The sequence below is a fragment of the Paenibacillus sp. NPDC058071 genome (genome assembly GCF_042885235.1).
In the GTDB taxonomy this organism is placed as follows: Bacteria; Bacillota; Bacilli; order Paenibacillales; family Paenibacillaceae; genus Pristimantibacillus.
The window spans coordinates 402,675-518,017 of record NZ_JBHVSK010000001.1 but is presented as its reverse complement, the minus strand read 5'-3'; the positions used below and the strand labels follow the sequence as shown (position 1 = coordinate 518,017).

The window sequence follows — 115,343 nt, the reverse complement described above, 5'->3', positions numbered from 1 at the left end:
GTCGCGAGGAAGCTGTACGGGAGTTTCAGATGAACGACTAATGCTTGTCATAATAAACACTCCTTTAAAATTGATTGGCGTCAAACGTAAATAAACCCCAAGCAAAGAGAGCCAAATAAAATAATCCTAATTGGGTGCAATAGGCATTTTATTAAGGCTCTCTTGTAGCCTGGGGCAATTACGGTTGCCTGGTCGAGACGCTCACTCCAATTAATGAGCTTATACAAGAGAAGTTTGTGTCATTTAACATGACATTAATTCGATTATAATTTTCATTTTAACGAGCGATCGTTTGTATGTCAATGCTAAATTGGAGAAAACAAGCAGGGGAGATCGCGGAATTGAGTATCGGACAATTAAATACGTTATAATACCTAACATAAAATCCGGCACGCAGGACGATTAGACGGCATTCATAATTTTTTACTACCACATATTGCATTCCTTTGATTAAAATACAAATAGAAGCCCGATTCAACAACATTCATCTTGTTCGGACAGGGAGTATTATGCTTGTTCAGAAGCCGGTATCCTTAAGGTAGCATTACAAAAAAAACAAGCTGGCGCCTTGCGGCTACCAGCAATTATAGTTTACCCGATGCGACTTTTATTATTCTTTCTGTTGTCATAAGACGCATTTTATACTCAGTAAAATATCAATTGAAGCAATATGCCGATCGGTATTGAACTAGTGCTCTGCTGCCATTGCATCGGCCTTGCTTCGATGAACGGTGCCGAACGGATGTTCAGGCGGGGCATAGATGCTGTATAACTTCAGCGGCTTCGAGCCGGTGTTCGTAACGTTATGCCAGGTGCCGGCAGGAACCATAATTGCATCAGTATCGCCAACCGCTTCCTGAAAATCGAGCCGCTCTTTGCTGCTGCCCATTTGTACCAGTCCTTCTCCTTCTTCAATACGTAAAAATTGATCGACAATAGGGTGGACTTCCAGACCAATATCGTCCCCAACCTCAATGCTCATGACCGTAACTTGCAGATGCTGTCCAGTCCAAATCGCAGTTCGGTACGTATTGTTGTTCTTAGCAGCTTCTTCGATATTTACAACGTAAGGAGTGCCGCCATGATCCTTAAGCACCGTTTCGCTCAATCGGGAAATGCTGGAGCTAATCTCATGCTGGGCGGAAGCTGCCTGCAAAAAAACGTTCCGAGCCGAAGGATGTTGGGATATGGAACCGCTTTGCCAATATCCTCTGCTTGCTGTCTCGCAAGCTTCACCGGCTATTTGGAGTCCTTCTCGGAACGTGCGAAAATCAATGCGGTGAATCTTATATTGCGGTTGCGAGCCGGTAAGCGTGGTATAAAGATGGCCAAATTGATGGAACTGCGTTCTTTTATTGTTCAAAGCGTGTTGGATGAGGTCGTTATAGTGTTGATCAGGGGCAATCTCGGCTAATCTGCTAAATAAATCAATTGTCGAAGCCTCTTGGTGCATGCCGACAAGAGCGGATTCTGCCGCTCGACTCATCTCCACATTGCCAGCTACTATGGCATACGCACCGTAATGCCGGTAATCAGGAGCATGGTATGGGAACTGGGAATAAGGGGAGTAAGCATAGAAATTGGGGACTGGGGCGCCATAAGCATCATTCATCAAAGGATTCCCTCCAGAAAAATATAGCACTATCGTATGCCCAGTTCATTCGGGATGTGCGCTAAGCCGATTTACATAACCTAACGCTGATGAAGAATAGTCTAGTTTAAGAAAGCCATCGCTGCGACGACAAGCAGCAGAACACCGCTGATCAGCGTTCCGAATTGCCCTAACGTGTATTTGCCAATTCGCACGTGCGCCAATCTGACGCCGAAAGCAACACCGCTCCATACCGTTATAAAGCTGCCTGCCGCCGCCAGCAGTGAAATAAGGAGAGGAGACAGTCCAAGCAGTCCTGCGCCAAGGCCGTTGGTAAGCGCATTAGCAGATAAGGCAATGCCGAGCATGACCGATTCGCCCCAGCCGATAGTTGTTGCGGAGGCCTCCCGTCCAGCGGCCGTTTCTTGTTCGCCGGCAGCCGCACCGCTAGTGTTTTTGCGCGGGGCAGCCAACAAGATAATGCGAATGCCGATAATGACGAGAACGAATGCCCCGAGGATAACGGGAAGAATGCCTGGCAGCAGCTTGGAGATCCACATTCCGAAATAGATGCCAAACACACTGAATAAAAAACAAATGACGGCAATCAACAAGTTCGAGAACACGCGGATACGGATGTTGCGAATGCCGTACGACAGCCCTACGCCTAGATTGTCAATGCTGGACGAGAAGGTCAAAGCCGCAACAATTAACCAAGATGCCATGTGGAAATAACGCCTCCTAATGTCAGCCGTCAAGAATAGCCGAGAACCGGCAAAGTTCGGGCCGCTTGGAGCTGATTTCTTGATGTTTGTTGTATTGTATGAGGCTTTGTTGCAATCGTGACAATAACTGTTGAGAAATTAGCAACAGCGGCTAATTTGGCGGACAGCTTTCGTGATTTTTTCGTCCAATATCGACTTGAATTATGGAAAATTTATGAGGGTGGAGGAATAAAATATAGCATAAGGAGGCTGAAGGGAGGATGAGGAATGAAGAAGGAAAAAAATGTTCACGCCGCCCCACAGCTTGGTTTTATGCTAAAAGCATTGATGCGGCAGCATGGCTTGTCCATGCGCAAGCTAAGTGAGTTGACGGGAATTCAGACGGCTACGATATCACGAATCGTCAACGGCAAGCAAACGGCCCAGATCAGACATCTTCAGCAGTTTTCGACGGTATTTCAAGTGCCGATGAAGGAGCTGCTGGAAGCAACCGGGCTGGAGATAGAGAGCGGCAGCATCCAAGAGGGAGAGCAGGACTCTTTAATAAATTTGATACAAGATACGCTCAAGCATGCAAGTCTGCTCGATTACGATCACATTGTGCCTTCCATTCAGCTCGAGCTTGATCGCTACGAACGCTACGCCTTGACGGAGGAAGGACACCAGCTTATTACAAACAAATTTACGAGCAAGGCGCAGCAGGTAGACGGAATGGGACCGTTCATCGACCAGCTTATGAGAATGCATAAGCAGTATGAAGATATTCATATTACTGAGGACGAGCGCGCCATACTGGGAAGCGTGCTGCTCTATTTCATTTTGTCCACGGATGTCATACCGGACTATATTTTTCCGATCGGTTATTTGGATGATGCCATTGCAATCAAGCTGGGACTTAATCGATTGGCAAAGGTCGGAGGGTAAGGGGGAAGGGGCTATTTATTTGAGCTGGGCACAGACGAGCTGCAAGTCATTGGCCCAGCAAAATAAACTTTAAAGCGCCAGTTTGTTCCGTATTTGCTCTAAATGATGAATATCATGCTCTGAAAATATACCGATGTAGCTCTCGATAGTAAACTTCCGTTTACCGGAACCAATTGTGAATCGAACATCGTTTTGGATGCGTTCAAGAGCCTCAAATAATTGATTGCGAGTGTGTGCAAACTGATCAATTAATTCAGCTACATTCTGGATGCTGCTGATATACTGAATTCCTTCATTGTTGTGGGAGTCATGATCAGGGAATTCAATTAGATTTGCTCCTTGCTCCATGAAAGGGATATGCTGCTCTAAAATAAATTTATCCCAATAGTATAGGTGTCCAATGATCTCCCTAATGGACCATTTTCCTTCTTTAATGGGATCAAGCATTTTATGCTCTTCAATATCTCTCAATGCGGCTATCTCATTCGTTGTCGTCTGATAACTAATAATGTTGGTTTTCAAACCTTGTGACTCTCCTCTCAACACATTGGATTCCAATGGGATGCAAACTTATGTTCCCGTTTATTGTATCAGAAAGGATTGCGATCAGCAATATTAAAGAAAAAGAGTATATATTTATGATAAAAGCATCCTTAGGGACGCTTTTTTTGTTATTTATCCTAGTTGATAACAGAAATCTAAATATTTTACATAACTATAACGGTTTTGCGAACGAATCGATTTTAATATTGTAATTTTCAGATTATTATAGTATGGTCTTTTTCACTATCTGTTGCTAGAGAAAAAGAGGGGGAGTTCGATGAAAGATAAGAGGTACAAATACAAAATTTTTCGTGCGTTTGAATTTTTGATCGTGGGGCTGCTCTTGCTGACGATTTTGGCGACAGCCAAAGAAATTGTAGTGATTATTTTCCAAGATCTGATACACGAGACATTGGTAGAAAATTATAAAATCATATTATCCGAAATTTTGCTGCTGGCCGTCGGGGTTGAGCTGGCGATTCTCATTATTAAGAAGGATATCTACTTTGTCATCGATATTTTAATCCTCGCTATCGCCCGAAAAATGATCACGTTCGAAAGCAGCATGGATATCTTTGTCAGCATCGGCTGTATCGTCATTTTACTGGCGGCTAGAATTCTGAAGGCGCGGTTTTTGCCTCCGACCCCAAAGGTGATTGAAAAACAGAAACGCATGGAGCAGGAGTCGGAGGCATAAAACATACGCGTCATATTCTAGTTTCTAGGCAGCAGTGCAAGAAATTGCTTTGACGCCGCCGAGAGGGGAACACCCTTCAACATGGCGATGCCGATCGATCGTTCGGGAAGCGGCGGAGTAAGCGGGATTTCAATCAGCCGGCCCGATTTCAATTCTTCCGTGACATAATTTCGAATGGCGAACGTAAGTCCAAAGCCGCTTTGTGCAAATTGAACGAGAAGGTCGATGCTCCCCAGCTCGAACTCCGGCTGAAGCGGAACGCCATAAGATTTTGCATATTCGTCCAAAAAGGTGCGTGTGCTCCCCCCGGGCTCTAAAAGCAGCAGAGGATAATGTTGAAGTTCCTCCAGGCGAAACGGTTTTTCCGCTAATGCGGCATATTGATTATTGCCAACCAGACAATCTTGTTGAATCGAACTGCGGATGAACTCGATTTTAGGGTCGTCAGTTGGAAGGTGGACAACGCCGAAGTCGATTTTTCCCTCTTTGAGGAGTAAAATCGTCTCCGGCGTTGTTCGATTGGTGACACGAACTTTGATATGCGGATATTGCTTATGATACTGCTCCAGATAGGGCAACAGATAATATTTGCACAAGGTATCGCTTGCGCCTATGCTGATCTCGCCATCGAGCAGATCGTTCATCTCAGCCATTTTTTTCTCGGCAATTTCAATGGAGTGTAGAGCCTGTTCAATGTAATTAAAGAGTACTTTTCCTTCGGCTGTTAAAGTCACTCCTTTCACGGTACGAAATAAAAGCTGTCCGCCAAGGCTTTGTTCCAATTGCTTGAGGGTGTGGCTGACGGCCGGCTGGGTGATGTTTAATTTCTCAGCGGCTTTCGTAAGTCCTCCAAGCTTGGCTGTCCAATAAAACACGCGGTACCACTCCATATTAATATTCAAAAGCATTACCTCTCTTTATGACTAATATTATTAATATCAATTTTACTAATATCTACCCTCAAATTATAATCACAATTGTAAACGAAATCAATTTGGGGGGCGGAAGCAATGACGGTAACCGCGATAGTCGGAGCAAACTGGGGAGATGAAGGAAAAGGGAAAATAACGGATGCTTTAGCTGCTGAATCTTCGTACGTTGTTCGATTTCAAGGAGGCAGCAATGCAGGGCACACGATTATTAACGATTACGGAAAGTTTGCTTTGCACATGCTGCCATCCGGTGTGTTTTATCCAGGCGTTACGAATGTGATCGGTCCGGGTGTCGCTCTCGATGTCGATTCCTTTATGGCTGAGCGGGACGGGCTGCTTGTAAAAGGTGTCCCGGCTCCGAGCCTGCGCGTCTCTGAGCGTGCGCAGATCGTGCTTCCTCTGCACCGGCTGTTGGATGAGCTTGAAGAAGAACGGCTGGGAAATCGGGGCTTCGGTTCAACCAAGCGCGGGATAGCGCCGTTTTATTCCGATAAATACGCCAAATTAGGCATTCAGGCAGGAGATCTCTACCATGATGCAAGACTGCGGGAAAAACTGAATCAATTGCTAGAATTGAAAAACGTCCTGCTAGTTCATTTGTATGGAAAAGAGTCCGTTGCGGTCGATTCGCTAATGTCCACACTGCTGAAGCAAGCGGAGAAGCTTCTGCCTTATGTCTGCGATACGACGAAAATGCTTGGCGAAGCCTGTGACAATGGCGACACGATTCTGCTTGAAGGACAGCTCGGTGCCTTGCGTGATCCCGATCACGGAATTTACCCTTTCTCCACATCCTCTTCAACACTTGCTGGATTTGCTCCTGTTGGAGCAGGAATTCCTCCCTATGCAATTACAAATGTAACGACGGTTGTTAAGGCATACTCAAGCTGTGTAGGCGCCGGACCGTTCGTGTCGGAATTGGCAGGATCAGAGGCTGAACAATTGCGAAAGCGGGGCGGAGATGCAGGAGAGTATGGCGCAACGACAGGACGCCCTCGTAGAGTCGGTTGGTTGGATGCTGTGGCCACCCGCTACGGCTGTAGAGTACAAGGGGCTACAGAAATAGCTTTAACGAATCTGGACGTACTAGGCTACTTGAATTCGATTCCGGTATGCGTGGGCTATCAGTTGTCCGACGGAACGACAACGAATTGTTTCCCGGTAACGGCGAAACTGGAGAATGCCAAACCGATTTATGAATATGTTGAAGGCTGGAAATGCGATATTTCCGGGGCTCGCGCTTTAAATGAATTGCCTGACGCTGCGCGGCACTATATCGCATTCATCGAGAATTTGATTGGCGTAAACATTAAATATATTTCAGTAGGGCCAAGACGGGAGCAATTAATGGTTAAGTAGATGTCGATTGCTTTATCCGGCTCAAAACCGAAATCATTGTTTGACTTGAAGTGAGGGGAGGCGCTGCGGGTCAGAGGGTTCTTCCGATCCATGCTTTAAAAGCGACCACTATCGTTTCTCCAGAATCCCTCTGCCCTTCGCTGCTCTCTACTTTTCAGTCAAGCACTGAATTAAAGTTTGAGCCCTTTATTCGACATTATTCCGAAAAAATCTACTAGAATGGGATTCAATGCAGAGATATCGGCTTTCTCAGGATATTTGACAACGGCTCGCGGAGAAGCGGCCGTTGTTTTTTTTGACCAATCAAGATATCATGAACTGCCTGAAGCCACGAACGCAATGCAGCTTTTTAACACGATAAATGGGACATAATAGAAATAAATGGCATATTGACAGGACACCAAACGGTGTCTTATAATCAAAACGTCACCAAATGGTGTCCTATTAGCAAGTCAACAAAACGTAGGAGAGGGTGTTGTGGGCGATAACAACCAGTTGCGGGACGTGTTTGACGCGATTGCAGATCCGACGAGACGCCAACTGATTCGCTTATTAGCGGAGGCAGAGGAGCTGCCTCTTCACGAGTTAACGGCACAGTTTGAAATGGGCCGCACAGCGGTATCCAAGCATTTAACGATTCTGAAAGAAGCCGGACTGGTACTTGACCGCAAAGTCGGCAGAGAAACGCGATTTCGGTTAAACGCCTCACCGCTTAGAGAGATCCAAGATTGGGTGGCTTTCTATAACAAGTTCTGGAGTGCAAATATGCTGCGCTTAAACCAATTATTAGAGGAGGAAGAAGAATGAGTTTATCTTTGACTTTGGATTTTCAGTATACGACATCGATTGAGAAGCTTTGGTCCGCTTTAACCGATTCAAACAAGCTTGCGAAGTGGGTGGTTAATATTCACAATAGCCAGCCGATGGAAAATAATTTTAAACCTGAAGTCGGCTATCGTTTTCAGTTCCGCACACAGCCGAGCGAATGGTGGGACGGCATTATTGAAGGCGAAGTGCTTATCGTAGACGAACCGAATCGTCTGTCTTATACATGGGCTAGCGGAGGAGAACAGCATACCATTGTTTGGACGCTGCAAGATCTGGGAGACGGTAAGGTTAACCTTCATTTGGAACAAACCGGATTCTCGAATCCGCAAGGACTCGAAGGCGCTAAGTATGGCTGGAGCAAATGGTGCGGCGAGCTTGAAAAGGTATTGGTTTAATACGTGAGCGAAACGAATCAGGAATATATCGTCATCTCTGCTGCGAGAGAGAACAATCTCAAGAACGTATCCCTGCGCATTCCGAAGCGAAAGATTACAATTTTCACCGGGGTATCCGGTTCCGGCAAGTCCTCCATTGTTTTTGATACCATTGCCGCAGAATCTACGCGTCTGCTGAACGAAAACTTCAGCATGTTCGTGCGCAATTTTCTGCCGCGCTATCCGCAGCCGGATGCCGATGCGATCGAAAACCTGAGCATGGCTGTTATTGTGGACCAGAAGCGACTGGGCGGCGGCTCCCATTCCACGATGGGGACGATAACCGATATTTCTCCCATCATGCGCCTTCTCTTTTCCCGAGTGGGTCAGCCGTATGTAGGGCATGTGAACATGTTCTCATTCAACGATCCGCAAGGCATGTGTCCCGAGTGCAACGGAATCGGCCGCAAGCTTGGCTTAGATATGAGCAAAGCGGTCGATATGTCAAAATCGTTGAATGAAGGAGCCATTATGCTGCCGGACTATACGGTTGGCAGCTGGGACTGGTCGATGGTTATGCAGTCGGGCTCTTATGATCCGGATAAGAAGCTGAGCGATTTTTCGGAAGAGGACCTGGAGCAGCTGTTGTACGGCAAGGCGAGAAAGGTGAAGGTCGATTTCGCCGGTAAGGCAACCAACATTACAGTAGAAGGCGTTATCGAGAAGTTCACCAACAAGTACATCAAGCAGGATTTGAAAACAAAGTCCGAGCGTACCCAAAAAGCGGTTGCGCCTTTTATCTCCGAAGGGCCTTGTACCAGCTGTAAAGGAGCGCGGTTGAATCAAGCGGCGCTTAACTGCAGGATCAATGGATTCAACATTGCGGACCTGTCATCGATGGAGGTTGGGCAGCTCATCCGGGTCATACGAGAAATTGACGATCCTGTCGCCGCGCCGATCGTCAAGTCGCTTGCGGAGCGATTGCAGCATTTGGCGGATATCGGACTTGAATACTTGACGCTGGATCGCGAGACGGACACCTTATCCGGCGGCGAATCGCAGCGCGTCAAGATGGTGAAGCATCTAAGCGGCAGTCTTGTAGATGTCACCTATATCTTCGACGAGCCGAGTGTTGGCCTGCATCCGCGCGACGTTCACCGGTTAAATGAATTGCTTCAAAAGCTGCGCGACAAAGGAAATACGGTAATTGTCGTGGAGCATGATCCTGATGTCATCAAGGTGGCAGATCATATTGTCGATGTCGGGCCTTACGCCGGCAGTCGCGGGGGAACTATTGTATATGAAGGAAGCTACCAAGGTTTGTTGGGATCCTGCACATTGACCGGCACTCATATGAAGCGCCCGCTCCAGTTGAAACGCGATTGCAGGAAGTCTGCCGGCAAGCTGACTATTCGGAATGCAAGTCTGCACAACCTGCAAAAGGTCAGTGTAGATCTGCCAACCGGCGTGCTTACCGTCGTTACCGGTGTCGCCGGTTCTGGCAAGAGTACGTTGATTAATGAAGTTTTCCTCAATGAGCAACCGGACGCGATCGTTATCGATCAATCGGCGATAGGCGTATCGACGCGCTCGAATCCTGCTACCTACACGGGAATAATGGATGATGTGCGCAAGGCGTTTGCATCCGCGAACAAGGTCAATCAAGGCTTATTCAGTTTCAACTCCAAAGGGGCTTGCGAGAACTGTCAAGGACTAGGCGTCGTGTATACGGACCTTGCTTTTCTTGAAAGCGTGAAGCTGCCATGTGAAGTATGCGGCGGCAAACGTTTCAAGGAAGAGGTGCTTGCGTACAAGCTGAACGGCAAGTCTATTGCAGATGTACTGGAAATGACGGTGGAGCAGGCACTGGAGTTTTTCCAACTGAAAGAGGTCGTCCGCAAGCTGCAGGCCATGAGCGATGTAGGGCTGAACTATATTACGCTTGGCCAACCGCTCAGCACGCTTTCCGGCGGGGAGTGCCAGCGTATTAAGCTGGCAAGCGAACTGCACAAGAAGGGCAGCATCTATGTCATGGATGAACCGACGACCGGCCTGCATATGTCGGATATCGGCCACCTCCTGGAGATCATGAACCGTCTAGTGGACGCCGGTAATACAGTGATCGTCATCGAACATAACCTCGATGTGATTAGCCAAGCGGACTGGATCATCGATATGGGACCAGACGGTGGCAGCAAGGGCGGACAAGTTGTGTTCGAAGGCACGCCTTCGCAAATTGCCGATGCAAAGCAGTCTATTACGGGACTCTACTTGAAGTAGTTGTTTGAGGAACATTTTCAAGTTGTCTAAACGATATGAAATGGAATAAAGCCGCTAACGGGTCTTCGCTAGCGGCTTTATTTGTCTTTTGTAAGCAATAAGGAGGACAGCATATCGTCAAGCTATTTTCAAAATAACAATCGAAGCATTAATAACCGGTGTATCGCCCACACTTGTGTTTAATTCCACGAAAGAAGCTGTGTCGTCGATACGATGTAACGTCAGTACGCCGCCCGCCGTCAGATTCACAAGCGTCTGTCCCGTATAAGGATTGGAATCAGTAGAGGTTCCGTAATTGCTTCCAGCAACTAAGACCGAATTGATAAACAACCCGAATACAGAATCCTCTTCAGAGATAGGGAACACTTCCCATTCGATGCTGTATAAGCCGGTTTCCAGTATGTTGATGGAAGAAGGCGCCGTGAAGGATAACGCTGTACCAGTCACGACAGCGGTATTATCGAATTGTACTACAGGACCTTGAGCGCCGGGTGAAGGGGCTGCTGCAAGCTCTTGTTCAATCGTACTTCTTACGAATAATGCTGACGTTATAAACGAAGTTCCAGCTGCTCCTGGAGGACCTGTTACCCCCGCGGGTCCTTGAAGTCCTGACGGTCCTCTTGCCCCCGTAGCGCCGGCTGGCCCAGTCGGCCCCGTTTCTCCGGTCGGACCTGCGGGTCCGGTTTCTCCCGTTTCACCAGTCAACCCAGTCGGACCTGTTGGACCGGTTTCGCCTGTCAGCCCTGAAGGCCCTTGTGGTCCCTGTGGTCCTATGGGCCCCTGAGGTCCTTGAAGTCCCTGAGCTCCTTGGGGTCCTTGAGCCCCTTGAGGCCCTTGTGGTCCTTGAGGTCCTTGAGGAGCATTCACAATGACCTCCGGTTTGACATCAACATTCGGCGGAGGGCAGTTAACTCGAACAATTTTTTTCTTGATGATTACTTTTCTGCGGCACTTTCTCTTTCTATGCAACGTTTTTTTACTGCCTCGCTTACGCCGTTTAACGGTACCACAACTCAACAAGAGCACCTCCATTTGTGATTGCTTTACCATATGAAGAAGTCGGAAAAGAATGTGGACTTGTACCCATCGGGTCTTCCATCTAATAAAAAATGGTTGTTTGTGCCTTGCAATCTAGTTTTCTAGTAAGAAGACTATTTCAAGCGATAATCTTTTTAGAAGAGAATAAGTGATGCTGCATCCGTTAATGATGTATTCATACTGCTGCAGCTGCCAGCTGCGGAAAGAATTAAGACTCCGTTAAGTGCATTCTAAAACGAACTTGTTATAATGAGGTGGACAGACAGAATAAGACACATGTGGAAGGAATAAAGATATGAAAAAATGGTTGAAAGTAATCGGTATCCTAATCGGCGTTATTGTCCTTTTTCTCGGGGTTGTGTATGTGGTAAATGTGATTAGCAACAAGGTGGAGAAAGGAAAAATACAGACTTACGGCCAGCTTGTCCCTATAGAAGGGGGGAACATCAATGTTCTCATGAAAGGAGCGGGTGAAGAAACGGTTGTGCTGCTTCCGGGTTATGGAACAGGAGCGCCGGCCCTTGATTTTAAACCGCTGATCGAGGAACTTTCTCCTAACTACAAGGTCGTTGTCGTTGAGCCATTTGGTTACGGATTAAGTGATGTAACGGACAAGCCACGCACCGTAGAAAATATCGTCAATGAAACACATGAAGTTTTGCAAAAACTGAATATTAACCGTTACATCCTGATGGGTCACTCCATTGCAGGCATTTACGGACTCGACTATGTGAATAAGTATGAGAATGAAGTGACTGCCTTTGTCGGAATCGACAGCAGTGTTTCAACACAAGGCGGCAACGATGAACCTTTTCCTACAGGATTCTATAAGCAGCTGAAACAATCCGGCTTTTTCCGCTTGCTCACGAAGCTTAGCCCGGATCAACTCATTGCTCCTAACGTTGATGACGCGACTAAAGAACAGATTAGAATCATATTCCTAAAAAATTCGTTTAATGCGAGCGTCCTCAGTGAAGGGGAACACTTTAAACAAAATTTTAAAGCCGTTGAAGGCTTGCGTTTTCCTAAAAAACTGCCGGTTATTTTCTTCTTGGTGAAAGATAATACCGATGTTGAAGACTGGATACCGATGCATGAAGAGCAAGTGGAACAGTTGGCGCATGGCAAAGTAATGACATTTGAGGGCAGCCACTATCTGCACCACACCCGTTCAAAAGAAATCGTGGAGAACTTTAGAAGCTTTATGAATGAGGTTGAAACCAATAATTGAGATGCGTTTAAGAAGAAGCAGCCGGTGTTAGCCGGCTGCTTCTTTGGCATTTCGCCGCCATACTAACCTTTATGTAAGTACCTGTAAAAAAAGTGCATACTTACTTGGTTGAGATTGGAGCATTATAATCGATCTAAGTTGAAACGCTGTTAATAACAGAAGCTTCAACCTCTATAGAAGAAACTTAAAGGAGGACGAGTCTTTGAAGACTTTGATCATTGTAGCGCATCCCAATATAGAGGATTCAACAATCAATAAGCGGTGGGTGGAGGAGCTAAAGAAATATCCCGAAAAGTACACGGTGCACGAGCTCTACAAGGTATATCCGGACGGGAATTTCGATGCGGAAAAAGAACAGAAGTTAATCGAGTCCCATGACCAGCTTGTTTTGCAGTTCCCGATTTTCTGGTTTAATTGCCCTCCACACTTGAAGAAATGGCTGGATGATGTGTTTACTTACGGTTGGGCGTACGGCTCAAAAGGGGATAAATTAAAAAATCGTAAAGCGGCTTTAGCTGTATCAGCCGGCATTCGAAAAGACGACTTCAGTAATGAAGGAAAATACCGCTATACGCTTGATCAATTGCTAACCCCGTTTGAAATTAGCTTCCTGTATTGCAACGCGGATTATCGCTCATTCTTCGCTTACTACGGCGCAGAAGAGGGCACGGACCCTAACGAGCTAGAGGAAAGCGCGCAGAACTATTTAACCTTTATTGATAAGCTGTGAAATGCAAAAAAGAAGTATTTCCCGTTCAGGGAGATACTTCTTTTTCAATAAAATCATTAGGCTTGCCGTTGAGCAGCCTCGGCTTCAGCCTCGGACGAGAGGGAGCCGTTTTTCATTCCCCAATCGCACATCATATCCAATAAAGGAATAAGCGAAATTCCTCGTTCAGAGAGGGAGTATTCGACTTTCGGAGGAACTTGCGGAAACTCCTTACGGATAATAAGGCCGTCCGCTTCCAGCTCCTTTAACATAACGCTTAACGTTTTGAACGATATACTGCCAATATTTCGTCTGAGCTCGTTGTGCCGCAATACTTTGTTCTCAGCCAGCCAATACAAAATAATCATTTTGTACTTTCCGTTTATTAAGGACAAGGTATAGCCAAAACCAGTATTTTTAAGTTCTACGCCAGTAGGAACACAGCTTTCTTCCATCGATCACCACTCCTTATGGTGGTTATAAATTCCAAGTTTTCATATTCTATTATACTGGATTTATTAGCCTTGGTAAAGAAAACGGTGATCGAGGGAGGCTGGCGTCTGTCTACTCAACGGATGGTCGGAATGCTTTATGCTTCAAGCTTTTGCTGATCTTGTACAGCTTTAGGCTTCAAAGTAGTAACAAGGATAACGATCATGCTAATTACGCCAATCCAAGTCAGCGAGGAGACCGCATGGTTCCAGCTAAATGCTTTGCCGAAGAAGAAGAGTTCTCGAAGGCCGTCCACCATGAAGCGCATTGGCAGCCAGGAGTACACCCAGTCCCGATAGAAAGCGGACAGCATTTCTGGGGGCAAAGCAAGCAGCGGTGCGCCGAAGAATAGGATTAAGGCAAAGAGAGCAATTCCTCTAATACCGACTACCGAAAGAACTGCAGAGATCATAAGGAAAAAGCTGAAGAACGTAATCGTCAAGAACAGCGCTGTATCCGCAAACTGCGGAATATGAAGGCCTACAACACTGTCCGCCACCCAAGTCAATCCAAATCCCACGATTATCGATGCAACTGCACCTATTGCAATTTGAACAAGCTTAGATGCGAGAAGCTCTTTCCTGGTTTTCGCGGCGATCTTGCTGATGGCGATAAACAGGATTGCCGCGCTTGCTAGACTGGCCATCCAAAGCGGTTGAAACAAGGAAATAGGGGCATTACCATTTGCGCTATTGGGGCCGGTTTCATTGACATTCGTTACCTTCTTGACGATAGGAGATGCCAGGCTGGAAGCTTGATCCGGGGTCAGCGTAGCTCCTTGCTTTTTGAATCCTTCAAGAATCTGCGTTCGAACATTCGTATTCATATTATCAACGACGCCGTTAAGGATCTGTCCTGCCATTGTGGAAGCAGTCATGTTCATCCCTTGGTTGATATAGATTTGAACTTCGGGCGAGACAGGCGCCGGAGTGGATAATGAGGCTTGCTTCTGGCTAAAATCGGCTGGGATGACAAGCGCTGCGTAGTAATTACGGTTGTTTAAGCCATCGTACACCTCGTCGATGCTTTTGGCTTCCACCCATTTTACAGCAGGTTCCTCGCCCGGTGCGGAAGAAGCATTTTTCTGCATCATATCGACGATCGTTTGGCCCATATTAAGCGTTGGCTGATTAGGGATGTCGATGCCCTGATCTTCGTTGAACACAGCAATGGGCAAGTTCTTAGGCTGAGCTTGAACGGATGGGAAAAGGGTAAGAGAGAAAATGAATACAACCAAAAACGCGATAAGCGGCGCAAGGATGAGAAGTCTATTTTTCAAATATTTCATTAGGGAAACACTCCTTTTAGTTATTGATGCTTATCGGTCGGAAGTTGATTGATAAAGGCCGTTCATAATAAAACGGATGGCATCTTCCACTTCCTCGTCGCTAATCGATTCCATATTCCACAATACAAATCGCGAGGCAAAGAAGCCTCCAAGGAAGGTGAACAGCATTTTCAGTATTCGATCAACGGGAAGATCAACCAGTTCTCCGCGCTCTTTAAAGGACTCCAAATACTTGGTCACGCGAGGCGCAACAATTTCAACAAAATAAGGGAAGAGTTCTTTTTTCAGTTCCTCTTTATAAATGATTTCCTTAATGAGGACCTGAAAAATTTCCCGGTTATCCGTAATGAATTGGACGCGGTTTCTAATGAGAAACCTTAAAAATCCCTCAAAGGTCGGATCTCCATTGTTAGTAGCCTGAAGGACCAAATCGTTGGCCATCAAAGGAAAAAAATCTTTAATGTACGGAATAATAAGGTTCAGCAACAAGTTGTCCTTCGTTCCATATTGCTTGAAGATGCTTGCCTCCGACACCTCAGCGGCTTTAGCGATCTCAGCGGTCGAAGTATTGGAATAGCCTTTCTCAGCAAATAACTGAACCGCTGTTTCGACAATCCGCTGTTGTTTAACCGTACGCTTTCCGGATTGAGACCGCAAAATGTCGTTAAACAAGTTGTTGGTCGGCATTTGTTCACCACATCCTTATATCGAGTTAAGGGATTTTCAAAAGTGAGTAATCACTTACTTTATTGTTATAACGCCGCCAGGGATCTTTGTCAATGGAAAAGTGAGTGCTTACTTACTTTGGCTATGCGATAGGGTATCAGTTTCATTTTTGGAGATGTTAGAAGGTGATATTGTGGGGGAGTACCGTGGGGAAAAATACAATGTCGTTTTCTATGTTTGGAGCGGCGACAAGCTTATCAGGAGACAACCCTCACCCGCGATCTGAGCGTTCGTTCGCCATAATTAACTGCCTTTTCGCAGTTATTTCCTCTGGAATCCGGTGGGGAGAGGTCAATAACTGCATTTTTGCAGTTATTTCCGCCCTCACCCGCGATCCGAGCTATCTCGGCCATAAATAACTGCCTTTTCGCAGTTATTCCTACCGGAATCGTGCGGGGCGGGCTCAATAACTGCGTTTTTGCAGTTATTTGGTTTTACTCTGTATCCCAGGCCTTACGCACACTGTCATCGGAATAGTATAAACCAATCACTGAAACGATGTGTCTGAACTAACTCATATCGCATTTTGAGCAGAAAGAGGCGGGCAGAGGAAATCGACAACCTTCCTGATCCACCTTAGAGTGAAATTTCGAGATTTCAAATAGCGAAAGAAACAGGCTGTAGTTCCTGCGACAATTTCAACCCACGCTCCTATGTAAGGAGCGACCTTTTTTAATTTGGTTCGCGGATTCGAGACGTGATTTCAATCCACACTCCTATGTAAGGAGCGACTTGAACAAATGGTAAGCGTGAAAGCGCCAGTTAGTGATTTCAATCCACGCTCCTATGTAAGGAGCGACGCCTTGGCGCATCCCGCTTTTTGGTGGTGGATCTGATTTCAATCCACGCTCCTATGTAAGGAGCGGCGTATACACAGGGTCATAGTCAAAGAGTTGGTGGTATTTCAATCCACGCTCCTATGTAAGGAGCGACCCAATACGGTCGTGCTGCGGAACACCTTTAACACATTTCAATCCACGCTCCTATGTAAGGAGCGACAGCGTGCAAAATATCCCCTTTCTAGGAGAGGGATTGCAAACACTTTAATGCGACTCTCTTTTGGTACCGTTTGTAAATGACACTGAAATCAACTAAATGATTCGAAACCCGCTCCAGGAGCGAGGTGCGGATCTCCTAGAGAATTTATGTGAGCTTCACATTCGCACCAAGCTAGTTTTGTGCCTTTGCATTTTTGTTAATATTTACAAAACGCAACTCTTTTATTATACACTTTCCATTAGTATGAAGATATGGAGACCTATGAATTGAACAAGAACCATAACGATATATAGTTGACTTTATCAACTATGTTGTTTAATCTTCTTATATAGTTGATAAAGTCAATTAAATATTTTTCTGGGGTGCTAAATATGACACAATTGAATGCCTCGAACGTATCGGAATTCAGAAAATTTAATCGCTTTTACACGAAAGTCATTGGCTTGCTCAATCAGCGGCTGTACGATAGTTCATTTTCATTAACCGAATCACGGATCTTATTTGAGATCAATCATATAGATAACTGCACGGCGAAAGTATTACAAGAACAGCTGGGGTTAGACCGGGGGTATGTGAGCCGAACAATCAAACGCTTTGAACAATTAAAGCTGATCTACAGAGAGAGATTGAGCCATGACGGTCGTGCCTATTTTATTCACTTGACGGAGAAGGGCAAAGACATTTATAGAGAGCTGGAAGGCAAGTCCAATCAGCAAGTTGAGTATCTCCTGCGGAATTTAGATGCTGCTAGTCAGCAAAAGCTCATAGAATCGATGCAAACCATCGAGCAGACACTGTCAGATAATCTTCGCCTAGAAGATGCTACAATATCTATAAGAGACGAATACACGGACGAAGATCAGGCGCTTATTATCGAAAAACAAAGGGCCTTTTATACGGATCTTCATGGTTACGATGAATCCTTTCTCGAATATCTGAACAAAACAATGGATTCAAAAATCGATAAAATCTGGATTGCAGAGGAGAACGGGAAATTTGCAGGATGCGTGGGATTAGTCAAAGAAACGGAAAACACAGCCCTCTTGAGATGGTTTATTGTCGAGTCGTCAATGCGCGGTAAAGGAACAGGTACGCGGCTAGTACAAGCTCTGCTTGACTACTGCAAAGCCCAACAATATGAACGGATATCCTTATGGACGGTAAGCGATTTGACTGCAGCTCGTAAATTATATAAAAAGCTTGGCTTTCATTTAGCTGTAGTAAAAGATGAACAATTATTGTGGGGGAAAAAGCTCGTAGAAGAGCGATGGGATCTCGAGCTGAACTAACCAAACAATAGAAGGGGGAATCCACAAATGGAGAATTATTTTTATGAAGCTTTTGAAGGTCTAACACGGCAAGGGCCGGGGAGCAAAGCATCAACCACAAAGGCGATTTCATTGCTGGACCTGGATCGAAATAAAGAGTTGAACATTTTAGATATAGGGTGCGGAACGGGTGCTCACACGGTGCTTTTGACAGAGGGATTCCCGCATGCGCATATCACGGCGATCGATACGAATGAATCGAGCTTGTCCTCGCTTAAGGAAATGCTGCAAGAGAAAGGGCTTGAAAACAGAGTAACCGTGCAGAATGCTTCTATGTTTGAGCTTGATTTTCCACCGGAAACGTTCGACCTGATCTGGTCGGAGGGCTCAATTTACATTATTGGATTTCAGCAAGGGTTAGAGCGGTGGAAGCCTTTCTTGAAGCAAGGCGGATATTTGGCGTGCAGTGAGATTTCATGGCTTCATGAAAATCCTTCTGAAGCAAGCAAGAGCTTTTGGGAAGAAGGGTATCCCGGCATGGATACGATCTCGAATAAAATCAATCAAATCACCGGCGTAGACTACAAATTGAATTATTCCTTTGTTCTGCCAAAGAGCGATTGGATCGAAGAATATTACAATCCGCTAGAGAGCTCTCTGCAAAAGCTGGAGGCAAAATACAAGGACAATTCTGAAGCTTTAAGTGTGGTAGAAATGATTAGGCAAGAAATAAGCCTGTATCATCATCATTTTAATGATTACAGCTATGTTTTTTATGGGATGCAAAAATAAGACTAAATGCAAAAGCAAACACCCTAAGCCACCGTGGCTTAGGGTGTTTGCTTTTGCTAAAAAGCCGCCGCGGTTGTATTAGTCAAAGCAAGGCTATGCCTTCTCCAAGACGATTGAGTGCCTCTCCATGCAATAATTGCATGAGTGAAGGACATCCTAATGAAAATCATGGACGTGTACCAGAACGCTTTTTTTTTCAGCATCACGGCTTCTTTGGCCTCTTAGAAAGGAGGAGGGCGGTACGATGGATGAAACGATCTTAGTCGTTGAGGATGAGCGGAAAATTGCCAGATTGCTGCAGATTGAGCTGGAAAGCGAAGGCTATCGCGTGCTCTTGGCGGGCAGCGGAACGGAAGGATGGTCACTGTATGGGAATGGCGGTGTCGATCTCATTTTATTGGACGTCATGCTGCCCGGCATAAGCGGCATTGAACTGCTTCGTCGCATTCGATCAACCGATCAACACACGCCCGTCCTCCTGTTGACGGCCAAAGGCTCCGTCGAAGACAAAGTTTCGGGACTCGATCTGGGTGCTAACGATTATGTGACCAAACCGTTCGAGATCGAAGAGCTGCTGGCGCGAATCCGCACTGCATTTCGATTGCTAGCGCGAGCAGACAAGGCGTCGAATGACGCTGATATCGGGGCAGAATGGCTAGAGGCTGCCGATCTGAGGCTTAATCCTCTAACACGGGAAGTAAGAAGGGGAAACCGAGTAATCGAGCTAACGCACCGGGAGTTCGATTTGCTTGCTTACTTGCTGCGCAATAAGCGGCTTGTGCTGAATCGCGATCAGATTTTGGCCGAAGTATGGGGCTATGATTACGCGGGTCAGACAAATGTTGTCGATGTCTATATACGGTATGTGCGCAAAAAGGTGGACGAAGGCTTCGATCGCGAGCTCATACATACGGTCAGAGGCATCGGGTATGTATTAAAGGATTTGCCATGAAGCTGAGAAGAAAAATTTATTTCTATTCCTCGGTCTTATTCGCTGGATTACTGATTGCCGCGAACGTTACTGTCTACTATATCTTTTCGGATATGACCATTAATAAAGAGCTGGGGCAATTAACGGCTGAGTCGCAGCAAGCGGCAGATGCCATTCGTAAATCGGATACTCGTTTGAAAACGGAAGAATTGCTTCGCGCTTATGTTCCTTTAGACGGGATGATTGCCATCGTCCCTGAGGAAGGGAGCGGCAAAGCCTTATTGGTGACCTCCCCATCGGAGACAGCTCTTAGTTCACGCGGTCAGATATTCGATGCAGATCGCCGGATGGAACGGGTGTCGTTTAACGGAAATAGCTACGGCTTCTTATCGCTTCCCATTATTCAAGCTGACGGCGGAGTGGCAAATGTACAGGTCCACCATAGCTTAGAAAAGCAAATGGCGCTGCTTCATCTGCTGCGTCTTGTGCTCATTGGAGTTTCAATCGTCATTACTATCATCGCCTTATTATCGAGCGCTTTGCTTGGACGTTTGATTATGAGACCGATTGCAGCAATGACCGGAACGATGAGAGAAATTATCCGCAGCGGCAAATTTGTCCGACTGGAACAAGAGGGTGACTCGAAAGACGAGCTGAAGCAGATGGGGGAAACGTTTAACGAGATGATCGATCTGCTTGAGAACAGTTTTGCCAAACAGGAACAGTTCGTCTCGAACGCCTCTCATGAGCTGAAAACGCCGCTGACGATAATCGAAAGCTATTCCAGTTTGCTGAAACGGAAAGGGATTGAACGACCGGAGCTTTTTCATGAATCGGTCGAAGCCATTCACTCTGAAGCGGTCAGAATGAAAGGAATGACGGAACAGCTATTGCTGCTTGCCGCACCACACCGGTATTGGAGCATTTCCATTGGACAAGTGGAGCTGCTGCCATTCACCGAACAAACGGTTTCAGGATTTAAGCGGGCTTATGGGCGGGGGATAGACATAGAGCATGAATCGGATACCGACATAATCGTATCTACAGACCCTGATAAGCTCAAGCAGCTGTTGTTTATTTTTCTCGATAATGCACGCAAATATAGCGAGAAGTCGATCACTGTGAAGCTGGGCACCGAAAGCTCCTGTACAAACTACCTTAGCGTGACCGATTACGGGATCGGAATTCCAGCAAATGAACTGCCTCGCGTCTTTGATCGGTTTTATCGAGTTGACGAGGCGCGAAGCAGAAACGATGAACAGGAGGGCGGTGCGGGACTGGGATTGGCAATGGCCAAAGAAATCGCACACGCGATTGGAGTTCGTCTAGCTTTGGACAGTGTGGAAGGAGAAGGAACGACTGCGACCATTTATTTTGACAGAAGGTCTTAATGCCGGGAAAGGAGGGAGGGCAAGTTGCGTGTGTCTAAAACGCGATGGAGCTGGGTGCTTCTCGCATTTTTGGCGTTGGCGATTGTAATAGCTGTCAGCTTCGCTGTTTATCGTAAGACAAGTGATACAGACGGCAGCACGGTTGAAGAAGCTCGGCAAACGATACTATCGCAATACCAAGGAGAACTGAGCGAGCTGCCGGCAACTGGCGCGGCGTATCGATTTCAATTAGAGAACGATCAGGGGCGTTACGAACTGGAAGTAGGCAGGAATAGCAACAACATTGTCTCTATCCGATTGCTCGAACGGTATCGCGCCCCCGTTCAAACGACCAAACCTCCCGTAAATAGCTCTGTCCCGAGTGAAGAAGCTACACCCCGGCCGTCGGTTTCTCCGGATGTAATCGAGTCGATCCGACTAACCGAAAGTGAAGCGGCAGCCGTCGCGCTTGCCAAAATAAAAGGAAATGTCAGCGACATCGACCTGGATAAAGAAAATGGAAAATGGTATTACTTTGTTGAGATTAAGACCGAGGACGGCCGGGAAGCGACGATTCAATTGCATGCCTCCTCCGGCAGAATTGAGTCTGTGACTTGGGATAATGATAAAGAGGATGAGTCGGACTAGCTATTTTATCATCAAATTCTAATGTGGCTGTAATGTTACTCTTAGAAACTTTATCTAAAGTAATGGAGACAGCAAACAACAAGAAGGAGAGATACGACATAATGAACAAAAAAATAATGATTGGGACGATAGCGGTTATTGCCGCGCTGGGAGGAACCGGGGCAGCCGTTGCAGCTGAATCGCACGCTTCTTATATTGGTAAAGAAAAAGCGAAGGCCGCTGCGCTTCAAGCCGTACCCAGCAAGGTGACGGAGATAGAGTTGGATAATGAACGCAATGTCGCTATTTATGAAATCGACGTGCAGAAAAACGACGCCAAGCGCACAGAGTTCGAAATTAAAATAAATGCAGCAACAGGATCGGTTCTGTCGGTTAAAGAAGATGACGATGACGACAGAAAGCCAGTAACTGCGAAGGGATCCACGACGACAGCTTCAAAATCTAGCGAGTCGAAAGAAGCCGTGAACGCTGGATTGACTGCCGAGCAAGCGAAAAAGCTTGCCTTGAAGCAAGTGCAGGGTGAAGCGGTAAAGACGGAAGTGGAGTGGGATGACGGAATAAAGGAGTATGAGGTTACTGTACGTACCGGTAAAGGTATGGTTGAAGTGACGATTGCTGCTGCTGACGGCCGGTTGATCTCTATCGATTACGACGAAGACGACGACGATGAAGATGAAGATGAAGATGACAACCGTGAAGACGACCGTGAGAATGAATAAATGGAATACTGCTTCAGAGTAGGATCTAAGCAGCCGGACTATGCCCGGCTGTTTTTCTTTTTCATTTATAGAACTTTCTACACCGCAGAACTTTCCCTTACTCACTTAAAGTTAAGGATAAGATATAATTTTTGACAATTATGTATGCGTCAAGTAGACTTGATGGCAAGCAAAATCAGCGCTCTGCTCATTATGATTTCATTTCCATGTTTTTATTTAATTAGGTTAATTAATACAGCGAGAAGAGGTTGGTAACATGTATGTACCGGAAGCCTATGAAATGAAGGACTGGGAAACCGTCCGTGAATTCATCGAGCAGAACAGTTTTGGCTTGCTCATTTCCAATCATAGCAAGTTAACAGGCACTCATCTTCCATTTTTATTAGTGAAAGAAGAGGAAGAGCTATATTTGTACAGTCATATGGCGAGAGCGAATCCGCAATGGGAACAAGCAAGCGGTGAGGTTCTTGTCGTCTTTTCCGGCGCGCAAAGCTATATAACGCCATCTTGGTACCCAGAGAATAAGGTTCCAACATGGAATTATCTCGCTGCTCATCTTTACGGAGATTTCGAACTTATAACGGGGGAACAGGAGACGCTGAACGTTCTTGCCACGACCGTTCAACGGTACGAGTCAGACTTTGCTGAACCATGGAGCTTGAATGAAGCCAGTGAAGAATATGTCAATCGTCTTGTGAAGCATGTTGTAGCATTCAAAATCCGTCTAACGAACTGGGAAGCGACGTGGAAACTTCATCAAGATTATGCTCCTGAAATACAGAGAGGGGTCATTAACGGCCTGCAAAGCCGTGGCGATGATAACGCCAAGAAGATTGCAGAGATTATGAAAAAGAATTTGTCGAGTGTTAAGGCGCCTAGTTAGGGAGAAGTGCATTTAAGCTTGAAAAGTCAGAAACGCCCTCACTGAGATTAGTGAGGGCGTTTCTTTTACAACTGCGTATCGATAAACGACCAAGTAACAAAAAAATAAATTGAACAGAAATATCCGCTATGATATAATCATTAGCGGTATTGCAATTCAAAATCAAGTCCGTACTATCTTATATCCCTAATATAATTGTACATCTTGAGCTTTGTTTTGTCAATACTCTCTTTGCCCCAAAAAAAGGAAAAGGAGTGTGTTTGAATATGGAAACAAAGGACTGGCAGCAGGAACAAGAGCGGCTGGAATCGGTCAGGAATAAACTGAAGGCCAGAATCGACGAACTGGAGCCGGAGGTTACCGGATTGTGGAATCAGGCTGTGGACATCCGTAGACGGTTTTGGGAAGAAGTAACGATTAACACAAGCACTTATGAAGATTTCGAAGAAACCTTTTATACAATTAACCAGCAGTCCGCGTTATTGGCCGAGCGGGAGCGGGGTCACAAACTGTTGACTCAGCAGTGGAAAAACATGAAGCGGCTGCTGCCGTCTCCGTATTTCGGTCGCCTCGATTTTCATGAGGATGGTCTGGACTTCAAAGAGCAGATCTATATCGGCGTATCATCCTTCCTCGATGAAGACGGAATGAGCTTTCTAATCTATGACTGGCGTACGCCAATCGCGAGCATGTATTATGACTGCTCGCCAGGCCCGGCGTCTTACATCACGCCTGCCGGGCAAATCGAAGGGACGATGGAGCTTAAGCGGCAGTATCAAATTCAAAACGGGCACATTCGTAATCTATTCGACGCGGACGAAACGATTGGTGACGAGATTTTGCAGCAGGCCCTCGGCAAAGGCGCCGACTCGCAAATGAAAAGTATTGTGGCAACGATACAGAAAGAACAAAACGCGATTATCCGCAATGAGAAAAGCCGGATGCTTATTGTGCAAGGCGCCGCCGGCAGCGGCAAAACTTCAGCGGCCTTGCAGCGGGTGGCGTATTTGCTTTACAAGCACCGCCAGACGATCAAAGCCGATCAGATTATTCTTTTCTCGCCCAATCCGATGTTTGCCAGCTACATTTCGACTGTCCTGCCGGAACTTGGCGAAGAGAACATGCAGCAGACGACCTTCCAGGAATATCTCGACTATTGGTTAGGAAGCACATTCCGGCTGGAGGATCCTTTTGATCAGATGGAATATGTGTTGACCGCTCAAGGAGCGCCGGAATATGAAGCTCGTCTTCAAGGGATGGCTTACAAAGCTTCCGAAGCTTACCTGAAAGCTCTGCAGCGTTACGGTGTTTGGCTGAGGCAGGACGGTATGCGATTCCACAGCATTCGGTTCCGGGATCGCGATTTGATTACGGGGGAACAAATAAGAGACCGTTTTTACGGCTATGATTGTTCTCTGCCGGTGTCCAATCGTATCGTTCTTTTGCAAGAATGGCTGCTGAAGGAACTGGCGTCGCTGGAACGTTTGGAAAGGGAAGCGCTTTGGGTGGAGGAAGAGTTGAACTATCTCGACGCCGAGCAGTACAGTGAGGTGTTCAGAATGCTTCATAAAGATAGAGAAGTGCTGGATATTGCGGAGCAATTCGCTATCGTTCAAGAGAAATTAAGCAAAAAAGTTCGGGAAGATGAGAGCGACTTTGATTTCAGTCAGAGGGAAGAGGAGCTGCTCCGCCGCAAAGTCGTGAAAGAAAGCTTTAAACCGTTAAGGAAAATGGTAAAGAAGCTCTCGTTTGTCGATTTCAAAGGCATATACGGCCAATTGTTTGACAACGAAGCCGCCTATCGGGAGAAAACGAATGAAGACGTTCTCCCGCCGCTGTGGCAGGAGGTATGCAGACAAACCAAGGAGGCGCTGTTCCGAAACGAGCTGCATTACGAGGACGCAACTCCTTATTTATTTGTAAAAGAATTGATTGAAGGCGTTCGGACGAACACGGATATCCGCTATGTTTTCGTCGACGAGGGTCAGGATTATTCGCCATTTCAATATGAATATATAAAAAAGCTGTTCCCTCGCGCCCGCATGACTGTGCTAGGCGATTTCGGGCAAGCAATTTTCATGCAGTCCACAAGTCTGGACTCATCCGATTCGCCGCTAGTCCGCCTATATGGCGAAGCTGAAACGAGTCTTATCCGTCTGGTGCGCAGTTATCGCTCGACCAAGGAAATTGTTGAATTCACGAAATCGATGCTTCCTGGCGGGGAAGAAATTATTCCTTTTAATAGAAGAGGCCCAAAACCGCTTCTTACGAAACTAGAGAGCAAGGAGATGCGTGATGCGCAAATTTTAGCAGACATTGCGACGCTCAAGGCCGAGGGCTTTGACTCCATCGCCGTCATTACGAAGACTGCTGCCGAAAGCCGAGAAGTCTATGAACCATTACGGATTCAAGGTGATGAAGATTTGCAGCTGATTACGAAGGAGACGTTGGGCTTTAAGAAGGGGGTCATGATCCTTCCCGTCTATCTGGCCAAAGGCGTCGAGTTCGATGCGGTCTTGGTCTACGACGCTTCGTCTCGCGTTTATGGTCGAGAGAGCGAGCGCAAGCTTCTTTATACGGCATGTACGCGTGCGATGCACCGGCTGCATCTTTATACGACGAGCAATTGGTCGCCGTTCGTGCAGGCATTGCCTGCCTCTTTGTACGAGAAAACGACTGACTGATGGTATGTGTGTGATGTTAAAAAGGAGTCGTCAAAATCACTTTTATAGTGGTTTGGACGACTCCTTTTACTTTTTTTACGGTCAAATCGCAACATTAAGAAGTTCTTCATAATTTCAATAAATGGATATTAAGATTTTTCATTTACGATTATGATTGTGGAAAGGAAAAGTATTGAAGAAAGTTGAGTGAGACATGGATAAATATAATGTGCTTGTTGTAGATGATGAAAAAGAAATTCGGGACGCCATCGAAATCTATTTGAAAAATGAAGGGATTACGGTTTTAAAAGCAAAGGACGGCATTGAGGCGTTGGAAATCATAACGGAGCATCAGATTCATCTCATTATTATGGATGTGATGATGCCCAAGCTCGACGGGATTGCTGCTACACACAAAATTCGCGAGAAGAACAACACGCCTATTTTGATCTTAAGCGCAAAAAGCGAGGACAGCGATAAAATACTAGGCCTCCATGTTGGTGCGGATGAGTATGTAACGAAACCGTTTAATCCAATGGAGCTTGTCGCCCGCGTGAAATCACAATTGCGAAGGTATATTGCTCTTGGTACATATGAAGGCATACATAAACTGATTAACCTAAGAGGACTTACAATAGACCAATCGGCTAAGGAAGTTAGAGCTCACGGCGAGCCGGTGAAGCTAACGCCTATTGAGTATAAAATTGTCGAGCTGTTAATGACCAACGCCGGACGAGTGTTCTCGATCAATGAAATCTATGAGCGGGTGTGGAAGGAGCCAGGCTATAACGCTGAAAATACAGTAGCCGTTCACATCCGGAAAATTCGCGAAAAAATCGAAATCGATCCAAAAAATCCGACTTTTTTAAAGGTGGTTTGGGGAATTGGTTATAAAATGGAAAAATAGATTGCAGTTCGGTATCTGGCTCATGATGGTTTCTTTTGGCTTAAGCGGGCTTTTTACTGGATTGTCTTTCGGCAACCAATACGTTCATCGCGATTATTATCACACGGCTGAATTTCGACGCGAGATCGGATTATTTGCTCACTATTTAAACATGTTCGAGCTAAATTATATTCCGTACGAGAAAGCTAAAGAAACGCTAACCGTTTCCGAACGTGAAGTCATCCAATATCGGAACGGGTTGGGAAATTTGACGATGCAAACGAACTCCATTAAAGATGATTATCAATTTAAAATTGACGAAGCATCGTTCACCGAGAACCAAGAGGCTGCGAAATTCTACATAGCGGAAAGAGACAATAAAATTGCCGATTATACGAAACTGTTCACGAGCGATGAGTACGTCCGAGCAAAGATTTTAAACGAGAAAGCAAAGGAACTGCAGCAATTTTATGTGGATCAGGAGCGATATCGCTCCGACTTTTTAAAATACAAAAATCAATTTCAATATTCCTTTACGAGCAGCATGTCGGATAAAGTGTATACAAATAGGAGTGATTCGGATAACGGTTCGGCTGCATATAAAATGGATGACGATCGGATGCTGTATAAAACCAGTTATTCTATACCTAGCGAAGAATCAGTGTATTGGTTGCCGATACCCTCTAAACTGGAAGGGGCTTTTCTTCCGTTCAGTGGCGAAATTGCCGTATCTAAAGATTTATCCGATTTGAGTTCCATTAAGAAAGCGGCCAACAAATACGAACGGTTACAAATGGCATTATGGATCTATACCTTTTCAGGCGTAGCTATTCTTATTATGAGTATTATTTTTGCAAAGAAAATGGTGGTACTGCCTTCAGTGGTTGAAAGGTGGTCTCCTTTTTACAATAAGCTGCCGGTTGATGTTCGAACTGTAAGTATAGTTTTATCAGGTGTTATCGCGTTAAGCTGGCTATTTAGTATAAGAGATCAATTTGTGCATATCATCGATCTTCCGTTTAATTTTGGCCAAAGCTTGATTATTGAGACCGTTCTTGCCTCGCTGTTTATAGCCGCTGTCATCATTCAAGGGAAAATGACGGCAGCCCAGTTTGAAAATTGGCAGCAGGTGAAGAAGGAATGCGGACAAGCGCTTACGATTAAAGCAGGATGGGGCGTCATGAGTTTATTGAGTAAAATAAAAAACAGTTTAGCAGACGCTTTTCTCAGCAAGAGCGCCGGGACTCAACTGTTTGCTCTCTTAGGTCTCCTACTAGGTTTGGGAGTAGCAGCTGGACTGATGATGGGCGTACATCTTGATTTTATACTCCTCTATTTCTTGCTGCTTGTCGTTCTAGTTCTTCCGATCATTATACTTTTCGTAAACAGAATTGGGCACTTTAACCGAATTGTGATGAAGATGGACCAGCTGGCTCAGGGGGATTTTGGCGATGAGTTGAAGGTATCCGGAAAATCAGTTTTGGCGGCACTCGCCGATAATATTAATGTTTTGCAGCAAGGCGCTAAGTCGCTGCAGAACGAGCAAGCAAAGAGCGAACGTCTCAAAACAGAACTCGTCACCAATGTCAGCCACGACCTTCGGACGCCGTTAACTTCCATCATTACGTATACCGAGTTGTTGAAAAAGGATGACGTTTCGAAGGAGGAAAGTCGAGCTTATCTCGAAATCATTGATCGAAAGTCACAACGGTTAAAGGTGTTAATCGACGATTTATTTGAAATTTCGAAGATGGCCAGCGGAGATGTTGAATTGGCACAGGACCGAGTAGATCTGGTTCAGCTCTTGCAGCAAGCATTGGCAGAGTACGATACGATGATAAATAATTCGAACCTGCAATTCCGTTTTACAAGTGCGCAAGATTCGGTGTATGCCATGGTTGACGGTAAAAAGCTATGGCGCGTATTTGACAATTTAATCGGGAATATTCTCAAATACTCTCTCGAGAATTCGCGCGTATATATTCAGGTGAAAACGTCGGGCAATCATGCCGTGATTACGTTCAAGAACGTATCCAAATTCGAAATTAACGGAAATACGGATGAGCTGTTTGAACGCTTTAAACGCGGAGATTCTTCACGGCAGACAGACGGCTCAGGCCTTGGATTGGCCATTGCAAAGTCCATCGTCGATCTGCTTGACGGCCGGCTTCACATCGAGATCGACGGCGACTTGTTTAAAGTGAGCATTGCACTTAAGTTGATGGAGTAGAATGATCGAATATTTGTTCTTAATGGAGGAGCCTAAACACAGTAGGCTCTTTTTTTCTTTTTTTGGCATGAAAATGCTTGCCCAAAGAGCGAAAAACAGTAAAAGAATACAGGGATTTGTATCTGTATAAAGAAAGGATTGTGACAAGATACAGGGAATATATGTTGAAAGATGTTTTGGATATTTGATATTACGATCTGCTCACGATAATTTCGAATAGAAAGGAAGATGTTGAAAAGATGGTTTTTTTGCAGATTACGAAAGAAAACATAGATAGAGAGCATATTTGTTGTGCATTGGGTGCCAAACAGTATGAAGAAGCGGTACGAGAGAAGAAGCGCTGGCTCGGGGAACGGATGGAGGAAGGGCTCAAATTTTACCGGCTCGATGAACGGGCCAAGGTGTTTATTGAATATCTGCCTGCCGAGAATGCCTGGGTCCCTATCGATGCCCCCAATTATATGTATATCGATTGCTTGTGGGTCTCGGGCCGGCATAAGGGGAGCGGCCACAGCAGGAACTTGCTGGAGCAATGTATCCGGGACGCGAAAGAGTCGGGCATGGACGGTATTGTACATTTATCCAGCAATAAGAAACTGCCTTATCTAAGTGACAAGCGTTATCTTGAGCACATGGGGTTTATAGTAGCGGATCAGGCCGCTCCCTACTTCGAGCTTCTGGTTTTGAAATGGAATGATGGAGCGGTCCAACCCGCTTTCAAAGATTCGGTTCTGGCCAAGCCTGGCTCGGACCAAGGCATTTATATTTACTATACGGCACAATGCCCATTTGCTGTTGGCGTACTGGATGATTTGCAGAAGGTTGCGGAAGAAAAGGGAGTTCCTTTCAAGGCCCATCGTATTAGCTCAAGAGAAGAAGCGCAGCAATCTCCGGCGATCTGGACGACGTTCAGTCTGTTCAGTAACGGCCAATTTATGACGCACGAGATTATGAGTCCCGCAAAATTCGAGAAATGGCTTGACGCGGTTACAAGAGAGAATTAGCTTGAAACTATGCTATACTGGCAATGTGAAGGAGGTGCTTACTGATGGAGAATTTGTTGAAATTGTCCGTGACTACTGCTACTCATGCAAAGCCAGTTATTAGGAAGCGTTACTTTGCATGGGGCCAAACGGTTTTTAACGCTAAATAAGCTGTTCTAATAGATGGCTTTGCACCTTATTGAATTAGGATAAGGGGTGGAGCATATTGAAATATACGAATGCTAAAAAAATATTGCCTGAAAAGCTAATCATTGAAATCCAACAGTATGTTCAAGGAGAGACAATATACATTCCTAAGCCGGAAAAGGAATACAACCGCTGGGGAAGCATCAGAAGCATCAGCGGCGGAAGAGAGTGGCTGGATCATCGGAATGCCGCGATTAGGCTGGCTTTTAAAAATAATAGCAGCATGGAGCAGCTTGCTGCGGAATATTTTCTCTCCATTGAAACCATAAAGAGAATTGTTTATTCGAATAGTGAAGACTAATTTGCTTTTTCAAATAAGCTGAAGAGAAAACCTAATTGATGAATTTATTCATCAGTTAGGTTTTCTCTATCTTTAAATCAGTACTTGATGAATAAGGTGAGAAAAGCGAGGGGGCAGAGGGGTTTCGGAGAAACGATGGACTCGGACGAAGACCTGTCTGAATATATGCTAAAAATCATACATAATTTTCTCTAAAGTAGAGATTTGGTTAAATATATGCTAAAAATCATACATATTTTTCTCAAAAGTGGAGATCTGGATAAATATATACGAAATTTCATCTATATTTAGCTCTCAGGTGGGATTTTAGGAAATTATGTATGATAAATCATACATACAGATAAAAACCTAGCTTAATGCATGTGAGAGATGAACTCTCCATACTTGTCAGCACCTGACGACTCGTTATGGCGTTTCGGTTTTTGAGCCGTTTTTTATGTCAAAAATGATTCTAAGTTATTGTTTTCATATAAATAGCGCATTGCGTTTTTTAGAATAGGGGTAGGCGGAAGAGGAATAAAAGGTGTAGGAACATCCATCATAATGAATAATCATAATAACAAGAAGTGAGGAACAACAGCCATGAGCGAACAAAACAGCAGAAGCAGACATCTGATTGATCCGGAGATCATCAGTGCCGTTGATTTAATACCGACAACGGATCTAACCCTATCTAAGCTAATGGAATCACGAGAAAATCAATCGAAAATGATAAAGCCAATTGATGTAACAGAGAAGTTCCCAGTCACATTCGAAGAAAAGACGGTGCCGAGTTATTTTGGCGGACCTGATATTCGCATAGAGATTATAAGGCCGAACCAGCCCAAATATGAAAAGTTGCCGTTATATTATTCGATTCACGGTGGCGGAATGGTGATGGGGAGTCCTATCGGTGATCGTGTCAGTAACGCGTCACTGGCAGCGCAGCATGGTTTCTGTTGTGTGGCCGTGTATTATCGCCTTGCTCCAGAACATGTTCAACCAAGTCAATTGCAGGATTGCTATTCAGGTCTAAAATGGTGTATTGAACATGCCGAGGAATTAGCGATAGATACAGAGAAAGTCGCTATTGCAGGCAGCAGTGCCGGCGGCGGTTTGACAGCGGGTCTCGCCTTATACATTCGTGATCAGAAAGAATTTGATATCCATCATCTGAGACTGCGCAGCCCAATGCTCGATGACCGTACAGGTATTACGCCAGAGCATCCGTATGCCGGTGAATTTGTTTGGACAAAACGGAGCAATTATTTCGGATGGGAATCTGTATTGGGCCATGAGCCAGGCAAGGAAGGGGTAAGCGAGTATTACGTTCCAGCACGCGCAGAATCACTGGCCGGATTACCGCCCACTTATATCAGTATTGGCAGCATTGATTTATTCATTGATGAAGCCTTACTGTTTGCCAAACAACTGGCCTTTGACGGCGTTTTAGTTGAACTGCATGTGTACCCTGGCTATCATCATTTGGCTCCCCTGTTCCCGAATGCACATTATTCCCAAGAAGGCGCCAAATCAAGTGAACATGCCTTGCTGAAAGCGCTAGAGCTGCTTTAATAGCAAGCTGGCCAGTGGTCTTTGAAATCAACCTATATAGCTTAAAAGCCGCACAGCTGCAGCTTTTTCTATTGACTTTCTGTCACTGTGATTAACAAGAATGATCTTATTCAAAATGAACCTTCTTGTGGGTGGTTTGGACTTGCTTATATATTCCTTGGCAAGAATATTCTCTGCTGTTTATATTTAAGTCGTGGGATGAAAAAGATCCTGATTTAAGGGTATGATTAAATAGGAGACCGCCAGTGGTGGGCGGTATGTCAAGTTGTTCTGACCCAAAAACGATACCAAATGAGGAGTGTTTTAAAAATGATTAATAAAATTGGACAAATTATGCTGTATGTGAATAACCAAGATGCATCCAAAGAGTTTTGGACAGAAAAGCTCGGATTTGAAGTCGTTGCAGAAGAATCCAATGGTCATATGAAATGGATTGAAGTTGCTCCAAAAGGTGCGGCTACCAGCATTGTTCTTCATAATAAGGAATTAGTTGCTAAAATGAACCCTGGTATGAATCTGGGAACACCGTCTTTGATGTATTTTACGGACAATTTCGATGCGCTTTACGGCGATCTGAAGAACAAAAGCATCAAGGTCGGAGACGTTGTAGAGCTTCCATCGGGCAGAGTATTTAACTTTGCGGACAACGAAGATAATTATTTTGCTGTAATGGAAAAGAAATAGAGACATAAAGTTAAAGCAGCAGTTGAGAAATACTCAGCTGCTGCTTTTTTGTTTGAGAAAAATTTGAATTTTTCGAAGCTCAATACCATAGTCAATTTCTACCCTATAAAATAAAAAAACGTTCGCGACCCGAGAGAAAGCCTGTTTGATAGCCCTGCCATACGGCATATATATTACCTTGATCTCAATTGGGCGTTAAATCTATGCTATAAATGCGCGTTCCCAGGGCTGAACTGAGCCCATGGGAAATAAAAGTTTCTTGCAGTTAATTGTCACAAAAGGATAGTTTCATGTGTTACAACATATACGAGGCCTCGAGAAGTAAAGATAGGAGGGCATATGGACAACAGTAAGCGCAGCAATGCCGCCGATATTGAACAATGGATACAACTGATCAAAGAAGGAAACAAGGATGCCTATCGGCATGTGATTGAAATCTATCAGCTGCCTTTGTTTCGTTATGTCTACAACTTGCTCCGAAATCGGGAGGAAGCGGAAGATGCCGTTCAAGATGTGTTTTTGCAAGTGTTCAAAAATATGGACAAATATGTGCGGCAAATCTCTTTTACCGCATGGCTATACAAGATTGCCTACCATCATTGCTTGAACTTAATCCGCAAGCGCAAAGGCTTGCTGTCCAGGCTGCATCTGTTCCAACGAGAGGCAGTAACAACAGATTATGATTCTTCTCTAAGAGTAGATGAACTGCTGCGAGGGTTGTCGCTGGAAGAAAGACAGATAATGCTGTTGCGAGTTGTAGAAGAGCTGCCTTTTGAAGAGATTGCTACGATCCTCGAATGCAAGGCAGCGACAGTGCGGAAGCGATTCGAGCGAACGAGAGATAAAGTGAAACGCAATTACACACATGAGGGGGAACAAAGCCATGGGCAAGACTCTTGGACTTCCATTGCACCGGAACGATAATTTTAGGGACGAGCTCGCGGAAGCTTATCGCGACATCCCGTCACCGGTGCGGTCAAGCAATGATGTGACAGCAGCAGTGGTAAGTCAATTGATAGGGGAGAAAGAAAGTTTTCACAGCAGCAGAAGAGAGTCCTCCAGCATATTAAGGAGAAACATGTTCACTCGCGTGGCAGTGATGCTCTGTGTATTCGCACTGGTTGGAGGAACCGCTTACGCGGCTTATTCTGAATATAGGCTTTCCTTGCATGACAAGTCGGGCGATAATGTGCTCCAAGTAGCTTCAACGGATATACCTGAGAGGCCAATTGAGGAGAGGCGGATACTCGAACGCGTGCGCGAGGGACTGAAGGATGGGGAGCAAGCGGTTGTGTATTTAGGACAAAGAGCGATGCGTGAACAGAACGGTGATGTGATGCCGCAGGCAGGCTCTTCTTATTCGATCGTCGTAAAACCTCGCGAGTTTAATTCTCCCGAGCACATGAACGATTATTTGTTGGCGCGTGGAATCGATGTCGGGCTGCCGTTGTCTAATTGGAAGGGGTGGAGCCTCAGTCTGTCTGAACTGCAAAATGATACCTCGAATGAGAGTTCGATTGAGCGTCAGTGGAACTTCGCCTCAGACGAACAATCTGGTCTGGAATATAAATACGCGATAGGGCCAAGCGGAACGGAGCCAAGTGACTTAAGATGGTTCTATAGCAAGCAGAATGAAGAGATGACGCTTGTTGTATCGTTAAATATTCCGGTTATGCCTATTTTCTATGACAGTCATCCTTCATCAGACTCCATTCTCTCGATTAAAGGAATCGATGCTTACTTTTATCGGGCCGCTGACGGAAGTGACAGATCGATCCAGTGGTCGGAGAAAGTAGCCGAAGGCAACTATCGGATGTACACGGTATTTACCCATACCGCAGATGACGATGAGCTGCGCAAATTCGCTGAGGCAGTCATCTCGAATAAGCAATGATAATGCTTGAATAAGTAACTGATGTATGCAGAGGAAGCACTGCTAGTGAGCAGTGCTTCCTCTATTTATTAATCAAGGTCGGTAATGGTAAAGAGCGTATCATTTTTTTTGAGATCCGCTATTCTTGCCGCATAATCTTGTTCGGCTTCAGTTTCCGTCAGTATTTGATTGGAGGCCAGCAAGTCATTGAAGGACTTCAGCATCTTTGCTGATATAAGGGAGAATTTCTTGAAAGTAATCATCATTCTTTGACCGTCAAGCAGGACAGAAGCTATGTATTCATGCTGAACGAGCTCAATTTGTACGCCGAACTTGTCGATTACAAAATACATTTCCTTCCCGTCTCTCAGCACGAGATGTTTTACTTCTGCCCCTTCTGCCAAACGGCTTTGGAGTTCTTTCATGGAATAGCCTGGGTTCGTATCATACTTTAAAAGCCAGTGGGCAAATTCTTTTGCGCTGACAACATCGGCATCGTGTTCACTCCAATTTTCACCACTATCCTTACTGATTTCGATAGAGTTCTCTTTCGTTACGCGCAGATACATCTCGTTGTCCATATAAACCGCCCGATACTTTGAAGCGTTAAGCCTTTCTATCAGCATCGGCACATCCGCGCGGGTGTAGGTTAAATCAATCGGCATTAAAGATGTTGTGGATTCGACTTTACCTAGGTATTGGTATTGGGATGGAACTGCCATACTTTCAGCCAGCGGGTTATCTGCACCAGAGGGGAACTCCGTCTTATCAGGAGCAGAGGTCGCAAAGACTATAACAGAACCGACCACAATCACAATAGCGAGCAGCATGGTCGTCATTGAAATTTTCTTCGTTTTCATAATTGCTATGATCCTTTCTTCAGTCGAGCTTTTGGAAAAATGACTGACCAAGGAAGAAAAGCCGCTTTTCTTTTCTTCCAAACAGACAAGTGCCATAGCATAAACAGGCTTCATGCTTTCACCACAAGTCCATATCACTTTTTCATCGCAGGAGAGTTCAATGTCACGGTTGGCAAGGATATACATGATCCAAACGAAAGGGTTAAACCAATGGACACACACGCTGGCGGCAAGAAGCCACTTTTTAAGTGTGTCAAATCGTTTAATGTGAATATATTCATGCGTAAGAATAAGGCCAAGCTGATCTTCATCGTTAAAATCTATATTTTTCGGCAAGAGCACCACTGGCATGAAAATACCATAGGTGAGCGGCGTCAAAATTTGATCGGATTGACGAATTTGCACCTTACGCCATATAGGATTGGACTGCTGCCAGTTTCTAATGAAGTTGCTTTCAATCGGCAATGACATTTTGTAGTGATTGCGACTTCTTAAGTGCGGGAGGAGGAAGAACAAAGCGAGAGCTATAAAACCAATAAACCAGACCAGCATAAATGGCGAAATCGTTGAAGCCGACTTTGATGGTACAGTTGGCATGGCCATGCTATCCGTCTTTGATGGCGTAATGATCGTACTATTATGAAGTATCGATGAACTGCCTTCCATTAAGGGTGCTGCTGTCTCTTGCACTGCAGTTATTTCCTCCAAATAGCTAACCGCGGTATAAATGCTAAGTGGTGAAGGAAGAGACATAGGAATAAATAGCCGGAGTAACACGAAGCCCCAAAGAACGATAAAGGTCATCTTGGGCACCTTATGCATGAGCAGAAAACGAAAGAGTATTACTGCAACAATGAAGATGGACGCCGATACACTCATTTCAAGAAAAGACATCGCCCACCTCACTTCAACCGTTCAATAAGTTGTTTTAAGCGGCTAATTTCCTCTGTCGTTAGCCGTTTCTGCCCTAACAGGGATGCAATCAGCCTATCAGGGGCGCCATCATACAACTTGTTGATCAGTTCGGTTGTTTCGTGCTCCTGTACCTGCTCTCGAGTAACAAGCGCACGGCAAACGAAATTAGGTTCTTGCCGTTCGATCGCCCCTTTAGCCAGACACTTCTTAATAACAGTATAGGTTGTCGTCTTGCTCCAACCGATTCTTTCCTTCGTAAGCTCAGCAATTTTCTTTGCGGTGGTATCACCGTCATTCCACAAAATTTCCATAATATGAAGTTCACTATCGAACAACTTCATCCCCATAAAAAGCACCTCATTTCACTCTTCATTCTATTGGAGTAGAATATCTTGTTTTTATTCTACTGTAGTAGAATCGTTTTGTCTAGAGGGCCATATATGCCGCCCGTCAAATTATAGTATGGCAATCTATCTAAGGTGAGAAATACAAAAATATGGTATATTAGAAAGGTAAAGGAGTGCTATGCGATGAAGAAAGATAAAACGAGAGTGAAGATTTTATGAATAAGAAGTTAATCATAGTCATTAGTATTGTGCTATTTGTTATAGCTGCAATTACATTCATTTATTCAGAAAGAATCAAAGATAATAGGAAGAAAGCAGAGCTAGATCACCAGAGCCAATTACTTTACACTGCAGTTTCTGAAGGTGACCTCGTCCGTGTAAAGCAAATAACGCAGGATGTTGGTATTATTAATGACGCAATTTTTGAGGCTATATTTAACGGGCATGTTGATATTGTAGAATACTTTCTAAATAACGGCGTCGATCCGAATAAAAAATATCAGCCCGATGATCAATTCGAAAGTTCATTATTATCACTGGCTGTAGGAGAATATAATATCGAAATTGCGAAGCTGTTGATTGCCGCAGGTGCAGATGTTAACTATAAAGACCGATTTAATAATTCGGTTTTTCTGTGGGCTGCTTACGAACAGTACAACTCCGTCGAAATGCTGAAATTATTAGTTGAACACGGTGCTGATTGGAAAATTAAAAATGTTTATAATGAGTCGGCATATGACATCTTGCTAAGGTTTAAAGATTCTAACCGTATCGATGATGAAGAGAAACTTATTTATATCGAAGAGTTGATGGGTGTAACCCCTTTGAAATAGAGATGTAAATAATTTTAGGGAGGGGCATACCATTGTTTTATGAAATTTATTGGCATGCTTTTATAAGGGCCAAAACAGCTGTAAAAGTACAAAAAGTACTGAAGAGGTTTGAAGAGGTTTGTCATACCAAGGTTACGATAAATAAATGCGAGCTTTATTGGAAGGACAATCACTTATTTGATGTCTCTTTCAAAACCCCTTTAAAGGTTATTCCTGTCTCTGAAGCAGTTTTTCAAGTTTTACAGACTGCCCATGGACTTGCGTATCAATGGGAGGTCTCTGGACCGTATTCCAACAGGAGAATGGCTGGGTGTTTAGTGGGATTTCTACGAAAACGAAAGTAGTAGGAATTGATTGGATTCAATTTATGATTACTGAGGAGTGAGAATGATGTGTTAGTTACCGTCGTTCCATGCACATACAACACAGTTACGATGTTAGATGATCTAGTACCGAGTCGGGCAGCTTGACTATAGTAATGACGTATAGTAGTATTTAGCTATTATTTACTAAGGAGAAATGTTGATGTCGGCGGTAGTTCTTAACTAATCAAATTCCATATTTGAAGGTTCCAACAGTCCAAGCAACCATTTGCTGAAATAGCATGGTTTGTTTTCTTATGGAAAGTTGAAGGCTTCGGAATTAGTTAAGAACAGCGGATATATTCAAGGCCTTAGTGTTGCCTTTTGTATGCACCCAAAATCCGTGCTGAGTTCAGCTCGGATTTTTTTGTTTTATTTGCGGTGTCTATTTAGGCAATGTTCAAAAAGGGCAGGGATGACGTATGTTCATTCCTGCCCTTTTTGTATTTTCATAACGGGAGTGATGATATGTCGAAGTCGGATAGAAACGATCGTTCAGGTGAAAAGGATCATAAGTTTAGTGAATATACTAGGAGGAATTATGTAAATGAATCATTATATTAAACAAGCTAGCCAGCATATTCAACTGCAAGAAGGGACACTGGTGATTGAGCAGCTGCTCCTCGAGTGTTATCTGAAACCCGGGATTTCAACGAAGGAATTGGCGCGTAAAACACTGCTTCCGACTCCTGTGGCTGCAGCTATCAAACGAGAATTGATTAAAGCTGGAGCGCTCCTGCAGGACCGCGGCGTCCGTTGTACAGCGGACGGACTCGCATGGATTGAGCGGGAATGGGGATACCGCGGATTAAACCTTTCCCTCTACCGCGACTTGCTAGATGAGACAAAATGGACCGAGAGCCTCGAAGAGGTGTTGTCGATAATAGAAGAATTGTTATCGAGGAGGCCGATCGTGGATGTGCAGATCGATCAATCCAAATGTACGCCGGAAACGAGCCTGCGCCGAGCGATCCTTTGTTTGAGACAGCACGCGTTGATTGGAAAGAAGATTTTATGTGTTGGAGACGATGACCTGGTAAGCGTATCTATTGGTCTGCTGCTGCAACAGCTGTTTCCAGATGGCGGAAACAACGTAACGCGTGTAGATGTTTTGGATATTGACGAAAGGTTTTTAAGTTACATCGAAACGATTGCGAAGGAGCGGGGGCTGCCAATCGTGTGCCGCCGCTTGGATTTGAGAGAGCCGCTGCCAGAAAACCTGCACAACCAGTACGATTGCTTCTTTACGGATCCGCCTTATACGCTGCAAGGAATGAGTTTGTTCGTATCGCGTGGTATACAGGCATTAAAGAGGGAAAAAGGACTGCCGATTTTTCTGTCTTTTGCGCATAAATCGCCGTCGTTTATGCTTGCCATGCAGCGGGAATTTGTTCGCATGGGGCTGACTGTTAGCGCTAACTTCCCGCAATTCAATGCTTACGAAGGTGCAGAGATGATCGCCAACAGGAGCCAGATGTTCATTTTGCGGACTACGGATCAGTCAAAAGCTGAGTATTCAGAGACGTTCACGGACGCCTTGTATACAGGAGAAGTAAAGCAGACGCTGCGCACTTACCGCTGCAAAGAATGCTCAAGAGATGTACGAGTCGGAATTAATGGGGAGTTTGCGACGATCGAGCAACTTAAAAATGAAGGATGCACGAGCTGCGGCCATGATAGGTTTGAGATGGTGGCCAAAGAATGGGTGACTCCAGAAAAGAATGATAAAGAGGATCGCACAGCCAACTAAAGTTCATCATTAGATTGAGAAACAGGAACTAAAGTTTGGAAAGGTCAAAGACGTAGGAGCAGAGGAGTACTAGCAACTTCAGAAGAACCGCAATTACTGCGGTTTTTCTCTTTTATAAAATGACTTTGAAACAGTTAAGTTGACTTATTTCCACTTCAATTTATAATCTTTATCATTTCTATATAAACCATAGTATTGATCAATAAAATCTGTGCATATTACAATGGAAGTGTTCCTCTACTTACATCAAGTGATCATAAATAACTATTTTCCATGAAAATGTGGATTCGGAGGGAAAAGCATGACCATTACACTCAAGACAGACTTATGTCAGATACTCGATATTGAATATCCAATATTTCTCGCTGGAATGGCGGGAGGCCCGGGGACGGCTGACTTAGCTGCTGCGGTATCCAATACTGGCGGTTTGGGAACTTTGGGGGCTGCTTATATGGAGCCGGAAGCCATTCGTGACGCGATTCGAAAAATTCGCGAGCTTACCGAGAAACCGTTTGGAGTCAATTTGTTCAGCATATCGGCAACTGATGATAATACAAGAATGGAAGAAGTCCAAAGTGAACTTAACCAAATAAGGTCAAGTCTCGGTTTATCGCCAAAAGCAGCAGAAGAGGTACGGACGCCAAGCTATTTCGAAAAACAATTCTCCGTCTTGTTAGAGGAGCGCGTTCCCGTCATCAGCACAGCGTTCGGTGTGCTACCAGAACCTTTCATGAAACAAGCAAAGCAAGCTCAGATCAAAGTCATTGCAATGGTAACAACTGTTGAAGAAGCGATCTTAGCGGAGCAGGCGGGCTGCGATGCAATAGTCGCACAAGGCAGCGAAGCTGGCGGCCATAGGGGGACGTTCGATCTTACTAACCGTCCTTTAGGAGCCAATATTGGCACAATGGCGCTTGTACCGCAAATAGCTGATCGTGTAAAGATACCGGTCATTGCAGCAGGCGGTATTATGGATGGCCGCGGTTTAGTGGCTTCGCTGGCGCTTGGAGCGCAGGGTGTACAGCTCGGAACACGTTTCCTGACTGCCGCGGAGTCGGGAGCTCATCCGTCCTATCAGCAAAGATTGCTCAGGAGTACGGAAGAAAGCACTGCGCTTACGACGGCCTTTTCAGGTCGTCCGGCAAGAGGAGTTGTCAACAAGTTTGTTGAATTCTGGTCAACTAATGGAATAGAACCTCTTCCATTCCCAACTCAGAACACCGTTACGCGTGATATCCGAAATGAGTCAGCAAAGCAAAATAATGCAGATTACATGTCGCTCTGGGCGGGCCAGGGGCTGCGGATGCTTACTTCGGGCCACAGTGCTGTAGAGATTGTGAAGGATATCATTCAAAAGGCCGAAGCTATACTTTCTCCTGAGTAATTGGGGCATAGGAAAAGAAAGAAGCCGCACAGTGGTATTATCCCACAGTTGCGGCTTTTTGTGGTTTAAAGATACCTGTTCAACTTCTCAACTATCACTATTCGTTAATCATTTTGCATCAGATCTCCGATTTTATTCGATCCGCACGACCAATGCCAAGCGGTAAACTAATCGCTCCTAACAAGACGATTGCTGCTGCGCCAATCAGAGCGGATAGGTAATTGCCGCTATCTGAGATCATCATTCCCGCTATAAGAGGACCAATATCTGTCCGAATCCAAAGAAGGTGGTCAGAAGACCAATGATTGTTTTATTATTTTGCGGAAATAAATCCTTTGCATATGCGACAAAGAGCATTGTTATCCCCATAAAGGTTCCGCCACTCTCCACTTCTCCGTCTGAATCAGGTGTGAGGACACAGACGACGATGCTTTCGCGGTGTACGTCCATTCCTGCACATTACCACCATTCACCAAGTTAGTTACATATATTACATACGTGCGAATTGGTCACGACTTCAACTACCTGTCGACTGTTTTATCGTGTATGACAGGCATGCTCCAATCCTTGATTGTGCTGCTTTACAAAATTCCCTATTGCTATGCTACAATGTACGGAGGAATGAGTGGAGGATGCCTGATGAAGCTTATCAAAGGGAGTATAATAACAAAAATTATTATTAGCTTGATCGTAGCAACAACTGTTCCATTCATAATTTCAAACTATTTGTCGTATCAGATAACGGGCAACGCAATCAAACGTCAGCTTGTTGAGCTGAATCAAAATTCTATGTCAATTACGATGTCATCGTTGCAGTCTTATTTTCATGAATTGTCACTTCTTGGCTTGACATACTTTTCTGATCCTGGGCTTGTTAGACTGTTGTCGGAAAAAAAACCACAAAATCCTGCTGAAAGTGTCTATATCGAGCAAAGGCTTGAAAAAATATATGCGAATTATAGCGAGATAGGTGCAGTTTCTTACAAAAGTGCGCTAACAAACAAGCAGTTTAATATTCGAAATCATTATAATGCCACAATAACAATTCCTGATTTTAAAGATCAGAAGATGTCGTATGAAGATAGTGAACTGAAGCAAACCTTTCAAGTTACACATCATAATAGAGAGCCGAGATTGCGTGTCAATAAGCCATTCATTGATGTCTATACTCGAGAAGTAATCGGTTTGACTACCTTCGATGTTAAACCATCAAATATCCGCAAAATGCTTACTTCCTTATCAACAAGTGAGCAGGGGCCTGTATACCTATTTATCGGAAATAATCTCGAATTGCTCTATACGACTGCGGATGAGATGGAGTTGATATCTGAGCCATCACTCTCAAATGATGATAAACAACCCATGCATCAGGAGACTGCACAAAAACCGAGAGAACCATGGCAAGCAGAACTTCTTCAAAGGCTTCATACGTCACAATTGCTTACAGAAAAAGGGGAACTTCAAACTACTGAAGGCAGTTATGTCTATTTCAGCAAGACAGATGAAAATGGTTTAATCATGACAATAGTTAGGTTTATACCTCGCTCATTAATTAATAAGGCACGTACTTCTGCACTTGGTAAAACGGTATCTATTCAAGCGATATCCATTATTTTTGTATCCATTTTGGCGGCTTTTATCTCTTATTACATGTTGCGTAGAATTAAAATAATGTTGCGGCACATTAAGAAATTGCAAATGGGTAACTTTCAATTACAGAGCAAGCCTATACAAACAACACCGGACGAATTAGATTTGTTGGAAATTAGATTGCATGAAATGGCTGGCGAGCTGGATGAATTATGGAATAAGCAATATCGTCATCAGCTCGAGTTATCGCAAGCTCGATTGAAAATGCTGCAAGCTCAAATCAATCCTCATTTCTTTTATAACACGCTGCAATCGATTGGAACGTTAGCAATTAAGTCCAAAGCGTATGATGTCAGTGATCGACTTGCTGAATTTGCAGCCTTGTTTCGTTATTCCATGGATATTGAGAACGAGGATGTTTCGCTACAAGAAGAAATTGAACATTTACAGCATTACATGGTACTTCAGCAAGGTCGCTATAAGCAACGGCTTCAATTTGATTTGAAATATCCAAATGAGGCAAGAAGTATTTATGTACCCAAAATGTTTTTACAGCCGCTTGTTGAAAATAGTATTATACATGGTTTAGAACGAGGAAATGGTCAAATTCATATCGTTGTGAATATTGTTTTGACTAAGGATTCACTGTTAATTGAAGTAATTGATAACGGAAAAGGCTTTACAGACCAGCAAATTGAACAGGTCAAAGCTGGTTATCACGAGCAGATTGTTGCATCGGAGAAGCGGGGAATTGGCCTGTCCAATGTATTGAAGCGATTAATGCTTTATTATGGAAGCAGATTTAATTGGTCGATTTCCAGCAGGACCTATGAAAAAACGATAGTAGCTTTGTCGTTACCAATTGATTCATCAAGAGAGGGACAAGAAGATGAAGTTATTAATCGTAGATGATGAAGAGCATGTTCGTGAAGGTGTTGAACTATCGATTGAATGGCAAAAGTATAAAATCAATCAAATCTTAATGGCTGAGAATGGATTGGAGGCATTGGAGCTTGTACGTAAGCATAATCCTGAGTTGATCATTTGCGATATGAGCATGCACATTATGGATGGTGCAGAGTTTCTAGAGAAGCTTAGGGAAGAAGGCTGGACTTCCAAAGTTATTGTGCTAAGCGGTTATCAACAATTCCATTACACTAGGGCGACTCTGCTTGCGAACGGTGTAGATTACTTACTAAAACCATTTAAAATTCGCGACCTGGACAAAGCTATTCAAAAAGCATGCGATCAAATAAAACAAGAGCAGGAAGTTCGACTAAAGGAACGCAGCACTAATTTTCGCTTAAATGAAGTGAATAATCTCGTTATGGAGAAGCGGTTTTCTCGCTTAATTGAAGAAGAACAGGTTTCCAAAGAAGAGCTTATTACTTTTCTAACTGCCATTGGTATCAACCCTGATAGTTTTTATGTAGTTACTTTTTTACCGAGAAATAAAGATGCAATCGTAAAGCAATATTATGCTCGAGACGAGCAGCTGTTTAATTATTCGATGAAAAATATTGTTAAAGAGCTGGTTGAATCGCTTGGTAGTTGGTATGTGCTTCAACATGAAGAATTTATCATAGTGTTTATAAGTTCTAATTTATTGCTTACTGATGTAGAGACGACTATAAATAAATTGCAGGAAGCATGGAAAAGAACTTTGCGCCTATCTTCATTTGCTGGTTTCTATAAGATGAGCTTGACTGCTAATAGACTTCAATTAGCCTTATTTGAAGAAAAATCGATGATTCTTAATTGCCATATTTTTGGTCTTATGAAGAGTAGTCGAAAGCCAATAGCAATGCATTTTTTTATAGACAAGGAGCGTGTTATTTTAGAAGCAGTTCTTACAAAAAATAAACAATATCTTTATGAGTTGGTCGAGTCTTTCGAAATGGAGTTGACTTCGTATGAGACTGTAAGCTTAAGAGAGCTCCAGCACTATACCATAGAGATCAACCTTTTGTTAGTACGAATTTATAAACAACTCAACATCGATAGCTTTCATGAGACAATGCCGCTTTGGTTATCACAACTGGAAGAGTGGTCCTCAAAGCTTAAACAAATTTTTAGTGATCTGATCGATTCAATCAACTACAGCAAACTGGAAATAACTCATGTTCAGTCTATCGCGGCGGTAAGAAATTATATTAATGATCATATGAAGGAAGAGGTTACATTAGCGGGATTGGCAGAGATATTTCATTTTTCACCACAATATTTGGCGAAAAAGTTTAAAGAAGAGTATGGTACAACGATTATGAATTATCTAACTCAGTTAAGGATTGAAAAAGCAATCTCATTGCTTGATCATACTGAGCTATCCATTCAAGAGGTTGCGAATGAAAGTGGCTTTGAAGAGTTGAATTATTTCAGTAAAGTATTTAAAAAACATACGGGCAGCACTCCTAGCGGCTATCGAAAGAAATACAAAGTGTAACCTATAACACATTCAGGATAATTCCAAATACTTCTGTCAAAATTTTGATGGTAGCTATTGGAACTGAATGTGTTTTTTGTTTTTCAATATGTTAATAATAATTTCAGATTCAAAATTTACTCATTTAGGCGAATATAACACCTGTAAGTAGAAAATTAATAAAGATATAATTTCGGTGTAAAGTAAATTCAAAAATCGAAATAGGGGGTTGTATGAATGAAGGGAAGACGGATTCTTGCACTACTTACTGCTATGCTTTTCATTTTATCAGCATGTGGCAACAAAACAGGCAGCAATCCAAATGAAGGAACAGGAAAAGCAGAGAGGCTTGCTAAAATTTCGTTATTCCAAAGTAAAGTTGAAATTGCTGAATCACTTGAAAACATGGCTGTTAAGTATAAAGAAGAAACAGGAAATGAAGTTGAGGTTTGGGGTTCTGCAGGTGATTCCTACATTACACAGTTACAAACAAAGTTAGCTGCTAATGAAGGTCCAACAATTTTTTCTGTGCAACAAGGTGTTGAAGCGGAAAAATTTGCATCATATTTCTATGACATGACGAATGAATCTTATGCTAAGTACATTGTTCCAAACATGGCTTTGGAAATAGGCGGGAAAATTGTAGGTGTTCCAATTGGAATTGAAGGCTTTGGACTCGTATACAATAAAGATTTATATGATCCTTCAACTGTGAAAGATACAAAATCACTCGTGCAGGCTCTTGAAAAATTCAAAGCTGATGGTATCAATGGTTTGGAACTGTCTCAAACAGCGTATTTCTTGATTGGACATATTATTAACACGCCATTTGCATTGCAGAAAGATCCTATAGCTTTCATTAATAAAGTAAACAAAGGCGAGGTGGATTTGAAAGCAGTACCAGAATTCCAGGAGTTCGCCAAAGTGATGGAAGCTATTCGTGCTAATTCTGATAATCCAGTTGAAGTAACGTACGATAAGCAAATGGGTGATCTGGCAACAGGTAAAGCAGCAATTGTACACCAAGGTAACTGGAGTTACAGTATGCTTGCTGATTATGATGATATCAATATTGGTCTGGCTCCACTTCCGATCGCTGGAAACGATAAATTGGAAGTTGGCATCCCATCTGGTTGGGTTATCAATAATAAAGCATCTCAAGAGCAAATTAAAGCAGCTAATGCATTCTTAGAGTGGTTGTATACTAGCGAAACTGGAAAAAATACAATTCTAAATGATTTTGGTTTTGTTCCAGCGGTTACAACGATAGAACCAACTGGCTTAGATCCATTGTCACAGCAAGTTTATGAAGCATCACAATCGGGTAATACAATTCCTAGGGCTTTGAATTATTTCCCGCAAGGAATTATCATTAATGATCTTGCACCGCTAGCTTCTGAGTTTTTTCTTAATCCTTCAATGACACCAGAACAATTCCTTGATAAGCTTCGAGATGTTTGGGTAAAAGCTTCTAAGTAATACAAAGACATGCATGGTTGAAGGCCTAAACCTTTATAAAGGATATTAGGCTTTCCTTTTCACTTCTAAGTTGAACTTGATAAAGGGAGTTTCGTATGACAAATAAAAATAACAATATATGGTATATAATTTTCACTATGCCGCTGTTTTTGGTTTTTCTTATAGTTGTTCTTGTTCCGTTTTTGATCGGAATTTACTATTCCTTTATTAATTGGGATGGAATTGCTGATACCCCTAAAGTATTTGTTGGCTTTGATAATTATGCTGCGTTGTTGCAAGATAAGCGTTTTCTTGTATCTACGTGGAATACAATAAAATTCACTATATTTGCGCTATTTAGCGTTAATGTATTAGGTTTAGTTTTTGCTTTGCTGGTTACTTCTGGATTCAAAACAAGTAATCTTGTTCGCACGCTATTATTTATGCCGAATCTTATTGGCGGCTTGATCCTTGGATACATCTGGCGCTTCATTTTTACAGATGGATTCAAACAGATAGGATCCACAACAGGGATAGACTCTATTTTCTTTAATTGGCTTGTTGATCCAAACTACGCTTTAATCGCATTGGTAATTGTCTTCACTTGGCAGATGGCAGGCTATACGATGGTTATCTACATTGCTGGTATTCAAGGGATTTCTGATGAGGTTTTGGAGGCAGCTAAAGTAGACGGAGCAAATATATGGCATCGTATGACCAAAATAGTATTTCCATTATTGATGCCATCGTTCACGATTTGCTTATTTTTAACATTGTCGGGTGCGTTCAAAATTTATGATGTTAACTTGTCATTAACGAATGGCGGCCCCTTTCACCATACTGAGTTGTTTGCTATGAACGTATTTAATGAAATATTCGGATATGGTAATTATGGGCTTGGTCAAGCGAAAGCAATCGTATTCTTTGTCATTATTGCGCTTGTAACGATTACTCAGGTCATAATTACTAAGCGAAGAGAGGTACAGATGTGATGAGTAACGCTAAAAATGTAACACTCTCTTTGTTAACCGTTATTATTTCACTGCTGTTTTTGTCACCAATTTACATTATGATTGTTAACTCATTCAAAACACGTGCTGAATTATATGAAAATGTACTCTCTTTACCAGGGAACTTCAGCTTTCAATATTATACAACAGCAATAAAGAAGATGAATTTCCTAACTGCACTTGGAAACTCAATGTATGTGACGATTGCTACTGTTATTTGTGTCATTGTGCTTGCTTCAATGACGGCGTGGATGCTTGTACGTCGCGATAATATCATGAGTAAAATCATTTTCTTCTTGTTTGTAGCAACAATGCTTATTCCATTCCAAACATTAATGATGCCACTTATGCAAGTCATGGATTGGATGCGTACCTATTTACATTTGCCAATGTTAAACACGCATGGTGGATTAATATTTATGAACATTGGTTTCCATGCGGGCATTGCTGTATTTCTATACCACGGTTTTATTAAATCAATCCCCGTAGCTTTAGAGGAAGCGGCTGTTCTTGATGGTTGCAGTACCTTCGGCGTATTCTGGAGAATTATATTTCCTTTACTAAAAAGCATCACAGTAACAGTTGCAATTCTCGATGTTATTGCTTCATGGAATGATTACTTGCTTCCGTCACTTGTGCTATCTGATAAAGGCTTGCGTACTATTCAGCTATCAACATTCTATTTCTTCGGCGAGTTTACAATTGTTTGGAATCAAGCGATGGCCGGCTTGACATTAACCATAATCCCTGTCGTTATTTTCTATTCTATTTCACAAAAATATATTATTAAAGGGATTGCGGCAGGGGCAGTAAAGTGAGATATAGCATTTGTAAAAAGTGGGAAAGGGAAGAGAATATATGAACAAAACATGGTGGAAAGAAGCAGTTGTCTATCAGGTGTATTGGCGCAGCTTCTATGACAGCAACGGCGATGGATACGGGGATCTTGAGGGGGTATATAGCAAGCTGGATTATATTCAAAGTCTGGGCATAGACGTCATCTGGCTCAATCCGTGCTACGATTCTCCTGACGTTGACAACGGCTACGACATTGCGGATTACCGTTCGGTCATGCCAAAGGCGGGTACGATGGCCACGTTCGAGAAGCTGCTGACTGCTGTTCATAACCGCGGTATGAAGCTTATTATGGATTTGGTCGTCAATCATACCTCCAATCAGCATGCCTGGTTTCAGGAGTCGCGATCCAGCATCGATCATCCGAAGCGCGATTATTACATTTGGCGCAAGCAGCCGAATAATTGGCGTTCCTACTTTGCTCCCTCCACTTGGACATACGATGAAACAACGGGTGAGTATTACTTCCATTCCTTCGCCGCCGAACAGCCGGATTTGAACTGGGCGAACGAGAAGGTTCGGGAGGAAGTCTATGATTTGATGCGGTTTTGGCTGGATAAAGGGATCGACGGCTTTCGGATGGACGTCATCAATCTGCTTGCCAAAATACCGGGCTTCCCGGATGCCGAGCGGCCCGAGGATATTTCGTATTTGGGCAATAATCCCGGTATTCACGAGTATTTGCAGGAAATGCACGACAATGTGTTAAAGCATTACGATGTGTTTACGGTCGGAGAAATTCCGTTCGTGACTCCCGAGGACGGCGTGCTCTATGTTGGTGAGGACCGCGGCGAATTAAATACGCTGTTCCACTTTGAAGTATGCGATTATATGGCCCATTGGGATTTGCTGCGATTTAAGCAAATTCAGGATCGTTGGTACAAGGGTTTGTGGGGGAAGGGCTGGAACTCTCAATTTTTGAACAACCATGACCATACGCGAGTTGTATCGCGTTTCGGCAACGATACCGAATACCGGGAGCAGTCGGCAAAATGCTTCGCCACCCTCATCCACACCCTGCCGGGCATGCCTTATATTTATCAAGGCGAAGAAATCGGGATGACGGGCATCCGCTTCGACTCTATCGACGAGTACAACGATATTGCGATGAAAAACAAGTATAAAGAAGAAGTCGGCAAAGGCCGCGATCCGGAAGCGGTGCTGAAGGAACTGCAGCATTTGTCGCGCGATAATTCCCGTACTCCTATGCAGTGGAATGCCGAACCGCAAGGCGGCTTCACAGAAGGACAGCCTTGGATTGCCATCAATCCGAATTATAAAGACATCAATGTCGAACGGGCTTTGGAGGATGAAAACTCTGTTTATCATTACTACAAGCAGCTTATTGCTTTGAGAAAAAGCAACGAGGTGATGATATACGGCGAGTTCGAGACTTATCTGGATCAGCATGAGCAGATTTACGCTTATACAAGAAAGCTAGGTGAGGAAGCCTGGCTGGTTCTGCTGAACATCTCGTCGCAGCCGGCGACCTGCAGCATCTCCGATCTCGGCATAGAGAAGCTGGGCGACATTGTCATCAGCAATAACCCTGAAAGAACTAATCAGAAGGCGATAATCGATTTGCTGCCTTACGAGGCTGTTGTATACAAAAAATGATATGGAGAATAAAAAAATGAAACCATTGCAATTGGAAAAACGAGGAATAGCTACAAGTCGCATAGTGATGGGATGTATGGGATTAGGCGGCGGCTGGAATCAAAATGCAATCACGGCAGATGATATTAAGCAAGCCCATCAGGCAGTTGATGCAGCACTATCAATTGGTATCAATTTTTTTGATCATGCGGATATTTATACCTTTGGAAAAGCAGAAACAGTATTTGGTCAAGTTTTAAAGGAACGTAAAGATTTGAGAGAAAACATATTCATTCAATCTAAATGCGGTATTCGATTTGAAGACGGTCCAGGAAGGCCTGGAAGATATGATTTTTCCTCTGACTATATTCGTAGCAGTGTTGACGGAATCTTAGAAAGACTAGGAGTAGAGTTTATTGATTTTTTACTGCTTCACCGTCCAGATCCACTGATGGAACCAGAAGAAGTTGCCGAAGTCATTTATGAATTGAAAGAATCCGGTAAAGTAAGACACTTTGGTGTTTCAAATATGAGTGCGGCACAAATTAAACTGCTACAATCCAGCTCTAATGAACCATTCATCATCAACCAAATGGAGATGAGCCTGGCTAAACTTGATTGGTTAGAAACGGGGGTGCTTGTAAACCATCCTGAACGTATGAATAGCAATTTCCCGGAAGAAACTCTAGAATATTGTCGTCTAGAAAATATTCAAATTCAAGCCTGGGGCTCTCTAGCACAGGGGCTGTTTTCGGGAAGACATGTAGATGGTCAAACCGACTCCATCAAAGAAACAGCGCAACTAGTTAAAGATTTGGCTGATAAAAAACAAACATCTCCCGAGGCGATTCTATTAGCATGGCTAATGAGACATCCTGCAGGTATTCAACCTATTTTAGGAACTACTCGACCAGAGCGTATTCAAAAATGTGGGGAGGCAATGAAGATAACTCTGACGAGAGAAGAGTGGTATTCTTTATTTGTAAGTTCAAGAGGCAGACGATTGCCATAAGAGGAGTATGTAATTATCCATGGAGGTATCTATGAGTCAGGTGAAATTTATAAGTGAAGATATCGGAAACATTGATTTAAAAGGATCTATTGAAAAGGTTGATGCGGGGTACGATGTAATTGCAGGCGGGATAGATATCTGGGGGACTTCAGATCAATTTCATTTTAGTTATGTAACGATTCATGATGATTTCGATATGGCAGTAAGGTTAGAATCACTTAGTATGGCTGACCTCTATACGAAAGCAGGCCTCATGGCGCGTAAATCTTTACTTGCTGATAGTGAACATGTTTTCTTTATGGTTTTTCCTGATAATAGCGCTCGTAATAAAAATAATGGAGGTTATGAGTTCCAATATCGGGAAAAATCTGGAGCTGATTCTTTAGCCATATATCCTAACGATTATAGATCGGAACCAGCAGAATTTCCAATTAATTATCCAAATACATGGTTAAGACTCAAGAGGACCGGTAATGTTTTTTACGGATACTATAGTACAGACGGTGAGGCATGGAAATTATATTCGAGTCATGAAATGAACATCGATCGAACTGTCTATTTAGGGTTAGCTGTCACTTCTCATAATGAGAACAAAACGGTGAAAGCAGCCTTTAGGGATATAACGCTAAATAATTGATAGGTTTAGAAGAACCAGGTGAGACAAATCAAAACACCTTCAAGAGAATATTTCCATGTCGTTAGATGTGGAGGACAACTTGAAGGTGTTTTTGCGTTGGGTTGCTGGTTTTATTAGATTGTTTTCTGTCTGCCTTCAATAAATATGGTTAAGCTTGAATGTGTTCATTTATGGTAAGATGCTCAATGCTTTTTTCATTACCTAACCAATAAGACGTACCATTCACTTTAGCTTTGTGATTTTTGTAGTGAAGTCGAAATTTGGAATTAATAAGGAATCGTGTTATTCTCAGTCGTGAGTGATAATAATCGCTTCAAACAATAATTCTGAATGATTGGAACGAAACGAAATGTTTGATTACCATACCCTTTATAATCAGTATCGCCAGTTGCTTTTCTCTATCGCATACAGGATGCTCGGAACTTCTCAGGATGCCGAAGATGTCGTCCAAGACGTGTTCGTTGCCTTGCAGCAGCAGCAGGATATCGAAATCACCAACATCAAAGCGTATCTTTGTAAGTTGGTTACGAATCGTTGCTTGAATGAACTCAAATCATCCCGAAAAGCAAAGACTTCCTATATCGGCCCGTGGCTGCCTGAACCGCTTGTAACTGCTATAGAAGGTAGTCCTGAGGAGTCGTTTGAACTTAAAGACGATATCGCTTACGCCTATCTAGTCGTAATGGAACGCTTGACGCCAATGGAAAGGGCTGTTTTTGTACTTAGGGAAACACTTGGTTTCTCTTTCGAGGAAATCGGAGAATGGATTGGCAAATCTGAAGTGAATTGCAGACAGCTGTTCAGTCGCGGAAAACGCAAGCTGAAAGACAGGAAAGACGACGCCGGCATGCCATTGGCTCCGGTAGTACCCGATTCCAAAGCACTTAGTGCATCTTTCAGCGAAGCTTTTCGTGCTGGAGATGTCGCCTCTATAATTAAATTACTTAGTGAAGACGCCATTTTGCTTACGGACGGCGGCGGCAAAGTAAGAGCTGCCCTAAACCCGATTTTTGGCCGAGATCGCGTTCTGGCTTTACTGAACTTTTCCATATCGAACTATCTCCGAGAAGGTTCAGTCAAGAAGGTGTTTGTCAATGGCGATGAAAGCTTAATGGTGATGTTCAATGGTAAACCGTTCGCTGTCTACTCCTTCGCTTACAATGATGACGGTTCCGCCATTTCTCGTGTATATGTCATGATGAATCCGGACAAACTTCATGGCATCGCCCGTCTAATCGAAAGAAAATCATAAATTTTTATTGATCCTTGTCACAGATAGGTACCCTCAGTTGTCTTCTTAGATGTACAAACTACAAACAACATGGAGGAACCATCTTATGAGCAAATTGCTTGTCATTAATGCACATCCGGAAGTGAATTCAAGCTCGTCTTTTAGTCAAAATGTATTAAATTACTTTTTAAACCAATACAAAGAGCAGCATTCAAGTGAAGAGGTTATTGAACAAATCGATTTATACAGTGACGTTATACCGATGATCGATCAAACGGTTTTAAGCGCATGGGCTAAACAAAGAAACGGTGAAGCATTAACAATCGAAGAGGAAAATGTAGCCGCGCGCATGAATGAGATATTGCAGCAATTCAAAAGCGCCAACAAATATGTCATCGCCTATCCCTTGCATAATTTTAATGTTCCCTCAAAATTGAAAGATTATATGGACAATATTCTGATCGCCAGGGAAACGTTCAAATATACCGAAAACGGATCAGTCGGCCTTCTAAAAGATGGAAGAAGCATGCTCGTCATACAAGGGAGCGGGGCCGTTTATACTAACAATGACTGGTACACCGAAGTTGAATACTCCCATAAGTACTTGAAGTCGATGTTCAATTTTATTGGCATTGAGGATTATGAAATCATTCGAGTTCAAGGAACAGCTATAATGGATAAAGACGAGATCTTGCAAAAAGCATATAAAGAGGCAACAGAAGCTGCTTCGAAACTTGCGGTAAAATGATTTAGCCAGTTGTGCAGCCGATCTTCAGATCGGCTGCTTTTTTATACGTGGAACGGACCGTTTAGGAGAAACAAACAAAAAAGAACATTAGCATCAATAGGCAGCATTTCCCGGGATTCAATAAGTAGAGGGCAGCGAAAATGCTGTCCTTTTTTGTCGTATGAGCTATATAATGGGAAGGGATATTGTGGAAACGTTCTCTTTAAGATACAGGAGTTCAACGACGAGGCATGACGTGTTCGGCAATCCAAAAAACTGCGAATTTATTACGTAATGGAGTGATTCATGCATGGCGGATATGACAGCGTCAACAGAGGGTCTGGATCAATTTCTTATAGAAATCGGCCTCGATGGAGTTACAGCCGTAGACTGCGTGCGATACATTGAAGGAGCGGGAGAACTGCCATCCGGTTTACCGGTGGTCGTACTCGAACGCCATGATCCCAAGGGCATTGGACAAATCTGGTACTTTATCCGAAAGTTTCATCTAAAGGGCCTCGAGCACGATTTAATTAGCCGACTGCTAACTGTTATGCTTCATATTGGAAGAAACTCATTCCTTGAACTCAGCTCTGGATATACAGGGGATGTCTTATGGCGAAGAGGATGCTTGACGATGGTAAGCAGTTACGACGTTCCGCTCGGTATCGTATGGGAGTGGTTTCTTGAGCATAGCGAATTATCGGAGCGCTTGGAAAAACACCAAATCGCTTTTTTCGATCATATCGCTCAGCACGATCCGGCAGTGATGCAACATCGAGCGCAGACTTTAAGTAGCTTTAATGAGTTATTAATGGCTGTTTCCTTAGAGAAGGCAGGGCAATCAAGCTCCGATATCGCAAATCAGTTTGAGCAGGCGTTCATTCAGTGCATCGAGTGTGAACTTCAATCGCAGCAATCGGGCAACCAGACGACCTCACTCGCTAAATCAATCTTAAACGCAATCATCAGCGACGCTGAAAACGCCGTCATTCAACCGCTCATGCGTCAAGTGAAATGGGACTATAACGATGAAGTTCGATGGTTATATAAGGCGGTCTATTTGGCAGAGGAAACGGATTCGTACATTCCTTTTTCGGCGTCGTTCATCCGGGTTCTCATCATTTGGGATCCTTCTTTCTTTTATAAGCTCTCCTCCCGTGCCATTCCAGGAAGCTACAATGAACGACAGTTGCGAATTCCCAATTACTATGAGCGATATGGTCTTCCGAGAGAGGTTTATATTATCCAGCTAGCCAAATCCTATGATAATCTAGATATGCTTCGGGCTGAACTACTCAGAGACCGCGCATGCTATGAACGAGCCATTTTGCGGTCGTCCAAGGTTGAGACGCTACACCTTTGCCGGGTACTGTGGGAGATCGCTGATGGACATCCCTATTTGGAACAGATGGAGGAGCAAATCCTGCTAGAGGTAGAGGACATCCTGCAGTCGGAGCATTTAACGCCAGAAGAATTGCTCATCAATATGGCTTTTTTTCGGGGAGCACCGTTGTCTGCAGAATTGAGAGGAATATGGAGCCGATATAAAATAAATGGCTTGTCATTCCGCGGCTTGCACGTCGCTGAGTATCTATGGTCACATTCTTTGCTCTTTAATCGGGTCGTCTGTTTTCTGGCGCACACGGATGAGGATACATTAACGCTTATTCTGAGATGGTGTTCCTCCAGCCATCAAATGCCTTACAGCTCCTTCATCGATGCTTATCGGCAAGCAGGCGGAGCGATGCAAGATCTGATGCCATTCATCGTCAACACAGCCCAAGTCGAACGCGCTCATAACGATGATCTGCCTTTGTACCAGCTTACGTTGGCATACGTTAAAGCCAATATGGAGGAACTGAGCAGCCATTTCATTGCTTATTTGCGTGTGCCAAAGATTACGCATCAGGCAAAATCTTTCGTACTTACACTTCTCATGACACATCATGCAGAACGTCACGCAGGAATTGTCATTCCTTATTTGGCTGATGAAAGTAAAACGGTTAGAAATAAGGCGGTTTTACTTCTATCAAACAACATGGAGCAGACGGAAGCCATCCTGCCGCTGCTTGACCATAAGAAAACGGCCGTTCGCGAGAGAGTCGTATGCTTGCTAAGTCAATGGGATAAGCCGATGGTCCAGCAAGCGCTTCAAGCGTTATACGCCAAAGAGAAGAATGAAAAAATTAAAGAATTGATTGCCAACGCTCTGCAAGATAAGCTGGCAGCATCGACACCAAACGCTTCGCCAGTTTCTTTTACAATCAATACCGCTCATTTGAATTGGCTTGAGCTGGCGTCGCTGCCGCGGCTGCGAATGCGGGAATCCGATGATATTGCCGACGAAACAGTAACGCATTCGATCTTGAATGCCTATGTCATTCAAGAGGAGATCGTGCGCAACTGGAAGGCACAGGAGCTAGCCGCGCCGCTCAAAGCAGAGGATCTCGCAGAGCTGGCTGAAGAGGTGCTGCAGCGTTGGCTCAGAGAAGGAGCGCCTGCCAATAAAAAGTGGGTGATGGCCTTCGCCGCCGTATTCGGCGACGGGCGCGTTGTGCTTGCGCTTCAAGCGCGAATCTCATCATGGCCTCTTGAATCGCGTGGTGCGATTGCATGCGATGCTGTGAAAGCGCTGCTGCTTTCTCCGCTGGATTCGGCTTTGCTGTTTATTGATCAAATCTCTCGCAATTTCAAGTTTAAACAGGTGAAGCAAGCGGCTGTCACAGCACTCGGCCAAGCAGCGGAATTATTGGGAATCTCCACCGAAGAGCTGGCAGACCGGGTTGTACCGCATCTAGGCTTTGATGCGAAAGGCTGCCGAACCGTTGATTACGGTCCGAGACAGTTCAAGCTGCAATTGATGCTGAATCATGATATTCGCATTACAGACGGAAGCGGCAAGCACTATAAGACATTGCCCGTTGCCGCTGCATCAGACGATGCGGAATTGGCCGAGGCATCTTTGCTGGAAGCTAAGCAATTGAAGAAGCAGCTCAAAACCGTCGCCAAGTCCGTCCAAACCAGGTTGGAGCAGTCTTTTGCAATGAGAAGATATTGGACTTATGCCGCTTGGCACAAGCTGTTCGTGGACAATCCTGTTATGCATGCTTTTGCATCGGGACTTATATGGGGTGTATACGCCGACGATGTGCTTATATCCACCTTCAGATATAGGGAAGACGATAGTTTCATTTCTGCAGATGAGAGCGCGGTTTCGTTATCCGAAGGAGATGTTATCGCTTTGGTCCACCCCCTGGATCTAGAGGAAGGCGCAAGGCGGCGCTGGATGCAGCAGTTCGAGGATTATGAAATGACACAGCCTTTTCCTCAGTTGACGCGAAATACGTTTACGGTTATGAACGAAGAAGAGAACGCTTTGAATATCATGCGTTTTACAGGAGTCATAATCAATGGCCTGTCGCTGCTTAGCGGACTTACCAAGTTTGGTTGGTCGAAAGGCTCCATTCTGGATGCCGGAGCATACATCGATTTTTACAAAGAGTTCGAATCTATTGGCATCGGCGTACAGCTGACCATCAGTGATCTTACTGTTGGGATGGAAGACGAAACGGTCACTATTTATGAAATGGATTTTTACCGCGCCGGCAAGGTTGCACGCGGAAGCTACATCTATAGTGAAATCATGGAAGAAGACCGTATTCAACCGATTGATGTTCCGAAAGCGTTGTTCAGCGAGTTGTTATATGAAGTGGACACCGTACTGGCCAAGCGGCTTGGCGTCGACGAAGATTGGCAATTGAACCGACGTTCATAATATCCTAATAATAGCCGTTATCCATTTGGATAGCGGCTTTTTTAGTATATAAAAATAGGTTCAGCACCAGCCCATACCCGTTATTGCATTCCTTCATACGTTATATGGAAATGCCTAGCTTAGTCATCACATCACAGGTGTGCCAATTCACTCATAAGGAGCTGGATGCGTGGGTTCAAAAGTTAAGCTTACAGGACGAGTGATTTTTAGAGGCGATCCCGGTTATGAGGTAGCTCGTAAAAACTGGGACCCTCATACGGATCGATTTCCGAAAGTATTTGTTTTTGCTAAAAAAGCGCAGGATGTAGCAAACGCCATAAGATGGGCCCGCGTAAATAACGTTCCTATTCGCGCAAGAAGCGGACGGCATGCCTTAGAGACGAACCTTTCGCAGGTAAACGGCGGCATTGTTATCGATGTTAGCGAGCTCAAGAGCATTAAGCTGAATAAAAAATCCAGCACAGTTGTTGTTGGAACCGGCAACCGCGTAGGAAGAATTGTCGACACGCTAGCCCGGCAAGGGTATATGGCTCCATTTGGCGACAGCCCTTCGGTCGGCATCGGCGGCATTACGCCTGGCGGCGGGATAGGGCCGCTCCAGCGTACAACGGGACTTATTTGTGATAATCTGCTTGCATTAGAAATGGTTGATGCGAAAGGAAGAATTATTAAAGCAAGCAAGAAATCTAATTCAGATCTTCTCTGGGCTTCCCGTGGAGGCGGCGGAGGGAACTTTGGCGTCTATACGAAATATAAATTTAAAGTGAGGCGCGCCCCTGCGCGGGCAACTGTATTCCGTATCACTTGGCCATGGGCGCAGTTTGAAGAAGTCGTCAAAGCATGGCAGCGATGGGCTCCTTTCACCAGCACTAAGCTGGGCAGTGAGTTATCTGTCGGCCCTAAAAAGGGCGGCAATGTTAGCATGCTGGGCGTATACCTCGGCTCCAAAAAGGAAGCCCTCCGCCTCTTAGAGCCTATTACGAGCGTGGGGACAACGACCACAAAAGTGATCAGAAATCTTCCGTACCTGGAAGCTACGAAATTTTTGCTGGCTCCCGATCCGGTGCTTCCTCAGAAATTCAGCAATCAATTTTCTAGCGGCTTCGGCAGACGCCCGTTTCCAGATAAGGCTTTTAAGCCAATGAGAGAGTTCTTGGAAAAGTCGGAGGGAGGAACGCCTGCTGGCTTCTACTTCCTCAACTGGGGCGGAGCTGTAAGCCGTGTCGCTCCTAGAGCCACTGCCTTCTATTGGCGTAAAGCACAGTACTATGTAGAATGGAACAGCTCATGGGTTAAACCGTCCCATGCAGCCAGAAATATTGCGTTAGCCCGCAACACAAGGAAGAAGCTGCAGCCTTACATTGTAGGATCCTATATTAACGTTCCAGACCAAGGAATTAAGTGTTCCGGGCCTGTTTATTATGGAAAGAACTTTCCAAGGCTGCGCAGAGTAAAAGCGAAGTATGATCCTCAGAATGTGTTTAACAATCCTCAAAGCATCCCGCCGGCTTAATGGGGATCCGTTCATAAAAAAAGACGCAAGCATAGAAACCATCTATGTTTGCGTCTTTTTGACTTAAGAACGACTTCGCAGTGCATTCTGCATTACTCTCCGTATTGTAAAAACTTCTCAATTCTTGCTTTAATCGAGTCGCGTACATGTCGGAATTGCGCCATGATTTCTTCCTCGGTACCGGTTGCTTGCGCTGGATCGTCAAAGCCCCAATGCCACTTGATGACGTTACTGTTCATAATGACAGGGCAGTGCTCGTCGGCATGCCCGCATAGCGTAATCACGTACGTAGCGCGATTAAGAACCTCTGGATCGATAACGTCGGAGCTATTGCCGCTAATATCCACGCCAACTTCCTTCATGACTTGAACCGCGCGTGGATTTAGGCCATGAGCCTCAAGTCCAGCGCTCCTTACTTCATATCGGTCACTGCCAAGCGAGTTCAAGAAGCCGTCGGCGATTTGGCTGCGGCAAGAATTGCCTGTACATAGAAAATAAACAAGTGGTTTGCTGCTCATTTGAAAATCCCCTTTATTTGAAAGTAGTTTGAAACGCAACCGTATTAACCAACAATGTTTAGCCAAAGAAATAGTCCGACAAGGGTAACAAAGAGAACAGGAACCGTCAGGACAATGCCGGTCTTGAAGTAAGCACCCCAAGAGATTTTCACGCCTTTGCTCGACAGCACATGGAGCCAGAGTAAGGTGGCTAGAGAGCCGATCGGCGTAATCTTTGGACCCAGATCGGAGCCAATGACATTCGCATAAATGAGCGCTTCCCGAATAAGGCCGGTTGGATTTGTATCCTGAATGGCCAGCGCATTAATCATAACGGTAGGCATGTTGTTCATGATGGAGGAGAGGAGGGCGGCGATAAAACCCGTCCCCACCGTTGCGACGAATAATCCTTGATCTCCAATCCATTTGAATACCTCTCCCAGTTCATTCGTAAGACCGACATTTCGTAAGCCATATACGACGACATACATTCCAATGGAGAAGACGACAATCGTCCACGGTGCGCCTTTGACGAGTTTCCAAGTGTGAATTTCGCGGCTTTGCCTAGCTAGCAGCAAGAACACCAAGGCAGCGGCTCCGGCGATCATCGAGACGGGAATAATAAACAATTCGCTCGTTAAATAAGCAACAAGCAGGACGGCTAGGATTACCCAAGAAATTTTGAACAGCCTCATATCCTTAATGGCATCTCTAGGCTTCTTTAACTGAACCAAGTCATAATGGTCAGGAATACTTCGGCGATAGAAGAAGTAAAGAACGAACAAGCTGGCTGCAACCGAGAAAAGAGTAGGCACGATCATTCGAGTGGCATACTCAACAAACCCAATGCCGAAGAAGTCGGAAGAAACGATGTTGACCAGGTTGCTCACTACAAGCGGCAAAGAGGCGGAATCCGAGATGAAGCCGCTGGCCATAATAAATGGCAGGATCATCCGTTCATTGAATCTAAGCGCCCTTACCATCGCTAGAACGATTGGCGTTAAAATAAGGGCGGCTCCATCATTTGCAAAGAAAGCCGCGACTGCCGCACCAAGCAAGATGACATAGATGAACAACAGATTCCCGTTGCCCTTGGCAAGTCTGGCCATATGGAGTGCCGCCCATTCGAAGAAACCAATTTCGTCAAGGACGAGAGAGATCAAGATGACGCCGACAAAAGCGAGAGTGGCATTCCACACGATCTGCGTAACATCCCAGATGTCTTGAAAGGTAACGACACCGCAGATCAAGGCGATAACGGCTCCGCAGCAAGCAGACCAGCCGATGCTGAGACCTTTGGGCTGCCAGATGACGAAGATCAGCGTAACGAGAAAAATAACTGTAGCAAGGGCTAACATAGAACCTCCAAATTAACAGCAGTTATTAGGTTTGTGAGCATCGATCTTCTCTTTCATCGAAGGAAGCTGGTTTAAAAGCTCGTTTAAATACGGTTTATGATCCATATTTAATGAATAATATATCCATTGGCTGCGACGCGTTTCGTTACGATTCCGCCCATCTTTAACTTCTTTAGGTGCTGGCTGATGTTCGGCTGCGTCGTCTCCAGAAGGTCCACGATATCACATACGCACAGCTCGCGTTTCTTTAGTAGGGCGACGATCGTAAGACGCGTTTTGTCCGAAAGTAACTTTAACGTCTCCGCTATGGATACAATGGATTCTTGCTTGTTCACGATGAAGAGGCACTCCTTTCTCATAACGATGGGGTTGATCAACGTCATTATATAATCAAACAATTATATTATCAATCACTTATATAGAATTAAAAAGTATATATCAAAATAAATTGATTTAATATTGACCGCGCTCTCGCGGCGTGCTACGATCAATTCATCAAATATATTTGATTTAAGGAAATTGATGAATGTCTGTTAACGCAGTCAAGCGAGGGGGAGAAAAGAATTATTAGCCGATGAACATCACGTATGCCATACTTCTTGTTCTTTCGTCTGCACTTGCACATTCCGTTTGGAATTTATTTATGAAAAAGAGTGTGCATAAAGAAAGCTTCTTATGGTTAATTCAGACGATTGCTTCTTTTCTTTTTATGCCGGCATTTTTACATGATTTATTTACAATCGATTGGACGTTCCAAAGGGCCGGTTTGCTTTTGATATCATTCGTTTTCCAAAGCGTATATTTAGTTCTTTTAACAAAGGCGTATAAAGCAGGGGACATGTCGCAGGTTTACCCGATGATGAGGGGAACGGCTGCCCTATTGATTCCATTGCTCGGTTTGGTGATCTATGAGGAAGAGCTTACGCGTTCCGGCTGGATAGGACTTGGACTTATTGTTGTTGGCCTGTTTGCGCTTAGCGGCATTTTCAAAAACCGCTTAAATAAACAGAGCGTCATCACTATACTGCTTACGGGGACTATAGGAATTTCAATTACCGGATATACCCTGGTAGATAAATCTATTCTGTTGTTTATGAGTCCATTAGGATTACTGCAGATTTACAATTTAGCTGGGTTTATTGCCTTAGGAGCGCCAGCACTCCGCAGTAAAAAAGTGAAAAAAGAATGGATGCTGAATCGACGATTGATCATTATCGGGTCGATTATGGCACCAAGCTCTTACTTGTTGTTTTTGATGGCCATGCAATTTGCGCCGATCAGCCATATTGCGCCTATCCGTGAAATCAGTATTGTATTCGGAACGATACTGGCATGGATGGTACTGAAAGAAAAACAAGGAGCAGGAAGAATCGGTTATTCTGCCATCATTCTATTAGGAATCATTCTAATCGGTTTTTTCTGATCTTAATAAAAAATAGGATCAAACCTAAAATCAGAGCTTGACTGAAAAGGAGAGAGCAGCGAAGGGGCAGAGGGATTCTGGAGTAACGGCAGTGGTCGCTTTTAAAGACAGATTCCTACCGCTACCTTCATCTAATAAAGGAATCTGGCTTTAATGGCGATCGGAAGAACCCTCTGACCCGCAGCGCTCCCCCTCACTTCAAGTCATGCACTGATTTCGGTTTTGAGCCGAAAAATAGGGAGGATTAAGCATGAATACAGCCGTATATGATGCAATCGTTATTGGCGGAGGGCAATCTGGCCTAGCAGCCGCCTACTATTTGCAACAAGAGAAACTCAATTTTGTTATTTTGGAGAAAAATCCAGTGAATTTGGGCTCCTGGGCACATTACTATGATAGCCTCACGTTATTCTCTCCAGCAGAGTATTCCACATTGCCGGGCCTCGATTTCCCAGGGGGAGCAGATCGATATCCTCATAGAGACGAAGTGGTTGCTTACCTGAAATCGTATGCTGCTCATTTCCAATTTCCGATCAACTATGAGGCTGAAGTGTTAAATGTAGAAAAGAATGACGGGATTTATTCCATTCAAACAGCTAAGAATGAGGTTTTCCGTACACGTTCAATTATTTGCTCAAGCGGGTCCTTTACGAATCCGAACATACCGAAAATAACCGGAATGAACGATTATACGGGATTGATCATGCATTCAAAGGATTATAAAAATGATTTGGCATTTAGAAACAAAAGGGTAATTGTTGTCGGCGGAGGGAACTCGGCAGTTCAAATTGCTGTCGAGCTTGCCAATACTGCGGATGTTACGATAGCGACGATTAGGCCCCTAAAATTTGTACCGCAGCTATATTTGGGCAAAGATCTTCATTATTGGCTCACGCGCACAGGACTAGATAATAACCAATCATTGGAGGAAAAACGCTTATTGATGAAAAGCATCGATGGCGTCATAGACGACGGCTTTTATCAAAACGCTATTGCTCAAAATAAACCCAATCACAAAAAAATGTTTAAGGCTTTTACACAAATCGGAGTCATTTGGGATGATAACAGCCACGAAGAAGTGGATGCCGTTATTCTTGCAACTGGCTACAAACCGAATTTTGATTATCTCAATAACCTTAGTGTGCTCGATAAGTCAGGAAATCCGCTGCAAGAAAATGGGATCAACCAATCTTCTGAAAACATTTATTTCATCGGGTTGCCTTGGCAAACTTCCTTCTCTTCAGCAACCATTCGCGGATCAGGCGTAGATGCCGAAATCGTGGTGCAAGATCTCGTGAAGCATCTGTAAATTGATATAGGTTTTGTTCTTTATATCAATATATTTTGATTAATCATTGTTCTCAAGATTTTTGTGTGATATCATTTTGTATACAATCATGAGTTGAAGAGGCAAAATGAGTATTGCAGGAGGGAAGAAAATGATTAAGGAGCTTCCAGTCGTCGATCAAACTGCGCCAGCCGTTGATTTTTCTAAATATGAAGCAAAGTTCAAAGCATTAGCGGATCAAAAAAGGCTGCAGATCATGTATGAGCTTACGCAACGAGGCAACACGTGCGTATGTGACCTTGCGGAGGTCGTTGACATGCAGCAGTCTAAGTTGTCGTATCATTTGAAAATACTGTTGGATGCCGGGCTGATTCGTCGAGAGACGAGAGGCACTTGGAGCTACTACGAATTGAATTCAGCGGAAGTGAATAATCTGCTGTCTCCTGAGCTTTGCTGCATTTTCCGAACAGTTGAAGATCAATCAAGCGATTGCACATAATCGCTTTTATTTTTAAACTATTAATCAAAATAAATTGATTTAAAGATAGGAGATATCAAATGAGTTCATGTTGTGGAACGTCAGTGCCTGTAGAAAACTCGGCTAAGTTGACCGAAGCCTTATCTAATGAACAGAAAAAATTACCTGTGGCGATTATTGGTGGAGGTCCCGTTGGCTTAGCCGCAGCTGCCCATTTGGTCGCAAAAGGAGAAGCATTTGTTCTCTTTGAACAAGCGGAACATATTGCCGGCAACATCTGGTCTTGGAGACATGTGCGTGTATTTTCTCCATGGCAGTACAATATAGATAAAGCAGCAAAGCAGCTTTTAGCAGCAAGCGGATGGAAGGCCCCAGATAAGGATGGGCTTCCAACAGGCGGACAAATCATTGAACACTATTTAGCACCGCTAGCCGAATTGCCTGAGCTGAAACCGCACATCCATTTGCATTCGAAAGTGACGGCAGTGAGCCGCAAAGGGCTAAGCAAGATCAAAACGGCAAATCGTGAAAAAGCGCCTTTCGTGCTGCATGTTCTTGAGAACGGCGAACAGCAGGTTTACGAAGCTAAAGCAGTAATAGATGCCTCTGGCTCTTGGGCTTCGCCTAACCCAGCGGTATCGGAAGGCATATGGACCGATAACGAACGGCAGATCCATAACAAAATGAACTATGGAATTCCTGATGTATCCGGCAAGGATCGGGATCGTTATGTCGGCAAAAACGTTTTGGTGGTTGGCAGCGGCCACTCCGCCATTAACACCTTGTTGGATCTCGCCAAGCTGAAGGAGCAAGCGCCTCAGACGAATCTCTATTGGGTCATTCGGAAATCCAATGTCGACGAGGTGTATGGCGGCCAGGAGAATGATGGACTTCCTGAACGCGGAGCGCTGGGCACTCGTTTGAAAAACTTAATCACATCTGGCGATGTTGAAGTGCACTCCCCTTTCTTGATTGAAAACTTTGAGCTAATCGATGAGAAAATCATTGTCTCCGGCAATCGAAATGGAGAGTCAGTACGAATCGATTCGATCGACGAGATTATTAGTAACACGGGTTCCCGACCGGATCTAAGTTTTCTCCGTGAAGTGAGAATCGATATGGACAGCGCTATTGAAAGCGTCCGTGCGCTCGGGCCGCTAATCGACCCGAACCTTCACAGCTGTGGAACAGTAAGACCTCATGGGGAAAAGGAGCTTCGCCAGCCTGAGCCGAACTTCTATATCGTTGGTTCCAAAAGCTACGGCCGCGCGCCAACGTTTCTGATGACTACCGGCTACGAGCAGGTCAGATCCGTTGTTGCCGCTTTAACAGGAGATTGGGCAGCTGCAGAGAGAGTTGAACTGGAGCTGCCGGAGACCGGCGTGTGCAGCATCAGCTCCTTTGGCAAACAAAGTGTCAAAGAGGTCAATGAGGCAGATGGAAACAGCTGCTGCGGATAAGCACCTTATGGATAGTGAACCAAAATGCAAACCGTTCCTCGACCAGAGGAACGGTTTTTTCATTGCCTATCTATGAAAGAGAGTTATTTAATCAAATCAATAGAGTCGATCGCCAATGATCTTTTCACGTATAATAATGGAAGTGAAGTTTTGCGAAACCGGCCTAGGTTGCCCATATATCTGATTATTGATTGGACTGGGCTCGTTATATTGAATCAATGAATGTAATTCAATAAAGGGCTGTCCCAAAGCCATGAATGGCGGACTTTCGGGATAGCCTCTTTTTTTTCGTAAACCGATGCAACTATTTGGCAGCCATTAGGAGTCTAACGAGAGTACATGTACAAAGCAGTACACATCATTCAGCCGGAGGAGTTATATGGAGTCTCTCATCATAAAAGCTCAAAAAGGAGACGAAGAGGCGTTTATTCAGGCCATTAACGCCTATATGTCACCTCTATATAAAATCGCGAGAATCAGGCTCCTGTCGGAGGACGATATCGGAGACGCCTTGCAGGACACGATTCTTGCGGCATATAAGGATCTTCACAAGTTAAGGGAGCCGAAATACTTCAAGACGTGGATTACCCGCATTCTGATTAATAAATGCAATGACATTGTTCAATCAAGGGGAAAGGTCCTTTACGTGGAGGATTACAGCAAGATCGGCGATGACAGCCTATCTTTTACCCATCCGAACCTGGACGAAGAGATCGATTTCAACCAAACCTTAACGATGTTAACCGAGAGTCATCGAACGGTCATTATTCTTCATTACGTTAACGGGTTTACATCAAAGGAAATCAGCGAAATTCTCAATGAGAATGAAAATACGATCAAGTCCAAGCTAAGTAGGGCAAGGGAAAAACTAAGGGCCTATTACCTTAAAGGAAGCGGACAGGTTCTACCCAACTGACCATCGGGAGGCGATGCGGAATGCATAGCGAAATGGAAAGAAAATTGATGGATAACTTATCGAAGGAATGCGATATACCGGACAGCGTGTTGCGCAAAACAGAAGCGGCGTTTGTGCAAATCCGAAAGCTCAAGTCGGAAAGTGTGAAAAAGAGGGGGGTATCACTCCGCAAAAGGCGAGTATGGGTTGCCGCCGCCGCTTTGTTTGGTGTGCTGACGGTGTCGATATTAAGCAACGATTCGGCGATCGCGGCTATCAAATCCTTCTTTTACAAGGACACGGGAATTCAGAAGGCCGTAGATAACGGTTTTCTCCAAACCGTAAACCATGCTGTCGAGGACAGCGGCGTCACGGTGCAGGTGGATCGCATTGTCGCAGACAAGACCAAGCTTGTGATCTCCTTTCAACTGGACTTCGGTGATTCTTCGCGGGTAAGGACTGTGGATCGCGTTTTCTTGGATTTGGACATTCATGACGGTAACGGGAGGGCGATTGTAGAGGATGGCAATCGGAACAGCTTGGCTAGTTCAATGGATTGGGAATCCGACGTCACCCGGAGGGATAGCGGGAAGGTCATATATGACCTTATCGTTCAGTCCCCGCAAGGGAAATTTGACGACATGCAAGCTTTGAGCTTGGACATTAAATCAATCTCTCTATATTGGAAGCATTTCGAGAAGCCTTATCGGGTAATCACGGGCGACTGGAAGAGCAGGATTGAGCTGGACAAGAAATTCACGAACCATGAATCGGTGAAATACACTGCCGAAGAGAATCAGCTGGTGAAGGTTCTTTCCGCAGAAATGCTGCCCACAGGAATGGCCATCGAATTTATCGTAGCCGTGCCGGTGGACGAAAGCATACTACGGAAAGTAACGCTTCTCGATGATCAGGGCAACACGTATCTGCCTTCAAATACGGCGACGATGGACTACACGGAAGATGGAAAAGATGTTGTCTCGATGACCTTCGACGCAACGGCTTTCGACCAGATTGACGGGTTGAAAATGATCGTAAAGGAAGTCGGAGACGAAGACGTTGCCGTGAATCTGTTCAAAGAAGGTGCAAGCAGATAGCGGATAGTCTTTCGTAAATCAAAAGCCGAACCTCCTCGTCGGGGGCTCGGCTTTTGCCAGCGTTGTTTAGAGGGAACGAATACCTACGAGAAACTACCAGCAATTATTCATAAAATGATTGACAGCTAGGTCCATTATTTTACAAAATGTAGTTAACAAAACTTAGTTGCTCTCCAGATATAACAGATAAGTAAACCGGAAATATAGTCAGCTGTTATTTAGAATAAGAAGGAGGGGAGTAATTGTCTTCGTTTTTTTCCAGGTATGCTACAGAAAATTTTATTCCCTACTCCGCATCACATGCAGCTATGCTTGCCGCTATGGTTGTGTTGGCACTTCTTTTATATTGCTTTCGTTCCAAAGTCCACAACCATCCTATTCTGAAAATGATCATCCGGTTTGGTATTATCCTGGGCCTCCTCGCACCTCAGATTGTCCTCTATTACTGGTATACCATCCAAGGCCTGTGGGACGTTAGATATACGCTCCCGCTAGAGCTCTGCAGTATATCGCAACTGCTGGCCATAATCATGCTTTTTACGCGAAGTAGATTGCTATATCAGATCGTTTTTTTTGCGGGTATTGGCGGTGCGCTGCAGGCGATGTTTACGCCGGATTTAGCTTATCCGTTTCCGCATTTTCGTTTTTTTCATTTCTTCATCGTTCATATTATGATTATCCTTGCCCCGCTCTATATGACATGGATAGAAAACCTCCGTCCAACTTGGAAATCTATATGGATTACGATGATATTTCTGAACATTCTTCTCGTAGTCGTTGGTGGTACGGATTACTGGCTAGACGCTAATTATATGTTCCTAAGGCATAAGCCAGTTGGCGGATCCCTGCTAGATTTATTAGGGCCGTACCCCTATTACTTGGCAGTGGAAGAAGTCATTGCTTTTGTAATATTCACGATTATGTATCTGCCATTTATCCGATGGAGAAAACGGTAGGACATGACGCCATGCTCCTCCGCACCGATTGAGTATCGAAGAGAACTGGACCCAATAATCGATAAGTTAAAAGAACCACTTTGCGCAAAGTGGTTCTTCTTTTTTTCTCATCGTTTCATCACCATCACAAAATCTTAATGCTGTGATTACACAGCTTTAACCTTCGCTACTTGGCATCAAGTTAGACTCATGGCATAGAAAGTCGGCATCGCCGCAATGAAAAGGATATGAATTCTTTAAGGAGGCTTTTATGAAAATCGAACTGCATTGTCATACAACCATTTCGGATGGGTCTTTTACGTTGGATGAAATTTTGGATTTGGCTGTCCAAGAAGGCGTAGGGCATCTGGCGATAACGAATCACGATACAACAGCAGGGTTAGATCAGATGGTAGATGCAGGAAGGGTGCGCGGTGTGGAGATCATGCCCGGAATCGAGAATTCGGGTTATGACTTCACTCGGCGGAGAAGAGTTCATATTCTCGGTTACGGCATCGAGACGAACAGCCCGGCGATTGCATCGTTTTGCGGCCCTATGCTGGAGCAGCGGCACCAAGGTTGTTATGACGCTGTCGAACGCTTGATTCAAGCGGGCTACAACATAACGTGGGAAGCCGTTCAGAACTATGCAGAAGGCGGAACGGGTGTCTACAAGCAGCATATTATGCATGCTTTGATTGACCAAGGATATACCGACTCAATATACGGAGATTTATATAAAAAGCTATTCGCCAGAGGCCAGAACGGCGAGCAGCCGGGCATCGCTTATATCCCGACAGAGTATGTGGACGCGTGCGAGGCCGTTCGGGTTATTTTACAGGCCGGAGGCGTTCCTGTACTGGCACACCCTGGCCAATACAAAAGCTTCGAGATTGTACCGGAGCTGGTCAAAGCTGGGCTTCAAGGCATCGAAGTGTGGCACCCGCTGCATAACGAAGAGGATGAACGCCAAGCGCAGGAGCTTGCTTCAGCATACAAGCTGATCATGACCGGCGGCTCGGATTTTCATGGGTTTTACGGAGAAAAGGATGTCGCGCTCGGAAGCAAAAGTCCCGGAATCGCGGTATGGAATGAATTACGGATGAGAAAAGAAGCGCTCAGCCAATCGCAAAAGCTTAGCGCAAAAGGAGAGGTCTAGCATGAAGCCAATACATCAAACTCATGAGCCAATTGCCCGATATTGTTCGAAGCTTAACCGAAACGCTGCTCGTATCTATCGCCGCTACCTTCGTTGCCGCTATATTTGCCTTGCTGTTTGCCATTGCGGGTTCTCAAACGACGGGAGTCGGCGGCCTGATTAGCTGGATCACCCGTTCGATCGCGACTCTATTCCGTAACGTCGACGTTGCCGCCTGGTCCATGATTCTGCTGCTATCGTTCGGGCAAAATGTGCTGACCGGCTACTTTGCGCTATTTTTCGGTTCCTTCGGCTTTTTGACCCGCGCCTTCACAGAATCGATCGACGAGGTGAGCAACAGCTCCGTCGAGGCGCTGAGAGCTACCGGAGCGAGCTACTGGTCGATCATTGTTCATTCCGTCATTCCATCCAGCATTCCTCAATTGCTCAGTTGGATCCTGTTCATGATTGAGACGAATATTCGGCATGCGACGCTGATCGGGATTTTGACCGGAACCGGCATCGGCTTTCTTTTCAGCTTATTTTACAAAAGCCTAAACTATAATTCCGCATCTATGGTTGTGATTGTCATCGTTTGCGCCATTATGGTGATTGAAGCCATTTCAAACTATGTCAGGAAGGTGATCTTGTAACATGGAGCTGCAAGAAGCACTGAAAACGATGCCTGACAAAGACGATGAACGCGAACAGATCGATTTCATAATCAAGAATAAGCCGTTCAATAAGCAATCGTTTATGATACGTCTAACGATGCTTGGCTTAATCTTTCTTACCGTGTATGGCTTTGTAACCTTTGACTACAAAAAAATCGATTTCCTTAACGCGGTCTTATCTTCGCTGGAAACGGTGAAAACGATGTTTGTTCTGCCTCGTTTAAGCCATATTACATTCCTTGACGCTCTGATCCAGATAAGCATAACACTGGCTTTAGCTTTTCTAACGACGTTGTTCGGCGGGGTTATCGCCTTGTTCTTGGGTTTATTAGCAGCTCGCAATCTCTCAAACCCCAAATTTTCGGTCGTGATCAAAGCAGGCGTTTCCTTCATTCGGGCGGTCCCGACTGTATTGTGGGTATTGATCTTTGCTATTGCCGCAGGACTGGGCAGTGTTGCAGCGGTCATCGGGATGACGTTTCACTCCATTAGCTACTTGGTTAAAGCGTACTCGGAGTCCTTTGAGGAGCTGGATAAAGGCGTTATTGAAGCGTTGAAAGCGAGCGGGGCCAATTGGTGGCAGATCGTCTTTCAAGCCGTGATCCCTTCCAGCGCGACCTATTTGATCTCCTGGACATTTATGCGATTCGAGATCAACTTTGCAGTTGCTGTAGCCATGGGAGCGGCCGCTGGAGCAGGGGGAATCGGGTACGATATGTTTATGGCCAGCGAATTCTATTATGATGTAAGGGAAATTGGCGCCATCACTTACTTTATCCTCGTTTATGCTGTGATTCTAGAATTGATCGCTTCGCGAATTAAAAAGAAGATTAGAGTAATTCACTAGCCTTTTAATGGATTTGTGAAGAGAATAGAGTCGGCTTTGAAAAATGAAACAGAACCCGGTGCCGCGCAGGTACCGGGTTCTATGCTGTATTTTATGAAACTTAATGTTGTTAATTAATTTTTTCATTGAAATATTGCATGAATTGCGTTAAGCCTTCTTTGAAATTTTTTCGGCCATATCCCATTCTGAAGTAATTCCCATCCATTTCATATACATGACCTGGAAGCAGTAATACGCCTTGTTTATTTATTAAATCAGCGCTGAAGTCTTGAATGCTCTCCTCTAAGTTCAATCGATGAAAGCCAATTGGGCCGGCCATTGGTTTGTTATAAACAAAGTAGTCTTTATGCTGCTCAAAAAAACGGTCAGCAATAGCAAGGTTATTTTGGACGAGCGAAATGTTTCGTTTGAGAATTTTATCCTGATTTTTTAATGCGATTATAGACAAATACTCACTCGGTGCACTGCTGCATATCGTTGTGTAATATTTGTATTTTACCATTTTGTCATATACCGATTGGTTGCGAGTCATAATCCATCCGATACGAAGGCCGGCCAAGCCATAAGCTTTGGACATGACACCCAAGGAGATGGAATTGTCATAAAGATCGCTAAACCACGCGTGCTTAGAGCCATCCCATTCAAGTCCTTTATACACCTGATCGCAAAATACAAAGATGCCATGCTCCTCAGCAATTCTGGCAATTTTGATTAGCTCCTCGTCACTCAACATATAGCCTGTCGGATTATGAGGGGTATTGAGCACCAGTAATTTTGTACGGGATGTAATAAGCTTAGGGAGCTCGTCCAAATCAAGCAGCCATCCTTCATCTCCTTGTTGAAGTCGCCACGGGGAAACGTTGCATTGCAGGGAGCTGGCAACCTCATATAGCGATTGGTATGCGGGAGACATATAAACAACATGATCGCCCGGCTCCAAATAAATTTGCATAAAATTATATATTGCTTCTTCAGCGCCAGCATGAACAAGGATATGATTGGCTTCTCCGTTATCGTATAGGGCTGCAATTCTTTCTCGCAAGGGCAATGCGCCTCTTACCTCTGAATAACCCAACCAACCATTTAGAAATACTTCTTCTGAGCCAGGCTCCAGTGCAAGCAATTCTTTTATCGTCATGGACTCGCAATCAGATTGTGAAAGCAAGTAGGGGGTAGAAAACTCGTGTTGGTCAAAGTAATCCTCTAGCAAAAAGTTTTTTAAGTTCATGTCGTAACCTCCTTGTTATTACATTCATCTTAATGATTCAATAAGTGGATTGTAACAACCAACGATTGAAATAAACCCAACCAAACCCCTATAATGAACGGACTACGATGTGCGGAGGAAAAATGAAAATGGATTCGGAAGATTGGAAACCGGACAAACATACCGACCCCCCTGTTTACCAGCAGATTGCACATTACATTGCCTATAAAATTGCCCGTGGCGATCTGATCGTAGGGGACAAGCTCCCGTCTCAAAGAGTGCTGTCTACCCAGTTTGGCGTCAATCGGAGCACGATTGTAGAGGCTATGGATGAGCTAAAAGCGATGGGACTGCTTCAAGGGTTCCATTCGCAAGGGACAAAAGTGATCAACAATACGTGGTCTTCCTTGCTATCGAGGGGAACTCCCAACTGGAAGCAATATATAGCAGGCGGATTGCATGAAAGTAATTTGCCAACGATTCAGACGATAAATAAATTGGAATTTGATCCGGACTACATCAGGCTTGGAACAGGTGAACTATCGCCTGACCTTTTTCCGCGCGACATGTTTCAAACGATCCTGCAGCGTTTGTCCTTAACCATTCATTCGCTGCAATATTTAGAACCGAAAGGGTTAAAAGAGCTTCGGGAAAGTCTAAGTCAATATTTGCGCACGATTGGAATCGATGCTCCCGCTTCCAACATTTTAATCGTATCGGGAGCGCTTCAAGCCTTGCAGCTTATTTCTATTGGGCTTCTGAGCCCTGGATCAAAAGTATATGTGGAATCCCCTTCGTATTTGAAGTCGTTGAATGTGTTTCAATCCTTTGGGATGAAGCTGGAAGGTGTAGAGATGGATGATGCAGGAATTATTCCATGGCTGATGAAGCCTTCCCCAACAGATCAGACGGAAATTTTATATACGATCCCGACCTATCACAACCCTACAGGAGTGACAATGAGCGAGGCCAGGCGTCATGAATTATTGCAATGGAGCAAGGCTCGGCAGCTTCCTATTATTGAAGACGATTGTTACCGTGAGCTTTGGTTCGATAAGGAGCCTCCGCCATCTTTAAAATCGAAGGATCAATCAGGAATGGTGTTGTACCTGGGCAGTGTATCCAAATCATTAGCCCCTGGGTTAAGAATAGGATGGCTAGTTGGGCCAGAATCGATCATCGATCATTTAGGCGATATTAAAATGCAAATGGACTATGGCTCCAGTTCAGTGTCACAATGGATTTTAGCAGAGTGGATGCAAAGCGGACTTTACCAGCAGCATTTGTCGCAATTGCGCATTAAACTACAAGAACGGAGGGACTTTACTCTCCAATTGCTTAACAGGCATTTAAAGAGTCATGCACAATGGAAAATACCGCAGGGAGGCTTCTATATTTGGCTGAAACTAAATAGTAAGCTGTCTACCGAGAAGCTGTTCAAAGAAGCGCTTCAACAAAAAGTGCTGCTTAACCCAGGAAGCATGTACGATTTCTCCAAAAACCAATACTTGAGGCTATCTTATGCTTATGCCTCGATAGAGCAATTAGAGAAAGGGATCGTAACACTTGCTGCCCTCATTAAAAGGTATAGTTAACATGATTAATTGTATGAGAAATTAGTCAAAAACACCGAAATCAGTGTAGGACTTGAAGTGAGGGGAAGCGCCGTTGCGAGTCATAGGGTTTCTTTCGATCGCATTAAAGCCAGATTCCTTTATTGTACAGATGGTTGCGGTAGGAATCTGGCTTTAAAAGCGACCACTATCGTATCTCCAGAACCTCTGCCTCTTTGCTGCTCTCTCCTTTCCGTCGAGCTCTGAATTAATGATTGATTCGATATTTAACTTCATTAATTATATGATGATAAAGGCCTGCAAGGAGGTAAGACATGGATTACATATCATCGAAAGAAGAGGAGCTAAACGTGAAACGGTGGCCCAAAGATGCCATAACGGCGGGTTATCGTCATACGGTCGGCCTTAAATCGGACGGAACGGTGATCGCTGCGGGTGACAATAAATATGGCCAATGTGAGATAAGCAGCTGGCGAGATATTATAGCGGTAGCGGTGGGTAATGCGCATACGGGGAATTCTCATACCGTCGGCCTTAATTCGGAAGGCACCGTGACGGCTGCTGGTTGGAATAAGTATGGTCAATGCGATGTAAGCGGCTGGAGCGATATTGTTGCCGTAGCGGCGGGTTGGCGCCGGACTGTCGGACTTAAATCAGGCGGAACGGTGATAGCGATAGGCCGTAATAATGAAGGACAATGTGAGGTAAGCGATTGGCGTGATATGGTGGCGGTAGCGGCGGGAGACTGGCATACTGTAGGCCTTAGATCCGACGGCATGGTGACGGCTGCAGGCAACAATAGGTATGGCCAATCGAAAGTAAGCGATTGGAGCGACATCGTGTCCATAGCTGCGGGATACCTTCACACCGTAGGGCTTAAATCAGATGGCACAGTCGTTGCTGTGGGATTGAATAAACATGACCAATGTGATGTAAGCGATTGGAGAGGGATTATAGCGATAGCGGCAGGAAGTCATCATACTATCGGACTTAAAAGAGACGGTACAGTGGTTGCAACCGGTTGGAATGAATATGGCCAATGCGATGTGCATGTCTGGCGTGATCTAGTATCGGTTGCTGCGGGTTGTACGCATACTCTCGGTCTTAAATGGGATGGTACAGTGGTTGCTGTGGGTCGAAACAGTGAAGGACAGTGCAATATTAATGACTGGAGAGACATTCAACTACCTGGCATTTAGAAAGGATGGCTATGAAGTATTCTAAGCTTTATGTATTCGTCATTTACATCTTACTCGTTGTTATGGTGTACGTTAATCAGGACAGTATGATGAACTGGCTTCAGACAGATGGCAGCAATCAGCTTCCCATCATTTTTCTAGGCACGGTCTTGCTGGCTATCGTGCCTCTTGTTCCATTTGGGATAGTGGGGGCTGTAATCGGGGCGAAGTATGGCTTTCTAGTTGGAGGTCTATTGAACATAGCTGCATCTTCGATAGCAGCGTTGATTACCTATTCGCTGTTTTATTTTTTGTTCAGACAACAGGGAATGGCTTACTTAGCAAAATCTAATCGGCTGCAAACCATTGAAGAATCGATCCGCAAAAATGCCTTTTGGTCCGTGCTTATTGGAAGGCTAATCCCGATTATGCCTGCGTTTATAATCAACTGTTATGCCGGTACGTTCAGACTTGCTGTCAAGCCATTTCTGCTCGCTACCGTTCTTGGCAAAATCCCAGCAATGCTTGTATTCGCCTATGTAGGAGATAATGCGTTCTCAGGAGCTATGCAGTGGGTCGTTGTGCTGCTCATTTATTGCTTGTTCTTACTAACGATATATTTGATCGTCAAGCTCGCCAAGTATAAGAAGCAGATTTAAAAATGAACGGAAAGCAATACGTGAAAGCAACACGTCGAGAATTGCTAATATTGCCAGTTTACATCGTTTTCTTACATAGATAAAATGATCACTGCGACGCTGTGAATGCATTATTAGTCCAAATGACGCCCGTATCATGATGATGCCGGAGTATGTAGCTTCAGCGTTATTCGCGCGCTTCGCACAGCGCGCGTTATGGCACCGAAGGTGATGTGCGTCAGAACGCAGGACGATGGCTTTTTTAGGCGGTTTTTAGGTTGCGGACGCGTGAATTGTAAGTTTTCACTTTTCAGTTTTCACTTTTCACATCTGTTAGGCTCTTTAGAGCCTTATAGACGCGCAACCCCGCACTTTTCACCTCAGCAGGGCTCGAAAGAACCCACGTTTCTCCTCTGTAGGGCCTGGAAGAACTCACGTTTCGCCTCATTAGGGCTTGAAAGAACTCACGTTCGACTCTGTAGAACTCGAAAGAACCTTACAAACGCGTGAACCCGTATTATTGTACTTCTGTCAAGAATGTAGACGTGCTAGTTATGTAACCTGATGCTGCTCGTAGTAACATTATTTGCACAAATGTGGGCTCATGTAACTAATAGATGAATGAATGCGAATCCGGTTGTAGCCAAACTCGACTTCTGTAAGACGGAAAACCGTCTTACAGACGCAAATTCGGAACATATTAGCTCCTGTAAGACGGAAAACCGTCTTACAGCCACATATTCGGGACTTTTTAGCTCCTGTAAGACGGAAAACCGTCTTACAGAGGCATAATCGGGACTTATTAGCTCCCGTAAGACGGAAAACCGTCTTACAGACGCAAATTCGGGATTTATTAGCTCCCGTAAGACGGAAAACCGTCTTACAGAGTCATATTCGGGACTAATTGGTTCCTGTAAGACGGAAAACCGTCTTACAGCCGCATATTTGGGACTTTTTAGCTCCTGTAAGACGGAAAACCGTCTTACAAAGGTGAATTCAGGGCCGTTGCGCCTCTCTCGCACGCATTTTCACCTCTGTAAGGCTCTTTGGAGCCTTACAGAAGCGTGAACCCGAACTTTTCACCTCTGTAAGGCTCTTTGGAGCCTTACAGAGGCGTGAACTCGCACTTTTTGCCTCTGTAAGGCACTTTGGAACCTTACAGAGGCGTGAACCCGCATTTTTCGCTGCTGTAAGGCTCCTTCGAGCCTTACAGCCACGTGAATTCGCACTTTTTGCCTCTGTAAGGCTCTTTGGAGCCTTACAGAGGCGTGAATCCGCACTTTTCGCCTCCGTAAGGCTCTTTGGAGTCTTACAGAAGCGTGAACCCGAACTTTTCACCTCTGTAAGGCTCTTTGGAGCCTTACAGAGGCGTGAACTCGCACTTTTTGCCTCTGTAAGGCTCTTTGGATCCTTACAGAGGCAAGAACCCGCACTTTTCGCTTCTGTAAGGCTCATTGGATCCTTACAAAAGCGTGAACTCGCACTTTTCCCCGCTGTAAGGCTCTTTCGATCCTTACAGCGGAGCCAAACCGTTGGCGAGGCGGATTTTCCGATTACAGACACACATAGCGATAAGCGTCTGCCTAGCCGATAATCAACAGACCGTCGTCCTTTTCTGCCTTGACTGGCAAGTTGTTTAACACCGCGCTGAAATTTTCGGATGGCACGCACAGATAACCGGCGAGTGTGGTTGACATCTCATCGTACCGCCTCACCGCGCGCGGTACAGAATTGATAACCCGCACGTTCACCGATTGAAACAACCGGTCCTTATTATCTTCTTCACACACCTATAAAAGTTGGTGAATAGCCCAGTGCTAAAAAAGAAAAAATCGATGATTGCATTATCTTTTCTGGCTATCCTCGTCCTGCTGCTTGCTACATGGAGTCATAACTATGTACATAAAAGAGACACCATTAAAGAGAAGCTGCACATCGCCATCGAGAATGCGGGTCAAGCCGCACAATATGCTGCGGAAGAGAGAGTCTTCACGAATATACCGAAAAGCGCCTCGTTCTATGCAAGTAATATGAATGATGTATCCAATCAAGCGGTTATGCAGCAGCAATTGTTAACGACATTAATGAATGATCAATCAATGCCTGCTTTCAAGTTAACTCACTTTAGTATTTATCAAATGCAATCCGTTCAATTTCAAGCAAGCGTACAATTTGCAACCCTATTTGGCATTCAGAAAAGCTTAACGGTTAGCCAAACGGTTCCGCTCGTACGCTTCCAACATGAAACGGGGACGGAAATATTAGAAGGTCGCTATTAGGCGGCCTTTTTGCTTTTTTAAAAGGATTGAATAGGGGAATACTAGTTGAAAAATAGACCTAAATATAAAGGTTTCCTCACAGTTAATTTATTCAACTAAAATCAACCACAAATCCATTTCAGTTGATTTTATTAACCGTTATAATGGTGGCGAGTGGAGGTGGTTGCTTGTGAATGAAATTAACATTTCTCGGTCAATTCTAAACAAGCGCAAAGAAAAAGGCTTGACCCAAGACGCCCTTGCCGATTATATCGGCGTTTCCAAAGCGTCTGTATCCAAATGGGAAACGGGCCAAAGCTACCCGGATATAACGTTTCTGCCAAGGCTTGCAGCTTTTTTCAATGTCAGCATAGACGAGCTTATGGGATATGAGCCGCAAATGACAAAGCAGGATATACGCAAACTATATCAGCAATTATCGATGGAATTTTCCACGCGTCCATTTGATGAGGTAATGAATCATTGCCGCGATGTCGCCAAAAAATATTTTTCGTGTTTTCCGCTGCTGTTTCAAATTGGCGCGTTGTATGTGAATCACAGCATGCTGGCCGGCGGTACGGATGAAACCTCAAAAATTTTAGAAGAAGCGAAGGTCTTGTTCGTCAGGGTAAAAACAGAGAGTGACGATGTAGAACTGGCGAGACAAGCATTGAATATGGAAGCGTTATGTTTGCTTTCCCTCGGTCAGCCCAATGAGGTGCTGGAATTGCTGGAGGAAACGAATACAGCACTAGCCTCTTCTGAAACGCTGCTTGCTTCAGCCTATCAATTGACTGGGAATATAGGAGAAGCTAAAAGTGTTTTGCAGGTCGGGGTGTATCAAAATGTTCTGAACTTGATTCATCAACTCACTTCATACCTTGGGTTATGTAAGGATGATGCTGCAGCGTTCGAAGAAACGGTTCAGCGGACGCTTGCTGTCGCCCAAGCTTTTCAGATCAAAACCTTACATCCAACGGTTCTGATGAGTTTTTATATAACCGCGGCACAGGACTATATGACGATAGGGAGTAAGGATAAAGCATTAGAGCTATTGGGGAAATACGCAGAGCTGGTTGCCGGAGATATTTACCCTTTGCAGCTGCATGGAGACGATTATTTCAATCGGCTGGATGACTGGCTGGAAAATAAACTCGACTTGGGGACAGCGCTGCCGCGTGATGAAAAGATTGTCCGGCAAAGTATGACCGACGCTGTTGCCAGCAATCCGGCGTTTACGGCGCTAGCGGATGAGCCGCGATTTAACAATATCGTGCATGGGTTGAAAAAGGGGGGAGGGCTAATATGAAAGCAGTTGTGGTGGATCATTTGACTAAAATGTTTTCCGATGGCAAAAAGGCATTGGATAACATAAGCATCTCTCTTGAGCCAGGTGAAGTCTTTGGCTTTCTTGGCCCAAACGGCGCCGGAAAAACGACCACGGTCAAAGTATTAAACGGAATGCTCACATCTTCTGAGGGAAGCTGTCGTGTGTTTGATATCGATCCGGCGCAAAGCCCGGAAAAAATACATCGTCTGTCCGGCGTGATGACGGAGCATGCGCAAATGTACGACAATCTGACAGGGCTTCAAAACCTGCTTTTCTATGCGGCTGTATTCGGCGTCAGCTCCGGCGAGAGTGAACAGCGCGCTGAATCGCTATTGGAGAAATTGAATCTCTTGGATGCGAAAGATAAGAAATTAGCTTCCTATTCTACCGGCATGCGCCAACGGCTTTCCCTCGCTCGCGCGATGATTCATCATCCCCAAGTCCTGTTTTTAGATGAACCGACCTCCGGGCTTGATCCTGAGAGCGCCCAAAGCGTCAACAGCCTGATTCGTAGCCTTGCACGGGATAAAGGCATGAGCATTTTCTTGTGTACCCATCAGTTGCGCTATGCGCAGGAAATTTGCACCTCATACGGGTTGATTGATAACGGGTCGTTGCTCGCGACGGGAAGTCTTGAACAGCTTCGTGCCAGGGTGTCTTCCGGTATGACAGTCAAGCTGAAAGCCAGCGGGTTCCCCAGCAGTCTGCCGCATCGGAAAACCGGAGAGCAAAGCTTTGAGATGGATATACAATCGGAAGAAGAAATCCCGCCTATCGTTCGGCGCATTGTGGAGGAAGGCGGCAATGTCTATCATGTGTCGGCGCAGCGTCCTTCCCTGGAGGATATCTATTTCGAATTAATTGAACAGCGGAAGGGGGTCAGCAAATGATTAACTCCATGCAGAGAGCGATTATTAAAAAGGATATAAGAGGCATAACCGCTAACAAGCAATTGTTCACCACCATACTGATTGTACCGCTGGTGCTGACAGTTATTCTGCCCTCGATATTTATTCTGGTTATCTACTTTGTGCCGGAAGGGACGTCCGATTTTCAAAAGCTGTTAGAAATGCTGCCCGTCGCAGAGCAGACAGGCCCTTTAAATCAGAACATCATAAAACTTGTGATGAACAGCATTATGCCTGTATTCTTTTTGATCATCCCGATTATGGCTTCGTCCGTCATGGCGGCGAGCTCCTTTGTCGGGGAGAAAGAGAAGAGCACGTTGGAAACGCTGCTTTATTGCCCGCTGTCCTTGAGGCAAATATTCCAATCCAAAATACTGGCATCCTTCCTGATGAGTATGATCGTCTCGTTTACCTCCTTTTTGGCCATGATGCTTGTGATGGAAATCGAAATCGTTCTAACAACAGGCAGTATGATACTGCCAAGCATCAGTTGGCTGATTATTATGCTGCTTGTATCTCCGGCTATCTCTCTAATCGCCATTACGCTCATTGTACGCGGCTCCGCGAAAGCGCAAACTGTGGAGGAAGCCCAGCAACGCACCGTTTTTCTCGTCCTGCCCGTGATCCTTCTGGTAGTTGGGCAGTTCACCGGCATCCTGCTTGTAAGCATTTGGATTTTATTGGGTTTAGGTGTTGTTCTTTCGCTGCTTGCTGTGATTCTCATAAGAGGCTCGATGGGGAAATTCAGCTATGAAACGATTTTGGGATAGGGTAAACTGGTTTTGGGATATAGAACAGAAAAGAGGGAATGGATGCCTACAATATTGGTTGCTGACGACGATGAAAACATTCGTGAACTCGTCTGTTTGTTTCTGCAAAACGATGGCTTTGAAACGGTTGAGGCAGCTGATGGCAAGCAAGCACTGGCTGTCTATGCCTCGAAGCCTGTCGATCTTGTCGTACTGGATATTATGATGCCGGTTATGGATGGCTGGACATTGTGCAAGGAGCTTAGAAAAGCAAATCCTGAGCTTCCGCTGCTGATGCTGACGGCCAGAGGCGAGACTTGGGAGAAAGTAAAGGGCTTCGATCTTGGGACGGACGATTATTTGACCAAACCATTCGATCCATTGGAGCTGAAGGTCCGGATTAGAGCGTTACTGAAACGATATCGGATTGGGACAACGCAGACCATTCAGCTCGGCAACACCACGCTGGATCGACAAGCTTATAAGGTAACGAGCGGAACGGAATCGCTCACATTGCCGCTGAAGGAATTTGAATTATTGTATAAGCTCGCCGGAACACCGGGGCAGGTCTATACACGTGAGCAGCTGATCGACCAGATTTGGGGTATCGATTACGCTGGAGACGACCGTACGATAGACGTGCATATTAAGCGTCTGCGCGAACGGTTCGCGAATACGTCCGATTTTCGCATTGAGACGATACGGGGGCTGGGGTACAGGCTAGAGGCTGACGAATGATCAGATCCCTCTATATAAGAGTCATATTTACCTTTCTAACCGCTGTTCTTGCGGGAATCATCATCGCTTTTACGATTACTTTTTTGACTTTTCAAGAAAAGATGAACGGAAACTTGCAAACAACCTTGCTCAATTTGGGTCAGGATATCGCTCGGGTTTACGAGACTGTACCGTTACAAGAGGCAGAATTCATCGTAAGCGGTATGAAAATACTCGATTCCTACGACATTCGAATATACGATGAAACGGGACAGTCCGAGTATTTAGGATCACATAAAGGACCAAATTCTACTATCCTGTCAATGGCCGATGTAAAGAAAGTATTGGCTGGCGAAGTGATTCAAGTCGACCCAAGCTTTACTGCGCAAAGTCTCTTAGGCATGCCGTTGAAAACGGAGGCGGGAACGAGAGCATTGTTTATTGAGTCGCTTGTTGCTCCCACAGCCTCTTTTACTATAAAATGGGTATCCACCTTTTTGATTTATTTATTGTCAATTGGGAGTGTATTGATTTTGGCTGCTTCTATATTTCTGGTGAGACCAATCAAGAAATTGACAGAAGCGACTAGGCGAATAGCAGGCGGAGATTTTAACATCAAGTTGAATATTAAGCAAAAAGGGGAACTCGGTACACTGGCACAAAGCTTCGAACAGATGATGTTTGATCTTCGGCAGCTTGAACAGATGCGCAGAGATTTCGTGTCCAATGTGTCCCATGAGGTCCAGTCGCCGCTGACCTCCATATCGGGGTATGCTATGGCACTTAAGCAAGTAAATCTCTCGGATGAAGATCGAATCCGATACCTGGATATCATCATTTCTGAAGCATCGCGGATGTCCAAGATGAGCGATAGTTTGCTAAAGCTGAGCCTGCTTGAATCCCAATCGCAACAAATGCGGCTGACTTCATTCAGCCTTGATGAACAAATTAGACGAGTCATCGTCGCTATTCAACCGCAATGGTCAGCACGTAATATTCGTTTCGAACTCGATTTGAAGACAGCAATGCTAACTGCCGATCATGATCAGCTTAATCAAGTATGGACGAACCTGCTCGGCAACGGCATTAAATTTTCGGAGGATGGCGGCGTTATTCATGTCAGCATTAAGCAAGATAGTAAATATGTAATCGTCCGTATAACCGACTCTGGTATTGGCATTTCTCCTGAGGATCAGAAGCATATATTCGAGCGTTTTTTCAAGGCTGATCGTTCCCACAGTCGTAAATATGATGGCAGCGGCATGGGACTGGCCATTGTTAAGCAGATCGTATCGCTACATCATGGCGATATTCGTGTGGAAAGCGAGCTGGGCCATGGGACGACCTTCATTGTTACCTTGCCCGCTGCAACGCCTACAGAAATAGTAAAGCCAGATTCCTACCGATAACATTTAACATTAATAAATTAGGCGATGTTAATCTCGGAATGCGTCGGGGTAGATTGCAAAACTAGATTTCGTTTCATAATCAAAAACTTGAACAGTATGGACAGCAGGTAAAACAACTGCGACTCGTTCTTGGTTCAATATGCTGCTATCGGTTTGCACATAAATCTGTGCTTCCTTTTTATTATCAGAGATAATAATGCTGCTAATTGTAGGCTTGCCAAAACTATCATAAATGCAAACCACAGAACCGTTAAACATCATATTACCGCCAGTCCCAAAACCCCAAGCTTTGGTTGTTGTACCTGATAATCTTTGGAATATTCCAGTATCATCACACCTTTGCATCTTTGCAGAATTAGTGATGACCTGTGTTCTCTTTGACTGATGATTAATAAACAAAAAAGTAGCGGTTAAAATAATCAGTGATACAATTATAATGAACGGAATCTTGAATTTCATAATCTTCGCCTCTTTTATTAAGAATCGGACAAAGTATCCACAATCACAATTTCCAGTATTCTCATATATAACGAAACCAGGCTAAATGATGTTGCAAATATTTGGTGAACTACAGTCTCCTTGCAAGCTTCCTTGCAGGTGAGGCTGTAGTATTTTTTTCACCTGTTCATATTCCGTTCATATTGACGTAATGAAGAGTACATATTCGTTGTGTAAAATTCCCTTAATGGCTTATAGCTAATAAATAGGTGATGTCAGGAGTAGATAGGTGTGAAAGCAAGTGAGGTTTTCAAACGGAAGCAGTCGACTACAGCAGGAAAGGAACCCACTCCCATGTTGAAAAAAATACTGAAAATTATATTGAAAGCATTAGCTGTAATAGTTATAGCAGTACTCCTCATTCTAGCTGTTGTTTTTATCTTTAATAAGGTAGCGACCAAATCCGAGGCATCCAAAATACATTCTTATGGTCAGTTAGTGCCTGTAGACGGCAAAAAGATGAATGTATTGATCCAAGGTGAAGGCGAAGAGACGATCGTGTTGCTTCCGGGCTATGGAACGGCATCGCCTGTACTTGATTTCAAATTGTTAATTGATGAGCTGTCTCCTTATTACAAAGTAGTGGCAGTAGAACCTTTTGGTTATGGATTAAGTGATGCAACCGACAAAGAAAGAACGACTGAAAATATTGTAAGTGAAATGCATGAAGCACTGCAGAGCCTTCAAATTGACCAATTTATTCTGATGGGTCACTCTATTGCAGGCATTTACGGAATAGAATACGTGAAGAAATATCCAAACGAAGTGACTGCATTTGCCGGTGTGGATAGCAGCGTTCCCAAACAAGGGAATATGGATGTTAAACTACCAATCGGACAGTTTAATTTTCTCAAACAAGCAGGTATCGTCAGATTGGTCATGCAATTTGGCGCAGATCCTTATGATGGACTAGCATATGATGATGAAACAAAGAAACAATTGAAACTGGTTAATCTTAAAAACATGTATAATTCCACAACTCTAAATGAAATGAAAAATATTTCTTCTAATTTTAAAGCAGCCAGGGAGCTAACTTTCCCTAATGATCTTCCGCTGATTTTCTTTATACAAGCCAATAACACAGGTGTTGAAGGATGGATACCGCTGCATGAAGAGCAAATCAAAGACTCTGTTCATGGAAAAGTGCTTACATTTGATGGAGATCATTATTTACACCATACTAAATCAAAAGAAATCGCTGAAAGCTTCAGAAGCTTTATGAATGAAATAAAATAGTGTGAACGGGCGCCTGCATCCAACAGGCGCCCGTTTTCGTTCGGCGGAGAATTCTTTTCATACCCTTGTTATGGAAGAGATGGCGCAGCTTTTATAATCAATGTCGGCAATTCTTAGACTTTAGCTGTCTCTGGTCGATTTACTTGAAGCGGCGGGGTGATGAGCCATCCTTTATCTTTGAGCATCTCGAGGATTTTGATGCCTTGAGCTGCTTTGGTGAGATGATATTTAGCAAACAGAGCTCCAATATCTTCTCTAATCGATTGGGCCATCGCTTGACTACAAGCAACAAGACTCATTGATGTGTCTGTGGCAATTTTGATCGCAATCTCAGGATCAGTAAATCTTGCGCCAGCAGGGATATCTTCAAGTTTAACGGTTGGCCTCTCTGGCATAGTAGGTGTTGGAGTGATTCCATTATTAATGAGCAAAGCATCGAGTTCTTTGCTTTCCAGCTTTGCCTGGTCAACAAGAGCCTCCAATATTTTGTTCAGATCCTTATCGCCGGAGTGATTCAAATAGGCTTGATAGCAAGATATAGAGCCTTTAGCTGCTGTTGATGCCATAAATACACTAGAAATTTCTCCATAGTGCATGGGTTTATCTTTTGGGTTGTCACTAAAAATGCCCATTCCTTTTAGCTCCTCTTCTTGGATTGAGTTTGTGCATCAAAATTATTGTGCTCAAGATAATAAAATTAATGTAAGAAGATTACCAAACATCACAACTCTACCATTGATCGAGAAGCTTGAAAGTTATAGAAAATGACCTGGGAGCATGCTATCATAATACTATTATATTAAAATTTTCCAGTATCGGGGGCAACTAAATAGATGAGCATTAATATAGAGGATTGGATTCAGGACGCCGATTTGGCGAGCATGCAACAGGCGATGACTTCAGGCGAGTATACGTCCGAAGCAATCGTTCTTGCATTTATTAAACGCATTCATAAGTATAATCCTTTGATCAACGCCGTTTTAGAGATCAATCCAGATGCGCTTGAAATTGCAAGAATTCTCGACAAGGAACGAATTACAACAGGCAGTAGGGGACCGCTGCACGGAATTCCCATTCTGATCAAGGATAATATTGATACGCACGACCGTATGCATACGAGCGCTGGTTCTGTCGCATTAGCGGAGTCTTTTGCTGCAGAAGATGCGTTCATAGCCGCTAAGCTACGCGCTGCTGGTGCGGTTCTTCTAGGCAAGGCCAATATGACCGAGTGGTCGAATTTTATGTCCAACTATATGCCGGCCGGATACAGTTCCAGAGGCGGATATGTATTGAACCCATATGGACCTGGCAAGCTCTTCGTCAGCGGGTCAAGCTCTGGCTCGGCTGCAGCCGTAGCGGCCAGCCTGTCGGCAGCGGCGATCGGAACAGAAACAGCGGGTTCGATCGTTGGTCCGGCCAGCCAGCATTTTCTCGTCGGAATAAAGCCTACTGTAGGGCTCGCTAGCCGCAGCGGCATTATCCCGATCTCCGTCAGTCAGGATACGCCAGGACCGATTGCCAAGACAGTGACGGATGCAGCGATTTTACTCGGAGCAATCGTTGGAAAGGACGAGAACGATAAGGCGACATGGAAAAGCCCAACGGCTCTTCATGACTACTCCTCCTATCTAGATCGAGATTTTCTGCGTAAAGCCCGTATTGGGATTCCAAGACATTACTATCGATCGTTGGATGAAGAACGGCTTGCCATCATGGAAGACTCTATTAAAGTTCTGCGTGAGCAAGGTGCAACAGTGATTGACCCTGTAGACCTCCACTTGGAACAGCATTCATGGAATAATGACGTGATTTGCTACGAATTTAAAACAGGCCTGAACCGTTACTTATCGAAATTAGATTCAAATGTGCCCGTGCATTCCCTTCAGGAACTGATTGCTTATAATCAGAAACACGCTGCTTCTGCATTGAAGTTTGACCAAGATAACCTGATTCGTTCGGAACAAAATACATTAAACGAGACAACTTATCATTTTAAACGCCAAGAATATAATCAACCGGCGGTCACGAAAGGGATTGACTATGTACTCGATCAATATGGCTTAGATGCATTAATGTTACCCGGGGATATTGACGGCATGTACATTGCTGCCCGGTTAGGCTACCCTCTTATCACCGTACCCGCCGGTTATTCAGCAGAAGGAATAGTGGATGCAGATGGCGATTCGACGCAAGGTCCGTTTGGTGTTATCTTTTCCGGGAAGGCTTTCAGTGAGCCAACGCTGATTAGCATCGCTTATAGTTTTGAACAAGCAACGCTGATTCGTCGTGCCCCAGATCTGGATAAATGGATGTCATAATAAAATACAGAAAACAAGCGATGTCACGCCGTGATATCGCTTGTTTTTGCATAATTCGGAAACAGACGGCTCATATTAATAAAAACCAGTTATCCATAAAAAGGATGATATTGAAATGGAGTCCAACGAGCAGCCAGACAGCACCGCCAGCAGTTATACGCTATGTGCAGATTTGGATGAGAATTTCAAGCAATTCCAGACTGTATTTAATAACTGCGGGGATATCCAATACCGGCAGTTTGAGCTGATTACGGAGCGGCGTGGCACGTTTATTTTTTTAAGCGGACTGACGGATATCGGTGCCATTGATATGGATCTGTTGAAGTATTCGATTGAGTCCAGCTTAGCCGGAAAATCAGAGGGACTGACGGAGGAAAATAAAGCCGCCATCCATTCCAAGCTCAGCTTCACCTCGCAAACAAGCTGGAGCGATGATTTCCAAGCAACGGTTAAAGAAATTCTATCGGGCGAGCTTGCGGTGCTTCTGGATGGCGTCACACAAGTCTTATTGCTCAATATAAAAGGTCTGGAAAAAAGATCCATTGAAGAACCGGCTACGGAAGCTGTTATCCGCGGCCCGAGGGATGGCTTTCAAGAAAGCATAAGCACGAATATCAGTTTGATTCGCAGACGGTTAAAAACAGCGCAGATGAAGCTGGAAATGTTTACAGTAGGAAAGTTGTCCGGCACCGACCTTGCGATTGCTTACCTGGAGGGCATTGCAAAAGAGAACTTAATTACAGAAGTGAAGGAACGAATCGGCCGAATTCAAATCGATGCTATATTGGAAAGCGGATATCTGGAAGAATTAATTGAGGATCATTCCTTATCGCCGTTTCCGCAAGTGATGGTGACCGAACGTCCGGATAAAGTGGTCGGGAATCTGCTGGAAGGCAAGGTCGCCATTATCATTGACAACACGCCTTTCGTGATGGTCGTCCCGGGTGCTTTTTTTCAACTGCTCCAAACCCCTGAAGACTATTATCAACGATATTTTGTCGCTTCGGCTATTCGTATTTTACGTTTTATAGCGGTTGTTTCTTCTCTGCTCCTGCCGTCTCTATACGTTGCACTAACAACTTATCATCACGAAATGATACCGACGATGCTGCTCATCAGTATCGCTTCTTCCCGGGAAACGGTGCCATTTCCTGCTTTTATCGAAGCTTTGCTAATGGAGGTTGCTTTTGAGGGATTGCGGGAGGCTGGTGTGCGTCTACCGCGTCCGGTGGGACAAGCGGTAAGCATCGTCGGAGCGTTGGTTATCGGTCAAGCTGCCGTAGCCGCTGGCATTGTATCCCCGCCGCTATTGATCATCGTGTCGATGACCGGTATCGCTTCATTTTTATTCCCAAGCTTTCAATTGGGACTTGCCTTCCGGCTGCTTCGCTTTCCAATGATGATCGCAGCGGCAACCTTTGGCCTTTACGGCATCTTAATGCTGCTGCTTCTGCTGCTGCTTCATATGCTGCATCTTCAGTCATTTGGTGTTCCCTATATGGCGCCATTGTCTCCATTGCGTGCGGGCGAACTCAAAGATGTGATTTTTCGAGCTAACTGGATTAAGATGACGAAGCCTCCCAAATCGGGCGGAGAGAGTAAACCTACAAAATAAATGTATCTATATGAGGTCGTGATGAGAAAACCGATCCTTCTGTTGCTCACGCTGGTATTACTTATATTGCAAACCGGCTGCTGGAGCAGGATAGAATTAAACGATGTCGCCATCGTCACCGCGTCGGCAATAGACCTTGCCCAAGATGGAAAGTACAGATTAAGCGTGCAGATTCTAAAAATGAAAATGACAAAAGGCATCAGTGAAAAAGGCGGTTCCAGCGATAATGCTACCCTGATTCTCTCTGCAAAAGGGGATACCATCATGGATGCTCTTAACATTCTTCAGAAAAAAATTCCCCGCCTTATTATTTTCTCTCATAATCGGGTCGTCATTGTCGGTGAAGAACTGGCCAGAGCAGGGATTACACCCGCACTAGACTTCTTCTCCAGACATCGGGAGGCGCGAGGGAACAGCTTCTTGCTGACGACAAAGGGAGAGGCCGTGGAATTATTAAGAGTTCCTTCAAACTTTGAAATTTTCACAGCAGAGGAGATGAGGGAGGAAGAGAAAGCAAGAATGCTGGATAGCGCCAGCATCAGAGATTTTGACTACTCCTTGTTCGAGAAGGGAATAGAACCTACAAGCTCACAGATGCAGGTTGTGCCTTTGAGTGATCAGCACGGCAAGCCAACGAAAGAAGACGAACTGGGAATAGGGCTGGTTGGCGTCGGGATTTATCGCAAGGACAAATTACTTGGGTGGATGAAGCGGCCGGAGGCCGAATGTTTATTATGGCTAAGAAACAAGATGAAAAACAATATTCTGACCGTTGCTATACCCGGAAAAGAGGAAAAGCCAGGTCGTGTAAGCGTCCAGCTTATCAGTGCCAAAACCAAGTACAAATCGAAAATTTCAGGGGAGAAGATTCAATTTGATATAACGGTTAAAATGACCGGTGAATTATATGAAAACTCAACCAAGCTAAGTATTAAAGAAATGAAAAATTTAAACAAAATTCAACATGCGCTTGAAAAAGAGGTCGAAAACCGTGTCAACACGACGGTGAAAAAACTGCAGAAGCAGTTTAAATCGGATGCTGTTGGGTTTGGTAAAATTTTACACAGACAGCATAAGAACGATTGGAATAACAAAATTGGCATCCGATGGGAAGAAGAATTCCCGAATATTGAAGTAAACACAAAAGCCACGTTTAAGCTGATCGGGACTGGTCGTGGGAATGAATCCATTGTGGAAGAAGAGGAATTGGAAAAGTAGGACCATTTTGCATGAGGAATAGGGATAAGACGGTATGGATACTAACACTATTTCTAAGCACCAGTTGCTGGCCATCTCCATTATATATCAAATCGGGACGACCATCATATTTGGTTTCGCCTCAGGGGCAGGAAAAGATTCCTGGCTGGCTGTTTTGATTTCCACTGTTTTGGGAACAGCCATCATCATGGTTTATGTCAGCGTAACCCAATTAAACCCGGGCCTCACCTATATAGAATGTTACCCGAAACAATTCGGCAAGTGGCTGGGCACGCCTATTGCTTGGCTCCATCCGTTACTGTTTTTGTATATTGCAGGGAGGATCGTCGCAGACATCAACAATTTGGTGCCATCGACGATTTTGCCCGGCACGCCCTCGTGGTCCATCCTAGCGATCTTTATAATTGTCATTGGATATGCTCTTTACCTGGGGTTAAGGGTGATGGGGAGATTGGCCGAAATCATGCTTCCGCTTCTGGGATTCATTTATATTGTAGAAGTGATCCTAATTATTAGCTCCGGCGTTATCAAAATCGATAATTTATTCCCGTTGCTAGACAAAGGCTGGAACCGAGTTTGGAAGGTGGTCTGGCCGCTGGGGATCATACAATCTTACGGGGAATCGCTTGCTTTGGCGATGGTTTGGACTTCAGTCAGGCCTAAGGGGCGGATAGGCGGAACGTTGATTCTGTCGACGCTGCTGGCAGGCAGCTTTATCGCCTACACGGATGCGATGGCGGTTTCTGTATTTGGAGAAGAGATTTTTAAGCGGGCAACGTATCCCATGTATGCGTTAATCCAAGCGATTTCCGTAGCAGATTTCATTACGCAGCTCGATGCGACAGGTGTTCTGTACTTTTGTTTTATGGCGTTCTTAAAAACTTATATTTATCTGTTTGCTGCGGTCCGCAGTATTCAGAAGCTAACCTACGCGCAAAGCAACCGCAGCTTTATTATACCTGTCGCTCTCATTGCGTTTGTGTTAGGTTTAACCATGGCGCCGAACGTGATCGTACATATTGCTGTGGTTGAGAAAATCGTTCCGTACAGTCCGATTTATTTATCCTTAATGATTTTCATCCCAATGGTATTGATGATGGTATCTTGGATTCGAAAAAAACAAGCCTGATCTGACAACAGGGGAGGTAAACGGATGGGAAGCTTTATTACGTTTTGGGAATCCTATAGCATGCTGCAGTATCCGTGGATACAACCGGTGTTTTTTGCCGCAGCAGCCATCGTGTTGTCATTCTTTACCTGGTTCAGAAAGCCCCGTCAAGATCGTTCGAAGGATTCCGATTCGGAGGAATAAGGAGTGTAGGGACATATAGTTCATGCCCGTTTGGAGCATTCACGCTCCAAACGGGCATTTTTAACATTATTATTATTCTTTCCAGGCAGAATGACGGATGCAATCACAGAAGTTGGTGCGTTTGAAGCCTGGGATCATCTCGGCGCAGACATCAGCTTTGATGTTTCCGAACGTGGTTTCCGTTTTATGCTTAAACCCTTCGTAGAAGGCGGGGATAATCCTATTCTTGAAGTCGTTGCGCGGAAAGGCTTCAACAATTTGGTTGCGAATATCGTCGGAAATACGCTCGTAATTTTCACCCATTACATCGTAACCTACACCCGAGTAAAGAAGGGCTACTTCTGATTCTTTGTGCTCCGCTATGCCGATCGTTGTGTGCAGCGCAATGGCATCCCATACGCGGCTGATGGATTCCAAGGGCACGCCCCGGCTCTTCAGAAAATCTCGCGCCGCGTTGGCGCCATCCACTTCAAAGCGTTTATCCGGGCTGCTGTAATGCTTGGTCAGTCCAAGATCGTGAAAGATTGCACTGATATAAAGCAGTTCCGAATCGTAAATAACACCCGCCTGATTACCTTGGATCGCTCCAAACAAGAATACTCTGTTGGAATGGTTCCACAATAGCTCATCGCCATGATCACGAAGTAATTCCGCCGCCTCCCGTGCAAGTTTGCTATCGGGAATTTTTATTTCTGCAATGATTTTAGACATTTTTATTCCTCCCATAAGTCGTATTTGGCTTACAGGAACATTGTAGAATTACAGCTGTCATAGATCAATCTATTATATTCGATAATATCGATAGATGAATTAAATCAATATTTGATATATCATACATCTTGTACGCGTTATGAAATGAGGGGGCGAACCAAGATGGAATTTAGACAGTTGGAATGTTTCAAGTCTGTTTGTGAGCATCTCCATTTTACTCGAGCGGCAGAGCAGTTAGGCATTTCCCAACCGACGTTGAGTTATCAGATAAAGCTGTTAGAAGAAGAAGTCGGAGCTCCTTTATTTAATCGAATCGGCAAAAAAATTACGATGACCGCGAGTGGAGATATTTTATACAGATATTGTTTGCAAATTTTTGGCGCCATGTCTGGCTTTCGAAATGAAATTAACGAGTTGCGCCAGATGGAACGCGGCCAGTTATCCGTTGCCGTACTAATAGGTGAAATAAATGAGTTCGTTTCCGGTTTGCTTGGCGATTTTTCTCGCCATCATCCGAATTTGAAAATCAGACTGCTCGGATCGGAAGACGTCGTGGGGCCGATTTTAAGCGAGGATGCGGATATTGGGGTCACTATATTACTGAAGGATGATGACCGGTTCGAGAAAATTCCAATTTACGAAGAGGATTTCTATTTCGTGATGAGAGACGACCATCCCTTGTCTGGACAGTCCTATGTTGAATTTGATCAGGTTCGCAAAGAGGAGATTATTATGTTCCCCGTAACCCATAGTTGTCGGCAAATGCTTGATGCGGTTAGTTTGGGCATGGGATTTAAGCTGCAACCTAAAATCGAAACAACGACCATTAGTTCCTTGTTGAAGCTCATTCAGTCTGGAGCAGGAGTAACCATATTGTCTAGAACGTTACTTCACTTATATGATCCGCAAGGGCTCGTAACGATTCCGGTGGTGAATCCTTCGTTATCGAGAGAAGTTGGCATCGTCTATTTGAGGCAAAAATATTTGGAGACAGCAGCCAGAGAGTTAATTGAGCGCATTAAACAAAGTGCACGTTCGCTGAATTTAGTGAACCCCCTTCGTGATTAATCTCATCTATCATTATTATAGAAATAATGATATTGATCGATAATCGCTAACTATCATAGAATCAAGGTGCGAAATATGAGCATCAATTGAAGTTAGCGATTGTATAAAGGGGGAAGTTGAGCATGTCTAATTTTATCGCAGATATAAAGATTCCTGATAGCAAACTGGCCGTTGAAGCAGCTGAATTATTGCGCGAGCATGGCGACGATCTATTGTGGAATCATTCGAACCGGGTATTTTTGTTTGCAGCTATGAGAGGTAATCTTAATCACATTAAATATGATCCGGAATTGCTTTATATCAGTTCGCTTTTTCATGATCTTGGCCTTACCCCTGCATTCAGAAGCGCTGACAAGCGCTTTGAGGTCGATGGGGCTAATGCGGCCCGCCATTTTCTTCAAAGTCGCGGCGTCCCCGAAGATGACATTCGGCTTGTATGGGATGCGGTAGCCTTTCATACTACTACAGGAATCGTCGAATATAAGGAAGCCGAAGCGGCGCTAATGAATTTTGGCGTTGGGTATGATGTGGTGGGGAAGAACTTTGATTTCATCTCGGCAGAAGTGCGTGAGCAAATCGTTAAGGCTTTTCCACGAAATAACTTCAAGAACAGAATATTACCTGCATTCTTGGAGGGCTTCAAACATAAACCGGAAACGACATACGGCACTATTAACGCTGACATTTGCGAAATGCTTCTGCCGGGATATAAACGCCCTAATTTTTGTCATCATGTTCTTCATTCCAGATGGGATGAATAGAACGCACTGTTTGCAATCATTTCTGGCGACCTAGAAGAAGATATCTACCGGGATCAATGAATAAGCACCCTTTAGCACCCTTGGAATGGGCTGAAGGGTGCTTTTATTTTGTAGAGCATAAGTTTCCCAACGTACAAACCCAACTGAAGTACAACCAAAAACAAGAATTTACAATATCATTACTTGTTTTTAATTTTGAGTTGATACTCCAACTGCAAAATAATGATTGTAAAACGGTCCAAGATTGAAAGCGAATGTGAAGGGAAATGAGCTAGGTGGTGGTTCGCAAATTTTTGTAGAAATGAAAATTCATTAGAGATCATAAGAGGTGTAGGCATGTCCCTTATAGGTGAAGAACGAAAAAAAATGATTCTTGACATTTTGAACCTGGAAGGCAAAGTGCGTTCAGCAGATTTGGCAGAGAAGCTGAAAGTTTCAGGTGAAATGATTCGCCGTTATTTAGAAGATTTGGAGGCGGAGAAGAAGCTGCGCCGCATTTATGGCGGGGCTGTCAAAATGGAGCTCACTCGAGAAGAGCCTACATACCTGAACCGGGAAGTGGTCAGGGTCGAGGAGAAGAAGAGAATCGGTCGTGCCGCTGCCAGACTGGTGGAAGATAATGATGTCATTTTTATCGATGACGGCAGCACGACAATGCAGCTTATTCATTATCTGCAAAATAAACAAAATATCACGATTGTGGTGTTTTCCTTTCATGTGCTCCATTTGTTGAGCGAGATGCAGAATGAGGGAGTATTCTTGGGCCAGATTTACTTCCTGGGCGGCAAAGTAATGTCCAAATACTCGCGGGTAACAGGCGGCATGGCAGAAAGTATGGCGGATAACTTCCGCGTGGATAAGGCTTTTATCTCGGTAGATGGGCTAATGATAGACAGCGGGATTACCGGGTTCGATCTAGAACGGGGATATCTGATCCGCAAAATCGTTCACCGGGCGCAGTTAACCGTTGCCATGACGGACCAAACCAAATTTGGCGGCATTCATCCCTATCAAATTATCGATATGAAAGATATCGATATCATTGTGACCGACGTTGCGGCTCCTACCCTATGGGAGATTGAACTGAAAGACAGGAATGTGGACTGGATTCACGCCCGTTAAAGGTATTCAACCGTTTTTAAAAATACAAATTGGAAAGCCAGGTCGATACACATGAAGAAACTCTTACTAATGATAAGCATCGCGCTGCTTGCGCTGACAACTGCCTGCTCGGTCGATAACGGCAGCAAAAACATCCCAACAACCGGCGGTGATCAAGGCAACAGCGGGAAATCGAATTCTGGCAAAGATACGATTACGATCGCATGGCTCCCCAATGAATCGAGTGGCGATCTGAAGGATACGCGCGACGCCATCGGCGAAGTGATCTCGAAAGCGACAGGGAAAAAGGTCGAGCATTTCACCACAACGGACTACATCATCGCCATCGAAGCTTTGGCTAACGGAAACGCAGACCTTGCTTATATGGGGGCCACCGCATATGTGGAGGCAAAGAATAAAAATGCGAACCTGCAGCCGCTTATCGTCAACACTGGCAAATCCGGTACTTTGGATGATGCTGTATATTACGGATGGCTTGCCGTCAATGAAGCCGACAAAGATCAGTATAAGGATGGAGAGGGCTACTCTATCGCAAACATTCAAGGGAAGCGTTTCTCTTTTGTATCGAACAGCTCGACTTCCGGATTCAAAATACCGTCCAATGATATTATTGCAACCTTCTCCAAGCAGGATGCCTTCAAAGATTTGAAACCGGAGGATTTGATGGAAGGCGGCAAAAACCAATTTTTCAGTGAAGTATTATACGGTGGCTCCCACCAAGGCTCAGCCGTAAATTTATTGACAGGTAAAGCGGATATTGCAGCGTTCTGTGATACTTGCGTCGGAAACTATATCGAGTTGAAGGACGGCGAAGCCAATCGTCCGGGCGCCCTGTACACAGTGAAAGACAAAGCAGAGCAGCCCTTCGACCAACTGGCAGGCAAGACTTTCAACCTCATTAAAGTAACACCGGTATTGAACGGTCCGTTCGTTGCCAACCGTGACCAAGTAAGTGACGAAGACTTCCAAGCAATCGTCAAAGCGATGACTTCGGAAGAAACAACCAATAACGAGCGCATTTTCTTGCCAGAGGATTCGAAGTCTTCGGGACTTTTCTGGAAAGCGGGCGAAACTCATTTTGTCTCCGTCGAAGATGAGTGGTTCAATCCAATCCGTGAGTTGTCCAAATGAAGGTTCAACTGAAATTGGACGGCTGCATTACAACCGTTAAAGGCATCCTGTTCGACAAGGATGGAACATTGTTGAATTTTGTGTCCCTATGGGGCATATGGGGCGAGCTGCTGGTGCTGCATGTGAACCAAATCGTCAGGAGAAAGTCGCTCACACATGACCTGCCTAAGCCGTCGGAGTCGCTGTCTGTTATTCTCGGCGTAACTTGCGATGAACGGGGCGGAATCGTGGATTACGATACGGAAGGCTTACTGTCAACGGGATCTGCCGCCGACATTCGAAACGCGGTTGTTCAATACTGCATAAAAGCCGGTTTTAACTCTGCTGAAGCGGAAACGATCGCGGAAGAGAGCATGAGCGAAGCGAGCAAAGGAATAGACGAACTTCGTCCCGTTCAGGCTCGCGCCCGGGTCGTGGAAGTGCTTAAGCATTTGAGCGAGAAGGGAATCCGAATCGCGGTTGTCACAGCCGACGAAACGGAGGATGCGATAAAGCATCTCGAATGGCTGGGAATTTCGCATTATTTTCAGACGATCATCGGTCATGATCAGGTACCAAACGGTAAACCGAATCCTGATATGGTGTTCCTTGCATGCGAGCGGATGGGTTTGTCTCCTTCCGATGTTGCCGTTATCGGTGATACCGAGGGCGATATGCGGATGGGAAAAGCGGCCGGCGCCGCATTAACGGTAGCGATTCTTCCGGAAGGCAAGGCAGTCCCAATCGGCGATGATAAAAATCATTATGGCAGCGCGGATGTTTTGATTTCTTCCTATGAGCAATTACTGCACGGTTTAAACCAATCCACACCTAATGAAAGCGAGGAAATGTTCTCATGAACCGCAAGCTCCTGGGGTTACGTGCATTGAGTATTGTGATGGCCTTTAGTTTGCTGTTGAGCAGTTTTGGCGGTATGAGCCCGAACCGAGCTTATGCAGCAAGTTATGATTTATCCATGGATAACACATGGGTCGTGAAGGGCGAGCCAATTGAAATTAACTATTTCGGCTCCCAAAGCGACGAGGACTGGATCGGAATCTACGAAGCCGACCGCCTTCCAGGGCCCATACCTTCGCTTGATTGGCAGAATGCTCCCGAAGGGGATGGCAAACTGACCTTTAGCAAGCCGCTCGAAGCCGGTGAATACAAGGCGTATTTCCTGAAAAACGGCGGTTACGATTACGATACGTTCATTTCTTTTACTATTGGGGAATTGAAGGCTCCTGCTGGTTTGGACCTGAGCGCGGATCGAACGGATGACCAGCATCTGAGCGGTACAGCTGTCATCACTCCGCCAGCGGATAATGATAAAGTAAAGAGTTACAAGCTGTACTGGGGAGGAACTGCCGGCGTGCTGCCGGGAGTGCCGGAAGTGGCCACTGTAACCTCCTCGACCTATACCGATCCGGTTTCCTATGAGATTCCGGTAGGGACGAGCATCCCTGACGGTGCTGTCTCGCTGCTAGCTTCCTCCTTGTGGGGCGGGAAGGAATCGAAGACATTTGCGACCGCCATGCTGCCGGGCTATCAAGTCCCCGAAGAGATTCAATTGAAAATTGCGAGCTTCAATATCTGGCAAGGAGTGATCAACAGTCGATACGGAATCGAGAAATCGGCAGAGTATATTGCGGATGCCATTCAAGCGATCGACGCGGACGTGGTAGGCATTCAGGAGACTAACAGCGAGATGGTGCGTAAAGCGGCCGAACGCTTAGGATTTTACTATAATGTTAGAGATTATGATCTTAGTTTGATTAGCAGATATCCGATTATTGAAGTGGACAAAGAAAATGACTATTACCTGATTGAGGTTGATCCGGGAAGAGCCATTGCCGTCAGCAATGTACATCTCTCGAGTGATCCTTACGGCCCTTATGAGATTGCGGACGGGGTTTCTGTCGAGGAAGTCATCAAGGGTGAAAATCGCCATCATATGAAAGAAATAAAGAATAAGTTCAGCAAACTTCCAGCTCTCGCTGACCAAAACATGCCTGTATTCCTAACCGGAGATTTCAACGTTCCTTCCCATATAGATTGGACCGAAGCGACGAAGGATCGTCATCATGGTCAGGTCGTGGAGTGGCCGGTATCCAAGAAGCTGGAAGCGGTCGGTTTGCAAGATTCCTACCGCGTTATTTATCCGGACCCCGTATCGTCCCCTGGTATAACTTGGGCGGTTGAAGGCACGGAGTGGAGACATCCCGAATCTTATGACCGTATTGATTTCGTGTATGCCGGAGGCCCGGCGATAACGCTGGACAGTCAGGTTGTAGGCGAGAAGAGGGTTAATGGCGGTCCAACCTCTCCAGCGGATCGTGAACTGGATCCATGGTATTTTGATCACCGGGTGGTGGTTTCGACTTTTAACGTGAAGCCGCGTACCTACGACGATTTAACACTGCCAGGCGTTCCTTCGGTCGAGAAAGCCGTTCTTGCCATGGACCATATGGTGGTTGAGCATGGCAAGTCATTCACTTTCACTTATAAAGGTGCTCAGGATGGGCGTGACTGGGTGGGCTTGTATCGTAAAGGCGATACGCCTGGATCTTCGACGCCATCTCTGAAATGGGATTATGTGAATGAACTTCCGAATGGCGAGATTACACTCAGCGATTCCAGCCAAGGCACGGTCCGCGACATGAATGGACTGGCACCAGGCGAATATTACATCACTCTCATGCTGGATGGCGGCTATAAAGAAAATGCCGATCGAGTTTACTTCCGAATCGAGAACAAACAAATAACGGGACTGACAATCGCACCTGACAAGGCAGAATTGGAGCTTGGCAACGTTAACCATTCGGTACAGTTGAAGGTCGAGGCCGTATTCAACACGAATGAAAAGGCAGATGTCACATCTTCGAATGAAATCAGCTATGTCAGCAGCAATTCTAACGTGGCAGATGTAACTGCTGGAGGTTTGGTTCAAGCGGTCTCGGCGGGAGCATCATCGATCAGCGCGACCTATGACGGACAAACGGCGGCTATTAACGTCACGGTTAAGGCTGAGGAGCCAACACCGACGCCGACACCGGAACCAACGCCAGTGCCGACACCAGTACCAACACCAGTACCAACACCAGTGCCAACACCGGTACCAACACCGGTGACATCACCAACACCGGAACCAACACCAACGCCAACACCGGTATCGACACCGATACCGTCATCGAAACCTATCGAAGCCGTATTTAGCGACGTTCATTCAACTACGCCAGCTAAGGATGCTCTCCAGTCGATGTATAACAAAGGTGTCATTAAGGGAACGCCGGATCATAAGTTTAACGGTACCCAACAGCTTACCCGAGGCGATGCCGTGGTTATGCTGAACCGGTTGTTAGAAATTGAAGGAAACAAAGCTATCCGGTTTAAAGATGTGAAAGAAAGCAGTTATTACGCGGAAGCCATCTCTTCGGCCAGCCAATTGGGCCTGGTCCAAGGCATGAATTCGAATGAGTTCCAACCGCGTGGGAATGTGAGAAAGCAGGACTTCCTGGTCATGCTCTATCGTTACCTTGACCATAAAAAACTTCTTGGAACGGCGCAAGTCCAGCCGGAAGTAAATGACAAGGATTTAAAAAACATCCCCGGTTACGCGAAGGAAGCAGTCCGTTACTTCTTGAACAACGGTTTCCTTACAGGCAACGTTGAATCTTTGAAGTTATCAGGTACTGTTACCCGCTTCGATGCAGTGATACTGCTAGAAAAGCTGAATCAAACCTATCTTCAAAAATAACGACGAATACAGGCAGCGGAATCCACGTACAGATTCGTACGAGGATTCCGCTGCCCCATTAAAGGAGCCTTTATGACGACTTTACTAGCATTGGACAAGGTATCGAAGCAATATAACCGGGAAGATTTGGCACTCAAAGACATCAGTTTTACGGTGAAAGCCGGAGCTTTTGTATCGATCATCGGGCCTTCCGGAGCCGGCAAATCGACCTTGCTTCGCTGCATTAACCGTATGGTAGAACCCAGTGAGGGCAGCATTCAGTTTCGAGGCCGAGAGATAACTAGGCTGAAACGCAAGGATCTTCGAGAGGCGAGAACCGGAATCGGCATGGTATTTCAGCATTATAATCTAGTGGAGCGATTGAGTGTGATTGAGAACGTATTGCACGGCCGGCTAGGTTACAAAAATATGCTGGCCGGCGCACTGGGCAGATACACGGAAGCTGAGAAGCGAAGGGCTCAGGAAATTCTGCATACGCTCGGGCTTGGCGAACATTTGTTCAAGCGCTGCGATCAGCTAAGCGGCGGACAGAAGCAGCGTGTCGGCATTGCACGCGCACTTGTGCAGGAACCGGGACTGCTGCTGTGTGATGAGCCGATTGCCTCCCTCGACCCAGGTTCATCCAAGATCATCATGGATCATCTGCGTTCCATTACTTCTACGATGGGTATCTCTGTTCTGGTTAACTTGCATCAGGTGGATGCGGCGATCAACTACTCCGATATCATTATTGGGGTTAACCGCGGACGGGTTGTTTTTAATGGTCCTCCGAAGGAGCTAACGAAGGAGCGAATTCATCATATTTACGGCGCGGAGGCTGGCGACTTAATGTTGGACACGCCGGACCGTCGGAAGGGGGAGGCAGCACTGGCGTTATGAATGTGGATAAATTTTTGGCGAGGAAAAGAGCATGGGTCATATTCTGCGCGATGCTAATACTGGCGGTTGGATGGGGCGCGTCCGTTCTAACGAAGTTTAATCTGTTACGCAGCATAGACTCTCTTCCTGGAGCGGTAAGGTGGGCTTTCGCCAACTTTTACCCCAATGCGGAAGCGATGGATCGATTGCCTCAAATCCTGCCTAGACTTTTGGATACGATTTTAATTTCGGTTGCATCTGCCGCGTCTGGGGCTGTAGTAGCCCTTGTATTTGCCGTTCTGGGCTCCGAAACGACGAAGGTTAATCGGTTTTTCAGCGTGATATGCCGCTTCGTGGCGACCTTGTTTCGCAATATCGATGTGTCGGTCTGGTCGATGGTGCTTCTGTTCTCATTCGGTCAAAATGAAGCAACCGGCTTTTTGGCTCTATTCTTTGCGAGTTTCGGTTTTCTCACCCGGGCATTCATGGAGACGATCGACGAAGTAAGCGGTAACTCAATAGAAGCTTTGAGGGCGTCGGGAGCAGGGTATCTCGCAGTGGTTTGCCGGTCTGTTATTCCTTCCTGTTCGCCCCAAATGATGAGCTGGTTGCTTTATATGTTTGAGACAAATGTTCGCAGCGCCGTACTGGTCGGTCTTCTGACCGGAACAGGCATTGGTTTCTCGTTCGACCTTTATTACAAGAGCTTAAACTACCGCCAGCTTGGTGGTTATCATGATCGTTTTAACAATCGTGCTGATTGAATTCATTTCAAACACGGTTCGTAAAGCGGTCCAATAGAAAGGTTGGGTTTTCCATTCGACTTCAACCATCCCATAAACACGAGTATAACTCCAGTGATACGATGATGCCTCTCCGCAAAAAGCCGTTTGATCGGTCCAGATTCATCGTAAAGCTCACTTTATTTGTTATTGCAGCGATAACAGTCTGGACACTGGCCACTATCGATAGCAAAAATGTCTCCATCACGGAAGGACTTTATCAAACGCTTCGCAATTTCGGAAGTTTGTTCGGTGATCCGCATTTTAAGCATTTTACGCTTAAAGAAGCGGCCTACTCAGGTTTGATCACCATTGGATTGGCCATCATCTCGACATTGATTGGTGCGGTTATTGCTCTCGGAACAGGCCTTCTGGCTGCCCGTAACATAAGCGGAAATACGGTATCGCAAGTTATCAAAGCGATTATGGCCGTCATTCGAGCGATCCCGACCATTTTATGGGTACTGATTATTGCGGTTTCATCCGGCCTTGGCAGCGCAGCGGCAATCATCGGTATTACCTTTCATACCATTAGTTATTTAACCAAAGCTTATGGCGAATCGTTCGAGGAGCTGAATCCAGGCATTCTGGAAGCGTTGAAGGCAAGCGGGGCCAGCCGGATGCAGATCGTATTTCGGGCGGTCATTCCTTCATCGCTGACGTATATTCTCTCCTAGACATTTCTTCGCTTGGAAATCAACTTCTCTAATGCGCTTGCCATGGGCGCTGCTGCCGGAGCGGGAGGCATCGGTTACGATATGTACATGGCGGGTTCGCTCTACTATGATATACGGGAGATGGGTACGCTCACCTACTTTATTCTATTCTTTGCGATTATTCTGGAACTAACCTCCACCAGGCTGAAGAAAAAGTTAAGGTTTGGCGGAACATCCATCCGCTAGTCCTTCAATTTTCATTAGGAAATTGACGGATGAGGATCACTGTAAAACGAAAACAGCCCAGTACCGCGACAGTACTGGGCTGTTTTCGTTTTTTTAGAAAAATAAAAGTGAGTTGAGATGTTTGCATTAGGAGGAAAAGCAGAGACGTTTTGCTTTAGCAAGTCAACAAATTTTGTGGATTTATGTGGTTTATGAGCCGTTATGATGCGCAAAGTTAATACAACATCCACGTTGCGTTAACGGTTAGCTGACATTTTGTCTTTAGGATTGTAATTAATCCACAACAAACAAAAATAAACCACAAAATATTGTTTTCCTCATTGGAGAGGGGAGGTTGGTCATGTCGCTGTCGTTCGAGAAGAGAAAGAAGAGAATTTTAGAGACGTTGAGAAGAGAAGGCCGAGTTGAAGTTACGGCTCTGGCTGAGCAGCTGCAAGTATCTGCTGAGACGATTCGCAGAGATCTGGAGCGTCTTGATAGAGAAGGGAATCTGAAAAAAGTGTACGGAGGGGCAGTCAAGCTTGATTCGGATTCACAGGAACTCCCTTATGAAATAAAGACAAAGCTGCATGCGCAGGAAAAGGCGGCAATCGGAAAACAAGCAGCAGCATTAATCAACGATGGAGATACAGTCATGCTGGGCAATGGCACGACCACCATTGAGATTATTCGCAACTTGGGAGAGAGCCGGGACGTGACGATCATTACCCATTCCACACCGACACTGCTGCTAGCTCTTGAGCAGTTTCCGGGAAGAATTATTTTTATTGGCGGTGAAGTCAACAAGCGGCAAAAATCAGTAGAAGGTCCGCTGGCAGAATTGATGCTTAATCAATTGCGGGTTAACAAAGCGTTTATTTCGGCTGGAGGGGTTTCTATAGTAGAAGGAATTACCGACTATGAGCTGTCCGAGGCCAAAATTTCCAGAATGATGATGGAGAGAGCGGATGAATCATTCATCCTGGCGGACTCCTCCAAGCTGGGACGAACGACCTTTGCGAATGTGTGTCCCTTGGACGATGTATATATGTTAATTACAGATAAGCATTGCAGCCCGGAATGGATGCAATATTTGTCGGATAAAGATATAAGGGTTTTGGTTGCTAAAGGAGAGTAGCGGATAACTGGAGTCTTGTTTTAAGAAGGAGCTGTACAGCATGAATACACAGGAGGAACTAGATTGTGAAGCGGATTGCTATAGATATGGATGAGGTTATTGCGAATACAGCAATCTCTCTTTTGAAATTATTTAACCAACAATATGGTCAGGATGTAACGGAAGAAGAACTGGAAGGAAAAAGCTTGATTCAAGCCAGGCCCCATTTTCGAAATGAAATCAAGAGCTTTTATACTTCTGAAACCTTTTTCAGAGGGCTAGATGTCATCTCGGATAGCCAGACGGTAATCCTTGAGCTCCAGGAGCGATATGAAATTTTTATTGCAACAGCAGCGATGGAGGTACCCGCTTCCTTCAAGGCAAAATACGAATGGCTTAAGGAGCATTTTCCTAGCATTCCAGATAGCCATATCGTATTTTGCGGAGACAAAAGCATCATTCACGCGGATTACTTAATTGACGACAATGTGAATCAGCTTCATTCATTCAGAGGAAAAGGGATTCTGTATAGCACCCCTCATAATAGATTCGCTACAGGCTTTACTAGAGTAGACAGCTGGCTGGATGTAAGGAAGTTATTTCTGAATAAAGCAGTGGAGGTTATCTAAATGAAACATGGACGGATGTATGATGCAATAGCATTAAAGCATGCTTTCACACCTCTCGCTCATTGGAGGTTTACTCTCGAAAGCGTGCTAAACGGATCTGTTCAGGATAAGAACCTCGTAATTCGAGATGAAAGCGGGAATGGCAATAACCTTAAACTAGCGGTTGCAAATACACCAAACATGGAGCCAGCAGCAGCTGTCAATTGTATGTCTTGGGAACCTAGCGGGGCTGATACCTGCCTGCATTTCCATAACGATAGAAACGCTAAAGGAAATGGTTACTACTTCCGCACCGAACAAGATGCGCCATTAAATCATGAGATTTTTGCGGAAGGCTTTACAATTGAAGCGATTATTTACCTGCCAGATCCATTTGATGAGAAGATTCATAGCTGGATGGGCATTGTAACCAGACAAGGGCAAGGTGCAGAGCTTAACCGAAGCGGCGAAGCTGAGGTGCTGGCGACCATGTCTGTGTCCAACTGCAAGGAGATCCAATGGGTCAGCCATCCCATCAATATGAGAACCTCTACGACTAGCTGGTCACGATATTTGGCAGAGGGCAAATGGCATCATATTGCGATTGTTAATGATACGAAAAGAACCTTGTTATACGTAAATGGCATCTGTGATTACAACAGCCCGGTTGAGCCAATTTGCGGCATAGCTGCTATAGAAGGCAACGGATGGAATATCGGAGCTTCCGAGTGGGCTGGTCGAATCGACTCCTTATTCAGCGGAGCATTGCAGGAAATCAGAATTTCAGGCCAGGCGCTTCATCAGGAAGATTGGCTTTCCTTTGCTGCAGAAGAGGAGCTTCTTGAAGGAAGCTATACTGGCGAGCCGCAGCTTAGTGGGGACCATAACTATCACTTCGTTTTTGTACCCGATCCACAAATGCAATCATACTTGAATCCAGAAATGCTGGAGGCGCAGACAGAGTGGATTGCGAAGCAGCAGGAGCATATGCAGATTGCGATGACCGCCTTTGTTGGTGACTTTGTTCATAATAGCGACTCCACTGTTGAATGGAACAGGGCATCGTCTGCTGTGTTAAAGCTGGATGAGAGTGATGCGGCCTATATGGCAACTGCCGGCAACCATGATTACGATCCTACTCAAGCGTATCTTCGATTTTTAGGACCGGAGCGCTTTGCAAGCAAAGCTTATTATAAAGGCTGTTCACCTTCTCGTTATAGCTCCTATGCCATTCAGAAGGCAGGCAGCTACAGCTACTTGTGGCTAATGGTAGATATGCAAAATGTGCATATGGATGTTGCTTGGTGTAAGGAAATATTAATTAAGCATGCTAATTATCCAACGATTTTAGTCTCTCACGACATGATGTACATGCTCGCTGATGGCGAAACAAACGTACCGTATCAATCAGAGAATGGTGCTTTCATCTGGGAACAGCTGATTTACCCGTATCAACAAGTGTTTATGACGGTTAACGGCCATTTTAATGGCAATGTGCATCAAATTCGCTCCAACGAAAAGGGACAGGATGTTATTCAAATGCTGGTGAATTATCAGGACCGTTATCGAGGCGGAAACGGCTGGCTTCGATTAGTGGAACTGGACGAGCAAAACAAGGCTATAAAATGCCGAAGCTTCTCACCTTGGGTGGCTAAACTCTCTGAAGATACAGTGCTGCAATATCCTGACTATCGTTTCTTAACCGGGCGCTATGACGAGTTTGAGTTCAATTTTGATTTTGCAGCAAGGTTTTCTTTTGCCGATCCCAATAATTGAAAAGAGGAAGGAGTACGAACAGCATGAGCTCGAAAATTTCGGCAGCTGCCGGAGGAGAGAAGAGGCATATCGATACAGCTTCAGGCAATAGAAAGATGAAGCGAATAGGCAGGCATTATCAGCTCTATTTGATGCTGCTGCCATGTCTTGTATTCTTTATTATTTTCTCCTATTGGCCTATGACGGGTCTTGTACTGGCATTTAAGGATTATCAGTTCAACAAAGGGATTTTCGGCAGTCCATGGATCGGCTTCAGATACTTTGAAATGTTCTTCATGGACCCGCAGAGCTGGCAAATTATAAAAAATACACTTGTCATTAGTGCCATGAAGGTATTTCTGGCCATGCCATTTCCCATTATTCTTGCCCTCATGTTTGCTGAAATAAAGCGTAAAAAAATACAAGGCTTATTTCAAGGTATTGCCTACCTACCGCATTTTTTATCTTGGGTTATTGTCATTGGGCTTACCCAGCGCATTCTTGCGCCGGATACAGGGCTAGTCAATCAAGTGATTTCATGGTTTGGCGGAGACGGAAGCACGTTTTTCTTAATGAAGGAAAGTGCGTTTTATCACATTATGTTCTGGAGTCATATATGGAAGGAGATCGGCTGGGGCTCCATTATTTATTTTGCTGCCATAGTCGGCATTAATCCTTCCTTGTATGAGGCTGCCAAAATAGATGGCGCCAGCAGACTGCGTCAAATTTGGCATATTACACTGCCGGGCATACGCTCAACGATTCTGATCGTTTTCATATTATCCCTTGGCAATATCCTATCAGCAGGCTTTGATCAGATTTACATGCTGAAAACGCCAGGCAACATGAATCTATCCGAAATACTGGATACCTATATTATTTATATGGGACTTGAAAGTGGACAGTTTGGCTTTGGAACAGCACTTGGTTTGATGCAAAGCATAATTGGCTTAATTCTTGTACTAGCTGTTAATAAAGCATCTCGCAAATGGTTTGAAACGTCTTTGTGGTGATATGGCGCAAGCCTTCACAAATAGAACAAGACAGTCGAGGAGAGGGAGAAATCAGCAATGAAAAACAAAAGTTGGTCGAAAGCGGTTTTGCTAATGTTAGCTGTAATGATCGTATTGTCGGCGTGTGCAGGAAAATCTTCTTCTGATTCAACAAGCAATTCGGGCAATAGCGGTACTCCATCGGACAAGCCAGCAACCTGGATTGCGGATCGCAAAATTAAAGGTTTGATTTTCATGGGCAGTGATGTCGATGAGGAAATGAATCCTGAAATTTTAGCGAAGCTTAAGGAAATGACAGGTATTGAACTACAGCTTCAAGCGATTGGGCATGACGATTCCACAAAGGCGCTGGCTGCAGGCCTGGTTGCAGGAGATTTGCCTGACTTTATTGGCTACTATTTGAACCACAGCGGCCGTCCAGAGATGGAGATCATCAATAAAGCTGCTCGTGAAGATATGTTCCATGATCTTGCTCCTTATTTGAAAAACACGAAAATATACAGCAAATATTTTGAAAAAGGCTATTTGCCAATGGATACCGAGTATGGCGTCATGTTCCGTCCAGAGTATAATGGCTCAGCTTATACCGTGCACATTAATATGCCGCGTGAAGGCGGCTACAGTGTGCGAAAGTATATAACAGGTCCGTACATCCGTAAAGACATTGCAGATGCGATTGGCGTAGATCCGCGCACGATTACGACTTCAGAGCAGCTGTATGAGCTAGCAAAGAAAATTAAAGAAGGACATTTCAAAGATAATAATGGAAAAGAAGTTTCTCCGATTGGTCCTATTATTTGGGGCGGCGGCGATCGTGCAAGCCTGTATAACGATTTAGTATGGACAGGCTTTAACGGTGAAGGCTTCAAGCATGATGCAGCAACAGGGAAAATAATGCATGAAAGCCAAACGGATTACGGCTTGAAGCGTGTTGAATTTGTGCAGAAGCTGCTTAAAGAAGGACTGATGCACCTGGAGTACTACACGATGGAAGAAACACGTGCCAAAGAAGGCATGTTGAATAATTCCTTTGCCATTGTAGGCGAGATGCACAACTATGTGGATGAAAATAAGGATGGTCGTTACGTTCCGCTAGGTCCACTTAATACGGTAGATGGTCCTTATCAAATGGAACTGCCTTTCAAAAGCGGATATGGTGCATGGTCCATTCCAAAAACAACTAAAAATCCAGAGGATATTGTGAAGCTTGCTGATTTCCTTGCCTCCAGGGAAGGTAAGCTGCTTTGGATGTATGGGATTGAAGGACGCGACTACGATCTGAATGAAAAAGGAAACCCCGTACCGAAAAAAGAAGTGCTGGATTTGCTTGAAAAAGATCCAGCTAAGGCAAAGAAGCTAGGCTTTAGTGGAGTAGGTAATGGTTGGGGCTGGTTCTTAGGCGGTACGGACAAAAACGATTTGGCCGATTTCGGTGAAGCTCCTTATGGTTCTTCATTAACACCTGATAAGGATCAAGTACCGTTATCCCTTGCAGATTACTGGGGTTATGACGAAAAGTATAAAAATGCGGTTGTGAAGGACGGTTATGCTGCCCTTGCCTTTATTGGAGAATTCAGCAAAGGAAACCAGCTAACAATGGCGCTTGATAAATATAAAGAAAGCATGATCAGAGCCTACTATGCGAAGGACATGAATGAAGCCAAAACAATTCTGGATGCAGCAGCGAAGCAGCTTCAAGCTGCCGGCCTTGAGGATTATATCAAGCTGCTAGAAGAGAAAGATAAAAATCCACAAACCAAATTGCTATTCTAATCGTTTATCGGTCATCCTTACCATTCGTCATACCTTGCAGAAGCCTTCTGCTTTATAGGCAGAGGGCTTCTGGCAAATGAAACGGGGAGAAGCCTCACATGAAGAAAACAGCTACGTCTTCCACAGGACTCGACAAGTCACTGGGCTTTATAAATTATGTGATTCTTATATTGATAAGCTTTAGTATTCTTTTGCCGATCTTAAATGTACTGGCTTTAGCCTTTAATGAAGGGACGGATGCGGCAAAGGGCGGTATTTATTTTTGGCCGAGGGAATTTACGTTTGGCAACTTCACGGAAGTGTTCAAGGAATCCAACATTATAAATGGATTTATTATTTCGTTGTTTCGTACGGTAGTAGGGACGATTCTAAGCGTACTGCTGACTGCGATGGCTGCTTATGCTTTGAAAAGCCGTTCACTGCCTGGTCATAAGCAGATTACCTTTATTATTTTCTTTACGATGCTGTTTAGCGGCGGTATGATTCCATACTATCTTGTGCTCAAAAATCTATCGCTGACAAACAGCATTTGGGTGTATGTGCTTCCAGCCTTGTACAGTGTGTGGAACATGATGATTATGCGTTCCTTCTTTGAACAAATACCGGATGGTCTAGAGGAAGCTGCAAAAATAGATGGTTGCGGGGATTTTGCGATTTTCATGCGTATCGTTGTGCCGGTAAGCAAGCCTGTGTTTGCAGCTATTGGTCTCTTTAACGCAGTAGGACATTGGAATGACTGGTTTACTGGTGCATTTTACGTAAGGGATTCAAACTTAAAGCCTTTGTCTACGGTATTGCAGGAAATGCTGACGAAGCAAAAGGCATTAGCAGATACATTAACCAGTGTAACGAACTCAATTCAATTGGAAATGGCAGAGAGAATTACAGTGACAGGAACTTCTTTGAAAATGGCGACGATTATTATCGTCATCACACCTATTCTAATCGTGTACCCTTTGCTGCAAAAGTATTTTGCACAAGGCGTTATGATTGGTTCGATTAAGGAATAACAAACTCCGCTTACTTGAGACGACATAGCACCTTAGAGATAGAAGGAGAGAAAAAGGATGAAGCTTGTTAGTCCTTATCGGACGAACAGTGATGTTAGTCAGGCGTTACTCGTAGAGCAGGGAGCTGATGAAGATGCCTTCTAAGCGTTCATCAGCTTTGAATACCCCAGGTTTGTTTTCGCTAACCTGGCCTATTTCCATTGAGTTATTGTTTGGTATGCTGCTAGGTGCAGTTGATACCATGATGTTAAGCAGCTATTCGGATGAAGCTGTAGCTGCGGTTGGACTAGCTAATCAAGTGCTTACTGTAGCTGGAATGCTATTTGGATTTATTACAATGGGTACTGCGGTTGTGTTGAATCAATGGCTTGGTGCAGCTCAGCTTGGAGGAGTGGAGCGGATTAGCTCTGTATCCTTAACACTGAACCTGATGCTTGGTCTTCTTATTAGCTCGGTTTTATTCTTTTTTCCTCAAGCGTTCATTACACTATTTCACTTGTCTGGTGAGGTCACTAAACTTGGGGAGACTTACTTGTCTATAGTAGGCGGCTCTATGTTTATGATTGCATTAACGATGACATTAGGAACGATGCTGCGCTGCCGGGGTATTGTAAAGGAAATGATGCTGCTGTCGCTAGTGATTAATGTCGTTAATATTTTAGGCAATTACATGATGTTAATGAAACCATTTGGCTTGCCCGTGCTTGGCGTAGAAGGAGTCGCGATCGTAACCTGGGTATGTAGAATTATCTCGTTGCTTGGATTTCTTGTGCTATGCAATCGCAAGCTTGAGCACCCCATTCGTTTGATTAATCCTAGGCGAATCCAAGGAGGAGACCTATGCTTATTATTTAAGCTAGGTTTGCCTTCTGCTGGTGAGCCGGTTTCCTATAATTTGTCGCAAAGCATCATTACTTATTTTATTACGATGCTAGGAGCGGCTGCGCTTACAGCAAAAATCTATACGCAAAATATGACCTCTTTTATATTTATTATTTCGATGGCAGTAGGATCAGGAACGCAAATAATTGTAGGGCATTTGATTGGAGCGGGTCAAAAGGAAGACGCCTATCGTTCAGGAGTGTATAGCTTAAAGGTCGGGCTCTTACTTACAACAAGCGTAAGCGTCATACTATATTTCGTTTCAGAGCCGCTACTGCATCTGTTCACCTCCGATGCGAATATTATCCGACTGGGCAGCCAGCTTTTCCTGCTATCCATATTGCTTGAGCCAGCAAGGGCAAGTAATATGGTGCTTATTAGCTCACTTAATGCAGCAGGAGATGTGCGCTTTCCCGTTATCATTGGCATTGTATCCATGTGGGGAATAAGTGTGCCGCTAGCTTATGTTATGGGAATTACACTAGATATGGGCTTAGCGGGAATTTGGCTTGCCTTTGCAATGGATGAATGGGTTAGAGCAGGCTTAATGTTCTATAGATGGAGAAGACGGGCATGGAAGAAGGTAGATCTCGTTACATCAAGCAGCGTATATGAACAGGGAGGTATACAACTTGAATAATGAACTGAAATTCCGTCCGGACGGGACTTTTAAAATTGTACAGCTGACCGATTTGCATATTGGTGATGAACAGGCAAAGGAGCGGGAAGATGATGATAGGACTGTGCAGCTTGTCGAACAAATTCTTGTCGCAGAACAGCCGGATCTAGTCGTGCTGACAGGTGATCTGCACTGGAGCCATGGTGTAACAGACCCGTTGCTTTCGTGCCGCAAGGCGCTTGGTCCCGTTGTCCGTTCGGGGATTCCTTGGGCTGCCGTATTCGGCAATCATGATGCTGAAGCAGGTGTGACACGGGAGGAACTCCTCGCTGTTCAGCAAGAATACGCCGGTTGCTTGACGGCGGTTGGACCTGCCGGAATTCATGGAGTGGGCAATTATACGCTGCCTGTGAAGCGTTCAGAAGGAAGCGACGACAGCTTAATGCTGTATTTTTTTGACTCGGGTTCATATGCGCCTGAACGGATTGGCGGGTACGAATGGATTCATCAGGATCAGATTCATTGGTATATGGAACGATCTCGCCACTATACCGAGCTTAACGGCAGTCCTCTGCCTGCACTCGCATTTTTCCATATTCCGCTTCCTGAGTACGAATTCGCATGGACAGGAGAGCAGGTAACCGGAGTAAAGGGAGAAGGCGTTGAATGTCCGAGAATCAATAGCGGATTGTTCAGTGCAATGGTCGAGATGGAGGATGTGATGGGAACCTTTGTCGGCCATGACCATGACAATGACTATTGTGGAACTTGGCATGGCATTCGCATGTGCTATGGCCGATCTACCGGATATAATGCCTATGGCAGTCTTATAAGAGGGGCGAGGGTCATTGAACTTTATGAAGGCAAGCGTTCATTTGACACCTGGATCAGACAAGACGATGGGGAGGTAATACGATGTATTTGATGGATCGTGCATCCTTGAGGACGGAGGACATAACCAAGTGAAGGTAGATTTCCATTTTCATCTTGAAGAAGGGCCTTATTCCTTCAAATGGCTGCAAAGAACGGCAAGTTCAATTGCAAACCTTGCCGGCATTGAAGAACAGGAACATTCACTGGCCTGGATGACGATACAGGTTGAACGCCTGCAGAAGAGATTATCGAACGGCTGCTTCTCCGAGGATTGGATCGAATCTTATATGAAGACTGGACAGCAGCGTGGAATCGAGAGGTTTGGAATTGTTGATCATCTGTATCGATTCGATGAGTTTCGCTCTTATTATGAACGGCACATGACACTTGATGAAAGAGAACTAGGCCGCCTGCAGCGTTATTGGCTGGACCGGGTACAGATTGGTTCCATTGAAGAGTATCTATCAGCGGTACGCAGAATGCAGAGTAAGGGCTATCCGATCTCGTTAGGAGTGGAGGCAGACTTTTTTCCGGGCGGGGAAGCTGAACTCAAGTCGCTGCTTGACCAGTATGAGCTGGATTACGTCATCGGAAGTGTACATTTTATCGACGGATGGGGGTTTGACAACCCCGAGCTGCAATATATGTTCGAGCAAAGGAATTTGCTTGAACTGTACACGAATGGCTTCGATCATGTGAAGCAGGCAGCGCGCTCCGGTCTCTTCGACATTATTGCCCATCTGGATAATTTGAAAGTATTCAATTACAGACCGGACGAAGCGGATATGCAGGAACTGTACGATGATGTGGCTAAGACATTGAAGGAGGCAGATGTCGCTTCTGAAATCAATACCGGTTTGGCTTACCGTTATCCTGTCAAGGAGATGTGCCCGAGCCCCTCTTTCCTGAGCAAGCTGTATGCACATGGTGTTCCCATCACACTCGGTTCTGATTCGCATTTTCCCGACGATATCGGGATGATGCTGGAGGAAGCTGCACAGCTGGCCCGTGAAACAGGATATAGGGAAATAGTCTACTTCGAGAACCGCAAGCGAATCCGTACTTCGTTGTAGTGACAGGAAAATATGTGATAGGAACTGCTGTCTTATAGATGATAACAGTCAGGTGATAAGAACTTGCCTGCTAAAAAGTCGCGATAAAGCGGCTTTTTTTTGTTTGGCTTTGTTAAACCTTAATATTGATACTGTGAACATATGTTCTGTGAAGAAGGTAACAAGAAATAGGAGAATACCTCATCGAATAAGAAAAATATGTTGATCAAATCGTGCCTGTTTACTGTCACCGACACGAATATAAAGCTTCGGCTTTCTGCTGTTCTTGTTAAGCTAACGGGCAGGTTTGGGATTAGCAATCCATAAGAAACAATCCAAGTTGAATTATGCTAAAATGTAGTAAATGTATAATGTAGTTATCCTCATGAACAAAGGAGAACTGGAAATGAGAAAACTCGTTCTATTTCTGCACGCATCGCTTGACGGTTTTGTAGAAGGGCCGAATGGTGAAATGGACATTGGCTGGGTTTCCTACGATGCTGATTTGGAGAAACACGCGAAAGAAATTCTGAGTACTGCCGACACTGTCATTTGGGGGCGTGGGACTTATCAGATGATGCACAGTTACTGGCCATCTGTGCCTTCGAACCCATCAGCTTCGCAGCATGAACGGAATCATGCCGAGTGGATTGAAAATACAGCCAAAATCGTTTTTTCCACGACGCTGGAGAAAGTCGAATGGAATAATTCCAGACTCGTGAAAGAAGATGTCGAGGAAGAGATCAATAACCTCAAACAGCAGCCAGGCAAGGATATGGTCATCCTCGGCAGCCCTAGGTTCGCACACCACCTTATGCAGCTTGATTTAATTGATGAGTATAAAATTACGGTTTCTCCCGTCCTGATCGGTAAGGGATTGCCGTTATTCCACGGTCTCAAGGAGAAGATCAATCTTAAGCTAATCGAAAACAAGACCTTTGATTCTGGAGCCATAAGTCTCGTTTATCAGACGGTAAGATGACCTTGTCACTTAAGGTGATTACGCAAACGGGAAACGATAGCTCAATTAACAGAAAATTCCGATGATAATAGTATTCCATTAGAATACTAGATTTCAAAATCAGCGATTATGAAGAAAGACCTTACATTCATCTTCTAATGAGTATGGGATGGGCACGAGACAACGTAGAATCTATCAGTGATCTATACCCGACTAACGACGTTTGGTGCTTTGATCGCGAATGTATTGAGGACCATTGAGACTATGTTCAAGGATTAAAACGGATTGCGGTTATGATTGATCCAGCAATAAGCGTAACCGATATTCAGGATTACGTGGATATTGAAGCAGGTGAGGTATGGATCGCATTTAAAGCTAACGGCACGAACTATCGTCATTCGCTTTCCGTGCGGAACGATTGGCTGAGCCTGGAAGTCTTCGTGATCTTTTCTGAATTGCTTGCTGCGAGCGGTAGCAGTAAAAGATTTTTTTCGCTGATATCGGCAATGAAATTTTAGTCGTACTCCTTGAACGGAACCAGATCTGTCAATTGAACAAGTTAATAAATATTTTCACCCCTTCTACGCAAACATAGGTGTTCAGTTTCAGTGAAACATTGCCTCCTTCATTTTATTCCTTTAAAATAAAAGCAATTCAACTTAAACAACAATATTTCATTCGATAATTTCTAATTCCGCCTATACATATCTATGTAAGTGCTGTTTATTTAACCTTATAATAAACATGTGCCAAGTGAGCATCAATAGACTGTTTAGGTGGAGGGATATTTCATGAAAAAATCATTGCGCGATGCGCATCGTTTGTTTAAAGATAATTTGCCAAGCGGTACGGCATCTGTTGAAGAATTGAGGACAGGTGTGGAGGCTATGTTTGCCCAGCTTCCTGTAGCAAGCGATTTGATTACCGAGAAAGTAGACATTGATGGAATGGAAGCTGAGTGGCAAATACTTCCTGAATCTAAAGAAGACCGCGTGCTTCTTTACTTTCACGGCGGAGGATTTATGTACGGGAGTATGCATTCCTATCGGATCGAATCCAGTGAGATGGGGAGAGCGGCCAAAGCACGCGTTTTGTCAATCAATTACCGCCTGGCGCCGGAACATCCGTTTCCTGCTCCGATTGAAGATGCACTGAAAGCTTATGACTGGTTGCTGGATCAAGGGTATCCGCCCCAAAATATAATCATTGGCGGGGTTTCCGCAGGCGGGAACTTAACTGCAGCGTTATTGATGAAAATCAGGGATACAAAGACTCCTATGCCGGCGGGAGGGGTCATGGTTTCTCCATGGATTGATTTGGGACAAACCGGAGAGACCTATATGACCAAAGAGGGAGTAGATCCGGTT

At 44.7% G+C, this 115,343-nt stretch carries 104 protein-coding genes, 1 pseudogene, 1 CRISPR repeat array and 1 riboswitch (2 of these 107 cut by a window edge); of the genes and pseudogenes, 86 read left to right on the top strand and 19 right to left on the bottom strand.

The genetic code is table 11. From position 1 onward, the window contains the following. From ACFVTB_RS02375 to ACFVTB_RS02365, 3 genes are all read right to left on the bottom strand, one after another. Positions 1 to 51 carry the 5' end (the start) of a Rieske 2Fe-2S domain-containing protein gene (locus ACFVTB_RS02375; RefSeq protein ID WP_387744555.1) on the bottom strand. It extends 996 nt beyond the left edge of the window, so the window shows 51 of its 1,047 coding nt (coding positions 1–51); it begins with the start codon at positions 49 to 51; its stop codon lies off the left edge, out of view. 94 nt (positions 52 to 145) lie between these two features. Beyond that, positions 146 to 247: riboswitch (purine riboswitch) on the bottom strand. Positions 248 to 688: 441 nt separating this feature from the next. Then, on the bottom strand, positions 689 to 1,612 hold the full coding sequence (locus ACFVTB_RS02370; protein WP_387744552.1) for a cupin domain-containing protein: 924 nt from the start codon (positions 1,610 to 1,612) through the stop codon (positions 689 to 691). A 101-nt stretch (positions 1,613 to 1,713) separates the two neighbouring features. Next, positions 1,714 to 2,316: a manganese efflux pump gene (locus ACFVTB_RS02365; protein ID WP_387744549.1), complete on the bottom strand. Its 603-nt coding sequence runs from the start codon at positions 2,314 to 2,316 to the stop codon at positions 1,714 to 1,716. A gap of 267 nt (positions 2,317 to 2,583) precedes the next feature. Between ACFVTB_RS02365 and ACFVTB_RS02360 the strand changes: the two genes are divergently transcribed. Then, positions 2,584 to 3,240 (top strand): DUF1232 domain-containing protein, encoded by a 657-nt coding sequence (locus tag ACFVTB_RS02360; RefSeq protein WP_387744546.1) that lies wholly within the window; start codon positions 2,584 to 2,586, stop codon positions 3,238 to 3,240. 69 nt (positions 3,241 to 3,309) lie between these two features. Here ACFVTB_RS02360 and ACFVTB_RS02355 read toward each other — a convergent pair whose 3' ends face one another. Further along, complete coding sequence (locus ACFVTB_RS02355; protein WP_387744543.1) at positions 3,310 to 3,762, bottom strand: DinB family protein; 453 nt, start codon at positions 3,760 to 3,762, stop codon at positions 3,310 to 3,312. A gap of 298 nt (positions 3,763 to 4,060) precedes the next feature. On the opposite strand from ACFVTB_RS02355, the gene ACFVTB_RS02350 reads away from it, so the two are divergent. Beyond that, entirely contained in the window at positions 4,061 to 4,480 is a 420-nt protein-coding gene (locus tag ACFVTB_RS02350) for a hypothetical protein (protein WP_387744540.1), read from the top strand. Between the two features lie 17 nt (positions 4,481 to 4,497). Here the strand turns inward: ACFVTB_RS02350 and ACFVTB_RS02345 are convergent, their stop codons facing one another. Then, positions 4,498 to 5,388, bottom strand: coding sequence for a LysR family transcriptional regulator (locus ACFVTB_RS02345; protein WP_387744537.1), 891 nt, complete (start codon positions 5,386 to 5,388; stop codon positions 4,498 to 4,500). Between the two features lie 102 nt (positions 5,389 to 5,490). Between ACFVTB_RS02345 and ACFVTB_RS02340 the strand changes: the two genes are divergently transcribed. From ACFVTB_RS02340 to ACFVTB_RS02325, 4 genes are all read left to right on the top strand, one after another. Beyond that, positions 5,491 to 6,771 carry an adenylosuccinate synthase gene (locus ACFVTB_RS02340; RefSeq protein WP_387744534.1) on the top strand — a complete coding sequence of 427 codons (1,281 nt, stop codon included), beginning with the start codon at positions 5,491 to 5,493 and terminating at the stop codon, positions 6,769 to 6,771. 477 nt (positions 6,772 to 7,248) lie between these two features. Then, positions 7,249 to 7,578 carry an ArsR/SmtB family transcription factor gene (locus ACFVTB_RS02335; RefSeq protein ID WP_387744531.1) on the top strand — a complete coding sequence of 110 codons (330 nt, stop codon included), beginning with the start codon at positions 7,249 to 7,251 and terminating at the stop codon, positions 7,576 to 7,578. Next, on the top strand, positions 7,575 to 7,994 hold the full coding sequence (locus ACFVTB_RS02330) for an SRPBCC family protein (RefSeq protein WP_387744528.1): 420 nt from the start codon (positions 7,575 to 7,577) through the stop codon (positions 7,992 to 7,994). The genes ACFVTB_RS02335 and ACFVTB_RS02330 overlap by 4 nt, the downstream gene beginning before the upstream one ends. A gap of 3 nt (positions 7,995 to 7,997) precedes the next feature. Continuing rightward, complete coding sequence (locus ACFVTB_RS02325; RefSeq protein WP_387744525.1) at positions 7,998 to 10,253, top strand: ATP-binding cassette domain-containing protein; 2,256 nt, start codon at positions 7,998 to 8,000, stop codon at positions 10,251 to 10,253. 117 nt (positions 10,254 to 10,370) lie between these two features. Here ACFVTB_RS02325 and ACFVTB_RS02320 read toward each other — a convergent pair whose 3' ends face one another. After that, the gene (locus tag ACFVTB_RS02320) at positions 10,371 to 10,958 is read right to left on the bottom strand and encodes a collagen-like protein (RefSeq protein WP_387744521.1); all 588 of its coding nucleotides are present in this window, start codon (positions 10,956 to 10,958) and stop codon (positions 10,371 to 10,373) included. 628 nt (positions 10,959 to 11,586) lie between these two features. Here ACFVTB_RS02320 and ACFVTB_RS02315 point away from each other — a divergent pair. Then, a complete protein-coding gene (locus tag ACFVTB_RS02315; RefSeq protein WP_387744518.1) occupies positions 11,587 to 12,522 on the top strand; it encodes an alpha/beta hydrolase in 936 nt (311 codons plus the stop codon). A 202-nt stretch (positions 12,523 to 12,724) separates the two neighbouring features. Further along, a complete protein-coding gene (locus tag ACFVTB_RS02310; RefSeq protein ID WP_387744515.1) occupies positions 12,725 to 13,252 on the top strand; it encodes an NAD(P)H-dependent oxidoreductase in 528 nt (175 codons plus the stop codon). Positions 13,253 to 13,308: 56 nt separating this feature from the next. Here the strand turns inward: ACFVTB_RS02310 and ACFVTB_RS02305 are convergent, their stop codons facing one another. The 3 genes from ACFVTB_RS02305 to ACFVTB_RS02295 all read right to left on the bottom strand — a co-directional run bounded on the left by ACFVTB_RS02305 (position 13,309) and on the right by ACFVTB_RS02295 (position 15,698). After that, positions 13,309 to 13,686 (bottom strand): winged helix-turn-helix transcriptional regulator, encoded by a 378-nt coding sequence (locus ACFVTB_RS02305; protein ID WP_387744512.1) that lies wholly within the window; start codon positions 13,684 to 13,686, stop codon positions 13,309 to 13,311. A gap of 134 nt (positions 13,687 to 13,820) precedes the next feature. Further along, entirely contained in the window at positions 13,821 to 15,011 is a 1,191-nt protein-coding gene (locus ACFVTB_RS02300; protein WP_387744509.1) for a YhgE/Pip domain-containing protein, read from the bottom strand. 30 nt (positions 15,012 to 15,041) lie between these two features. Beyond that, a complete protein-coding gene (locus ACFVTB_RS02295) occupies positions 15,042 to 15,698 on the bottom strand; it encodes a TetR/AcrR family transcriptional regulator (protein ID WP_387744506.1) in 657 nt (218 codons plus the stop codon). 674 nt (positions 15,699 to 16,372) lie between these two features. Continuing rightward, positions 16,373 to 16,734: direct repeats of the CRISPR family, unit length 30 nt; unit sequence ATTTCAATCCACGCTCCTATGTAAGGAGCG. Between the two features lie 373 nt (positions 16,735 to 17,107). Here ACFVTB_RS02295 and ACFVTB_RS02290 point away from each other — a divergent pair. The 16 genes from ACFVTB_RS02290 (at position 17,108) to ACFVTB_RS02215 (ending at position 34,749) form a co-directional block, all read left to right on the top strand. Beyond that, positions 17,108 to 18,025, top strand: coding sequence for a bifunctional helix-turn-helix transcriptional regulator/GNAT family N-acetyltransferase (locus ACFVTB_RS02290; protein ID WP_387744503.1), 918 nt, complete (start codon positions 17,108 to 17,110; stop codon positions 18,023 to 18,025). Positions 18,026 to 18,052: 27 nt separating this feature from the next. Then, positions 18,053 to 18,796 carry a class I SAM-dependent methyltransferase gene (locus ACFVTB_RS02285; protein ID WP_387744500.1) on the top strand — a complete coding sequence of 248 codons (744 nt, stop codon included), beginning with the start codon at positions 18,053 to 18,055 and terminating at the stop codon, positions 18,794 to 18,796. Positions 18,797 to 19,040: 244 nt separating this feature from the next. Then, complete coding sequence (locus ACFVTB_RS02280) at positions 19,041 to 19,748, top strand: response regulator transcription factor (protein ID WP_387744497.1); 708 nt, start codon at positions 19,041 to 19,043, stop codon at positions 19,746 to 19,748. After that, positions 19,745 to 21,118, top strand: a complete 1,374-nt coding sequence (locus ACFVTB_RS02275; RefSeq protein ID WP_387744494.1) for a sensor histidine kinase — start codon at positions 19,745 to 19,747, stop codon at positions 21,116 to 21,118. The genes ACFVTB_RS02280 and ACFVTB_RS02275 overlap by 4 nt, the downstream gene beginning before the upstream one ends. Positions 21,119 to 21,148: 30 nt before the next feature. Then, positions 21,149 to 21,745 carry a PepSY domain-containing protein gene (locus ACFVTB_RS02270; RefSeq protein ID WP_387744492.1) on the top strand — a complete coding sequence of 199 codons (597 nt, stop codon included), beginning with the start codon at positions 21,149 to 21,151 and terminating at the stop codon, positions 21,743 to 21,745. A 101-nt stretch (positions 21,746 to 21,846) separates the two neighbouring features. Then, positions 21,847 to 22,464: a PepSY domain-containing protein gene (locus ACFVTB_RS02265; RefSeq protein WP_387744489.1), complete on the top strand. Its 618-nt coding sequence runs from the start codon at positions 21,847 to 21,849 to the stop codon at positions 22,462 to 22,464. Between the two features lie 256 nt (positions 22,465 to 22,720). Further along, positions 22,721 to 23,347 (top strand): FMN-binding negative transcriptional regulator, encoded by a 627-nt coding sequence (locus tag ACFVTB_RS02260; RefSeq protein WP_387744487.1) that lies wholly within the window; start codon positions 22,721 to 22,723, stop codon positions 23,345 to 23,347. Positions 23,348 to 23,613: 266 nt separating this feature from the next. Beyond that, positions 23,614 to 26,031, top strand: coding sequence for an RNA polymerase recycling motor HelD (helD, locus tag ACFVTB_RS02255; RefSeq protein WP_387744484.1), 2,418 nt, complete (start codon positions 23,614 to 23,616; stop codon positions 26,029 to 26,031). A 193-nt stretch (positions 26,032 to 26,224) separates the two neighbouring features. Continuing rightward, positions 26,225 to 26,917, top strand: coding sequence for a response regulator transcription factor (locus ACFVTB_RS02250; protein ID WP_387744481.1), 693 nt, complete (start codon positions 26,225 to 26,227; stop codon positions 26,915 to 26,917). Further along, positions 26,895 to 29,126: a sensor histidine kinase gene (locus ACFVTB_RS02245; protein WP_387744478.1), complete on the top strand. Its 2,232-nt coding sequence runs from the start codon at positions 26,895 to 26,897 to the stop codon at positions 29,124 to 29,126. The genes ACFVTB_RS02250 and ACFVTB_RS02245 overlap by 23 nt, the downstream gene beginning before the upstream one ends. Positions 29,127 to 29,365: 239 nt before the next feature. Then, a complete protein-coding gene (locus ACFVTB_RS02240) occupies positions 29,366 to 30,130 on the top strand; it encodes an N-acetyltransferase (protein ID WP_387744475.1) in 765 nt (254 codons plus the stop codon). 205 nt (positions 30,131 to 30,335) lie between these two features. Further along, positions 30,336 to 30,617: a CD3324 family protein gene (locus ACFVTB_RS02235; protein WP_387744473.1), complete on the top strand. Its 282-nt coding sequence runs from the start codon at positions 30,336 to 30,338 to the stop codon at positions 30,615 to 30,617. Between the two features lie 582 nt (positions 30,618 to 31,199). Continuing rightward, positions 31,200 to 32,171 (top strand): alpha/beta hydrolase, encoded by a 972-nt coding sequence (locus tag ACFVTB_RS02230; protein WP_387744470.1) that lies wholly within the window; start codon positions 31,200 to 31,202, stop codon positions 32,169 to 32,171. Between the two features lie 309 nt (positions 32,172 to 32,480). Further along, the gene (locus tag ACFVTB_RS02225) at positions 32,481 to 32,855 is read left to right on the top strand and encodes a VOC family protein (protein ID WP_387744467.1); all 375 of its coding nucleotides are present in this window, start codon (positions 32,481 to 32,483) and stop codon (positions 32,853 to 32,855) included. Between the two features lie 339 nt (positions 32,856 to 33,194). Beyond that, entirely contained in the window at positions 33,195 to 33,779 is a 585-nt protein-coding gene (locus tag ACFVTB_RS02220) for an RNA polymerase sigma factor (RefSeq protein WP_387744464.1), read from the top strand. Next, complete coding sequence (locus ACFVTB_RS02215; RefSeq protein ID WP_387744461.1) at positions 33,739 to 34,749, top strand: hypothetical protein; 1,011 nt, start codon at positions 33,739 to 33,741, stop codon at positions 34,747 to 34,749. Before ACFVTB_RS02220 ends, ACFVTB_RS02215 begins: the two co-directional genes overlap by 41 nt. A 68-nt stretch (positions 34,750 to 34,817) precedes the next feature. Here ACFVTB_RS02215 and ACFVTB_RS02210 read toward each other — a convergent pair whose 3' ends face one another. Both ACFVTB_RS02210 and ACFVTB_RS02205 read right to left on the bottom strand, forming a co-directional pair. Next, a complete protein-coding gene (locus ACFVTB_RS02210; RefSeq protein ID WP_387744458.1) occupies positions 34,818 to 36,482 on the bottom strand; it encodes a M56 family metallopeptidase in 1,665 nt (554 codons plus the stop codon). Positions 36,483 to 36,490: 8 nt separating this feature from the next. Continuing rightward, positions 36,491 to 36,850, bottom strand: a complete 360-nt coding sequence (locus tag ACFVTB_RS02205; protein ID WP_387744455.1) for a BlaI/MecI/CopY family transcriptional regulator — start codon at positions 36,848 to 36,850, stop codon at positions 36,491 to 36,493. A gap of 215 nt (positions 36,851 to 37,065) precedes the next feature. Here ACFVTB_RS02205 and ACFVTB_RS02200 point away from each other — a divergent pair, with 215 nt between their 5' ends. The 3 genes from ACFVTB_RS02200 to ACFVTB_RS02190 all read left to right on the top strand — a co-directional run bounded on the left by ACFVTB_RS02200 (position 37,066) and on the right by ACFVTB_RS02190 (position 41,179). Beyond that, positions 37,066 to 37,683, top strand: a complete 618-nt coding sequence (locus ACFVTB_RS02200; RefSeq protein WP_387744452.1) for an ankyrin repeat domain-containing protein — start codon at positions 37,066 to 37,068, stop codon at positions 37,681 to 37,683. 909 nt (positions 37,684 to 38,592) lie between these two features. Further along, entirely contained in the window at positions 38,593 to 39,795 is a 1,203-nt protein-coding gene (locus tag ACFVTB_RS02195; RefSeq protein WP_387744449.1) for a bis-aminopropyl spermidine synthase family protein, read from the top strand. 301 nt (positions 39,796 to 40,096) lie between these two features. Continuing rightward, entirely contained in the window at positions 40,097 to 41,179 is a 1,083-nt protein-coding gene (locus tag ACFVTB_RS02190; RefSeq protein ID WP_387744446.1) for an NAD(P)H-dependent flavin oxidoreductase, read from the top strand. A gap of 249 nt (positions 41,180 to 41,428) precedes the next feature. Here the strand turns inward: ACFVTB_RS02190 and ACFVTB_RS02185 are convergent, their stop codons facing one another. Beyond that, positions 41,429 to 41,629, bottom strand: coding sequence for a YbfB/YjiJ family MFS transporter (locus ACFVTB_RS02185; RefSeq protein WP_387744443.1), 201 nt, complete (start codon positions 41,627 to 41,629; stop codon positions 41,429 to 41,431). 189 nt (positions 41,630 to 41,818) lie between these two features. On the opposite strand from ACFVTB_RS02185, the gene ACFVTB_RS02180 reads away from it, so the two are divergent. From ACFVTB_RS02180 to ACFVTB_RS02125, 12 genes are all read left to right on the top strand, one after another. Continuing rightward, positions 41,819 to 43,681, top strand: coding sequence for a sensor histidine kinase (locus ACFVTB_RS02180; RefSeq protein ID WP_387744440.1), 1,863 nt, complete (start codon positions 41,819 to 41,821; stop codon positions 43,679 to 43,681). After that, positions 43,659 to 45,212, top strand: a complete 1,554-nt coding sequence (locus ACFVTB_RS02175) for a response regulator transcription factor (protein WP_387744437.1) — start codon at positions 43,659 to 43,661, stop codon at positions 45,210 to 45,212. Before ACFVTB_RS02180 ends, ACFVTB_RS02175 begins: the two co-directional genes overlap by 23 nt. 216 nt (positions 45,213 to 45,428) lie before the next feature. After that, positions 45,429 to 46,670, top strand: a complete 1,242-nt coding sequence (locus ACFVTB_RS02170) for an ABC transporter substrate-binding protein (protein ID WP_387744434.1) — start codon at positions 45,429 to 45,431, stop codon at positions 46,668 to 46,670. Positions 46,671 to 46,765: 95 nt separating this feature from the next. Further along, on the top strand, positions 46,766 to 47,641 hold the full coding sequence (locus ACFVTB_RS02165; protein ID WP_387744431.1) for a carbohydrate ABC transporter permease: 876 nt from the start codon (positions 46,766 to 46,768) through the stop codon (positions 47,639 to 47,641). Then, entirely contained in the window at positions 47,641 to 48,477 is an 837-nt protein-coding gene (locus ACFVTB_RS02160) for a carbohydrate ABC transporter permease (RefSeq protein WP_387744428.1), read from the top strand. Before ACFVTB_RS02165 ends, ACFVTB_RS02160 begins: the two co-directional genes overlap by 1 nt. Before the next feature lie 40 nt (positions 48,478 to 48,517). Continuing rightward, positions 48,518 to 50,131, top strand: a complete 1,614-nt coding sequence (locus tag ACFVTB_RS02155; RefSeq protein ID WP_387744425.1) for a glycoside hydrolase family 13 protein — start codon at positions 48,518 to 48,520, stop codon at positions 50,129 to 50,131. A gap of 16 nt (positions 50,132 to 50,147) precedes the next feature. Next, on the top strand, positions 50,148 to 51,122 hold the full coding sequence (locus ACFVTB_RS02150) for an aldo/keto reductase (RefSeq protein ID WP_387744423.1): 975 nt from the start codon (positions 50,148 to 50,150) through the stop codon (positions 51,120 to 51,122). A gap of 31 nt (positions 51,123 to 51,153) precedes the next feature. Then, positions 51,154 to 51,759, top strand: coding sequence for a DUF1349 domain-containing protein (locus ACFVTB_RS02145; RefSeq protein WP_387744421.1), 606 nt, complete (start codon positions 51,154 to 51,156; stop codon positions 51,757 to 51,759). A gap of 349 nt (positions 51,760 to 52,108) precedes the next feature. After that, complete coding sequence (locus ACFVTB_RS02140) at positions 52,109 to 53,011, top strand: RNA polymerase sigma-70 factor (protein ID WP_387744418.1); 903 nt, start codon at positions 52,109 to 52,111, stop codon at positions 53,009 to 53,011. Between the two features lie 85 nt (positions 53,012 to 53,096). Next, positions 53,097 to 53,738 carry an FMN-dependent NADH-azoreductase gene (locus ACFVTB_RS02135; RefSeq protein WP_387744415.1) on the top strand — a complete coding sequence of 214 codons (642 nt, stop codon included), beginning with the start codon at positions 53,097 to 53,099 and terminating at the stop codon, positions 53,736 to 53,738. Between the two features lie 289 nt (positions 53,739 to 54,027). Next, positions 54,028 to 57,495, top strand: coding sequence for a DUF4132 domain-containing protein (locus ACFVTB_RS02130; protein ID WP_387744413.1), 3,468 nt, complete (start codon positions 54,028 to 54,030; stop codon positions 57,493 to 57,495). Positions 57,496 to 57,664: 169 nt separating this feature from the next. Continuing rightward, complete coding sequence (locus tag ACFVTB_RS02125) at positions 57,665 to 59,008, top strand: FAD-binding oxidoreductase (RefSeq protein WP_387744410.1); 1,344 nt, start codon at positions 57,665 to 57,667, stop codon at positions 59,006 to 59,008. Between the two features lie 92 nt (positions 59,009 to 59,100). On the opposite strand, the gene arsC is transcribed toward ACFVTB_RS02125, so the two are convergent. The 3 genes and pseudogenes from arsC to ACFVTB_RS02110 form a co-directional block, all read right to left on the bottom strand. Then, positions 59,101 to 59,526 (bottom strand): arsenate reductase (thioredoxin), encoded by a 426-nt coding sequence (gene arsC, locus ACFVTB_RS02120; protein ID WP_387744407.1) that lies wholly within the window; start codon positions 59,524 to 59,526, stop codon positions 59,101 to 59,103. A gap of 44 nt (positions 59,527 to 59,570) precedes the next feature. Then, positions 59,571 to 60,863 (bottom strand): arsenic transporter, encoded by a 1,293-nt coding sequence (locus tag ACFVTB_RS02115; protein ID WP_387744404.1) that lies wholly within the window; start codon positions 60,861 to 60,863, stop codon positions 59,571 to 59,573. 12 nt (positions 60,864 to 60,875) lie between these two features. After that, a pseudogene (locus ACFVTB_RS02110) lies at positions 60,876 to 61,222 on the bottom strand (ArsR/SmtB family transcription factor). A gap of 215 nt (positions 61,223 to 61,437) precedes the next feature. On the opposite strand from ACFVTB_RS02110, the gene ACFVTB_RS02105 reads away from it, so the two are divergent. The 10 genes from ACFVTB_RS02105 (at position 61,438) to ACFVTB_RS02060 (ending at position 71,098) form a co-directional block, all read left to right on the top strand. Continuing rightward, the gene (locus ACFVTB_RS02105; protein ID WP_387744402.1) at positions 61,438 to 62,286 is read left to right on the top strand and encodes an EamA family transporter; all 849 of its coding nucleotides are present in this window, start codon (positions 61,438 to 61,440) and stop codon (positions 62,284 to 62,286) included. A 250-nt stretch (positions 62,287 to 62,536) separates the two neighbouring features. Beyond that, on the top strand, positions 62,537 to 63,595 hold the full coding sequence (locus tag ACFVTB_RS02100) for a flavin-containing monooxygenase (protein WP_387744399.1): 1,059 nt from the start codon (positions 62,537 to 62,539) through the stop codon (positions 63,593 to 63,595). Positions 63,596 to 63,725: 130 nt separating this feature from the next. Beyond that, positions 63,726 to 64,073 (top strand): ArsR/SmtB family transcription factor, encoded by a 348-nt coding sequence (locus tag ACFVTB_RS02095; protein ID WP_387744396.1) that lies wholly within the window; start codon positions 63,726 to 63,728, stop codon positions 64,071 to 64,073. 59 nt (positions 64,074 to 64,132) lie between these two features. After that, positions 64,133 to 65,512, top strand: a complete 1,380-nt coding sequence (locus ACFVTB_RS02090; RefSeq protein ID WP_387744393.1) for an NAD(P)-binding domain-containing protein — start codon at positions 64,133 to 64,135, stop codon at positions 65,510 to 65,512. Positions 65,513 to 65,891: 379 nt separating this feature from the next. Beyond that, positions 65,892 to 66,428, top strand: a complete 537-nt coding sequence (locus tag ACFVTB_RS02085) for an RNA polymerase sigma factor (RefSeq protein WP_387744390.1) — start codon at positions 65,892 to 65,894, stop codon at positions 66,426 to 66,428. Between the two features lie 20 nt (positions 66,429 to 66,448). Beyond that, positions 66,449 to 67,504: a DUF4179 domain-containing protein gene (locus ACFVTB_RS02080; protein ID WP_387744388.1), complete on the top strand. Its 1,056-nt coding sequence runs from the start codon at positions 66,449 to 66,451 to the stop codon at positions 67,502 to 67,504. Positions 67,505 to 67,746: 242 nt separating this feature from the next. Beyond that, a complete protein-coding gene (locus ACFVTB_RS02075) occupies positions 67,747 to 68,460 on the top strand; it encodes a YwaF family protein (RefSeq protein ID WP_387744385.1) in 714 nt (237 codons plus the stop codon). A gap of 250 nt (positions 68,461 to 68,710) precedes the next feature. Then, positions 68,711 to 69,598, top strand: a complete 888-nt coding sequence (locus tag ACFVTB_RS02070; RefSeq protein WP_387744382.1) for a PHP domain-containing protein — start codon at positions 68,711 to 68,713, stop codon at positions 69,596 to 69,598. Positions 69,599 to 69,621: 23 nt separating this feature from the next. Then, positions 69,622 to 70,230: a PhnE/PtxC family ABC transporter permease gene (locus tag ACFVTB_RS02065; protein WP_387744380.1), complete on the top strand. Its 609-nt coding sequence runs from the start codon at positions 69,622 to 69,624 to the stop codon at positions 70,228 to 70,230. A 28-nt stretch (positions 70,231 to 70,258) separates the two neighbouring features. Further along, positions 70,259 to 71,098: a PhnE/PtxC family ABC transporter permease gene (locus ACFVTB_RS02060; protein WP_387744914.1), complete on the top strand. Its 840-nt coding sequence runs from the start codon at positions 70,259 to 70,261 to the stop codon at positions 71,096 to 71,098. A gap of 109 nt (positions 71,099 to 71,207) precedes the next feature. Here the strand turns inward: ACFVTB_RS02060 and ACFVTB_RS02055 are convergent, their stop codons facing one another. Beyond that, the gene (locus ACFVTB_RS02055) at positions 71,208 to 72,326 is read right to left on the bottom strand and encodes an aminotransferase class I/II-fold pyridoxal phosphate-dependent enzyme (protein ID WP_387744377.1); all 1,119 of its coding nucleotides are present in this window, start codon (positions 72,324 to 72,326) and stop codon (positions 71,208 to 71,210) included. Between the two features lie 128 nt (positions 72,327 to 72,454). On the opposite strand from ACFVTB_RS02055, the gene pdxR reads away from it, so the two are divergent. The 9 genes from pdxR to ACFVTB_RS02010 all read left to right on the top strand — a co-directional run bounded on the left by pdxR (position 72,455) and on the right by ACFVTB_RS02010 (position 83,066). Beyond that, positions 72,455 to 73,900 (top strand): MocR-like pyridoxine biosynthesis transcription factor PdxR, encoded by a 1,446-nt coding sequence (pdxR, locus tag ACFVTB_RS02050; protein WP_387744374.1) that lies wholly within the window; start codon positions 72,455 to 72,457, stop codon positions 73,898 to 73,900. Between the two features lie 293 nt (positions 73,901 to 74,193). Continuing rightward, positions 74,194 to 75,078 carry an RCC1 domain-containing protein gene (locus ACFVTB_RS02045; protein WP_387744371.1) on the top strand — a complete coding sequence of 295 codons (885 nt, stop codon included), beginning with the start codon at positions 74,194 to 74,196 and terminating at the stop codon, positions 75,076 to 75,078. Positions 75,079 to 75,089: 11 nt separating this feature from the next. Further along, positions 75,090 to 75,716: a TVP38/TMEM64 family protein gene (locus ACFVTB_RS02040; RefSeq protein ID WP_387744368.1), complete on the top strand. Its 627-nt coding sequence runs from the start codon at positions 75,090 to 75,092 to the stop codon at positions 75,714 to 75,716. 1,793 nt (positions 75,717 to 77,509) lie between these two features. After that, positions 77,510 to 77,974, top strand: a complete 465-nt coding sequence (locus ACFVTB_RS02035) for a hypothetical protein (RefSeq protein WP_387744365.1) — start codon at positions 77,510 to 77,512, stop codon at positions 77,972 to 77,974. A 169-nt stretch (positions 77,975 to 78,143) separates the two neighbouring features. Next, positions 78,144 to 79,262: a helix-turn-helix domain-containing protein gene (locus tag ACFVTB_RS02030; RefSeq protein WP_387744362.1), complete on the top strand. Its 1,119-nt coding sequence runs from the start codon at positions 78,144 to 78,146 to the stop codon at positions 79,260 to 79,262. Continuing rightward, complete coding sequence (locus tag ACFVTB_RS02025) at positions 79,259 to 80,173, top strand: ABC transporter ATP-binding protein (protein ID WP_387744359.1); 915 nt, start codon at positions 79,259 to 79,261, stop codon at positions 80,171 to 80,173. The genes ACFVTB_RS02030 and ACFVTB_RS02025 overlap by 4 nt, the downstream gene beginning before the upstream one ends. Beyond that, entirely contained in the window at positions 80,170 to 80,961 is a 792-nt protein-coding gene (locus ACFVTB_RS02020; RefSeq protein ID WP_387744356.1) for an ABC transporter permease, read from the top strand. Before ACFVTB_RS02025 ends, ACFVTB_RS02020 begins: the two co-directional genes overlap by 4 nt. A gap of 42 nt (positions 80,962 to 81,003) precedes the next feature. Next, positions 81,004 to 81,678 (top strand): response regulator transcription factor, encoded by a 675-nt coding sequence (locus tag ACFVTB_RS02015; protein ID WP_387744354.1) that lies wholly within the window; start codon positions 81,004 to 81,006, stop codon positions 81,676 to 81,678. Then, positions 81,675 to 83,066, top strand: a complete 1,392-nt coding sequence (locus ACFVTB_RS02010; protein WP_387744351.1) for a sensor histidine kinase — start codon at positions 81,675 to 81,677, stop codon at positions 83,064 to 83,066. The genes ACFVTB_RS02015 and ACFVTB_RS02010 overlap by 4 nt, the downstream gene beginning before the upstream one ends. A gap of 27 nt (positions 83,067 to 83,093) precedes the next feature. Here ACFVTB_RS02010 and ACFVTB_RS02005 read toward each other — a convergent pair whose 3' ends face one another. Further along, positions 83,094 to 83,525 carry a hypothetical protein gene (locus ACFVTB_RS02005; protein WP_387744349.1) on the bottom strand — a complete coding sequence of 144 codons (432 nt, stop codon included), beginning with the start codon at positions 83,523 to 83,525 and terminating at the stop codon, positions 83,094 to 83,096. A gap of 333 nt (positions 83,526 to 83,858) precedes the next feature. Between ACFVTB_RS02005 and ACFVTB_RS02000 the strand changes: the two genes are divergently transcribed. Further along, positions 83,859 to 84,800 carry an alpha/beta hydrolase gene (locus ACFVTB_RS02000; protein WP_387744911.1) on the top strand — a complete coding sequence of 314 codons (942 nt, stop codon included), beginning with the start codon at positions 83,859 to 83,861 and terminating at the stop codon, positions 84,798 to 84,800. Positions 84,801 to 84,913: 113 nt separating this feature from the next. Here the strand turns inward: ACFVTB_RS02000 and ACFVTB_RS01995 are convergent, their stop codons facing one another. Beyond that, positions 84,914 to 85,432 carry a DUF3231 family protein gene (locus tag ACFVTB_RS01995; protein ID WP_387744346.1) on the bottom strand — a complete coding sequence of 173 codons (519 nt, stop codon included), beginning with the start codon at positions 85,430 to 85,432 and terminating at the stop codon, positions 84,914 to 84,916. A 201-nt stretch (positions 85,433 to 85,633) separates the two neighbouring features. Here ACFVTB_RS01995 and ACFVTB_RS01990 point away from each other — a divergent pair, with 201 nt between their 5' ends. The 5 genes from ACFVTB_RS01990 to ACFVTB_RS01970 all read left to right on the top strand — a co-directional run bounded on the left by ACFVTB_RS01990 (position 85,634) and on the right by ACFVTB_RS01970 (position 91,263). Next, the gene (locus ACFVTB_RS01990; RefSeq protein WP_387744343.1) at positions 85,634 to 87,118 is read left to right on the top strand and encodes an amidase family protein; all 1,485 of its coding nucleotides are present in this window, start codon (positions 85,634 to 85,636) and stop codon (positions 87,116 to 87,118) included. 115 nt (positions 87,119 to 87,233) lie between these two features. Beyond that, entirely contained in the window at positions 87,234 to 88,733 is a 1,500-nt protein-coding gene (locus tag ACFVTB_RS01985; RefSeq protein WP_387744340.1) for a spore germination protein, read from the top strand. A 21-nt stretch (positions 88,734 to 88,754) separates the two neighbouring features. Then, on the top strand, positions 88,755 to 89,951 hold the full coding sequence (locus ACFVTB_RS01980) for a Ger(x)C family spore germination protein (protein WP_387744337.1): 1,197 nt from the start codon (positions 88,755 to 88,757) through the stop codon (positions 89,949 to 89,951). 34 nt (positions 89,952 to 89,985) lie between these two features. Continuing rightward, positions 89,986 to 91,080, top strand: a complete 1,095-nt coding sequence (locus ACFVTB_RS01975) for a GerAB/ArcD/ProY family transporter (protein WP_387744334.1) — start codon at positions 89,986 to 89,988, stop codon at positions 91,078 to 91,080. Between the two features lie 24 nt (positions 91,081 to 91,104). Continuing rightward, entirely contained in the window at positions 91,105 to 91,263 is a 159-nt protein-coding gene (locus ACFVTB_RS01970; protein WP_387744332.1) for a hypothetical protein, read from the top strand. Positions 91,264 to 91,335: 72 nt separating this feature from the next. Here ACFVTB_RS01970 and ACFVTB_RS01965 read toward each other — a convergent pair whose 3' ends face one another. Continuing rightward, positions 91,336 to 91,974 carry an HD domain-containing protein gene (locus ACFVTB_RS01965; protein ID WP_387744329.1) on the bottom strand — a complete coding sequence of 213 codons (639 nt, stop codon included), beginning with the start codon at positions 91,972 to 91,974 and terminating at the stop codon, positions 91,336 to 91,338. A gap of 162 nt (positions 91,975 to 92,136) precedes the next feature. Between ACFVTB_RS01965 and ACFVTB_RS01960 the strand changes: the two genes are divergently transcribed. The 22 genes from ACFVTB_RS01960 to ACFVTB_RS01855 all read left to right on the top strand — a co-directional run. After that, a complete protein-coding gene (locus tag ACFVTB_RS01960) occupies positions 92,137 to 93,042 on the top strand; it encodes a LysR family transcriptional regulator (protein ID WP_387744326.1) in 906 nt (301 codons plus the stop codon). A gap of 122 nt (positions 93,043 to 93,164) precedes the next feature. After that, positions 93,165 to 93,803: an HD domain-containing protein gene (locus ACFVTB_RS01955; protein ID WP_387744323.1), complete on the top strand. Its 639-nt coding sequence runs from the start codon at positions 93,165 to 93,167 to the stop codon at positions 93,801 to 93,803. A gap of 336 nt (positions 93,804 to 94,139) precedes the next feature. After that, positions 94,140 to 94,925: a DeoR/GlpR family DNA-binding transcription regulator gene (locus ACFVTB_RS01950; protein WP_387744321.1), complete on the top strand. Its 786-nt coding sequence runs from the start codon at positions 94,140 to 94,142 to the stop codon at positions 94,923 to 94,925. Positions 94,926 to 94,976: 51 nt separating this feature from the next. After that, on the top strand, positions 94,977 to 96,056 hold the full coding sequence (locus ACFVTB_RS01945; protein ID WP_387744318.1) for a phosphate/phosphite/phosphonate ABC transporter substrate-binding protein: 1,080 nt from the start codon (positions 94,977 to 94,979) through the stop codon (positions 96,054 to 96,056). After that, entirely contained in the window at positions 96,053 to 96,895 is an 843-nt protein-coding gene (locus ACFVTB_RS01940) for an HAD family hydrolase (protein WP_387744315.1), read from the top strand. The genes ACFVTB_RS01945 and ACFVTB_RS01940 overlap by 4 nt, the downstream gene beginning before the upstream one ends. Before the next feature lie 74 nt (positions 96,896 to 96,969). Continuing rightward, positions 96,970 to 99,792: an S-layer homology domain-containing protein gene (locus ACFVTB_RS01935; protein WP_387744312.1), complete on the top strand. Its 2,823-nt coding sequence runs from the start codon at positions 96,970 to 96,972 to the stop codon at positions 99,790 to 99,792. Positions 99,793 to 99,864: 72 nt separating this feature from the next. After that, positions 99,865 to 100,671 (top strand): phosphonate ABC transporter ATP-binding protein, encoded by an 807-nt coding sequence (gene phnC / locus ACFVTB_RS01930; protein WP_387744310.1) that lies wholly within the window; start codon positions 99,865 to 99,867, stop codon positions 100,669 to 100,671. Next, the gene (locus tag ACFVTB_RS01925) at positions 100,668 to 101,414 is read left to right on the top strand and encodes an ABC transporter permease subunit (protein WP_387744307.1); all 747 of its coding nucleotides are present in this window, start codon (positions 100,668 to 100,670) and stop codon (positions 101,412 to 101,414) included. The genes phnC and ACFVTB_RS01925 overlap by 4 nt, the downstream gene beginning before the upstream one ends. 101 nt (positions 101,415 to 101,515) lie before the next feature. Further along, on the top strand, positions 101,516 to 102,109 hold the full coding sequence (locus ACFVTB_RS01920; protein ID WP_387744305.1) for a PhnE/PtxC family ABC transporter permease: 594 nt from the start codon (positions 101,516 to 101,518) through the stop codon (positions 102,107 to 102,109). Positions 102,110 to 102,121: 12 nt separating this feature from the next. Beyond that, complete coding sequence (locus tag ACFVTB_RS01915) at positions 102,122 to 102,334, top strand: hypothetical protein (RefSeq protein WP_387744303.1); 213 nt, start codon at positions 102,122 to 102,124, stop codon at positions 102,332 to 102,334. Between the two features lie 340 nt (positions 102,335 to 102,674). Beyond that, positions 102,675 to 103,451, top strand: coding sequence for a DeoR/GlpR family DNA-binding transcription regulator (locus ACFVTB_RS01910; protein ID WP_387744301.1), 777 nt, complete (start codon positions 102,675 to 102,677; stop codon positions 103,449 to 103,451). A 65-nt stretch (positions 103,452 to 103,516) separates the two neighbouring features. Then, on the top strand, positions 103,517 to 104,059 hold the full coding sequence (locus ACFVTB_RS01905; protein ID WP_387744299.1) for a 5' nucleotidase, NT5C type: 543 nt from the start codon (positions 103,517 to 103,519) through the stop codon (positions 104,057 to 104,059). Continuing rightward, complete coding sequence (locus tag ACFVTB_RS01900) at positions 104,060 to 105,814, top strand: LamG-like jellyroll fold domain-containing protein (RefSeq protein WP_387744296.1); 1,755 nt, start codon at positions 104,060 to 104,062, stop codon at positions 105,812 to 105,814. A gap of 23 nt (positions 105,815 to 105,837) precedes the next feature. Further along, positions 105,838 to 106,806 (top strand): ABC transporter permease, encoded by a 969-nt coding sequence (locus tag ACFVTB_RS01895; protein ID WP_387744293.1) that lies wholly within the window; start codon positions 105,838 to 105,840, stop codon positions 106,804 to 106,806. Positions 106,807 to 106,863: 57 nt separating this feature from the next. Further along, the gene (locus tag ACFVTB_RS01890) at positions 106,864 to 108,579 is read left to right on the top strand and encodes an extracellular solute-binding protein (protein ID WP_387744290.1); all 1,716 of its coding nucleotides are present in this window, start codon (positions 106,864 to 106,866) and stop codon (positions 108,577 to 108,579) included. 98 nt (positions 108,580 to 108,677) lie between these two features. Beyond that, on the top strand, positions 108,678 to 109,589 hold the full coding sequence (locus ACFVTB_RS01885; RefSeq protein ID WP_387744287.1) for a carbohydrate ABC transporter permease: 912 nt from the start codon (positions 108,678 to 108,680) through the stop codon (positions 109,587 to 109,589). Positions 109,590 to 109,722: 133 nt separating this feature from the next. Further along, positions 109,723 to 111,111: an MATE family efflux transporter gene (locus ACFVTB_RS01880; RefSeq protein WP_387744285.1), complete on the top strand. Its 1,389-nt coding sequence runs from the start codon at positions 109,723 to 109,725 to the stop codon at positions 111,109 to 111,111. Next, on the top strand, positions 111,104 to 112,015 hold the full coding sequence (locus ACFVTB_RS01875; protein ID WP_387744282.1) for a metallophosphoesterase family protein: 912 nt from the start codon (positions 111,104 to 111,106) through the stop codon (positions 112,013 to 112,015). The genes ACFVTB_RS01880 and ACFVTB_RS01875 overlap by 8 nt, the downstream gene beginning before the upstream one ends. Positions 112,016 to 112,052: 37 nt before the next feature. Next, on the top strand, positions 112,053 to 113,036 hold the full coding sequence (locus ACFVTB_RS01870; protein WP_387744279.1) for a histidinol-phosphatase HisJ family protein: 984 nt from the start codon (positions 112,053 to 112,055) through the stop codon (positions 113,034 to 113,036). 385 nt (positions 113,037 to 113,421) lie between these two features. After that, positions 113,422 to 113,997 (top strand): dihydrofolate reductase family protein, encoded by a 576-nt coding sequence (locus ACFVTB_RS01865; protein WP_387744276.1) that lies wholly within the window; start codon positions 113,422 to 113,424, stop codon positions 113,995 to 113,997. 272 nt (positions 113,998 to 114,269) lie between these two features. After that, complete coding sequence (locus ACFVTB_RS01860; RefSeq protein ID WP_387744274.1) at positions 114,270 to 114,494, top strand: hypothetical protein; 225 nt, start codon at positions 114,270 to 114,272, stop codon at positions 114,492 to 114,494. 273 nt (positions 114,495 to 114,767) lie between these two features. Then, on the top strand, positions 114,768 to 115,343 hold the 5' portion of the coding sequence (locus ACFVTB_RS01855) for an alpha/beta hydrolase (RefSeq protein ID WP_387744272.1). The gene runs 321 nt beyond the window's last position; the window shows 576 of its 897 coding nt (coding positions 1–576); the start codon lies at positions 114,768 to 114,770; its stop codon lies off the right edge, out of view.

What these genes read in the sequence shown, in the direction of transcription:
- ACFVTB_RS02265 (WP_387744489.1), top strand. Translation starts at nt 21,847, where the DNA reads ATGAACAAAAAAATAATGATTGGGACGATAGCGGTTATTGCCGCGCTG.
- ACFVTB_RS02000 (WP_387744911.1), top strand. Translation starts at nt 83,859, where the DNA reads ATGTTGAAAAAAATACTGAAAATTATATTGAAAGCATTAGCTGTAATA.
- ACFVTB_RS02220 (WP_387744464.1), top strand. Translation starts at nt 33,195, where the DNA reads ATGGACAACAGTAAGCGCAGCAATGCCGCCGATATTGAACAATGGATA.
- ACFVTB_RS01910 (WP_387744301.1), top strand. Translation starts at nt 102,675, where the DNA reads ATGTCGCTGTCGTTCGAGAAGAGAAAGAAGAGAATTTTAGAGACGTTG.
- ACFVTB_RS01925 (WP_387744307.1), top strand. Translation starts at nt 100,668, where the DNA reads ATGAATGTGGATAAATTTTTGGCGAGGAAAAGAGCATGGGTCATATTC.
- ACFVTB_RS01900 (WP_387744296.1), top strand. Translation starts at nt 104,060, where the DNA reads ATGAAACATGGACGGATGTATGATGCAATAGCATTAAAGCATGCTTTC.
- ACFVTB_RS01970 (WP_387744332.1), top strand. Translation starts at nt 91,105, where the DNA reads ATGGGAAGCTTTATTACGTTTTGGGAATCCTATAGCATGCTGCAGTAT.
- ACFVTB_RS02045 (WP_387744371.1), top strand. Translation starts at nt 74,194, where the DNA reads ATGGATTACATATCATCGAAAGAAGAGGAGCTAAACGTGAAACGGTGG.
- ACFVTB_RS02215 (WP_387744461.1), top strand. Translation starts at nt 33,739, where the DNA reads ATGGGCAAGACTCTTGGACTTCCATTGCACCGGAACGATAATTTTAGG.
- ACFVTB_RS01965 (WP_387744329.1), bottom strand. Translation starts at nt 91,974, where the DNA reads ATGTCTAAAATCATTGCAGAAATAAAAATTCCCGATAGCAAACTTGCA.
- ACFVTB_RS02240 (WP_387744475.1), top strand. Translation starts at nt 29,366, where the DNA reads ATGGTTTTTTTGCAGATTACGAAAGAAAACATAGATAGAGAGCATATT.
- ACFVTB_RS02165 (WP_387744431.1), top strand. Translation starts at nt 46,766, where the DNA reads ATGACAAATAAAAATAACAATATATGGTATATAATTTTCACTATGCCG.
- ACFVTB_RS02105 (WP_387744402.1), top strand. Translation starts at nt 61,438, where the DNA reads ATGAACATCACGTATGCCATACTTCTTGTTCTTTCGTCTGCACTTGCA.
- helD (WP_387744484.1), top strand. Translation starts at nt 23,614, where the DNA reads ATGGAAACAAAGGACTGGCAGCAGGAACAAGAGCGGCTGGAATCGGTC.
- ACFVTB_RS02135 (WP_387744415.1), top strand. Translation starts at nt 53,097, where the DNA reads ATGAGCAAATTGCTTGTCATTAATGCACATCCGGAAGTGAATTCAAGC.
- ACFVTB_RS01955 (WP_387744323.1), top strand. Translation starts at nt 93,165, where the DNA reads ATGTCTAATTTTATCGCAGATATAAAGATTCCTGATAGCAAACTGGCC.
- ACFVTB_RS02345 (WP_387744537.1), bottom strand. Translation starts at nt 5,388, where the DNA reads ATGCTTTTGAATATTAATATGGAGTGGTACCGCGTGTTTTATTGGACA.
- ACFVTB_RS02260 (WP_387744487.1), top strand. Translation starts at nt 22,721, where the DNA reads ATGTATGTACCGGAAGCCTATGAAATGAAGGACTGGGAAACCGTCCGT.
- ACFVTB_RS01995 (WP_387744346.1), bottom strand. Translation starts at nt 85,432, where the DNA reads ATGGGCATTTTTAGTGACAACCCAAAAGATAAACCCATGCACTATGGA.
- ACFVTB_RS01880 (WP_387744285.1), top strand. Translation starts at nt 109,723, where the DNA reads ATGCCTTCTAAGCGTTCATCAGCTTTGAATACCCCAGGTTTGTTTTCG.
- ACFVTB_RS02170 (WP_387744434.1), top strand. Translation starts at nt 45,429, where the DNA reads ATGAAGGGAAGACGGATTCTTGCACTACTTACTGCTATGCTTTTCATT.
- ACFVTB_RS02290 (WP_387744503.1), top strand. Translation starts at nt 17,108, where the DNA reads ATGACACAATTGAATGCCTCGAACGTATCGGAATTCAGAAAATTTAAT.
- ACFVTB_RS02190 (WP_387744446.1), top strand. Translation starts at nt 40,097, where the DNA reads ATGACCATTACACTCAAGACAGACTTATGTCAGATACTCGATATTGAA.
- ACFVTB_RS02040 (WP_387744368.1), top strand. Translation starts at nt 75,090, where the DNA reads ATGAAGTATTCTAAGCTTTATGTATTCGTCATTTACATCTTACTCGTT.
- ACFVTB_RS01940 (WP_387744315.1), top strand. Translation starts at nt 96,053, where the DNA reads ATGAAGGTTCAACTGAAATTGGACGGCTGCATTACAACCGTTAAAGGC.
- ACFVTB_RS01990 (WP_387744343.1), top strand. Translation starts at nt 85,634, where the DNA reads ATGAGCATTAATATAGAGGATTGGATTCAGGACGCCGATTTGGCGAGC.
- ACFVTB_RS02305 (WP_387744512.1), bottom strand. Translation starts at nt 13,686, where the DNA reads ATGGAAGAAAGCTGTGTTCCTACTGGCGTAGAACTTAAAAATACTGGT.
- ACFVTB_RS02160 (WP_387744428.1), top strand. Translation starts at nt 47,641, where the DNA reads ATGAGTAACGCTAAAAATGTAACACTCTCTTTGTTAACCGTTATTATT.
- ACFVTB_RS02060 (WP_387744914.1), top strand. Translation starts at nt 70,259, where the DNA reads ATGCCTGACAAAGACGATGAACGCGAACAGATCGATTTCATAATCAAG.
- ACFVTB_RS02230 (WP_387744470.1), top strand. Translation starts at nt 31,200, where the DNA reads ATGAGCGAACAAAACAGCAGAAGCAGACATCTGATTGATCCGGAGATC.
- ACFVTB_RS02080 (WP_387744388.1), top strand. Translation starts at nt 66,449, where the DNA reads ATGCATAGCGAAATGGAAAGAAAATTGATGGATAACTTATCGAAGGAA.
- ACFVTB_RS02250 (WP_387744481.1), top strand. Translation starts at nt 26,225, where the DNA reads ATGGATAAATATAATGTGCTTGTTGTAGATGATGAAAAAGAAATTCGG.
- ACFVTB_RS02365 (WP_387744549.1), bottom strand. Translation starts at nt 2,316, where the DNA reads ATGGCATCTTGGTTAATTGTTGCGGCTTTGACCTTCTCGTCCAGCATT.
- ACFVTB_RS01950 (WP_387744321.1), top strand. Translation starts at nt 94,140, where the DNA reads ATGTCCCTTATAGGTGAAGAACGAAAAAAAATGATTCTTGACATTTTG.
- ACFVTB_RS02210 (WP_387744458.1), bottom strand. Translation starts at nt 36,482, where the DNA reads ATGTCTTTTCTTGAAATGAGTGTATCGGCGTCCATCTTCATTGTTGCA.
- ACFVTB_RS02140 (WP_387744418.1), top strand. Translation starts at nt 52,109, where the DNA reads ATGTTTGATTACCATACCCTTTATAATCAGTATCGCCAGTTGCTTTTC.
- ACFVTB_RS02360 (WP_387744546.1), top strand. Translation starts at nt 2,584, where the DNA reads ATGAAGAAGGAAAAAAATGTTCACGCCGCCCCACAGCTTGGTTTTATG.
- ACFVTB_RS02025 (WP_387744359.1), top strand. Translation starts at nt 79,259, where the DNA reads ATGAAAGCAGTTGTGGTGGATCATTTGACTAAAATGTTTTCCGATGGC.
- ACFVTB_RS02340 (WP_387744534.1), top strand. Translation starts at nt 5,491, where the DNA reads ATGACGGTAACCGCGATAGTCGGAGCAAACTGGGGAGATGAAGGAAAA.
- ACFVTB_RS02315 (WP_387744518.1), top strand. Translation starts at nt 11,587, where the DNA reads ATGAAAAAATGGTTGAAAGTAATCGGTATCCTAATCGGCGTTATTGTC.
- phnC (WP_387744310.1), top strand. Translation starts at nt 99,865, where the DNA reads ATGACGACTTTACTAGCATTGGACAAGGTATCGAAGCAATATAACCGG.
- ACFVTB_RS01865 (WP_387744276.1), top strand. Translation starts at nt 113,422, where the DNA reads ATGAGAAAACTCGTTCTATTTCTGCACGCATCGCTTGACGGTTTTGTA.
- ACFVTB_RS02285 (WP_387744500.1), top strand. Translation starts at nt 18,053, where the DNA reads ATGGAGAATTATTTTTATGAAGCTTTTGAAGGTCTAACACGGCAAGGG.
- ACFVTB_RS01885 (WP_387744287.1), top strand. Translation starts at nt 108,678, where the DNA reads ATGAAGAAAACAGCTACGTCTTCCACAGGACTCGACAAGTCACTGGGC.
- ACFVTB_RS02010 (WP_387744351.1), top strand. Translation starts at nt 81,675, where the DNA reads ATGATCAGATCCCTCTATATAAGAGTCATATTTACCTTTCTAACCGCT.
- ACFVTB_RS02195 (WP_387744449.1), top strand. Translation starts at nt 38,593, where the DNA reads ATGAATCATTATATTAAACAAGCTAGCCAGCATATTCAACTGCAAGAA.
- ACFVTB_RS02100 (WP_387744399.1), top strand. Translation starts at nt 62,537, where the DNA reads ATGAATACAGCCGTATATGATGCAATCGTTATTGGCGGAGGGCAATCT.
- ACFVTB_RS01985 (WP_387744340.1), top strand. Translation starts at nt 87,234, where the DNA reads ATGGAGTCCAACGAGCAGCCAGACAGCACCGCCAGCAGTTATACGCTA.
- ACFVTB_RS01920 (WP_387744305.1), top strand. Translation starts at nt 101,516, where the DNA reads ATGATGCCTCTCCGCAAAAAGCCGTTTGATCGGTCCAGATTCATCGTA.
- ACFVTB_RS02155 (WP_387744425.1), top strand. Translation starts at nt 48,518, where the DNA reads ATGAACAAAACATGGTGGAAAGAAGCAGTTGTCTATCAGGTGTATTGG.
- ACFVTB_RS02145 (WP_387744421.1), top strand. Translation starts at nt 51,154, where the DNA reads ATGAGTCAGGTGAAATTTATAAGTGAAGATATCGGAAACATTGATTTA.
- ACFVTB_RS01945 (WP_387744318.1), top strand. Translation starts at nt 94,977, where the DNA reads ATGAAGAAACTCTTACTAATGATAAGCATCGCGCTGCTTGCGCTGACA.
- ACFVTB_RS02180 (WP_387744440.1), top strand. Translation starts at nt 41,819, where the DNA reads ATGAAGCTTATCAAAGGGAGTATAATAACAAAAATTATTATTAGCTTG.
- ACFVTB_RS02200 (WP_387744452.1), top strand. Translation starts at nt 37,066, where the DNA reads ATGAATAAGAAGTTAATCATAGTCATTAGTATTGTGCTATTTGTTATA.
- ACFVTB_RS02020 (WP_387744356.1), top strand. Translation starts at nt 80,170, where the DNA reads ATGATTAACTCCATGCAGAGAGCGATTATTAAAAAGGATATAAGAGGC.
- ACFVTB_RS02350 (WP_387744540.1), top strand. Translation starts at nt 4,061, where the DNA reads ATGAAAGATAAGAGGTACAAATACAAAATTTTTCGTGCGTTTGAATTT.
- ACFVTB_RS02055 (WP_387744377.1), bottom strand. Translation starts at nt 72,326, where the DNA reads ATGAACTTAAAAAACTTTTTGCTAGAGGATTACTTTGACCAACACGAG.
- ACFVTB_RS01890 (WP_387744290.1), top strand. Translation starts at nt 106,864, where the DNA reads ATGAAAAACAAAAGTTGGTCGAAAGCGGTTTTGCTAATGTTAGCTGTA.
- ACFVTB_RS01980 (WP_387744337.1), top strand. Translation starts at nt 88,755, where the DNA reads ATGAGAAAACCGATCCTTCTGTTGCTCACGCTGGTATTACTTATATTG.
- ACFVTB_RS01860 (WP_387744274.1), top strand. Translation starts at nt 114,270, where the DNA reads ATGATTGATCCAGCAATAAGCGTAACCGATATTCAGGATTACGTGGAT.
- ACFVTB_RS02370 (WP_387744552.1), bottom strand. Translation starts at nt 1,612, where the DNA reads ATGAATGATGCTTATGGCGCCCCAGTCCCCAATTTCTATGCTTACTCC.
- ACFVTB_RS02070 (WP_387744382.1), top strand. Translation starts at nt 68,711, where the DNA reads ATGAAAATCGAACTGCATTGTCATACAACCATTTCGGATGGGTCTTTT.
- ACFVTB_RS02185 (WP_387744443.1), bottom strand. Translation starts at nt 41,629, where the DNA reads ATGGACGTACACCGCGAAAGCATCGTCGTCTGTGTCCTCACACCTGAT.
- arsC (WP_387744407.1), bottom strand. Translation starts at nt 59,526, where the DNA reads ATGAGCAGCAAACCACTTGTTTATTTTCTATGTACAGGCAATTCTTGC.
- ACFVTB_RS02065 (WP_387744380.1), top strand. Translation starts at nt 69,622, where the DNA reads ATGAGCCAATTGCCCGATATTGTTCGAAGCTTAACCGAAACGCTGCTC.
- ACFVTB_RS02330 (WP_387744528.1), top strand. Translation starts at nt 7,575, where the DNA reads ATGAGTTTATCTTTGACTTTGGATTTTCAGTATACGACATCGATTGAG.
- ACFVTB_RS01975 (WP_387744334.1), top strand. Translation starts at nt 89,986, where the DNA reads ATGGATACTAACACTATTTCTAAGCACCAGTTGCTGGCCATCTCCATT.
- ACFVTB_RS02205 (WP_387744455.1), bottom strand. Translation starts at nt 36,850, where the DNA reads ATGGGGATGAAGTTGTTCGATAGTGAACTTCATATTATGGAAATTTTG.
- ACFVTB_RS01895 (WP_387744293.1), top strand. Translation starts at nt 105,838, where the DNA reads ATGAGCTCGAAAATTTCGGCAGCTGCCGGAGGAGAGAAGAGGCATATC.
- ACFVTB_RS02015 (WP_387744354.1), top strand. Translation starts at nt 81,004, where the DNA reads ATGCCTACAATATTGGTTGCTGACGACGATGAAAACATTCGTGAACTC.
- ACFVTB_RS02275 (WP_387744494.1), top strand. Translation starts at nt 19,745, where the DNA reads ATGAAGCTGAGAAGAAAAATTTATTTCTATTCCTCGGTCTTATTCGCT.
- ACFVTB_RS02175 (WP_387744437.1), top strand. Translation starts at nt 43,659, where the DNA reads ATGAAGTTATTAATCGTAGATGATGAAGAGCATGTTCGTGAAGGTGTT.
- ACFVTB_RS02090 (WP_387744393.1), top strand. Translation starts at nt 64,133, where the DNA reads ATGAGTTCATGTTGTGGAACGTCAGTGCCTGTAGAAAACTCGGCTAAG.
- ACFVTB_RS02095 (WP_387744396.1), top strand. Translation starts at nt 63,726, where the DNA reads ATGATTAAGGAGCTTCCAGTCGTCGATCAAACTGCGCCAGCCGTTGAT.
- ACFVTB_RS02005 (WP_387744349.1), bottom strand. Translation starts at nt 83,525, where the DNA reads ATGAAATTCAAGATTCCGTTCATTATAATTGTATCACTGATTATTTTA.
- ACFVTB_RS02150 (WP_387744423.1), top strand. Translation starts at nt 50,148, where the DNA reads ATGAAACCATTGCAATTGGAAAAACGAGGAATAGCTACAAGTCGCATA.
- ACFVTB_RS02225 (WP_387744467.1), top strand. Translation starts at nt 32,481, where the DNA reads ATGATTAATAAAATTGGACAAATTATGCTGTATGTGAATAACCAAGAT.
- ACFVTB_RS02130 (WP_387744413.1), top strand. Translation starts at nt 54,028, where the DNA reads ATGGCGGATATGACAGCGTCAACAGAGGGTCTGGATCAATTTCTTATA.
- ACFVTB_RS02115 (WP_387744404.1), bottom strand. Translation starts at nt 60,863, where the DNA reads ATGTTAGCCCTTGCTACAGTTATTTTTCTCGTTACGCTGATCTTCGTC.
- ACFVTB_RS02280 (WP_387744497.1), top strand. Translation starts at nt 19,041, where the DNA reads ATGGATGAAACGATCTTAGTCGTTGAGGATGAGCGGAAAATTGCCAGA.
- ACFVTB_RS01960 (WP_387744326.1), top strand. Translation starts at nt 92,137, where the DNA reads ATGGAATTTAGACAGTTGGAATGTTTCAAGTCTGTTTGTGAGCATCTC.
- ACFVTB_RS02295 (WP_387744506.1), bottom strand. Translation starts at nt 15,698, where the DNA reads ATGCCGACCAACAACTTGTTTAACGACATTTTGCGGTCTCAATCCGGA.
- pdxR (WP_387744374.1), top strand. Translation starts at nt 72,455, where the DNA reads ATGGATTCGGAAGATTGGAAACCGGACAAACATACCGACCCCCCTGTT.
- ACFVTB_RS02300 (WP_387744509.1), bottom strand. Translation starts at nt 15,011, where the DNA reads ATGAAATATTTGAAAAATAGACTTCTCATCCTTGCGCCGCTTATCGCG.
- ACFVTB_RS02085 (WP_387744390.1), top strand. Translation starts at nt 65,892, where the DNA reads ATGGAGTCTCTCATCATAAAAGCTCAAAAAGGAGACGAAGAGGCGTTT.
- ACFVTB_RS01935 (WP_387744312.1), top strand. Translation starts at nt 96,970, where the DNA reads ATGAGCCCGAACCGAGCTTATGCAGCAAGTTATGATTTATCCATGGAT.